Origin of the sequence: Micromonospora sp. DT43 (assembly GCF_049841645.1) — a bacterium.
Taxonomy (GTDB): Bacteria; Actinomycetota; Actinomycetes; order Mycobacteriales; family Micromonosporaceae; genus Micromonospora.
Window position 1 is genome coordinate 56,856 of the sequence record NZ_JBNCKR010000007.1, and the last position, 112,914, is coordinate 169,769.

Genomic DNA, 112,914 nt, shown 5'->3' on the forward strand with positions numbered 1-112,914 from the left:
GGACATGTTGATGGTCTGCCACCATCTCAACCCGTCCGTGCCGGAGGACCTGGCCTTCGCCGAGAGCCGGATCCGACCGTCCACCATGGCTGCCGAGGACCTGTTGCACGACCTCGGTGCGATCTCCATCATCGGCTCCGACGCGCAGGCGATGGGCCGTGTGGGCGAGGTGATCCTGCGGACCTGGCAGAGCGCCCACGTGATGAAGGAGCGGGTGGGCGCGCTGCCGGGCGACGGGGCCGCCGACAACCACCGGGCCCGGCGGTACGTCGCGAAGTACACGATCTGTGCGGCGATGGCCAACGGGCTGGAGCGGGAGATCGGCTCGGTCGAGCCCGGCAAGCTCGCCGACCTGGTGCTTTGGGATCCGGCGTTCTTCGGCGTACGACCACACCTCGTGCTCAAGGGCGGCATGATCGCGTACGCCCAGATGGGTGACGCCAACGCGTCGATCCCGACGCCGCAGCCGATGCTGCCACGGCCGATGTTCGGGGCGTACGGCGCCGCGGCGGCCGCCACCAGCCTGACGTTCGTGGCGCCGGCGGCCCTGGACGCCGGTCTGCGCCTGGACGTGCGGCGGCGGGTCGTGCCGGTCGCCGACGTACGGTCCCGGGGCAAGGCCGACCTGCCGGAGAACAACGCCATGCCGCACATCGAGGTGGACCCGGACACCTTCACCGTGCGGATCGACGGCCAGGTGGTGGAGCCGGACCCGGTGCCCCAGCTGCCGATGGCCCAGCGGTACTTCCTGTTCTGATGGCGACGTCGAGCCTGCTGCTGTTGCTGGCCGACGGTCGCTTCCCGGCCGGCGCGCACGCGCACTCCGGCGGCCTGGAGGCGGCCGTCGCCGCCGGCCGCGTCACCGACCTGGCCTCGTTGGAGTCGTTCCTGGTCGGTCGGCTGACCACCGCCGGGCTGGTCGGGGCGGCGTTCGCGGCGGCGGCACACCGGGTGGCGCTGCCGGTCGGCGGCGCCACCGCCGACCCAGCCCAGCCCACCGCGCGACCGCTTGGCCGGGGCCACCCCGCCGGGCGGGGCGTCACGCCGGCTGATCCCGCCGGGCGGCCGGGTGCGCCGGACACCTCCGGCGGCTCGTCGGGTACGCCGGACGGTTCCGGCGTGCGGTCGCGTGCGCTGGCACAGCTCGACGCGGAGCTGGACGCGCGGACGGCCGCTCCGGCGTTGCGGGCGGTGTCCCGCCGCCAGGGGCGGGCGCTGCTGCGCGCCGGACGGACCATCTGGCCGCAGGCGCCGTTCGGTGACCTGCCCGCCACACCCGGGGGAGCGCACCAACCGCTGGTGCTCGGGCTGCTCTGCGCCGCCGCCGGGTTGAGCCGCACCGAGACCGCCACGGTCGCCGCGTACGGGACGGTGACCGGTGCGGCCAGTGCCGGCGTACGTCTGCTCGGCCTCGACCCCTACCAGGTCCAGGCCCTGCTGGTCGGCCTCGCCGACCTGTGCGACGGCACCGCCGCCGAAGCGGCCCGTGCCGCCGACGATCCACCCGAGCGGCTGCCGGCCGCCGCCGCCCCGCTCGCCGACATCCATGCCGAAGCCCACGCCACCTGGGAGGTGCGTCTCTTTGCGTCCTGACACTGTTGAGCCGACCGCTGTACCCGCCGCTGTACCCGCTGGCGGGCCGATCCCGCCGCATGACGAGACCGTTCCGCACACCCATCCCGAACCGGGGGTGGACCCGCACCCGCCGCTGGCGCGGTCGGGTCGGGCGCTGCGGGTCGGCATCGGCGGACCGGTCGGATCCGGTAAGACCGCCCTGGTGGCAGCCCTCTGCCGGGCGTTCGCCGACGAGTTGCGGCTCGGCGTGGTGACCAACGACATCTACACGACCGAGGACGCCGACTTCCTCAAGCGGGCCGGCGTCCTGGACCCGAGCCGGATCCGCGCCGTGGAGACCGGCTGCTGCCCGCACACTGCCATCCGTGACGACATCGGCGCCAACCTCGATGCCGTGGACGAGCTGGCCGAGGCGCTCGGTCCGCTGGATCTGGTGCTGGTGGAGAGCGGCGGGGACAACCTGACCGCCACCTTCAGCCGGGGCCTTGTCGACCGGCAGATCTTCGTGGTCGACGTGGCCGGCGGGGACAAGGTGCCGCGCAAGGGCGGGCCCGGGGTGACGTCCGCGGACCTGCTCGTGATCAACAAGACCGATCTGGCGCCCATGGTGGGCGCCGACCTCGCGGTGATGGACCGGGACGCGCGGGCCCGCCGCGGCGACCTCCCGACCCTCTTCCTGTCGATCGTCGGCGACCCGACGGCGGGTCGGGTCGCCGAGTGGATCCGGCACGAGTTGGCCCTTCACGCGGCCCTGCACCCCGTCGCCGCACCGGCCGGCCCGGCCTGATGCGAGCGTTCGCCCGGCTGGTGGCCCGCGCCGACGGTCGGGGCGGCACGGTCCTGACCGAGGTGCACGGCGAGACGCCGCTGCTGCTTCGGCAGACGCCTGGCAACTGTGGCGTCGCGACAGTGCACGTCGTGGGCGGGGCCGCCGGCCCGCTCGCCGGCGACGACCTCCGCCTGGAGATCGACGTGGGACCGGGAGCGGCGGTACGGGTGCACAGCGTCGCCGCATCGGTGGCCCTGCCGGGCCGGCCCGGCGCGGTGTCGCGGATGGCGGTGCGGGCGGTGGTGCACGACGGCGCGGCACTGCACTGGCTGCCCGAGCAACTGGTCGCGGCGGCCGGCTGCGCCCACCTCGCCGAATCCCGCATCGAGCTGGCCGCCGGGGCGAGGCTGAGCTGGCGGGACGAATTGATCTGCGGCCGGTACGGCGAGGCGCCCGGCAGTGCCGTCGTGCACACCCAGGTCGACTACGACGGCAGACCGCTGCTGCGCCAATCGTTGGCAGTGGGACCGCAGGCACCCGGCTGGGCCGGCCCCGCCGTGCTCGGTGGGGCCCCGGCCACCGGCTCGTTGCTGGTGGTCGACCCGTCGGGCCCCGCTCCACCCGCGAGCGTCGAGGGCACCGTCGCCCGACTCCCGCTCGCCGGTGGCCCGGCGACCCTGTGGACCGCCACCGCCCCCGACGCGCACACCCTGCGCGCCCACCTCGCCGTGCGCGAGGGGTGATCGAGTCGACGGCCGATCCTTGAGTACTCCAACGTCACTTCGCCTGTCTGCACTGGTCTTGAGCTCCGGTCTGAACTGACTACGTTCGGTTACCGCAGGGCGGAGGCACATGCGCGGATCGCGGCAGAAGAGTGTGTCGACGGCTCCACTACTCTCGCGGCCGCTTGTGATCAGTGTGCAACGACGACGGTACGTACGACGCCATCAGCAGGTCTCGGATGCTCGGTCGAAACCTAACCAGATCACACCCGGTAGTACTGCACGACGCAGAACTCGTTGTCCTCCGGGTCGGTCATGACGAGGACTGCGCCCTCTTGGTAGTCATGCCGTTCACCTGTCCACCGCCCGCCCAACATCCCGATCCGATCGACCGCTTCGTCAACGTCGGTAACGGCGATGTCGAGGTGTAGTCGCGTCTTGCCGGCCTTGGGCTCCGGGACCGGCTGGAATGTCAGCACCGGGCCGCCCCCGGCGACAGTGACGCGCCGCCAGCCGGGAAGAGACTCCGTCACGCGTCCTCCAAGCACGACGGACCAGAAGTCAGCCAGTCGCTGCGGATCCCGGCAGTCGACCGTGACTCCGGCAAGTCGGCCCAGTGTCTCCACGACACCGACCATAGCGACGATGTGCAGCCCGCTCCCACGAGCGCGCTCATCTCGGCAGTTCAGGATGCCGGGCACCACGGGACGCCGAACACCGAGCTGACGGCTCGTCGTCTACCTGCGCGCACCGACGGCGGCGGCTGATCCAGCGGGTACCGATTGAGCCTGCCGTGTCCGCCGCAGAAGGGGTGGCCCGTCCGGGGCCGCCCCTTCTGCAGATGTGGAGACGCCGTCCCACCGAACCCGCCTGCGCAGCTGCGGCTGCAATGCGTGGCCAGGCACGCTCGACACTGAGGGCGCGCGGGCAGTCGATCGAGTACAGGGAGGTCTATGCTGGTCGGCCAGCATGCCACCATCCAGCCCGTCGGAGGCCCTGCGGATGACGGCAGCGCCAGCCCTTCAGCGGTCCACTTCCCGCTCGGCGTCGGGCCATGAACGCAGAATTTTCGACACGCCCCAACCTTTTCCCGCTACTGGTCGTCTTGGCTGGTAGGTCACCCCCAATGTTCAGTCGAGAAGAGGCGGACGTGGACGCTCGTGCTCCTGACTTCGACGCGTTTGTCCGGGCCAGGACGCCGGCGCTGCTCCGTTCGGCATATCTGCTCACCGGCGATCAGCACTTGGCCGAGGATCTCGTCCAGAGCGCGCTGGGGCTCACCCATCGTGCGTGGCGGAATCTGGACGCCACCGGTAACGCCGAGGCGTATACCCGCAAGACGATGTATCACCTCCAGGTGTCGCGCTGGCGGCGGCGCCGCATCGTCGAGTCGTTCACCGGTGACGTGCCAGACCAGCCTGCCGTCCAGACCGATCACGCCGAGCAGACGGTGCTGCGACTGTCGTTGCGCAGCGCTTTGTCCGGCCTTACCGCCAAGCAGCGCGCAGTCGTCGTCCTGAGGTTCTTCGACGACCTGACCGAGGCGCAGGCGGCGGAGACCCTGGGCGTCAGCGTCGGCACCATCAAGAGCCAGACCGCGAAGGCGCTCGAGCGGCTGCGCGTGCTCGCGCCGGAGCTCAGCAGCGTCAACGTGAGCGGAGATGCGCGATGACCGAGATCGACAACTTGCGCCGAGGCCTGAGCGAGATCGCCACCGAGGTCGATGCCGTCGACCTGCGCGAGCGGGCCCTGGCCACCTCCCACCGCATCCGGGTCCGCCGCACCGCCGTCACCGCGGTGGCCGGACTCGCGGTCGCCGCGGTGGCGCTGAGCACCGCCGTCGCCGTCCGGACCGACCGCCCGCCGACGCCGCCGGGGACCGGCCCCGCACCATCGCCGACCGTGCTGCCGACCGAGCAGCAACGCGGCGAGCCGGAACTGGGCCTGGGCCCCTTCAGGTCGGCCACCATCACGGTCCCCACCTGGGGCGCGGCCGCCGACGCCACCTGCACCAAGGGCCGGGTCTCTCTGAAGGATGGCCAGTACCTGCGCGATGCCGCGCACCGACCGGTGAACGTCTTGTCCTACGTCGCGGCTGACGTCGACCACGACGGTACCGAGGACTACGTCGCTCATTTGATGTGCGGTGAAGGACCCGAGGCGGGCGGCAGCCAGATCGTCGCGTTCCGCCGCAGCGGTCAGGAACTGGTGCCGATCGGCCGGATCGTCGGCACGCAGGACGGGCTCGCGATGATGGACTATCTCGAGGCTCGCGACGGCGGCCGGGTCGCGGTACTGGTCTCCAAGGAATACACCGACGGTGGGCAGAACACGGTGCCGAACCAATGGCGCACGTACGCCTGGCAAGACGGGCGGTTCCGGCAGGTGGACGGCCCGACCATGTTCCCGGCGCAGCCACCGGCCGCACTGCTGTCCGTCGCACCCTCCACCTTGTCGTTCCGACCGCAAGGCAACGGATTCACGGGCCGGCTGACAGTCACGGTACGCAATGACGGCGCCGTCGACGTCGCTCGGCTGGAGATCCTGCTCATCCTGCCGAACCAGGTCCGGCCGACGGGCGAGGACTGGAGTGGCTGCGCCGTCCGTCCAGGCTCCGATCAGACGGCGCTGGTTTGCACCGTCCCCGGACCGCAGGCGCAGTCGCGTACTTCGGTGCCGTTCACCTTCGTGGCCGCCAACAAGCCGGTGCTGCTCGACGATCCGGTTAACCTCGGCAACCACTACGTATCGGTCTCGCAAGCGCCGCCGTTCGACGGGCAGGTCACCATCAACGACCCGGAGGCCATCATCCCGATCACCGTGCCCTGAGCCGCAGACGAACCCCGACAGTCCCCGACCGGTGTCACCGACGACGGCGGTCGGGGACTGGCTCGTGGGGCGTCAATGGGTTTGCCTCTCCACATGCGTTCGGTATCGGCAGCGTCGTGCAGCCCCGGGGATCGTCATCGGCGCCACGGCCTCCCAAACTGGATCTTGCCAATCGCTCAGGACTTGGTCACTGATGTTCGCGCCGAACTGGCGAAGGATTTGTCGTGATCTGCTTCGCCAGGTCGAGCTGGCTGATCCCTCGGCGCCATCGCCACTGCCGCAGGAGCTCCCCGACCGTGTACACGATCGTGGGAGCCTGCCCCGTTCGCGCATCCCCGCACCTGACGGTCCTGCGGTTTCTTATCCTCGAGAGGATGTGCCAACCGGAGCGACTGCCGTTCGGATGACGGCTCACAGGAGGCCGTGATGAGTGGGAAAGATCGACCCGAGGGCATCAGTCCGACAGCAGTGGAGGGCGCGCCCGGGCTGTGGCGTGTCGATCTCCAGAGACACGATCTCAGCATCGAGGGCCGTGAGGTCATCCAGAGTCGGGTGGAGTTCACGCCGGATTCGCCGCCGTTCAAGCACTTCCACCCGGGCGAAGAGATCATCTGCGTGCTCCAGGGATCACTGGAATACACCCTCGAGGGTCAGCCGCCGGTGGTGTGCAACGCCGGCGATGCTCTGACCGTGCCGTACGGCGTCCACCACCAGGCCCGCAACGTCGGCACCGGCGTCGCCGTCGAACTGGCCACGTACGTCGTCGAGAAGGGTAAGCCGCTTCTCACCAAGGTGGAGTGACCGCCGGGATTGGGTCAGCGGCGCGGGCCGGCCGCGTCGGCGTGATCGCGAGGACGGGTCGGGTCGAGGCGGTCGATCAGGTCGTCGAGCTGGCCGATGAGGGCAGGGTCGGCCGGTACGCCCAGGTCGGCGAGGTCGGCCCGGACCCGCTCGTCGAGGCGGGCGTGTTCGCGGCGGCCCCGGGCGGTCAGGTAGGCGCGGATCCGTCGGCGGTCCAGGGGGTCGATCCGCCGGAAGACGAGGTTACGGTCGACGAGCTGGTCGACCAGCTTGGTGAGGGTGCCCGGCGGCAGCGACGCCTCGGCGGACACCTCGCTCATCGGGTGACCCTGACCGTCGGCGAGCAGGCAGAGCACCCGCCACGCCTCGGTGGTCAGCTCGTCGTCGGCCAGGACTGCGCCCAGCCGTCGGGAGAGCAGCCGTTCGGCGCGGGTGAGCGAGCGCAGCAGGTCGGCTGGCGCCCCGGGCACGTCTGACATGGATCTCCCTGGTCCGGTGGCTCTGCCATGCTACCGAGTCGTCCCGGTCCGTGGTGAGCTCTGGTCTTCCGACGTGGGCCGGGCAATCATGTGCTCATGTCCGCGCCGGCACCGCCGTGGCTCACCGTCGATCGGGCCGTGGTCAGCATCGCGCTGGTCTATCCGATGCGCGGGCCGGCGGGAATGTTCGGCCCGACCTGCGAACTCTGCGCCCAGCTCGCGGTCGAGGAGATCAACAGGTGTGGTGGGGTGCTGGGCCGCGAGGTGCGGCTGGTGCCTGTCGACGGCGGCGCCCCGCCGGCCGAGGTGGCCGCGGAGGTCGAGGCGCTGGTGTCGGTGGGTGCCGTGCAAGGCGTGACCGGATGGCACATCTCCTCGGTCCGGCAGGCGCTGGCACCCCGTGTCGCACACCGGGTGCCGTACGTCTACACCGCCCTGTACGAGGGCGGTGAGCGTACCGAGGGGGTGTTCCTGACCAGCGAGACGCCGGACGCCCAACTGTGGCCCGCGATGCGGCTGCTCGCCGGGGAGCAGGGCGTACGACGTTGGTTCGTGGTCGGCAACGACTACGTGTGGCCGCGGCGCACCGCGCGGGCCGCCCAGCGGTACGCGCTGCGCGGCGGTGGGCGGGTGGTGGGGCAGGCGTTCCTGCCGTTGGAGACGCACGACTTCGACGACGTGTTGCGCCACATCGAGCGCAGCGAGGCCGACGCGGTGGTGATGTTGCTCGTCGGTGCCGACGCGGTGCGGTTCAACCGAGCTTTCGCCCGCGCCGGGATGGATCAACGCTGCCTGCGGCTGAGCACCCTGATGGACGAGAACATGCTGCTGGCCAGTGGCGCCGGCGCGACGCGGCGGCTCTACAGCACGGCGGGGTTCTTCGCGGGTCTCGTGACACAGGAGAACCTCGACTTCCACGGTGAGTTCGCCCGCCGGTTCGGGGTGGACGCGCCGCCGTTGGGCAGCCTGGGGGAGTCCTGCTACGAGGGCGTGATGCTGCTCGCCGCCCTGATCGGGCAGGCCCGCACCCTCGACGTGCGGGCGATCGAGACGGCCGCCGACACGGTGGCGTACCACGGGCCGCGCGGTCGGCTGCGACTGCGGCGGCGGCACGTGCGCCAGCGGATCTACCTCGCCGAGGCCGACGGTCTCGACTTCACGGTGCTCGCCCAGCTCTGACCGCCGGTTCCCACGCTTGACAGCCCCACCCGGCTCGACCCTAAGATGCTTCCTGCGTGAAGGATCTGGCCGAGGGCCGGATGCCACGAATGTGTGTCCACCGTCGGCGGAATCTGTTCGCCGACCATTGTGGTGGCAATTTTATCGCAGGATTCTCCCTGGCCGGCACCGTCTTCGACTGACGGCGCCGGCCATTGTGGTGAGCGCCTGAACAGGGCCGTGGGAAACAGTCAATTAAGGACTGGGAAACACTCACGCAATCAAGTCGGTCGACGCTTTCCCTGCCCGTACCCGATGCGATGGCCACAGGCGGCGTCCACCCGTCGACCTCGGCATCGCCGACGCAGCTCCACCGGACCGCACCGACCGTCCATTCGCCACTTGAGTGCACCGCAGGGAGAATAGATGTCACTTCTTTGGAGCCGCCGCATCCTGGCGGGCGCCCTGACCCTCGTCGCCGCGGCCGCGTTGACCGCCTGCGGCAGCAAGACCTCCGACGAGGGCGGCGCGGCCGGCGTCACCGCCGACGTCTCCGGCGACACCGTCAAGGTGGGCCTGCTCAACTCGCTCTCCGGCACCATGGCGATCAGTGAGGTCACCGTCCGCGACTCCATCATGCTCGCCGTCGAGGAGATCAACGCGGCCGGCGGCGTGCTCGGCAAGAAGATCCAGCCGGTCGGCGAGGACGGCGCCTCCGACTGGCCGACCTTCGCGGAGAAGGCCGAGAAGCTCATCTCCGAGGATCGGGTGGCCGCCGTCTTCGGCTGCTGGACGTCGGCGAGCCGCAAGGCGGTCAAGCCGGTGTTCGAGAAGAACAAGGCGCTGCTGTTCTACCCCGTGCAGTACGAGGGCCTGGAACAGTCGCCCTACATCTTCTACACCGGGGCGACGACCAACCAGCAGATCGTTCCCGGCCTCGACTACCTCAAGGCGCAGGGGGCGAAGTCGGTCTATCTGGTCGGCAGTGACTACGTCTTTCCCCGCACCGCCAACAAAATCATCAAGGCGTACGCGGCCGCCAACGGGATGACGGTGCTCGGCGAGGACTACGCGCCGCTCGGGTCCACCGAATTCGGCACGATCGTCAACAAGGTCAAGTCCTCCGGGGCGGACGCCGTGTTCAACACCCTCAACGGCGACAGCAACGTGGCCTTCTTCAAGGAGTACAAGTCGGCAGGCCTGACCGCCGCGGCGATGCCTGTGGTGTCGGTGTCGATCGCCGAGGAGGAGGTCAAGGGCATCGGCACCCAGTACCTGGAGGGCCAGCTGACCGCCTGGAACTACTACCAGACCACGCCCGGCGCGGCGAACACGAAGTTCGTGGCCGCGTACAAGGCGAAGTTCGGAGCGGACAAGCCGACGAGCGACCCGATGGAGGCCGCCTACGTCAGCGTGTACCTGTGGAAGGCGATGGTCGAGAAGGCCGGCGCGTTCGACGTCGAGAAGGTCCGCACCGCCTCCGACGGGATCACCTTCGACGCGCCGGAGGGCCTCGTCACCGTCGACGGGAAGACCCAGCACATCGCCAAGACCGCTCGGGTCGGCAAGGTCGGCGCCGACGGTCTGATCACCGAGGTGTGGAACTCCGGCAAGCCTGTCGCTCCGGACCCGTACCTCAAGACCTACCCGTGGGCGAGCGGCCTGAGCTGACGACGCCGGCCCGGTCGGGCCGCGTTGCCGCGCGGCTCGCCCGGGCCACCCGACCAGCAGTACGGAGTACCCACCGTGACAGTCCTCTTCGGTCAACTCTTCACAGGCATCAGCATCGGCGCTGTGCTCCTGCTCATCGCGCTCGGGCTGGCGCTGACCTTCGGCCAGATGAACGTCATCAACATGGCGCACGGCGAGTTCATCATGGCCGGCGCGTACACCACGTACTTCCTGCAGCAGAGCATCACCGGCGCGGGCCTGTCACTCGTGGTCGCGCTGCCGGTGGCGTTCGTGGTCGCCGGCACGATGGGTGTGCTGCTGGAGGTCCTGCTGATCCGCCGGCTCTACGCCCGCCCGTTGGACACCCTGCTGGTCACCTGGGGTGTGTCGCTGATGCTGCAACAGCTCGCCCGCGACGTCTTCGGCAGCCCGAACGTGCAGACCCGCGCGCCGGAACTGCTCACCGGCAACGTCGCGTTGCCCGGCGGGCTGACCGTCGCCAACAACCGGCTGTTCATCCTGGCGCTGGCCCTGGCCGCCGTCGCGGCGCTCACCCTGGCGCTGCGGCTCACCCCGCTCGGTCGCCGGATCCGCGCGGTGGTGCAGAACCGCGACCTCGCCGCGGTGTCCGGCATTCCCACCGCCCGGGTCGACCGGACGACCTTCTTTCTCGGGTCCGGCCTGGCCGGGCTCGCCGGGGTGGCGCTGACCCTGCTCGGCCCGATCGGCCCGACCATGGGCACCAACCTGATCATCGACGCCTTCCTGGTGGTCGTGGTCGGCGGGATCGGCCAGCTCAAGGGCAGCGTGATCGTCGCCTTCGCCCTCGGCGTGCTCCAGGCCACCGGGGAGTACCTGACGACCCTCAGCATCGCCAAGGTGATCGTGTTCGTGGCGATCGTCGCGTTCCTCCAGTGGCGGCCACAGGGCCTGTTCACCCTGCGGACGAGGAGCCTCGCATGACCGCCGTGACGCCCGCGCCTCCGAGCACCGCCACCGCACCGGCTTCGGCCTCGGCCGGCGCCGCGCCCCCGAGCCGGTCCGGAGGCCGTTCGCGGCTGCGGACGCTGGCCGGCTTCGCGTTCGGCGCGGCGCTGCTGTTCGCCGTGGCGCCGCTGCTGCTGTCGGACTTCCGGCTGGCGCTGCTCGCCAAGTACCTCTGCGTCGCCATGGTCGCGGTAGGCATCGGGATCGCCTGGGGCCGGGGCGGCATGCTCACCCTCGGTCAGGGCGTCTTCTTCGGCCTGGGTGGCTACGCGATGGCCATGCACCTCAAACTCGCCGACGCGGGCCCCGGTGGGATGCCCGACTTCATGCAGCTGTACGGGCAGCTCGACGAGTTGCCGCTGTGGTGGCGGCCGTTCGCCAGCCCCTGGTTCGCGTTGCCCGCCACGGTGCTGCTGCCGATGGCTGTCGCCTTCGGGCTCGGTTCGCTCGTGTTCCGTCGCCGGGTCCGGGGCGCGTACTTCGCCATCCTCAGCCAGGCCCTCGCCGCCGCGATGGTGATCCTGCTGATCGGCCAGCAGGGCACCACTGGCGGCACCAACGGGCTCACCGACATCAAGGGCTTCTTCGGGTACGACCTGGACGACCCGGTCAACCAGCGGATGGTGTACTTCATCATCGCCGGCGTCCTGCTGGCGTTGCTCGCGCTTACCCGTCAGCTCATCCAGAGCCGCTACGGCGAGCTGCTGGTGGCGGTCCGCGACGGCGAGGAGCGGGTCCGCTTCCTCGGCTACGACCCGGCGTCGGTCAAGCTGGTGGCGTACGTGGTCGCAGCCGGCATGGCGGGGCTGGCCGGTGCGCTGTTCGTGCCGGCGGTGGGCATCATCTCGCCCGCGCTGATCGGGATCGTCCCGTCGATCGAGTTCGTCATCGGGGTCGCGGTGGGCGGCCGGGCCACGCTGCTGGGCCCGGTGCTCGGCGCGGTGGCGGTGGCCTGGGCGCGTACCGCCCTGTCGGAGCGTTTCCCGGGCACCTGGACGTACCTGCAGGGTCTGCTCTTCGTGGTCGTGGTGGCGTTCCTTCCCGGCGGCCTGGCGTCGCTGTGGGCGCTGGCCCGCCGTCGCGACGTCGGCGCGCAGCCGGCGCGGCGCGGCTGGTCACCGCTGGGTCGACGTCGCGCCGAGCGGACGGAGGCGGCATGAGCGGCGAGCGGTTGGACGGCCTGTCCGTCCGTGACGTGCGGGTCAGCTTCGACGGGTTCACCGCCGTCGATGGCGTCTCGCTGGAGGTGCCGGCCGGTGACATCCGGTTCCTGATCGGCCCGAACGGCGCCGGGAAGACCACACTCGTCGACGCGATCACCGGCCTGGTGCGGGCCACCGGCTCGGTCCGGTTCGGTGACCAGGAGCTGCTCGGTCGGCCGGTGCACCGGATCAGCCGGCTCGGCATCGGGCGGACCTTCCAGACGTCGACGATCTTCGAGGAGCTGTCGGTCGTGCAGAACCTCGACATCGCGGCCGGCGCCCGACGCAGCTGGGTGACCCTGGCCCGGCGTCGGCGCGGGATCCCCGACGAGGTGGCGGCCGCGTTGGAGACCATCGGTCTGACCGGGCGGGCCGACCAGCTCGCCGGGACGCTCGCGCACGGCCAGAAGCAGTGGCTGGAGATCGGCATGCTGCTGGTGCAGGACGCGCGGCTGCTGCTGCTCGACGAGCCGGTCGCCGGGATGAGCCACGAGGAGCGTGACGCGACCGGGGCGCTGCTGGAGACGGTGAGCCGGGACCGCACGGTCGTGGTGATCGAGCACGACATGGACTTCCTGCGTCGGTTCGCGCGCAGCGTCACGGTACTGCACGCGGGGAAGGTGCTCAGTGAGGGCACGGTGGCGCAGGTCCAGGCGGACCCGCGCGTGCAGGAGGTCTACCTTGGCCACCCGGTCGCCGCCGGGTCGGCCCCCAGCGGTCTGGAGGCATGATGCTGACCCTGCGCGGGGTGCACGCCGGATACGGGCGTTCAAGGGTGCTGCACGGGGTGGACCTCGCCGTCCCGCCCGACGGGGTGGCCGCGGTGCTCGGACACAACGGCGCCGGCAAGAGCACGCTGCTGCGGGTCGCGGCGGGCCTGCTGCGCCCCAGCGCCGGCACCGTCGAGCTGGACGGCGAGGACGTCACCCGTCTCGCGCCGCACGAGCGGGTCCAGCGCGGAATGGCGTACGTCCCGCAGGGCCAGCAGTGCTTCCCGCACCTGACCGCCGCGGAGAACCTGCGGCTGGTCGCCGACGGCCGGCGCGACGGCCCGGTGGCCACGGCGGAGGTGCTGGACCTGTTTCCGGCGCTGCGCCCACTGCTGCGCCGGCGGGCCGGGCTGCTCTCCGGCGGCCAGCGCCAGCAGTTGGCCATCGCCCGTGCGCTGATCACCCGGCCGCGGCTGCTGATGCTCGACGAGCCGACCGAGGGCATCCAGCCGTCGGTGGTCGCGGAGATCCAGGAGCGGATCGTCGAGCTGACCCGGCAGTCCGGGTTCAGTGTGCTGCTGGTCGAGCAGCACCTGGGTTTCGCGCTGCGGGTGGCGGACCGCTACCACGTGCTGGAGTCCGGTCGGGTCACCTCGGACGGCGACGGCGGTGTCACCGCGGAGCGGGACGTCCGGGCGGCCCTGGCGGTCTGACCGCGCCCGGCGGCGTCCTCCGGTTCGTAGAATCCGTTGCATGGCGCACATCGTCGAGTTGCTGGCCTCGCCCGTGCACCGGTTCCGGGGCCGGCCCTCCGACGGTCCGACGCCGGCCCCGCCCGGCGAGCTGGTCGACACCGTCCAGATCCGGGCCGGCCTCGGCATCGTCGGCGACCGCTACTTCGGCAAACCGGCGCACCGCGACGCCAGCGTGACCGTGATCGCCCAGGAGTCCCTGCCGGCCGGCATCGGCCTGGCGCAGGTCCGCCGCAACATCCTCACCACAGGCATCGCCGTGGACGAGCTGATCGGCAAGGTCCTGATCCTGGACTCCGGCGACGGCCCGGTCAGCCTGCGGGTCAACCGCGCGGCCCGGCCGTGCGCCTGGATGGACGTCACGGTGGGGCCGGGCGCCTGGAAGGCGCTGCGCACCACGGGCGGCATCCGCTGCACGCCCCTCGACGACGGCGTGCTGCGCATCGGCCCCATCGACGCCACCGTGAGCTGAGCGAAACGGATTCGACGACCCGCCCCGCACCAGGCATGGTGTGCACCGGACGTCGGCGGGTGCCGGCGCGGCGCTCGGGGGAGGCGGCGGTGCAACACGCGTTGACGGATCAGCAGGTCGACGACCGCACGATCCTGCAGGTCGTCGTCGGCTCCCGTGCGTTCGGCCTGTCCGATGCCTCGTCGGACACGGACCGACGCGGGGTGTACGCCCTGCCGGCCTCGGCGTTCTGGGGCCTGCGCAAGCCGGCGTGGCACCACGACGGCCCGCTGCCCGAACAGGTGCGCTGGGAGGTCGAGCGGGTCTGCGTGCTCGGGCTGGCGGCGAACCCCACCGTCCTGGAGGTGCTGCACTCTCCACTGGTCGAGACGTGCACCCCGCTGGGCGCGGAACTGCGGGCGCTCACGCCGGCGTTCCTGTCCCGGCGGGTGGCCGACACCTATCTGCGCTACGCCACCGCCCAGTTCGGGAAGGCCGAGCGCGGTATCGCCCGCTCCGGCGCCCCGATCTGGCGGCACGTGATGCACCTGATCCGGCTGCTGACCGCCGGCGGTCACCTCGTCCGTACCGGACGGTTGGTGCTCGACGTCGGCGTCGACCGGGACCGCCTGCTCGCGGTCAAGGCCGGCGCCGTGCCCTGGGACGACGTCGTCGCCTGGCGGAACCGGCTGGTCGACCGCATGACGGCGGACCTGCCCACCAGTCCGCTGCCCGACCGGCCCGACGAGGCGCGGGTCGAGCAGTGGCTGACCTCGGTTCGCGACCGTTCCCTGCGGTGGGCGGCATGACCGCCTGGGAGGACGCCGGCCTGCCGGCCGGCGTCGACCTGGCGGCCGTCGTGGCTGAGCAGCCGTACCCGCTGGTCTTCGCCACGGTCTCCGGTGCCCACCTGTACGGGTTCCCGTCCAAGGACTCCGACGTCGACCTGCGTGGCTCGCACCTGCTGCCGGTCGCGGAGCTGGTCGGGCTGGTCACGCCGGCGGAAACCCGCACGGTGATGGCCGACCGCGACGGGGTGGAGCTGGACCTGGTGACGCACGACCTGCGCAAGTTCGTCCGGCTGATGCTGCGCCGAAACGGCTACGTGCTCGAACAACTGCTGTCCCCACTCGTCGTGCACACCACGGCGACGCACGCGGCGTTGGTCGAGCTGGCGCCGCTGACGGTCACCCGGCACCACGCCCACCACTACCGTGGCTTCGCGGCGAGCCAGCGGCGGCTCTTCGATACCACCGGCGAGCTGAAGCCCCTGCTGTACACGTTCCGGTCGCTGCTCACCGGAGTCCACCTGCTGCGGACCGGCCGGATACAGGCGCACCTGCCGACCCTGCTCGACGTCGAGCAGGCACCGGCGTACGTGCCCGACCTGATCGCCGCGAAGCGGACCGCCGAGCACGGCGCACTGGACGGTCTCGTCCCCGGCGCGACCCTCGAGCGTGACCTGGCCGAGTTGGCGGCCCGGCTCGACCAGGCGCACCGGGACAGTCCGCTGCCGGACCAGCCGGCGGGTTCGGCCGAACTCCACGAGCTGGTGGTGGCGGCCCGGCTGAGGTGACGAGCGGGTCAGACCGGGCTGATGTGGGCGGCGAGGATCCGCCAGCCGTGCGGGTCGTCGTGGACCCAGGTCCGCGTGTAGCGCAGGCGGGCGGCGAACGGCTGACCGTTGAACACCCCGCCACCCGGCCCAGGAAGAACGTCACACCCGTCCGGCCGACGACGAGCAGGTCCAGTTCCTCCTCGACCAGCTCCTCGATGATCGAGGTGCGGTCCCGGTGCGCGGCCAGGTCCTCGGCCTTGCCGTGCTGGCGGCCGTCGGGGCCTATCGCGATGAGCTGGTCGACGAGCAACTGGTCGAGGGCCGCGACGTCACCGGCCCGCTGCGCCGCCTGCAGTGTGCGTTCGGCGTCGAGCAGCTCCGCCTCGCGTGCGCTGTCCGGCATGGCCGTCCTCCTGGTCTGCTGCGCCCGACGCCACCGTCCGGACTGACCGCATTGTGGCAGCCGGCGCCGCCTCGACGTGGGCGCATCGGCGCGGTGGCGCGTTCCGTGCACCCTGGCCGTGCGCGTGCTGCCCGGAGCCGCCCGACTCACAGGGCCAGTCGGATCCGGACCACCGTGCCCTCACCGGCGGCCAACACGGCCACCTCGTCACAGATCTGCTCGACGATGGCCAGCCCGCGGCCTCGTACCGCGTCGGCGGCCGGCATGCCCCGGCCGAACGCCCGCGTCGGCCCCTGGTCGACGACGTCGCAGAACAACTGGTCACCCTCGGCCCAGAGCCGGACTCGTCCACCCTCGGCGGTGTGCTGCAACGTGTTGGTGGCCAGCTCGCTGACCGCCAGCGCCAGCAGCTCCACCCGCTCGGCCGGCAGGCCCCGGGCGGTGGCGCCGGCGCAGACGAAAGCCCGCAGCTCCCGCAGGTCGGTCGCCACCTCGTACGCCATGGTGTCCGTCGGCGGGGCGGGCGCGAGCTGTTCGGCGACGGCGCGGGTCTCCCGCTGGTTGGTCGCCATCAGCCCGCCAGCCGCGGGTCGTCGGCGGGCGGGCGCAGCAGGTTGCCGATGCCTGTGATGTCCAGGACGGTCGCGACCGGGCCGGCGGCGTTCACCGCGTACAGGTGGCGGCCGTTCGCGCGGGCCTCCTGATGGGCGGTCACCAGGCCGTGCAGGCCGGTGGAGTCGAGGAAGCGCAACCCGCCGACGTCGACCACCACCACCGGCGCGGCGCGCACCGCCGCGGACAGTACGACCGTCAGCTCGGGCTGGGCCGCCAGGTCGCACTCACCAGTCAGCGTGACCACGATCCGCCCGGGTGTCGTGGACGTGCGGGCCTCGAAGTGCGCCATCGGACAGCAGCACCCTTCCTCGTAGCGTCAGCTGTTGTCGGCACATCATGTCATCCGTCGGTGGACCGGCCACGTCGTCCGTTCGGCGGTTGATCACGAAAGCCGTTCCGCCGGGCGGCCGAGGCCGGACGCGTGCGGTGCCGGCGGGCGCGACGGGTCAGGGCGTCGCGTCGAACGCGACGGATTCGCTCAGCTCACGCCACCGCGAATCGGACGCCGCGAGCCCCTCGGCGACCGTCGCGGCGGCCGCCACGGCGTCGGCGCCGAGGAGCAACCGTGCGGGCGGATCATCGACACCGGTGATCCGGATGATCGCCTGGGCGGCCCGGCCGGGATCGCCGGGTTGGTTCCCGCTGGTGCGCCGCATCCGCTCCACCACCGGCTCGATGACCGGCCGGTACGGTTCGCTGACCGGCAACATGCTCATCGAGGCGCCCGCCCAGTCGGTGCGCAGCGCGCCCGGCTCGACAGTCGTGATCCGGATTCCGAACGACGCGACCTCCGTGGCGAGCACCGCCGAGAAGCCGGCCACCGCCCACTTGGCGGACTGGTACGCGCCCAGCCCGGTGCTGGCGACCCGGTCGCCGACGCTGGAGATCTGCACGATGTGCCCACGCCCCTGCTCCCGCAGCACCGGCAGGGCGGCGCGGGTGAGGTTGACCACCCCGAAGAAGTTCGCCTCGATCTGCGCCCGGAAGGCGTCCTCGGACATGTCCTCGATCGCGGCCACGTCGGCGTACCCGGCGTTGTTGACCAGGACGTCCAGGCTTCCGAACGCGTCCACCGCGCCGCGTACGGCGCTCCGGGCGGCGGCGGGGTCGGTGACGTCGAGCGCGACCGCCCGGACCTGGTCGCCGTACCGGTCGGTGAGGTCGGCGAGCTGTGCCGGGTTGCGGGCGGTGGCGACGAGCCGGTCGCCGTCGGCCAGCACGGCCTCGGCGAGCGCCCGGCCGAGCCCTCGGGAGCAACCGGTGACGAGCCAGACTCGGGGCACGACTCTCCTCCTGACGGGCGGTCCGCGTAGTGGCTACGGGCGGATGTCCAGCGCGCCGATCAGGTCGTCGCGCAGGGTGAACCGGTGTCGCAGCTCGATCGGGCTACCCGCGAAGTCGCCCGACACCCGCGTGCGGACCAGGTACGAGTCGCCCGCCTGGGGCGTCACCCCCACCGGTTCGGCGGTGTACGAGGTGGCCTCCCTCGTCCGCTGCGCCCAGGAGCGGATCGAGGGCCTGCCGTCGTACAGCCGGTCCTCGTCGGCCACGCTCGCGGTGTCCGCGAAGCAGGCGACGAGGGCGTCGAGGTCACCGTCGGCGACGGCCCGGAAGTACCTGTCGATCACGTCGGGCAGGTCGACCGCCATCTGCTCCTCCTGCGGCACGGGCCGCCGTCGGGCGGCCGGCGTGTACCGGTCCGACCTCACCGTACGAGACGGGGTCGGCCGGACGCGGAGCAACCACGGAACCGACCTCGTCGCGCGGCGCCGATGGAGGGATCCGCCACCGGCGCCGCGCGACGCGGGTCAGGGCTTGCGGCCGACGGCGCAGTAGCCGTCCAGGGGCGCCGGCGTGCCGTCGTGCTCGGGCCGCCAGTGGGTGAACGGGACCAGGCCGGGTTCGACCAGCTCCAGGCCGTCGAAGAACCGGGCTATCCGCTGCGGACTGCGCAGGTGGTACGGCAGCGCGCCGCTCTCGTTGTACTGGCGGTGCGACTCGACGACGGCCTCGCTGGTGTCGGTGCCATCGGAGAGCGCCAGGTAGCTGCCCGACGGGACCGCGTCGAGAAGTGTGCGGATGATGGCGACCGCCTCGTCGTCGTCGCCGACGTGGCCCATCACCCCGAACAGCAGGACGGCGACGGGTTCGCTGAGGTCGAGGTGCTCGGTGGCCTGCTGGAGCACCGCCTCCGGCTCGCGCAGGTCGGCGTGGATGTAGCGGGTCAGCCCGTCCGGGCTGCCGACCAGCAGCGCCCGCGCGTGGGCCAGCACCATCGGGTCGTTGTCGACGTAGACGACCCGGCTTCGCGGATTGACCCGCTGGGCCACCTGGTGGGTGTTGTCGGCGGTGGGCAAACCGGTGCCCACGTCGAGGAACTGGCGGATCCCGGCCGGACCGGCGAGGAAGCGCACCGCGCGGGACAGGAACGCCCGTGACTCGCGGGCGGTCTCGATCATCGCGGGGAACAGCTCGCGTACCTGCTCGCCGGCCAGCCGGTCGATCTCGAAGTTGTCCTTGCCACCCAACCAGTAGTTCCAGATCCGGGCCGAGTGCGGCACGCTGGTGTCGATCTTGGGCTGGTCGGCGGCCGACAGGGGGGCGGTTTCCGCCATGGGGCGTCCTTCCGCTCGGGGGTGGGGAAGACACGAAGGACAACCATGCTCGCACAGCCCTTCGATGCGTGAAGCGGACACCCGTGCTCTGCCACGCGCCCCGGGTTTGTCGCCGGTGGGCCGGGGTAGCCACGCGTCTCGGCAACGGAAAGGGCGGGACCATGGCCGATCTCGGATTCGTCGACAAGGTCGCGGCACGGGCTGGCGTTTCACCGGCGCAGGCACGCCCGCTGACCGAGGCCGTGCTGCGGACGCTCACCGAACGTCTCAGCGGCGGCGAGGCCGGCGCGCTCGCCCCCCATCTGGCCGCCGAGCTGAGCCCGCTGCTGGTCAAGGCCGCCGAACCGCCGGAAGCCTTCGGGTACGACGAGTTCCTGCGCCGTGTGGCCGAGCGCGCCGGGACGGACCGACCCGGGGCCGAACGGGGCGTGCGGGCGGTTCTCCAGACCATGCACCGGGTGGTCGGTCACCGGGAGTTCACCGACGCCCTGGCCCAGCTGCCGGCGGACCTGCGCGCACTGGCCCAACCCCTGCCGCAGGGTCCCTGACCGAACGCCGCTGCACCCCGGCTCCGCTGCACCCCGGCGCCCGTCCACTCCGACTTCCGGACGTCTGGCATCGCTGGCCGTTCGGTCCCTGGCGTCCCGGTGCGTCGGCGTATCTACTGTGCGTGACTGATCGAACGCGCAGTGGTGGCGACCGGCCGCTCCCGCCCGCCGGAGCTCCGCCGCTCCGAGCCGAGGAGCGCCCCCTTGACGTCCCTGCTGTCCCCGCGCACCCTGCTGACCGCCGCGACGACCGCCCTCGTCGCGTCGACAGTCCTCACCCCGACCTCCGCCCTCGCGTCCCCGCCCTCCTACCGGGTCGTCGATCTCGGCACCCTGAGCGGCGGGGCCGGCGCCGCGACAGCGATGAACGACCGCGGCGACATCGTCGGGTGGAGCACCGTCGCCAGCGGCGCCCGGCACGCGGTGCGCTGGCGCAACGGTGTCCTCACCGACCTCGGCGTGCTGCCCGGCGACACCGACTCCGCCGCCGTGGACGTCAACGAGTTCGGGGACGTGGCGATCACCTCGTACGGGTCGGACTACCTGACCCGCGCGGTGCTCTGGCGCGACGGACGGCTCATCGACCTGGGCACCCTGGGCGGCGAGAACAGCGAGGCGATAGCCGTCAACGACAGGCGGCAGGTCCTCGGCACCAGTGATCCCGCCGATGACATGCGGCACCGCTTTCTCTGGCGCGACGGCGTCCTCACCGACCTGGGACAGGAGTACTTCTACGAGTTCACCGCCGACGTCAACAACCGCGGCGACGTGGTGGGCGGGTTCAACGTGCCACCGCGGGACTACCCCTGCACCTGCGTGGGCGGCCTGTTGCGCGACGGGGTGTTCACCCAGATCGGCGGCGCGGCCCTCGGAATCAACAACCGCGGCCAAGTGGTGGGCGAGGCCAACGGCCACGCGTTCCGGTGGCAGAACGGGAGGCTCACCGATCTGGGCACCCTCGGCGGCAGCCGGAGCTGGGCCACGGCGATCAACGACCGGGGCGTGGTGGTCGGCTTCAGCAGCGTTCCCAACGAGGAGCGGCACCCGTTCATGTGGCGTGACGGGGTGCTGACCGACCTCACCGGCCGGGGCGTACGGGTGGACGACTCGATCGAGGACATCAACAGCCAGGGTCGGCTGGTGGGCGGCCGGGAGGGGCGGCCACTCCTGTTCCGCTGACCGGCGCGGAGCGCGGTCCGACCGGCCGTCGGTCGGACCGCGCCCGCCGGGTGTCAGCCGGCGCTGACCACCCACTTCTGGTGCGCGCCACCTGTGTACGTGCCGATCTGGATCGGGGTGCCGTCGGCCGTGGCACCCCCGGCGGCCTGCAGCACCTTGCCCGACTGCGGGTTGCGGATCGACCCGTCGGACTGCGGCTGCCACACCTGCGAACCGGTGCCGTTACAGGTCCACAACTGCACCTTCGTGCCGTCGGCGGTGCCGGCGTTGTCCACGTCGAGGCACTTGCCCAGCGCCCGGTACGTGTCGCCGTTGCGGCTCCACGACTGCGCGCCGGTGCCGTTGCAGGTCCACAACTGCACCTTCGTGCCGTCGGCGGTGCCCGCGTTGTCCACGTCCAGGCACTTGCCGCCGACGCCCGTGATGCTGCCCGAACCGCCTGTGGCGCTGCCGTACACCTCCAACTCGTAGATGCGCGCCGCGGTGTCGGTGGTGCTTGTCGGCGCGGTGACGGCCAGGCGGACGTAGCGGGCGCCGGGCGCGCTGACGTCGTGGGTCGTGGTGCTCGCCGTGTTGCCTGTCACCGTGGCCCGGGTGGTCCAGTTCGTGCCGTCGGGGCTGGACGCGAGCGTGAAGTCCCGGGTGTTCCAGGCGGCGTTCTCACCACCGGCACCGGCGTGCTTCACCACCACGCGGTTCACCGCGTAGCTGCCCCCCAGGTCCACCTGGAGATACTTCGAGGTGCCCTTCGAGCACCACTTGTCGCCGTTGCCGCCTGTGACGCTGCCGTTGACTGCCTTGGCCGGCACCTCGGTCGTCGAGCAGGAGCTGTCCGCGGTGGCCGGCTTGTTGAGCGCCAGGTTGGTCCCGCCGGTGACACCCGGGATGGCGTTGAGCGTGTACCACGCCTCGGTGCTCCACAGCGACTGGCCGCTGGTAGAGGTGAACGGTTGCGGTGACCGCAGGTAGACCACCCGGCCGGCCTTACGGCCGTCGACGGCCAGGGTGACCTTCTTGCCGTCCGCCGAGAGGGTCGCCCCGCTGACGGTCAGCGTCTCCTCGTCGATCTTCGGGCCGCCGTAGTTGGACGTCGCCTCGTACCGCCACTGCTTGACCTTGTAGTGGGCGGCCAGGTTGGCGGCGGTCGCCGCCGAGACCGGCTGGGTGTACTCCACCTCGAAACCGGCGGTGGTGGCCCGCATGGCCAGCATCTCGAAGGTGCTGGCGCTGTTCGGGGTGAGCTTCTGCAACCCGTACGTCAGCTTGCCGCTCTGTCCCCAGTTGCCGCCCGCGCCGAGCCCGCCGACGTAGATCGCGCCGTCCGGGCCGAGGTTGACCTCGGAGACGCCCGCCTCCAGGCCCTGGGTGAGCCGGAACAGCGCGCCCTGGTACTCGCCGTTCACCTTCTCCACCGACGCGCGCTGGAGGCCGCCGTAGGTGACGTCGCCGATGACGAACTGGCCCGCGTACCGCCCGGTGGTGAGGTAGAGCGGCGTGCTGGGGGAGTTGGCGATCTCGTTCTGCGGCATCCAGAGCACCGGCGGGGTGACCGGGTTCGCGTCGAACGGGCCCGCCGGGGTCATGTAGTGGTTGAAGAAGCGGCCCTGCTTGATGTGCACCAGTTTCGACGACGGCAGCCAACCGCCCTGGTTGTCGGTGACGAAGATGCCGCCCTCCGGGCCCCAGCCGATGCCGTGCGGCGTGCGCAGACCGCCGGCGACGTAGCTGACCGCGCCGGTGTCCTTGTTGACCTTGATGGTGGTTCCCCGGTTGGCGGCGGGCTGCGGCACCGTGGTCGCCCCGCCGTAGTCGATCGACACCGACAGGTTCACGTAGAAGAAGCCGTCCTGGTAGAGCAGACCGAACGCGAACTCGTGGAACTTGCCCCCGTACGGCCAGGTGGCGACGGTGTCGAGGCGGTCGGCCACCTCGTCTGAGTTGGTGTCCACGAGCCGGGTCAGCCGCTGCTTCTCCGACACGTAGACCACGCCGTCGACGACCTTGAGCCCCATCGGCTCCTTGAGACCACCGGCGATCTTCTTGGTGGTCACCGATCCGGGGCCGGTCGCGCCGCCGGTGTTGCCCATGACGTACACCTCGCCGTCCTGGGACGCGCCGGACTGGTCGGTGCCGCCCCAGGTACTGATGACGAGCCGGCCGTCGGCCAACCAGTCCATCCCGGTGACCTTCGGCTGGAAGCCTGAGGGCCGCAGGTTCGTGAGCGTGTAGCCGGGGTGCACGCCGATGAGCGGCAGCCCGTCGCCGGGGGAGTCGGTGACGCCCTCGCACTCCTTGCGGCCCGGCGCGGTCACCCGCACCACCCCGGCGTCGGTGCTCAGCGCCGAGGTCGGCACGACCACGAAGGACGACGAGCCGGGCGTACGCCACTCCAGGGTGATCTGCTGGCCACCGGCGCGTTCGAAGTGGTCGATGCGCAGCGGGTGCAGCCCGGCGGCGAGGGTGACGGTGCCCTCCTTGGGCGGTGTGGCGCCGTGCAGGCCGTCGTGGTTGATGACGACTGTGTTGTCGATCGTCAGCTTGGACCCGTCGTCGCTGCTGAGCCGGAAGGTGTAGCTCCCGGCCTGGGTGATGGTGATGTTGCCGAGCACCTGCGAGACGAAGTTGTCCTCGAAGCCGAAGTCGGCCGCCGAGGTCCAGTTGATTGTGGACATCAGCTTGTCCACGTTCGGGGTCTGCGCGGGTTTGAGCGTGCAGATCTCGGAGAGCGGCACCTGGACGTCGTAGACGCGCAGCGTGACGCCCGGTTCCTGCTCGGGGGCGGCGTCGGCCGGGTCGGCCCAGAAGCCGACGGCGAGGACGAGCGCGAGCGCGCCCAGGACGGGACTGCGGAATCGGCGCAGCGGCGGTGTGCCCATCGTTCCTCCACAGAGGATAGGAGTGACCGACGGCCGGCGTGCAGCGATGGTGAGGTGGTGGCCGCCGGCCCGGTCCGTAACGTCCTCGACGCCGACGAGTGACGATCCGGAAACACCGGGTCGATGGGTCGAGACATTAAGGGGTTTCGATGGCGCTGTCCATGCCTTTGTATCGATGCATCAAAAGTTCCCGATGTCCGTGCGAAAGGTCGCGGCACTGATCCCTGGATGTCGGGAATGTGCGCGTGGCGGACGGCGGTTCAGGTGCCGGCCACGGGCGAGCGCGCCGGGCGCAACGACAGCCCTCGGGCGGTCGTTGGCGGACAAAAGGTGGCCCGCGTGCCGACTCGGGGGCGGCACGCCGATGAGACTCAGCGGCGTCCGCGCCGCGTCGGCCGACCGTTCGCCCCGGCGCGCGGACGAGAGGCCCCGCCGCGTGGACGCGGGGCGGCGCCGCGTGCAGGGGAGGCGCCGCGGGATGGGCGTGCTGCCGGTCGGCGGCGGGCCGCCACGACGACGATCGTGCCGACGACGAGCACGACGGCGGTGGGCACCAGCCAGGGCGGAAGTCCTCCGGCCGGTGGGGGCGCCGGTGGCGCGGCCGCGGGGGTGACGGCCGGGTCGAGTGTCGCCAACGGCACGGCCGACGCCGAGGGGGTGCCCTCGGCCTGGGCGAGCAGGGCCGGATCGGGGGCGTTCGTCGGCGCCGTCCAGCCGGCCGGGGCCGCCGTGCTCGGGCCCTGGTAGTCGAAGGTGACGGTGCCCCGCACCGCTTCGCCGTCCGAGGCGACAGTGAGGTAGGTGGCGGTGTAGCGGCCCTTCGCCGGCCAGTGCGCGACGGTGACCATGGCCGGGAAGCCTGTGTGGTAGAGCCGCGGCTCGAAGACGCCGTTGACCATGAAGTACTCCTGGACCGGCTTGTCCAGCCGCTTCGGCTCGCCGAACGACCAGCCGCTGTCGACCCGCGACCCGTTCGGGCCGGTGACAGTGAAGTGCGCGTTGCTGGCCGGCTTCTCGGTGAAGTACAGGCCGATCTGGGTCAGCGGCTTGCGGACCACGGTGCCGGTCAGCGGCGTGGAGGTCGCCAACTGTCCGTGCGCCGACGCCGGGGCGGCGGGCAGCGCCAGGGACACCACCAGCAGCGCCGCCAGCACGGCGACGGTACGGCACACAACGTGACAGACAGTGACCAGCCTCGATCGCATTCGTTCATCATGGTCATTTCCCCACCGCCTAACAAGACGTAGAGTTCACCCTCCGACGATCAGCTCGACACCCCGTCCCCCCGCGTCGTTCGGAGTCCGCCCGTGTACGTCCGCGCCCCCGGTGCCCGCCGCACCGCCATCCCCGCCACCCTCCTCGTCACCGGTCTGCTCGGCACCCTGCTCATCGCCGGCTGCGGGCACGACGACGACCCGTCCGTGGCCACCCCCTCGACACCGCCGACGTCGGCCGCCGCACCGACCTCCGCTGGTTCGCCGGCCTCGACGGACAGTCCCACTCCCTCCGCGACCGCCAGCACGCCCGCTGTCGACCGGGAGATCACCGTGACCATCGCCAAGAGACGGATCAGCCCGCCGACCGGCCGGGTGACAGTGGCCAAGGGCCAACTGGTCCGGATCACGGTCACCTCGGACGTCGCCGACGAACTGCACGTGCACGGCTACGACCTGGGCGCCCGACTGCCCGCCGCCAAACCCGCCTCGGTGGAGTTCCGGGCCGACAAGACCGGGCTGTTCGAGGTGGAGACGCACGAGACCGAGCTGGTGCTGTTCCAGCTCCTCGTCCGCTGAGCCCGATGACCGGCGGCCCCGCGCTGCTGGCGCACGGCGTCGGCGGCCGTCAGGACCTGCCGATCACGCTGCCCGAACTGGTCGTCGCCGCCGCCCTGACCCTTGTCGTCACGTTCGTCGCCCTGGGCCTGCTCTGGCGCGAGCCACGCCTCGACCGGGACGCCGCCGGTGGCCGGCCGGTGCCCGACCGGCTGGCCGGCCTCGTCGACGCCCCCGCGTTCCGGTGGACGCTGCGCGGACTGGGACTGCTCGCCACCGGCTGGTTCTGCGTGGGCCTGCTCGCCGGGCCGGACACCCCGGACAACCCGACGGCCGGCGCGCTCTACGTGCTCCTCTGGGTCGGGCTGGTCCCCGTCTCGCTGCTGTTCGGTCCGGTCTGGCGGGCGGTCAGCCCACTGCGTACGGTGCATCTGCTCGTCGCCCTGGCGGCGCGGCGCGATCCGACGCGCGGCGTCCGGGAGTTGCCCGCCGGCCTGGGGCTCTGGCCGGCCGCGCTCACCCTGTTCGGGTTCGTCTGGCTGGAGCTTGTCGCGCCGGAGCGTGCCACCCTGCCGGTCATCACCGCGTGGCTGGCCGGGTACGCCGTGGTCATGCTGGGTGGGGCCGCGCTGTTCGGCGCGGACTGGTTCGACAGGGCCGACCCGTTCGAGGTCTACAGCGCGCTCGTCGGCCGGCTCGCCCCGATCGGCAGAGCCGCCGACGGTGTGCTGGTGTGGCGCAACCCGCTCGACGGGATCGCCGGGCTGCGCCCCCGCCCCGGACTGGTCGCCGTGGTGATCGTGCTGCTCGGCTCGACCCTGTTCGACAGCCTCTCCAACGCGCCGGCGTGGCTGCGCTTCGCCCAGGAAAACGGCAGGCACCCGGCGGTCACCGGCAGCGCCGGACTGGTCGGGGTCATCGCTGTCGTCGCCGTGGCGTACCTCGTCGCCACCGGGGCGGCCGCCCGCGTCGGTCGCGCGGGATCGGCCGGTGCCGCGGACCCGGCGGTCAGCGTCGAGTCCCGGCGGGTGCCGGGCGAACTCGCGCACTCGATCGTGCCGATCGCCGTGGGTTACGTGGTGGCGCACTACTACTCGCTGCTGATCCTGGAGGGTCAGCGCACCGTCGCCCTGCTGTCCGACCCCCGCGACACCGGAGCGGACTGGTTCGGCACGGCGGGGTGGCAACCGCACACCGCGCTTGTCACCCCGTCCGGGGTGGCCAACCTGCAGATCACCGTCATCATCGTCGGGCACCTGCTCGGCACACTGCTCGCCCACGACCGCGCCCTGTACCTGTTCCCCCGGGCGCGGGCGGTGGCCGGTCAGCTTCCACTGCTCGCGCTGATGGTCGCGTACACCGTCGCCGGCCTGCTGCTGCTCTACGCCGGTTAGGCCCGGTGCCGACGCATCCGCGAACACGGGTGAGGATGGGGCGTGGACTCCGCTCTTCGGCGCTACCTCGACGACCTCGTGGACACCGCCCGGGACGTGCTCGGCGGCGATCTCGTCGGCGCGTACGCGGCCGGTTCGGTGGGTCTCGGCGCGTACCAGGCCGGCCGCAGCGACGTGGACGTGGCGCTGGTCTGCTCCGGACCGCTGACCGAGGCCGCCAAGGTGACGCTTGTGGCGCGGCTGCGGCACGAGGCGCTGCCCTGCCCGGCCCGCGGGCTGGAACTGGTCGTGTACCAGCGGGCGGTGGCCGCGGCCGGCAACCCCGAGCCCAGCTTCGAGGTCGAGCTGAACACCGGGAAGGGCATGCCGTTCCGCCGCACCCTCGACCCGGCGGACCGCCCGCCGAGCGACGGCCGGTTCTGGTACGGGCTGGACCGCAGCATCCTGCACCAGAGCGGGCTGGCGCTGGTCGGGCCGCCGGCCGCAGAGGTCTTCGCCGACCTCACCCCGGCCGACCTGCGCCGCCTGCTGATCGAGGCGCTGACCTGGTGGCTGGCCCTGCCGACGCCAGCGGGTGACCGGCCCGCGCCCGGCGCGGAGGACGCGGTGCTCGGCGCCTGCCGTTCCCTGGTGCGCCACCGCGACGGTGCGTGGCTGTCCAAGGTGGCCGCCGGCCGGCGACTCGTCGACACCGGCGACCCGGCCGAGGTGATCCGCCGGGCGATCGCCGCGCGGCACGACGGGCCACCGCCCACGGGCACCCAGGCGCGCGCCTTCCAGGAGCGGGTACGCGCCGAGATCGTCGGCTGACCGCACCCGGCGGGACGTGCTCGGCGTTGTCGGCCGGCTCAGCGCACCGGGCGGGGCTTCAGCGACGCGAAGAGCAGGTTGAGGCCCTCGGCCATCGTCGGATGCGTGATGACCGCGTCGCGCAGCGCGGTCCACGGCATCGAGGCGAGCATGGCCAACTGCACCGAGGTGATCACCTCGCCCGACTCCGGGCCGAGCAGCGCCGCGCCCAGGATCTGGTCGGTGCGGGCGTCGATCACCGCCTTCCACATCCCCTGCGTCTGGCGCAGGGTGCGGGCCCGGGGGATCGCGGCGACGGGAAGATGGGCCACCTGAACGTCGTACCCGGCGCGGTGCGCGTCGCTTTCGCTGAGACCGACCCGCGCCAGCTCCGGCGTGGTGAAGACGGTGTACGGGATGAGCCGGCCCGCCGTGCTGCGCTGCTCACCGGCCAGGTTCGCCCGGATGATCCGGTAGTCGTCGAGCGAGGCGTGGGTGAACTGCGGGCTGCCGGCGACGTCCCCGGCCGCCCACGTCCGCTCGGCACTGGTACGCAGGTACTCGTCGACCACCACGAAGCCCCGGTCGTTGAGGCGGACACCTGCCGCGTCCAGCCCCAGCCCGTCGGTGACCGGCGCCCGGCCGGCCGCCACGAGCACCTCGTCCCCGGTCACCACGCTGCCGTCGTCGAGGGTGATCCGGGCCGTACCGTCGGCGTCGCGGTCCACCCGCGCGACAGTCACCCCGACGCGTACGTCGATGCCGTCGTCGAGGAAGATCCGCATCACCGCGTCGCCGATGTCCGGGTCCTCACGGGTGAGCAGTTGGGGACCGCCCTCGATCACCGTCACCGCGCTGCCGAACGACGCGAACATCTGCGCGAACTCCACCCCGACGGTGCCGCCACCGAGCACCACCAGTCGCGCCGGCAGCCTGTCCAGGCGCAGCAGATCGTCGCTTGTCAGCACCCCGGCCTCGGCCATCCCCGGTACGGACGGCAGGTACGGGCGGGTGCCCGTGTTGATGATCACGTCGTCTCCGCGCAGCAGTCGCTCGCCGCCGTCGGCAAGTGACACCTGCACGGTCCGCGCGCCCACGAACCGGGCCTGACCGATCACCAGGTGCAGACCCGAGTCGAGGAACTGCTGCCGGTTGGCGGCGACCATCCCCTCGACGACGTCCTGCTTGTGCGCCCGCAGCAGGTCCACGTCGACCCGGCCACCCTCGACCACGAGGCCGAGCGCGGCGGCGTCGCGGAGCTGGCGAGCCGCCCGCGCGCTCGTCACCAGCGCCTTCGTGGGGATGCACGCGACGTTTATGCAGCTACCGCCGATCATTCCGCGTTCCACCATCGCCACCCGGCGACCGGACCGGGCGACGTCCATGCTGAGCGTCTTGCCGGCCTTGCCGCCACCCACGACGAGCAGGTCGAAGTCCTCCGGTTGGTCGGTCACGGGCGCTCCTCTCGGCCGCGCGGCGCTCCTGGGTCGCCGGTCCGGCCGGCGGCCGTCGGTGCCGGCCAACCCAGCCTGCCAGCTCCGATGGGACGTTAGGGAAGATTCCCGGCACAATCGCCTTGGGGTACGTCGGGACCGGCCCGTCGCGCGGCGTCAGGCTGCTTCGGCCGTGACCAGGTACAGGGTGAAGCCCGCCAGCAGGGGACCGTCCGTGAGACGCCGCAGCCACGGCTGAGCGTCCGCGTCGGTCAGCTCGCCGGCCGCCACGGCGCGGGCCGAGTTGCGCTCCAGCCCCAGGATCCGGTCCGCCGTGTCGAAGTCCCGGAAGACGACGGCGATCGCCTCGACCGACCGCACCCGCAGGCCCGCCCGCGCCGACAGCCGGATCAGCTCCCGCCCGATCGTCGGATTCCGTACCCGCCCTGCCACGAAGCGGGCGAAGCGGCGGCTCGTCGACACGTCCTCGTCCGCGACCGCCAGGGTGTCCCAGTCCGGCTCGGCCATCGCGACCACCCCACCCGGGCGCAGCACCCGACGAACCTCCGCCAGCACCGTCGCGGGATCCGCGACGTGCATGAGGACCCGATCGATCCTGGCCCGGTCCATGCTCGTGTCGTCCAGCGGAAGCGCGTGCGCATCGCCCGCACGCAGGTCGATCCTCGGCCGGTCGCTCAGCCGCCGGCCGGCCTCCGCCAGCATCCGCGCGTCACGGTCGACGCCTATCACCCGCCCGCCGGCCTGGACCGCGTCGGCCAGCCGTCCGAGATCGGTCCCGGGGCCACAGCCGATGTCCACCACCGCATGTCCCGGCCGCAGGTCGAGAACGTCGACGACATGCTTCTTGTAGTCGCGACCGACAGCGGTGGCCGCCGCCGTGTCCAGGTACGCGATCTGGTCGGCGGCCGTCGTGGTGGCGCTCGTGAGCTGACTCATCGGCCCATCCCAACACGGGATTGTGGGCGTACCGCGAAGATGGTGCGCAGATCCCGTGAAGGCGCCCCGGGCTCCCCGCCGTCACAGCCGGGCCGTGACCCGGGCCCACGCGCAGGCGCACGGACCCGGGTCGCGGCGAGGTCAGTGCCGGGCGGTGCCGTTGTCGCTGACCGGCTGCCCGAAGGCCAGGAACGGTACGGGCGTCGGAGGTTCGGGCCGCGTGAAGATCGGCTCAGGACGGTTGGCGGGGATCTCCGAGGTGGCCGTCCGATCCGTCGGCTCCAGCGGGTACCGCAGGGGCACACCACCCGAGCGCACACCGCCGGCCTGGTCACCACCGGTGTGCTCGGCGCCGGCGTCGGTGTGCGTGGCGTCCGCGTGCGTGGCGTCGGTATGCGTGGCCTCGGTGTGCTCGGTCTCGGCCCGGCTCTGGTCGGCCCGGGTGTCGTCGGCACCGTCCGGGTTGGCATCGGCCCGGTCGGCATCGGCCGGGTTGGCATAAGCGCGGTCGGCGTCGGCCCGGTCGGTGTCGGCGCGGTCGGTGTCGGCGCGGTCGCTCGCGGGCCGGTCGACGGGAAGCAGGTCGACACCGGTGCGGGCCGCGCTCGACCGGGAACCGACCATCGGGTACTCGGCGGTCTCCGTACCGCCGGCCGCGGCGGCCATCACGGCGGCGGCGGCCAGGTCGGCCACCCGCTTCGCCTCCCGCTGCACCCGGGCGCGGACGTCCTTGGCGTGCCGCTCGGCGGAATCGCCGGCCCGCCGGGCCTCGTCCAGCCGGGTCGCCTCGGCGGTCAGGTCCCGCCGCACCTCGGTCAACCGCTGCTGGACGCGGGACAGCTCGTTCTCCAGGGTCTCGCCCTCCCGGCGGACCTCGGCGAGCTGCTGCTGGGCGGTCTCCAACTCGGCGTGCAGTTCGGCCGACTCCTCCCGACGCTCAGCGATCTCCTGCTGGAGCGCGGCCAGCTGCTCCCGGTGGCTGGCCGCCTGCTCGTCGGCCCGGTTCCGCAGCTCGGTCACGTGCTGCTGCGCCTCGGCCAGCAGCGCGGCGATCTGCTGCTCGGTGGAGCTGCGCTGCTCGGCCAGCTCATCCTCCGCGGCCGCCTGCAACTCGGCGATCTCCTGCTCGGCGGCGCTACGCCGCTCGGCGACCTCGCGCTCCACACCGGCCTGCCACTGGGCCATCTCCTGCTGGTTCTTGGCCCGCGTCGCCTGGACCTCCTGCTGGATCTGGGTGCGGGCCGACTTCATCAGCGCGTCGGCGGCGACCCGGGTCTGGTTGAGCTGCTGCGCGCTCTGCTCGGTGATGCGCTTCGACTCGTGCTGGGCGCGCTCGTACGCGGCCTCGCCGTCGGCGCGCAACTGCTCGGCGCGCTCCCGGATCGCGGTCAGCTCCGCCTCGGCCACCGCGCGTCGCTCCTCGTACGCCTGCTCCTGCTCGGTGCGCCGCGCGGCCAGCTCCTCCGACAGGTCCTGGCGTGCCTGCGCGGCCCGCTCGCGGGTGTCGGCGAGGATCCGCTCCGCCTCGGTGCGCAGCTCGTTGGCCCGGTCGCTGGCCGACTCGGTGATGAGGGCGGCCTGCTTCTCGGCGAGGGTCAGGATCTCGCCGACCATCGGGCCCAGGTCCTGGAATGAGGCACGGTCCACCTGCACCGGCTGCTCGTGCAGCTCGGCCAGCTCGGCGCGCAGCCGCTGCACCTCGGCGGTCAGCTCACGGACCCGCACCGCCGAGCGCCCGTGCTCGCCGCTGAGCATCGCGATCTGGCCGTCGAGCTGCTCCAGGTGCCGATCCACCTGGCGTTTGTCGTAGCCGCGCAGGGCGAGCTCGAAGCTCGGCCGCGAGGCCGCGTCGTCGCGTGCTGCGAGCGGCTCAGCGCCGATGGACATGCACCATCCTCCGTACGATCGGGGGCGTCAGGGCCGGCGGTCGACCGCCCCTGCGGGCCGTGAGTGTGGCGCAACGCTACCGCCGAGCCCACCCCGGTGCGAGGCCCGCCCCGTCTCGATACCGCACGCTTGTCGATCGTGGAGTCGTGGCGCCCGGAAGGCCCCGATCCGCGGCTCTTGTCATCCAGCACGACTCCACGATCGACAGGTTCAGCGGCGGCGAGCCAGCAGGACCGCGTCGTGGTGGACGACGTCGTGCGGACCTGGGCGGGCGCGGGTGTCGGTGGTGAGCACGTCCCACCGGGCCGGGTCCAGCGAGGCCGCCACGTCCTCGGCGGTGTACATCATGTCCGGCATGTGCATCCGGTGCCCCGACGTCCACAGGTCCGACGGGTGGTGCCCGACGATCAGCAGCACGCCGCCCGGGGCCACCGCGTCGGCCAGCCTGGCGAACAGCTCCCGCCGTGGCGTCGGGGGCAGGTGCATGAACTGCGCCGACACCAGGTCGTACGCCTCCTCGGCGGGTGGCTTGTCGCGCAGGTCGACGTGGGTGAACTCGATCCGGTCCGCGACCCCGGCGGCCTCGGCGTGCTCGGCGGCCCGGGTCAGCGCGGTGGTCGAGATGTCCACAGCCGTCACCCGCCAGCCGCGCTCGGCTAGCCACACCGCGTCGGCGCCCTCACCGCTGCCCACGTCCAGGGCCCGGCCCGGGGCCAGGTCCGTGGCCTCGGCGACGAGCTGTGGGTTCGGGCGGCCACTCCACACCGCCGGCTTGGACTGGTACCGCTCCTCCCACGCCGGCTCCTCGAAGGTCGTGGCCACCAACTGCCGGTACGCGGTCACCGCGTCGCGGGTGTCCTCCGCGATGAGGTCGGCGTTGATCGCCGCCGCGGCGGTGAGGCCGGCGGCGGCGGAGGTGATGACCTGGCCCCGCAGGTCGGCCACGTTGCCGGCCACCCAGACGCCCGGCACGGTCGTCGCCCCTGTCGCGTCGGCCGGGATCTGGGTGCCGATCACGTGCCCACCCACCGTCACCTCCTCGGGGGCCAGGCCCAGCCCCACCAGCAGGTCGGCGCGGGGCGCGGTGCGGGTCCCGACCACCACCACGTCGAGGGCCACCACCCGGCCGTCGGCGAGCCGTACTCCCTTGAGCGCGTCCCCGTCCACCTCCAGCGCGGCGACCGGGCCGGGCACCACGGCGATGCCCCGGGCGGCGAGCCGCTCGGCCGTCTCCGCGTCCGGGGCCGGGGCGTCGTGCAGCAGGAGCAGCACGTCGGAGGTCCACTGCCGCCACATCTCGGCCTGGTGCACGGACATCGGCCCGGTCGCCAGCACGCCGACCCGCCGGTCGCGCGCCTCCCAGCCGTGGCAGTACGGGCAGTGCAGCACGTCACGGCCCCACCGCTGCGCCACACCGGGCACGTCGGGCAGCTCGTCGGTGAGCCCGGTGGCTACCAGCAGGCGGCGGGCCCGCACCGAACCCCCGTCGTCGAGGGTGAGGCGGAAACCGTCGCCGTCCCGGCTGGCGGCCCCCACCCGGCCGGCGCGGAACTGCCCGCCGTACCCGGTCACCTCGGCGCGTCCGGCCGCGAGCAGCTCACCCGGCGGCGTCCCCTCCCGGCCCAGGTAGTTGTGCACGTGGTCGGCCGGCGCGTTGCGCGGCTCGCCGGAGTCGATCACCAGCACCGACCGCCGGGCCCGGCTCAGCGCCAGGGCCCCGCTGAGCCCGGCCGCGCCGCCGCCCACCACCACCACGTCGTATGTCTCGTCCACCGGATCGTCCCCCTACTTGTCGGCTGAGCCCACCATCCGTCGCCGCCGCCCCGGTGGCAAGTATCGTTGCCGTTATGGCAAACGAGGACAGCGCCGCGCTGGCGGCCGTCGGCCCCCGACTGCGCGCCCTGCGCCACAAGCGCGGCACCACCCTGACCCAGCTCGCCGAGCTGACCGGCATCTCGGTGAGCACCCTGTCCCGGCTGGAGTCCGGCACCCGCCGGCCCACCCTGGAGCTGCTGCTCCCGCTCGCGCGGGCGTACCAGGTGGCGCTGGACGAGCTGGTGGACGCCCCGGCCACCGGCGACCCTCGCGTACGCCCCAAGCCGATCGTCATGCACGGCGTGACGTACCTGCCGCTGACCCGCCGACCGGGCGGACTCCAGGCGTTCAAGCAGATCTTCCCGCCGGACCCGACCGCCGGGGGGCGGACCCCACAAACCCATGAGGGGTACGAGTGGCTCTACGTGCTCTCGGGCCGGCTGCGCCTGCTGCTCGGGGACCGCGATCTCATCCTGACGGCCGGGGAGGTGGCCGAGTTCGACACCCGCGTCCCGCACCTCGTCCTGAATCCCGGCCCCGGCACCGCCGAGGCGCTCAGTCTCTTCGGGCCACAGGGGGAGCGGCTGCACGTCCGCGCCCGCCCCGCCGCTGCCACCCCGCAAAGTCGGCAGTGACCGCTGGACGGGAAACCGTCGGCCGGCAGGTGTGGCATGGTGCCCGGGTGTTCGACAGTCGTGCCGCCCTGGAAGCCGTGGTCCGGCGTGCCGTGGAGCTTGAGGACGACGACGACGAGACGGTCGCCGCCGGTCAGGAATGTCGGCCCAGCGTGTGATGCTGGGACCGTGGTATTCGTCTTCGAAGCCGAGGTGTGGAAGTGGGAGGCGCGGCGCGCCGGCAGTTGGGCCTTCGTCAGCCTGCCGGCCGACGCAACTCAGGAGATCCGTGAGTCGACCGACGGGTCGCGTCGGGGCTTCGGATCGCAGCGGGTGCGGGCCACGGTCGGCGGCAGCACGTGGGCGACATCGATCTTCCCGAGCAGCGGAGGTGGCCCCTACGTGCTGCCGATCAAGCGCGCCATCCGCGAGGCGGAACTGGTCGATGTGGGTGACGTCGAGACCGTGACCGTCGAACTCGTCGACTTCTGACCACCGGGGACACCGGCGAACCCGGCCGCCGTGCCAGGCGGCGCTCCCCACTACGGTCACCCGGTGACCGCATACGACGTCGCCGCCCGGCTTCCCGATATCGAACGGCTGAGGCAGCGCTGCAAGGCATTGGCCGTGTTGGAGCGCGTCATCGACGGCGGGGAAGCCTGCTACTCCTACACCTCGACCTGGGGCACGGACGAGGCGGCGCTGATGAGCAACGGTAGCGGCGACGAGTGGGCCGTCGTTTTCACCGCCGACGGTGCGTTCATTCGACTCTTCGACCACGAGTCGGCGATGTCGCCGTACGACGAGCCGGACCACGAGTTGTGGCCAGGGCTGCTTGACGGCCTCCCCGAGGTCCTGCGCCCGCAGGTGGCGGAGCCCGCCTTCTGCGACGAGACCGGGCGGTTCCTCGCGACAACGGTGTTGTGGCGGCTCGCGGGCGACGAGCGCTGGCACGCCGGTGACGGCATCGACTTCCCGCCACCGCTCGGGCCGTACGACGACACGGGGCCGGACGGGTCCGGCATGCTCGACATCCTGCTCGACGACATCGTCGACCGCTTCGTCGAGTTCGCCGCCGACTACTACGACATGGAGGTCGACCGGACGGCGGTCGAGCACATCGTCGCCCATCGACCGCTCACCGACACCGTGACGAGGGCGCTCAATCCGCACCGCACCGTCGCCGACGTGCGGACGGACATCGTCGCGATTGGCTACCCGATCGCCGGAGACGGCACGCGCCCCGGCGCCGCGAGGGTGCGGGTCGAACCTCATGGGGCGTTCTCCGTGAACAGCGTGGGAACGAGCGGAACACCCTTCCCGATGAGTTTCAGCGTTCGCGAGACGGACGGTTCGTGGATGGTCGGTGCGGCCGCGGCCAAGGCCGTGGAACTGGCCGACCTGCTCGTGCCTGCCGGCAACGACACGATCATGGTCGTTGGCCTGGAGACCAACAGCTTCCTGGACGAGAGTTACCAGCAGTGGCTGCCCTCGCGTATCGCCGCGGAGCAGGGCGTCAGCGTCGAAACACATGACGTTCGCGTGCTGGCGTCCGGCGTCGTCGGCCTCAGCCAGGAGGCCCTGCTGATTCACCGGGATCACCTGTCCCGGTTTCTGAAGGGTTGGTCACCCTACGAGCTGACACTGCTCGACGTCGCAGGTACGCCGACCGCCGAGCGCCTCGACGAGATGATCATCACGGTCGGAGGCGCCAGATTCGACGAGCCGGTCCTGCCTGCTCTCTCCGGCTCGCGCCTGTTGTTCTCCGGCCACGACGACTGCTATGTCTCCGTCGAGACGACGGACCGGACGGTACCCGCCGCGCTTCTGGGCCGTCTCCTGGCCCTGCTGGTTGGCTCGGCGCTGGTCGACATCTCCTGGGTGGAGGTGACGGCGCCGGAGATCGAGACCGTGGAGAGCCTGATCGAGGAGAGCAGGAACTGGGTCGGCGTAATCGCCACCACGAGGCGGGGCACGGTGACGATCGATCTGCACGCCACCTCCGAACCGTGGCGGCTTGGTCAACCGGTCCCGGCGCAGGCCGATCGCAGAGCGGTCTACGACGTGCCGGCCGGGTTGTGGCGGTGGCCCGGCGCGCTCACGTCGCGTTCCGCGGGGTGACGTCGGCAGTCACAGCCGCAAGGTGACGTGCCGCGAGGGCCGGACCGGTTCCCCTCCGGTCCGACCCTCACGATCGTTCCGCGCTAGGCGCGGAGTCTGCGCTGCCGGACGACAAGCAGCAACGCGGCACCGAGGAACACCGCCAGCACACCGGCCGCCATCCAGCCGCCGATCGGGAACGACGTGCCGGTCACCGGCAGCTTCCCCTTCACCGGGATGGTGATGGTGGACTCCGGCGCCACCGGCGCCGGGCCCTCCGGCGGGGTGCCGGTCGCCGTCGCGCTGTTGCGCAGCGAGCCGTGGTGGTAGTCGGCCTTGCTGACCGTGTACGTCGCCGCACAGGTCACGGCTGCACCGGCGGCCAGGGTGACCGCGCCGTTGGGTGTCCGGTCCGGGCCGCAGGTGATCGGGCCGAGGTTGGCAGGTACCGCCGGTGCCGTGAGGGTGTCGGTGACAGTCACGTCGGTAAGCGCCACGCGTCCGGTGTTGGTGACCACGAACTGGAACGGCACCTGCTGACCCAGGCGGGTGATCTTCTCGGTGCTGCTGGACTTCACCACCGTGATGGCGGCGCCACCCCGGGTGGCCGTGACCTCGGCGGTGGCCGGTCCGGAGCGTACCGGTGACGGTGGTTGTTGGCCGGGGATGGTCGGCGGTGTGCCGGCCGCCACGGCCGTGTTCGTGATCGTGCCGGCGTCGATGTCCGCCGCGGTGACGGCGTAGGTCGACGTGCAGGTGGTGCTCGCCCCGGCGGCCAGGGTGACGCTGCCGTTGGCGACCGGTGGGGTGCCGCAGGTGATCGCCCCGGGCGTGCCGGTGCCGGAGAACTGCGTCTCGTCGACAGTCACCGCGCTGAGCGCGGTGGTGCCGGTGTTGGTCACCACGAACCGGTACGTGACGACGTCGCCTGCCGTCGACACCACCGTGGGTGTGACCGACTTGGTGATGGCGATCGCCGGGTGCGGGATCGGGATGTCCAACGGGGACGGCGGGGAGACCGGCGGCGGCCCGAACGGTGGCGTGCCGGTGGCGGTGGCGACGTTGCGCAGCGACGAGCCGGCGAACTCCTCCGCCGTGACGATGTAGGTCGTCCGGCACTGGATGGAAGCACCCGGCGTCAGGGTCACCTCGCCGTTCGGGATGTTCTGCGGTCCGCAGGTGATCTCGCCGAGATCGTCCCGCTCGGACGGCGGCAACACGGTGTCGTTGACTGTCACTCCGGTCAGCGTGAGGCCGCCGGTGTTGACCACCAGGAAGGTGTACGGCACCTCCTGGCCCGCCGCGGTGATCGCCACAGTGGTCGACGACTTGATCACGTCGATGTCGGCCACGAGCCCCGCCTGGGGAATGGTCAACGTCGAGGGCGGCGAGTTCACAGGCGTACCCCCGGGCGGGGTGCCGTGTGCGGTGGCGGTGTCGGTGACGCCGTTGTTGTCGAGGTCGGCCTGGGTGACCGTGTAGGTGGCCGTGCAGGCGGTGGACTCACCCGGTGCGAGGGTCGTCGTCGCGCAGGTGATCGGGCCGAGGTTGGCGTTGGACGAGGGCGGCGCCTGGACGTCCGTGACGTTCACGCTGGTCAGGGTGAGCCCGCCGGTGTTGACGACGTGGAACCGGTAGGGCACCTGCTGCCCGACCGTGCCGATCGTGGTGACGTCGGAGACCTTGACCACCGAGATCGCGGCGACAAGCCCAGATTCGGGGATCGTCAGTGTGGACGGCGGCGAGTTCACCGGAGTCTCGGTGCCCGGCGGCGTGCCGTGCGCGGTGGCGGTGTCGGCGACCGCGTTGTTGTCGAGGTCCGCCTGGGTGACGGTGTACGTGGCCGTGCAGGCGGTCGCCGCACCCGGCGCGAGTGTGGTCTGCGGGCAGGTGATCGGCCCGAGGTTCGCGTTGGACGAGGGCGGGGTCTGCACGTCTGTGACGTTGACGTTGGTAAGCGTGACGCCACCGGTGTTGATCGCGAGGAACTGGTAGGGGACCTGCTGCCCGACAGTGGTGATCGTCGTCGTGGTGGACGACTTGACGACCGAGAGCGACGGCGTGACGTCGGCCGCCGGGATGGTCAGCACGACCTGGTCCGAGTCCACCGGCTCCTCGGTCCCCGTCGGGGTGCCGTGCGCGGTGGCGATGTCGGTCAGTTCGTCATGGTCCAGGTCGGCCTGGGTGACGGTGTAGGTGGCCGTGCACGCGGTGGTCTCGCCGGGCGCGAGCGTGGTCTGCGGGCAGGTGATCGGCCCGAGGTTCGCGTTCGAGGACGGCGGGTCCTGCACGTCTGTGATGTTGATGTTGTTCAGTGTCACGCCGCCGGTGTTGGCGACCAGGAACCGGTAGGGCACCTGCTGGCCCACCGAGCTGATGGTCGCGCTTGTGGACGACTTCACAAGTGAGATGGCCGGGGAGGGCGCGTCACCCGGGATCGTGAGCGTCGACGGATTCGACTGGACGGGCGTTCCCCCGCCGGGCGGGGTGCCGTGCGCGGTGGCGGTGTCGCGTACGGCGCCGAGGTCCAGGTCGGCCTGGGTGACCGTGTAGGTGGCGGTGCACGTGGTCTGCGCGCCGGGGGCGAGTGTGGTCTGCGGGCAGGTGATCGGGCCGAGGTTGTCGTTCGACGACGGCGGGGTCTGTACGTCGGTGACGCCGACGTTGGTCAGGGTGAGTCCGCCGGTGTTGACCACGTTGAACGTGTACGGCACCTGCTGCCCGGCGGTCGTGATCGTGACGGTGGTGGACGTCTTGAGCACCGCGATCGCGGCGACCAGGCCGGTCTCCGGCAGGGTCAGCGTGGACGGCGGTGAGTCCACAGGCGTACCCCCGGGTGGGGTGCCGTGTGCGGTGGCGGTGTTGGTGACCTGGTCGTTGTCGAGGTCGGCCTGCGTGACCGTGTAGGTGGCGGTGCACGCGGTCCGCGCGCCCGGCGCGAGGGTGGTGGCGGCGCAGGTGATCGGGCCGAGGTTGTCGTTGGACGAGGGCGGCGCCTGCACGTCTGTGACGTTGACGTTGGTCAGGGTGAGTCCGCCGGTGTTGACCACGTGGAACGAGTACGGCACCTGCTGCCCGACGGTCGTGATCGAGGCGGTGGTGGAGGTCTTCGTCACCGTGATCGACGGGATCAGCCCCGCTGCCGGGATGGTGAGCGTGGACGGTGGCGAGGTGACCGGGGGACCGGTGGGTGGCGTACCCCGGGCGGTGGCGGTGTCGGCGACCCGGTCGTTGTCGAGGTCGGCCTGGGTGACTGTGTAGGTGGCGGTGCAGGTGGTGGTCGCGCCCGGTGCGAGGGTGGTGGCGGCGCAGGTGATCGGGCCGAGGTTGTCGTTCGACGAGGGCGGGGTCTGCACGTCGGTGACGCCGACGTTGGTGAGGGTGAGGCCGCCGGTGTTGGCGACCAGGTACCGGTAGGGCACCTGCTGGCCCACCGAGGTGATGGAGGTGGTGGTCGACGACTTCACGACGGTGATGGCGGCGGTGAGCCCCTGTGCCGGAATGGTCAGGGTGTCTGGATCGGACACCACGGGCGGGCCGGTGGGTGGGGAGCCCTGAGCGGTGCCGACGTTTGTGACGCCGCCGTTGTCGAGGTCCGCCTGGGTGACCGTGTAGGTGGCGGTGCACGCCGTCCGGGTGCCGGGGGCGAGGGTGGTGGCCGCGCAGGTGATCGGGCCGAGGTTGGCGTTCGACGAGGGCGGGGTCTGCTGGTCGGTGACCGAGATGTTGGTCAGCGGGACGCCACCGGTGTTGACCACGTGGAACGAGTACGGCACCTGCTGGCCGACGGTCGTGATCACCGTGGTGGTCGACGCCTTGATCAGGTCGATGCCGGCCGGGCTCGCGCCCGCACAGGACAGCGTGGTGCTGAACGGGAAGTAGTGGATCTCGCCGCCGCGGTGGTCAAGCGTACGGGTGATCACGCTGCCCTCGGTGTTCGTGGCCGAGAGGTCGGTGAGGCTGGCGTTGGGGGCGTAGATGGTGCCCTCGACCGTGGCGGCGCCCTGCGTGAGGGTGAGCGCGGTGGCGGTCGGGAAGTTGAACAGGATGTAGCGCGCCTGTGGGCCGCCGATGCCGGAGAAGTTCGGGGCGGTCCAGGCGAACGTGTTGCCGACGCCCGTGGTGTCCACGTTGACCAGCAGCGGGGTGCTGGCGGTCGGCTGGCTGGCGAAGGTGAGCGTCTGGATGTTGGCCAGGTCGGCGGCGGTCAGGTTCAGCACGTTCGTCACGCCCGGGGTGAGGGTGACCACTGCGTTGCTGCCCGCGGGGATCGGTCGGGGGAGCACGTCGCCGTTCGGAGTCCGGAGGACCACCGTGTTGTCGCAGGTGGCCAGGCCGGCGGTCGTGTCGCGGAAGGCGGCGAAGGCGCCGGCGAAGTTGATCGGCGAGGTGGGCCCGACGCTGGGGACGGGCTGGCGGGTGACCAACTCCACCCGGGGTGCGGCGTCGTAGTTGTCCGACGGCAGGATCCGCGTGTTGACCTGGGCGCCGTTGTTGTCGGTGTCGCGCACGAAGGTGCCGGTCAGGTTGCCGACCTTGGCGTATCCGCTGGAGAGCACCTGCAGACGGGTGCCGCCGACGCTGCCGGCGAAGTTCACGCGCCCGCCGACGACGAGGGCGCTCGGCCGGGCGTCGCCCGGTACGACGAACGACCCGGCGGTCGCCCCGGCGAGTTGGTAGTTGCCGAAGGTGAGGTCTCCGCCGACGGCGAGGGTGCCCTCGTTCTCGTCGCTGACGACGTTGGCGTCGCCCTCGGTCATGACCCCGAAGCTCAGCGCCTCGGCGACCGGGTCCACCGGCCCGACGTCCTCGGCCGCGGTCAGTACCCGATTCGGCAGGGTCTCGGCCGGCGTCGGTGCCAGCAGAGCGTTTACCGCCAGGATGGCGCCGACGGCGGTAAGCGCCGCCGCGCGGGTCCTGCGGCTACCCCACGAAGAAATCCTCATCACGCCCCCGTTGTGTCCGATGTGCCAGGGGAGCGTAGCGAGGCAAATGTCGAGCTATGAGCTATTTGTCCGAAATGGCTAACGTGGGACGGTCAGCGCGGCGCGGCCAGCGGCGGCGCCGACGGCCCGAACGTGGTCAGGAACCGGTCCCGGAAGGTGTCCATCGGCCACACCGGCGCCTGCGGGCCGGGCCGCAGGCCGTCCTGCCAGCCCCATCCCGCGACCCGGTTCAGGACGACCGGGTCCCGGGCGACGATGGTGATCGGCACGTCCCGGCTCGCGCCCTCGCCGGTCACCACCGGGGCCGGCTGGTGATCGCCGAGGAAGACCAGCACCAGATCGTCGTCGCCGTAGGTCTGCACGTAGGAGATCAGCGTCTCCAGCGAGTAGGCCACGGCCTGCCGGTAGCCGGCCCGGATCCGGCCGGTGTCCCTGTCGTCGGAAGCGCCATCGTTCCTCGCGCCGGCGTCACCGTGGTAGACCGCCCCGTCGCCCACCTCGTCCCACCCGATCATGTCGGGCACCGCCGTCCACGGGGAGTGGCTGGAGATCAGCGGGATCTCCGCCATGATCGGACGGTCCGCGCCAGCGCGGACCTGCCGCTGGAAGAACGACAGCGTGTACTGGTCGGGCATCGGGGCGTAGCTGAACTTCGGGCCCCGATAACCGAGCGCCGCGGCGTCGTAGTAGCGGTCGTAGGAGAAGAAACCCTGCTCCGGCCAGGGCTGGGTTGCCGCCGGCAGCACCCCCACGGTCTGCCAGCCGGCCCGGCGGAACGCCCCGTTGAGGGTGAGCCGGTCGCTGGCCAGCAGGGCGCGGTGGCGCTGCTCGTTGTTCGTCCACAGACCCGACAGCAGCGTGTCGTGGGCCAACCAACTGCCGCCGCCGAACGTCGGGGAGGTGAGGAACCCGCTGCGCGCGCCGTACCCCGCCGCGCGCAGCCGCTCCGTCCCGGTGTCCAACACCGCGTTCACCTGCGGCGCCAACTCCGGATCCTCGACGGCGTCGCGCCCGTAGCTCTCCACGAAGGCGAGGACGACGTCCTTGCCCCGCAACCCGGTCAGCAGTTGGTCACCCGGGACGTCCTGGAACGGATCGGCGTCGATCTGGGCGGTGAACCGGCCACGGTCGGCCAGTCGCGCGTCCACCTGCTCGGCGTGCGCGCCGACAAGCGCGGTGGTCCCGGCGTCGGCCACCGGCACGCCCGGGACGATCCGCACCCCGACGACGGCGCAGACCACCCAGGCGACAGTCAGCGCGGCCACCGCCCGCGTCGCCACCCGCTCGTGGCCGACCAGCAGCGACGCCAGCCGCTGTACCGCCACTGTCGCCACCACCAGCAGCGCGCCGACCAGCAGCACGACGCCCACCACCGCGCCGACCGCGCCGGCCCGCCCGGCGGAGTCCCGCACGAACCCGTACGCGTCGTCGAGCAGCAGCCAGTCCAGCACCAGGTCGAACGGCCGGTCGAGGGCCGTGCGGAAACCCAGGTCGGCGAGCTTCACGATGGCCAGCAGCCCGAGCAGCGGCCCCACCACCGCCACCACCACCCGCCGGGATCGTGGCGGCAACGCCAGCAGCAGCGCCGCGACCAGCAGACCCTCCAGCGGGATGCGCAGGAACGCGCCGGGTGTCAGCTCGCCGAGCCGGTCCGGGCCGACCAGGACGGCGTACACAAGCACCACCGCGAGCACCGCGCCGGCGGCCGACCACGTCCGCCGGGCACTGCCGCGCCGCACGGGCGACACCACGGGAGTACGCGCCGAAGCGTCACCACTCGACCCGGAGCGCGGGCGTTGGCGGGCGGTCAGCCGGCGCAGCCGGGCGGGAAGGCTCATCACGACCTCCAGTCGGAGTGGACCGTACCGCCCGAGCGGGCCGCCAGCGCGGGCACCGGGCCGGGAACCGGCAGCAGCGGCGGCACGACGAGCGGCGCGTGTCGACCCAGCGGGAGCAGGGGCAGCGCCACAGGTGCGGCGGGCGCGGGCGTGGCGACCAGCAGCGCGACCGCGATCGGCGCGGTGACGCCTGGCGCGGTGACAGTCGGTGCGGCGACCGGCGGCGCGACCGGGCGACGGTGCCACAGCCAGGCCACGTCGCGGCCGAACGACTCGACAAGCAGCGCCAGCGCCGCCACCAGGACCACAGTGGTCCACGGCTCCGGCAGCACCCGTGCGGCGGCGACCGCCAACACCACCCCCTGCGCGGCGGCCACCACCTTGCGCCAGAAGCGTGGCGGCAGCGCCGCGTCCAGCCACGGCAGCACGGTCATCGCCGCGACGAACGCGTACCGCATCAGGCCGACGGCCAGCACCCAGCTCCCGGCCGCCGGGGCGACGTACACGCTGAGCACCAGGATGAGGAACGCGTCGACCTCCATGTCGAAGCGGGCCCCGAGCGCGCTGACCGTGCCGGTGCGCCGGGCGACCTGACCGTCCACCGCGTCCAGCAGCAGGGCCACCGCGCTCAGCGCGACCAACAGCCCCACCGGCGTCGGACGGCCGAACGAGTCCACCACAAGCGCGGTCACCGCGCCGACCAGGACGGCCCGGGCCAGCGTCACCCGGTCCGCGGGACCGAGACGGGACGCGCCGGCCAGGTGCAGGCCCCGGCTCAACGCGAGGCAGGTGAGCGCCGCGTAGCCGGCCCCCGCCAGCCAACCCGCCGGGCTCAGACCCACGGTGGCGGCCAGCGCCGCCAGCACGACCAACTGCGCGCTCAGCCCGATCACCGGACCGCTTCGAACTGTGGGCACCGTACCTCCGTGTTTATGATCGACGACCCCGACAGGGAACACGGAAATCAGGGCCGTTCGGTTCGACCGGGACAAAAGGTGAGGTGTGCGAGGGTGATCCGCGAGGCGTACGCCTGCTGGGTGCGCGAGCCCGGCGCGGCGGAGATCCGGCCGGTGTCGCTGCCCGTTCCGGGGCCCGACGAGGTGCTGGTGCGAGCCCGCTACTCCGGGGTCAGCCGGGGCACCGAGACACTTGTGTTCGCCGGCCGGGTGCCCGCCGACCAGTACGCGGCGATGCGCGCCCCGTTCCAGGAGGGTGACTTCCCGGGCCCGGTGAAGTACGGCTACCTCAGCGTCGGCGTGGTCGAGCAGGGCCCGCCGGAGCTGCTCGGGCGTACGGTGTTCTGCCTGCACCCGCACCAGAGCGCGTACGTCGTGCCGGCGACCGCAGTGGTGCCGGTGCCGGACGACGTGCCGCCCGCCCGCGCCGTACTCGCCGGCACTGTGGAGACCGCCGTGAACGCCCTGTGGGACGCCGCGCCCCTGGTCGGCGACCGGGTCAGCGTCGTCGGCGCGGGCATGGTGGGCTGCTGTGTCGCCGCGCTGCTCGCCCGGTTCCCCGGCGTGCAGGTCGAGCTTGTCGACACCGACGCCCGTCGGGCCGGGATCGCCGGCGCCCTCGGTGTCGGGTTCGCCCAGCCGGACGACGCGACAGGTGACCGCGACCTGGTGGTGCACGCCAGCGCCACCTCCGCCGGGCTGCAACACGCGCTGGACCTGCTCGCGCCCGAGGGCACCGTGATCGAGCTGAGCTGGTACGGCGACCGGCCGGTGCAGGTGTCGCTGGGCGGCGCCTTCCACTCCGGACGGCTGACCGTGCGCAGCAGCCAGGTCGGCATGGTCGCGCCCGCGCGGCGGGGCCGCCGCAGCTACACCGATCGGCTGGCACTGGCCCTGGACCTGCTCGACGACCCGGCCTTCGACGCGCTGATCACCGGCGCGTCCCGGTTCGCGGAGCTACCCGACGTACTCGCCCGACTGAGCACGGGTGACCTGCCCGCGCTCTGCCACCTCATCACCTACGACGACGGGGAGTGACAGTGTTCAGCGTGACCGTTCGGGATCACATGATGATCGCCCACAGTTTCCGGGGCGAGGTGTTCGGTCCGGCCCAGCGCCTGCACGGGGCGACGTTCGTGGTGGACGCGACGTTCCGCCGCCCCGATCTGGACGCCGACGGCATCGTCGTGGACATCGGCCTGGCCACCGAGCAGCTGCGGGCCGTGGTCGGCGAGCTGTCCTACCGCAACCTCGACGACGAGCCCGCGTTCGCCGGAATGAACACCACCACCGAGGTGCTGGCCCGTACCGTCGCCGACCGCCTCGCCGAGCGCGTGCACGCCGGTGAGCTGGGCGCCGGGGCGCGTGAGCTGGCCGGCATCACCGTCACCCTGCACGAGTCACACGTCGCCTGGGCCAGCTACGAGCGGTCGCTGTGACCGACGCGGGCCGGCCCACGCCGGCCCACCGGCCGGCGGCCGCCGTCGCGGTCGCCGGTCCACACCGCCGTACGGTGCACGTCGTCCTGCCCGGCGACATCGACGACCCGGCCACGCCCAGCGGCGGCAACACCTACGACCGGCGGGTCTGCGCCGGTCTCGGCGAGAGCGGCTGGATGGTGCGGGAGCACCCGACGCCCGGAGCGTGGCCGCACCCCGACCCGGCCGCCCGGGCGGCGCTGGCCCGGCTGCTCGCCGCCCTGCCGGACGACGCCGTCGTGCTCGTCGACGGCCTGATCGCCTCGACCGTGCCGGACCTGCTCGCTCCGCACGCCCGGCGGCTGCGCCTCGTCGTGCTTGTGCACATGCCCCTGGACGACGAGGCCGAGGGCCGGGCGCTGGCCACCGCGCGGGCCGTCGTCACCACAAGCGAGTGGACCCGCCGTCGCCTGCTGGCCCGCCACCGGTTGTCCGCCGACCGCGTCCGCGTCGCACCGCCGGGAGTGACGCCCGCACCACCGACGCCCCCCGGCTCGGCGGCCGGCCACCGGCTGCTCTGCGTCGCCGCTGTCACCCGGCACAAGGGCCACGACGTGCTCGTCGACGCCCTGTGCGTGCTGGCCGAGACGCCCTGGACGCTCGTCTGCGCCGGCACGCTGACCCGGGAACCCGAGCTGGTACGCCGGCTGCGCGACAGGCTCGCCGGCGCCGGGCTGGCGGAGCGGGTCCGGCTGGCCGGCCCGCTGACCCCTGCGGCGCTCGATGCCGCGTACGCCGCCGCCGATCTGCTCGTGCTGCCGTCGCGCGGCGAGACGTACGGGATGGTCGTCACCGAGGCGCTGGCCCGGGGCGTGCCGGTGCTGGGCACCCAGGTGGGCGGCCTGCCGGAGGCGCTCGGTCGTGCCCCCGACGGTGACCTGCCCGGGCTGCTGGTCCCGCCGGACGACCCGGCCGCCCTGGCCGGCGCCCTGAGCTGGTGGTGGGGTGACGAGGAGTTGCGGGCCCGGCTCCGGCGTGCCGCGCTCGCCCGCCGCGACACCCTGACCGACTGGCCGGCGACGACCGCACGCCTGGCCGCAGTGCTGGAGGAGGTGGCGGAGTGACCGCCGAGGAGACCCTGCCGTTCGCCGACTGGCTGCGTCTGCGCGAGCCGGCCGACGCGGCGGCCCGCGCCGAGGACCTGGTGGACGCCGTCCGGCCCCGGCTGACCGGCGACGCCCCGATCCTGATCCACGACCTGGGCAGCGGCACCGGCTCGATGAGCCGCTGGCTGGCGGCGCGGCTGAGCGGGCCGCAGCACTGGGTGCTGCACGACCGCGACGCCGATCTGCTGGCCCGCGCGGCCGACGGCATGGCCGGGATGACCGCCGCCGACGGAGCGCCGGTCACTGTCGACACCCGTTGCGGCGACCTGACCCGGCTGAGCGCAGCCGACCTGTCCGACGGCGCGCTTGTCACCGCGTCCGCGCTGCTGGACATGTTGACAGCCGAGGAGGTCGATCGGGTGGTGGCCGCCTGCGTCGACGCCGACCGTCCCGCCCTGTTCGCGGTCTCGGTGACCGGACGGGTCCGGCTCACCCCTGCCGACCCGCTCGACGCCGAGGTCCAGGATGCGTTCAACGCGCACCAGCGGCGTACCGTCGACGGCCGCCGGCTGCTCGGCCCGGACGCCGCCGCCGCCACCGCCGCCGCGTTCGCCAGGCGGGGCGTGCCGGTGCGGGAGCGGCCCAGTCCGTGGCGGCTCGGCCCGGAGCAGGCCGACCTGGCCGCCGAGTGGTTCCGCGGTTGGCTGGGCGCCGCCTGCGAGCAACGCCCCGACCTGGTCGGCCCGGCCCGGGCGTACGCCAAGCGCCGGCTGGCCGACGCGGCCGCCGGCCGGCTCGGCGTGCTTGTCGAACACCAAGACCTGCTGGCCGGCGGATGAACCGTCGCCGCCCTGGGTACGTGCTCTAGGGAGAGTGGACGATCTTCGGGGAGGACCGGCGTCGATGCTGTGGGCCTGGGCACGAGTGGTCGGCGGGGTGGGCCTGCTCGCCGTCCTGCTGTGGCAGGTGGGTGGCGGCCCGTTCCTCGCCGGCGTACGGCTGATCAACGCGCCGTCCCTGGCCGCCGCCCTGCTCATCGGCGTGCTCACCACTGTCTGCGCGGCGTGGCGGTGGAGCCTCGTCGCCGGTGGCCTCGGCGTACGACTGCCGTTGCCGACCGCCGTGGCGCACTGCTACCGGGCGGTGTTCCTCAACGCCACGTTGCCCGGCGGGGTGCTCGGGGACGTGCACCGGGCGGTTCGCCACGGCCGCGACGCCGGCGATGTCAGCCGGGGCATCCGCGCGGTGATCTGGGAACGTACCGCAGGCCAGGTGGTCCTGGTGGGTGTCGCGCTTGTGGTGCTCGCGGCGTTCCCGTCCCCGGTGCGGCCGTACCTGCCGGCCGCCGCCGCCCTGCTGCTCACGGGTGGGCTGGCAGTCGTGTTGCTGGCGCGGCTCCTGCCCGGCACCGGCCGCTCCCGGTGGGCCCGCGGCGTACGGACCGCCGTGGCGGACATCCGGGCCGGGCTGCTGGCCCGGCGGACCTGGCTCGGCGTCCTTGTCGCCTCCGCCGTGATGGTCGCCGGTCACCTGGCCACCTTCCTGGTGGCGGCGCGGACCGCCGGCTCCGACGCCCCGCTCACCCGGCTGCTGCCCCTGACACTGCTCGCCCTGCTCGCCATGGGCCTGCCCCTGAACGTCGCCGGCTTCGGCCCCCGCGAGGGGGTGGCTGCCTGGGTGTTCGGCGCGGCCGGGCTCAGCGCGGCCGAAGGTGTCGCCACCGCCACCGTCTACGGCGCACTCGTCCTGGTGGCCAGCCTGCCCGGAGCGGCGGTCCTGCTCGCCCGGCGGGCCCGCAATCCCACCACCGCTCGGGAAGCTGCCTCCGGCGGCGGCTGTTGAGTCAGTGGTGAGACGGTACGCGCCGTCGCCTCCCGGCGGCGCCGGACAAAGGAGTCCCATGCTCGAAGCACTGCCGGTCGCGACGGTCCGTACGCAGGTCACGGTGCCGCTGGCGTTTCCCGACGGCTACACCACCACCGTCCGGGTGTTCACGTTCAAGGGCCTGGTGGACGGCCGGGAACACCTCGCTCTCGGCCTGGGTGACTGGGCCGGCGCGCTGGACCGGCTCGCCGCCGGTGGAGACCCGCCGCTGGTCCGCCCGCACAGCGAGTGCCTCACCGGCGACGTGTTCGGCAGCCAGCGCTGCGACTGCGGGCCGCAGCTGCGCGAGGCGGTGCAGCGGATCACCGAGACCGGCGGGTTCCTGCTCTACCTGCGCCAGGAGGGCCGGGGCATCGGCCTGTACGCCAAGCTCGACGCGTACGCCCTGCAGGACGCCGGGCTGGACACCTACCAGGCCAATGTGGCGCTGGGCCGGGGCGAGGACGAACGCGACTACAGCGCCGCCGCGCAGATGCTGGCCACCCTCGGCGTGCCCCGCGTCCGGCTGCTCAGCAGCAACCCGGACAAGGCAGAGCAGCTCACCCGCCTGGGCGTGGACGTCGTCGAGCGCGTGCCGACAAGCATCTTCCTCTCCCCGGCCAACGCCGAGTACCTCGCGGCGAAGGCCGCCAAGGCGGCACAGACCGAGGCGGCGGAGGCGGAGTCCGGTCGTACCCCTGACCGGCCCGTCTCCCGGTGAGCTGCCGGCCGGCGCCGACGCGGCCCTACGTGCTGCTGAGCTGCGCCACAAGTATCGACGGGTACATCGACGACGCTTCCGAGCGGCGGCTGTTGCTGTCCAACTCCGACGACCTCGACCGCGTCGACGCGGTCCGGGCCACCTGCGACGCGATCCTGGTCGGCGCCGCCACGGTCCGCCGCGACGACCCCCGCCTGCTGGTACGGTCCGCGGCGCGCCGGGCCGAGCGGATGGCGGGCGGCCGGCCCGCGTCGCCGACCAAGGTGACACTGACGGCCCGGGGGGACCTCGACCCGACCGCCCGGTTCTTCACCGCGGGCGATTCCGCCCGGCTGGTCTACTGCGCCAGCGGGGCGCTGGACAAGGCTCGGGAGCGGGTCGCTCGGCTGGCCACCGTGGTGGACGGGGGCGAGCCGGTCGACCTCGGGTGGGTCCTCGCCGACCTGTCGGCGCGGGGTGTGCGCCGGCTGATGGTGGAGGGTGGCGGGACGGTGCACGCCCAGTTCCTCACCGCCGGCCTCGCCGACGAGCTGCACCTGGTGGTCGCGCCGTTCTTCGTCGGCGACCGCCGGGCGCCGCGCTTCGTCGGCGAGGGGAGCTTCCCCTGGCATTCGGGTCGCCGCGCCCGGCTGGCCGAGACCCGCCAGATCGGCGACGTGGTCCTGCTCCGCTACGCGCTCTCCGACCGCTGCCGCGACGCCTGACGACGACGCAGCAGGTACGCGAGTCCGCTGAGCAGGAACAGCGCCGCGCTGAGCAGGAGCCAGCGCACCAGGTACGGCCGCTGGGTCAGGCCGGTGGCCGCCTCGTGGGTCGTCTCGCCCCAACGCAGGATGCCGGGGGAGTAGACGACGAACAGCAGCGCCGTGCCGAGCGCCGGCACGCGCAGGTGGTTGAGCAGCGTGACACGATCGCGGACCACGGCGCGCAGCGCCCGGTCGACGCTCGCGTACACCGGGAACAGCACCAGGTCGTGGGCGATGACCGCGCCGACGAACCAGAGCAGCATCCGGCCGAACGTCGCCTCCTGCGCCAGCCGCAGCGCCACCCAGCCGGCGAGCACGATCACCGCGGTCACCAGGAGCAGATGCCACGGCGCCGCGCCGTAGCCGGCCCGCAGCCGCCCGGCCGGCCCCGCCGTCGGCCCGGCCCGTCCCGCCGTCGGCTCGTCGCGCTCAGCCATCGGTCCGGACCCGGAAGTCGATCTCGGCGACCCACTTCGTGCAGTGCACCCCGGGCAGGGCCGGCACGATGACCCGAGCCGGGTAGCCGTGGTCCGGGGCGAGGTCGACGCCGTTGACCCGCAGGGCGAGCAGCGAATCCGGATCGAGGACCTGGTTGGCGGCGAGTACCGCCGTACGGAACAGCCCGCCCTGCTCCAGCGACGACACCCGCGCCGAGGCCGGGTCCGCGACTCCGGCGAGCGCGGCCAGGTCACGAAGACGGACGCCGGTCCACGTCTGCCGGGTCGACCAACCCTCCACGCAGGAGATGGGCAGCGCGGCGGTGTGCTGCGCCATGGCCAGCAGGCCGGGCCGGTCCAGGGTCACGGTCCGGCCGCCGCCGCGCAGGGTCAGCCGCCAGCTCGCGTCGGTCTGTTCGGGGCGGATGCCGGCGGCGGCGACGGTGCGGTTGACCGGGAAGCCGTTCGGCCCGGTGCCGGGCTGTCGTCCTCGGGGCAGCAGCAGCGCGGTGCGCCGCAGCGGACCGTCCAGGCTCTGCCCGATGGTGAGGACTGCCAGCAGCAGCGCCCCGCCGCCGACCAGGCCGACCGCGCCGCGTCGGCTGACCGTGGCGGGCCCGGGTTCGGCGGCGACCAGGCCGTCCGGGTCGGGCGGCTCGGGCCGCGTCGCGGCGCGCGGGGTCCGCAGCTCCGCGCCCGGCGGACGGGACCGCAGCGCGGTCACCAGGCGGGGGAACTTGATGAGCACGTGCGCCACGAAGGCAGCCGTGAAGATCCAGGCCCCGAAGTAGTGGGCGGTGTAGAAGTCGAAGCCGAACACGTACGCGTACTGGATGTTGAGCAGGCCGGTGGCGATCTGGAACAGGATCCCGCCGACCAGCAGCAGCAGGGTGAGCCGTTCCAGCACCTGGGCGAGGGAGCGTGCCGGCGGCCAGTCGAACAGCTTCGGCAGCACCGACCACAGCTTGCCCAGCACCACCGGGACGAGCACGATGCCGAGCGTCACGTGCAGTCCCTGGGTCACCCGGAACAGCCACGACGGCCGCGTCGGCCAGTCGAAGGCGGGCAGCCGCAGCCAGCCCACGTGCGACGGGAACGCCTGGTCGAACTGCGGGCCGTAGGCGACGTAGTCGAGCAGCCCGGTGATGATCACCAGGGGCAGGGCCACCAGCAGCACCGACCCGTAGACGGCGGTGAGCCAGGGGCCGCGCAACGGGCTGCGCCAGCTCCGTTCGGCGGCGTCCACGCCCGGCGGGCGGTGCTGGGCCAGCCCTCGCCAGAACCGGCGCGGCGCGCCGTAGCCGCCCGCGTCCGCCGCCCTGGTCCCGCTGCCGCCCGGACCGGGTCTGCTTGCCGGCACCCGCTGCTCCTTCCTCGCCGTTCTCGCGCCGTACGTCGTCCACGCTCCTCGGCCCGGCCGGGCGCGTGGGCCGGCGGCGGGCACTGCCGGCAGGTTAGACCGCGGGGGTACGGCGGGGCCGGGTTTACCGCATTACCGAACGCTTACCGGGCCGCAGGCGCCTGCCGAGCTGTTGCGAAGTCCTTACGGGTCCGCCGAACCGGCCCGTCAGGTGCCCGTTCCGCCCTACCGTGACCGGCATGCGCGTACTGGTCACCGGCGCGGCCGGGTTCATCGGGTCGCAGGTCGTCGATCTGCTCGTCGAGCAGGGTCACGAGGTGGTGGCGCTGGACGCGCTGCTGCCCCAGGCGCACGGCGGTGAGCTGCCGGAGTGGTCCCGCCGACACGACGTGGTCCGCGGCGACGTCCGTGACGGCCCCCTGCTGGACCGGCTGCTGACGGGCGTGGACGCGGTCTGTCACCAGGCGGCGATGGTCGGCCACGGCCTCGACCCGTCGGACGCCCCCGACTACGTCACGCACAACGACTACGGCACGGCGGTGCTCCTGGCGGCCCTGCATCGGGCGGGGATCGGCCGGCTGGTGCTGGCCAGCTCCATGGTGGTGTACGGCGAGGGACGCTACGCCTGCGCCGAGCATGCCACGGTGCGCCCCGCGCCCCGCCGGCCCGAGGACGTGATGGCCGGCCGGTACGACCCGACCTGCCCACACTGCGGCCACGGACTCGATCCGGTGCTCGTGCCGGAGGACGCGCCACTGGAACCCCGCAGCACGTACGCCGCCAGCAAGCTCGCCCAGGAACACCTGGCCGCCGCATGGGCTCGGCAGACCGGCGGCGCGGTGTGGGCGCTGCGGTACCACAACGTCTACGGCCCCCGGATGCCCCGCGACACCCCGTACGCCGGGGTGGCATCGATCTTCCGGTCCGCGCTGGCGGCCGGCGTGGCGCCCCGCGTGTTGGAGGACGGCCGGCAACGGCGCGACTTCGTGCACGTCACCGACGTGGCGCGGGCCAACCTGCTGGCCCTCACCAGCAGCGCGCCGCCGGCCACGCTGGTGCCGGTGAACGTCTGCTCGGGCGAGCCACACACCGTCGGGGAACTGGCGGTCACCCTGGCCGAGGCGATGGGCGGGCCGGCCCCGCAGGTGGTGGGTGGGGCCCGCGCCGCCGACGTGCGGCACGTGGTCGCCGACCCGCGCCGGGCCGTGGAACTGCTCGGCTACACGGCCCGGGTCGGCTTCGCCGAGGGCGTGGCAGGCTTCGCCACCGACCCGCTACGCGAACCAGCTGCCGTAGCGGGCTGACCCGGTGGTCAGGAGACCGTCCAGACCAGGTGGTTGACGGCCAGCGCGGTGAGCGCCTGCGCGGCCAGCCACCAGCGCCGCGACCCCGCCGGCAGGTGAGCGGTGGCCACCAGCAGCCAGACGATGAACGGCAACCAGATCCGCTCCACCTCCGCCTTGCTCAGCCCGGACAGGTCCGCGCCGAGGACAGCAACGAGGGCGGCAAGCGGTAGCAGCACGGTGGGGCCCGCTGCGCGTACCGCTGCTGCCGCAGGCGTGGCCAGCCGGCCGACGGCCTGCCACCCGCTCGCGGCCGCGCCCGGCCCGAAGCGCGGCCCGCCCGGCGCCGGTCCGCCGGCAGCGGTCGGGGCGTGGGCCGGCAGCACCTGGCGCAGCCCTGGCCACGACGATCGCGCGGCCGCCAGCACGCGGCGCAGCGTCGGCCCGAGCACGGGCCCGGCGCTGAGCAGCAGCGCGGCCAGGTTGGCCCACACCCAGTAGGCGTACGGGCGGTCGGCGGCCCAGCCCTGGTAGTACCGCTCCACGACCAGGTGGTAGCCGACCCACCAGTGGAAGCCTGTCGCGCTGAAGGCCGCCACCACGGCCGCGACCCCGACGACGGCGGCGAGCAGCGCCCCCCGACGGTGCGTACGGCGCAGCGCCACCACGACCAGCGCGAGGACACCGACCAGGAGGAACCCGTACGACAGGTACAGCGCGAACCCGAGCACGGCCCCTCCGGCCAGCGCGGCGACGCGGCCGCGGATCGCCAGCAGCGCCAGGCCGGCCGCGACCACGGCGGCGAAGATGCCGTCGGCCGAGGCGCCCACCCAGACCGCCCCCGGCAGCAGCACCAGGAACGGGAGCGCCGCACGCGCCGCGTCGGGCGCGCCGAGAGCCCGCAGGGTCACCGGCACCGACACCGCGACAGTGGCGCCGACCAGCACACAGGCCAACGCGGCGGCTGCGCCTCCACCGAGGCCGATGCGGTCCAGCCAGACGAAGATGAGCAGCGCGCCCGGAGGGTGACCGGCGGTGTGGGTGGCCCACGAGCCGGGCTGGAAGTCGACGATCCGGCCGGCGAAACCGGCAAGCATCGCCGGGATGTCGGTGACCCCGGGTACCTCGTGCAGATACTCGGCCTGCGGGGTGAGCTTCCGGGTCAGCCCCGCCGTCCAGCCGTCCACCAGGGCCAGCGACAACGTCCAGGCCACCGCCGTCAGCCACGCGGCGGTCAGCAGGACACCCCACCGGGCGGTACGGGCCCACCGCGCTCCCCAGCACACCACCGCGACCGCGATCGCCAGCGCGGCCGGGCTGCCCCAGCCGACGTGCGGTCGCCACGTCGCGTACAGCGGCGCCGCGTCGGCGTGCATCCCGGTGCCGCTCGCGTTGAGCACCGCCCCCACCAGCACGGCGATGGCGAGCAGCGCAGCCTCCACGCCCACCACCAGGAGATCCCGGGGGTGGCGGCGCGGCGGGGTCCGCTCGGGGGCGGCGGCGAGAGCGGTGGTCGAGGCCATGACCACCGGACGGTACGGCGACAGCCCGACCCTGCGGACCGGAATCGGCCTCCCGTCACCGGACGGTAAGAAATGCCCAGGTGGTAAGGGTTCGGTAAGCACATTTCGGCCTCCGTCGCCGGGGTGTCGCCCTAGCGTCGGCGGTATGCCGACTGAGATCGACGTGGTGCTGCCCTGCCTGGACGAGGCCGCCGCCCTGCCAGGCGTGCTCACCGCGCTGCCGCCCGGATACCGGGCCATCGTGGTGGACAACGGCTCCCGGGACGGCTCGCCCGAGGTGGCCGCCCGGTACGGCGCCCGAGTGGTGCACGAGCCCCGGCGCGGCTACGGCGCGGCAGTGCACGCCGGTCTGGAGGCCGCCGACGCCGAGGTGGTGTGCGTCCTGGACGCTGACGGGTCGTTCGACCCCACCGAGTTGCCGGCCCTGGTCGCGCCGGTGGTCGCGGGCACCGCCGACCTCAGCGTGGGCCGGCGACGGCCGGTCGGGGCCGGGGTGTGGCCGTGGCACGCCCGCGCCGGTACGGCGCTGGTCGCCGCGCTGCTGCGCCGTCGGGGCGTAGCACTGCGGGACCTCAGCCCGATCCGGGTGGCCCGCCGCGAGGCGCTGCTCGGTCTGGGTGTCACCGACCGGGCCTTCGGCTACCCCCTCGAACTGCTGATCCGGGCCGCCGCCGCCGGCTGGCGGATCCACGAGATGGACGTCACCTACGCGCCGCGGGCCGCCGGCACCCGGTCCAAGGTCTCCGGCTCGGTGCGGGGCACCCTGCGGGCCACCCGTGACTTCGCCGGTGTGCTGCGTACCGTGGAAGGCCCCCGGTGACAGTTCTGCTGGTGGTCGCCAAGGCGCCGGTCGCCGGGGCGGTGAAGACGCGTCTCTGCCCACCCGCCACGCCGGAGCAGGCGGTGCGGATCGCCGCCGCCGCGCTGCGTGACACTCTCGACGCCGTCCGCGCCACCCCCGGTGTCACCCCGGTGCTGGCCTGGTCGGGTCGGCTGGCCGAGGCGGAGGACGCGGCCGCGTTGACCGCCGCGCTGGCCGGCTGGCCGGTGCTCGACCAGCGCGGCGCCGGGCTGGGCGAGCGGCTCGCCAACGCGTACGCCGAGGTCGCGGCCGCCTACCCGGGACGGCCGGTGTTGCAGATCGGCATGGACACGCCGCAGGTGACGCCGGCCGGGCTGGCCGCGGCTGTGGTGCGGCTGCGCGCCGCCGACGCGGTACTCGGCCGGGCGCGCGACGGCGGGTGGTGGTCCCTCGGGCTACGCGATCCCCGGCACGCCGAGGTGCTGCGCGACGTGCCGATGTCGACGCCCGACACCGGTCGCGGCACGTGGGCGGCCCTTACCGGGCGCGGTCTGCGTACCGCGCCGCTGCCGGTCCTGCGCGACGTCGACGAGTGGTCCGACGCCCTCGCGGTGGCCGTCGAGGCGCCCGGGGGTCGCTTCGCCCGACAGGTCGCGGCGGTCCGCCTCGCCCTGCTGCCGGGAGGCCGGCGGTGAACCCCGTCGACACCGCCCCGGTCGACGTCGCACCGGCGGGGCCGTCGCCCACGCTCCCGGCGACGACGGCCCGGGGGTACGACGAATCGGACCCGTTCGCCGCCGCGCTCGCAGACCTTGTGGCCCGTGGCCGGTGGCTTGTGCACGGCGACGGTGTCCGCAGCCGGCTGCCGGTGGACCGCTGGCACGGACCGGCCGAGCCGGCGGTCGCCGGGCTTGTCGAGCGGTGTGCCGGGCCGACACTCGACCTCGGTTGCGGGCCGGGGCGGCTTACCGTGGCGCTGACCCGGGCCGGCCGGACGGCGGTAGGCGTGGACGTCTCCGCGACGGCGGTGCGGCTGACGCGGGCCCGGGGCGCGGTGGCCGTGCACGGTGACCTGTTCGAACCGCTGCCCGGCGAGGGCCGGTGGGCGCACGCCGTGCTGATCGACGGGAACATCGGCATCGGCGGTGAGCCGGTCGCGCTGCTGCGCCGCTGCCGGGACCTGCTCGTACCCGACGGCACGGTCCTGGTCGAGCTGGAGCCGCCCGGCGCGGGCCTGTGGCAGGGCCAGGCCCGGGTGGCCGCCGAGCAGCGGGCCGGCCGCCTCCTGTTCGGCCCGGCGTTCCGCTGGGCCCGGTTGGACGCGCGCGCCGTGCACCCGGTCGCGGACGCCGCCGGGCTCGCGGTGCGGGATGTGTTCCGGCGGGGGCGACGCTGGTTCGGCGAGCTGACGGCGAGCCGCTGACGCCGCAGGTGTCAGGCGGTCGGGAGCGGGAGGCGGACCACGAAACGGCAGCCGCCGACGACGTTCTGCACGTCCACCCGGCCGCCGTGCGCCTCGACGAGCCCGCGCACGATCGCCAGCCCCAGCCCTCCGGAGCCCTCCCCGCCGGGCCGGGGCGTCCGGGCCGGCTCACCCCGGAACGCCACGTCGAACAGCCGGGGCAGGTCGTGTTCCGGAATGCCGCCGCAGGTGTCGGCGATCGCCAGCCAGGCGGCGTCGCTCTCCCGCCCGGCGTCCACCCGCACCGTGCCGTCGCTCGGCGTGTAGTGCACCGCGTTGAGCAGCAGATTGCCCACCACCCGGGCCAGCTCCGGCTCGCTGGCCAGCACCGTGGGCCAGCCCGACTCGGCGGCCACGAGGCGGATGCGACGGGCCTTGGCCAGCTGCGCGGTGCCGGCCAGCGCGTCGGAGACCACCTCGCCCAGCGGCACCGCCGACAGTGTCAGGCGCAGCGCCCCGGCGTTGATCCGGGACAGCTCGAACAGGTCGTCGACGAGTCGGGTCATCCGGTCGGTCTGTAGGCGGATCCGCCTGTGGTACTCGGCGACCGTCGCGGGGTCGTCGACCACCCGGTCCTCCAGCGCCTCGGCCATCGCCCGCAGGCCCGCGAGGGGCGTCCGCAGGTCGTGCGACACCCAGGCCACCAGGTCCCGGCGGCCCTTCTCGACCCGCCGTTCCCGCTCCCGGGCCTGGGCCGCCCAGACCGCGGCCACGGCCAGTCGACGCCCGAAGTACCAGCCGACGCCGAGGCTCACGACCGCCGCCGCGGCGACCGTCAGCAGGACGACCTGGAGGTCGTGCGGGGACAGGAACATCGCCTGGGCGACGACCACCACCCCGGCCACCACGGCGGCCACGGTGACGGTGAGCAGGACGCACACGTGCACGGTGATCGATCGGTTCCGCAGCAGCCGCAGGGTGAGCGCGCCCAGCAGGCCCACGCCGAGCGCGGCCGCGAGCGCCGCCGCGAAGATCAGCGCCAGGTCACGCATCGGCCGGCTCGTACCGGTAGCCGACGCCCCAGACCGTGACGATGCGTCGCGGTTCGGCCGGGTCGTCCTCGATCTTCTCCCGCAGTCGCCGCACGTGCACGGTCACCGTGGACTGGTCGCCGAAGTTCCACCCCCACACCCGCTCCAACAGTTCGGCGCGCCGGAACGCCCGCGTCGGGTGCCGCATCAGGTGCGCCAGCAGGTCGAACTCGCGAAGCGTCAGGGCCAGATCGCGGCCGTGCAGCCGGGCTGTCCGTGGCCCGGTGGCCACCTCCAGCCCCGCGTCGGCCAGCAGCTCGGCCGCCGGCGCGGCCGGTTCACCCGCCCGGCGCAGAACCGAACCGACCCGCAGCACCAGCTCACGCGGCGAGAACGGCTTGCCCAGGTAGTCGTCGGCGCCCAGTTGCAGGCCGAGCACCCGATCCGCCTCGTCGCCGCGCGCGGTCAGCATGATGATGGGTACGCCGTCCGGCTGCTCCCGCAGTCGCCGGCACACCTGCAACCCGTCCAGCCCGGGGAGCATCAGGTCCAGCACGACCAGGTGCGGCGGCCGGTCCTGCACGGCCTCCAGAGCGGCCAGGCCGTCGCCGACGTGGCTCACCTCGTACCCGGCGTGCTCCAGGTAGCGGCAGACCACGTCGCTGACGGTCCTGTCGTCGTCGACCACGAGCACCCGCTGCGCCACTGGCCACCTCCCCGGGGCCAGCGTAGCCAGCACGGATGCGGTCGACGATTGCGCAGACCTTGCGGTTTGCTTACCGCCGGGCCCCTGGTCGTCGACCCGACGGCTGATCCGGCGGAGGTCGCCCGGCGCAGGCTGACCGAGTGATCAGCCCGGCGGCGGGGGCTGCGTACGATGCGGGGCTGGGTTTCCCTCGTCGCGGCGGAGGTATCGGGCAGATGGCAGGCCAGCACGAGGGTTTCGCCCTCGGTGTCGACCTCGGCACGTCCAACACGGTCGCCGTGCTGCGCTGGCCGGACGGGCGGACCCGTCCGTTGCTGCTGGACGGTCAGCCGGTCAGCCCGTCGGCCGTGTACGCCGACCCGGACGGCACCCTGCACGTCGGCACGGACGCCCGACGGCTGGCGCAGGCCGACCCGGCCCGGTTCGAGCCGAACCCGAAGCGTCGGGTGGACGAGCCGACCGTGGTGCTCGGTGAGCGCTCGTACCTCCCGGCGGAGCTGCTCGCCGCGGTGCTGGCCGCGGTCGGGCGGGCCGCGGTGGACGCCGTCGGGTTCCTACCTCCGGCCGTGCTCACCTGCCCGGCGGCGTGGGACGAGTCGCGCCGGCAGGTGCTCGCCGACGCGCTGCTGCGCGCCGGGTGGCCGCAGGCGGCCGAGCACACCCTCGCCGGGCCGACGCCGCCGGGCACCCGGTTGTTGCGCGAGCCGGTGGCCGCCGCCCGCTACTACACGCAGGTGCTGCACCGGCCGGTGCCGGTCGGCGGCGCGATCGCGGTGTTCGACTTCGGCGGCGGAACGCTCGACGTGGCGGTGCTGCGCAACGAGGGCGCCGACCCGTGGGGCGACTCGGGCTTCCGGGTGGTCGCCGAAGGCGGCCTGCCCGACCTGGGCGGCCTCGACCTGGACGCGGCGCTGGTGCAGCGGGTCGGCGAACTGCTCGGCGAGCGGCACGCCCGGCGATGGGCGCGGCTGGTCCGGCCCTCGGATGCGGCACAGCGCCGCGACCAGGTCCGACTCTGGGACGAGGTACGCGGCGCGAAGGAGATGCTGTCCCGCTCCGCCGTGGCGCCGGTCGCGGTGCCCGGGGTCGCCGAGGCGGTGCGGCTGACGCGCGACGACGTCGAGCGGGTGGCCGCGCCGCTGCTGCGTCGGGCGGTGCAGCGGGCCCGGGAGGTGATCGCCTCGGCCGGTCTGCGCCCCGACCAGCTCGCCGGGTTGTTCCTGGTGGGCGGTTCGTCGCGGATTCCGCTTGTGGCGCGGATGCTGCACGCCGAGCTGGGAGTGGCGCCGACGGTGCTGGACCAGCCGGAGCTGCCGGTGGCCGAGGGCGCACTGACGGACCTTCCGCTGCGCCGAGCGCTGCCGGCGTACGCGGGACCGCAGGCTGCCCCTCCGGCCTCGCCCGCGCCGGCCGTCCCGGCTCCGGCGGGCGCGGGCGCCCCAGCGCCAGCGGGCCCGGCTGTCCCGGCGGGCCCGGCTGCGGCGGAGACCGTGCCGGCTGCGGCGGGCCCAGCCCTGCCGGGTTCGGCGCAGACCGTGCCGGCTGCGGTGTCGACCGCGCCGACCGTGCCGTCGCAACCCGGGCCGGCGTCGACCCGGCCGGACTGGCCGCCGTCGCCCCCGATGCCGACCGTGCCGGGGCCGCCGGGCGTCGCGGGCACCCTGGCCGACGGGGTGGATGCCGCCGGAACACCCACCCCGACCGGCGGTACGACCTGGCGGCGGGCCCGCTGGGTGGTGCTCGGCGCGGTGCTCGCCCTGGCCGGGATGGCCACCGCGGCGACCCTCTACCTGCTGCGGGACCGCTATCCGGACCTGGAGTTCGCGTCGCTTCGCGAGTTGTCGCGGCCGCCGGCAGGCGCCGAGCGGCCCAGCGACATGTGGACGGCGGTGCTCGACGATCGGGCCTACCTCGGGTACCCGCTGCCGGACGATCGGCTGGAGGTGGTCGCCGTCGACACCACCACCGGCGAGGAACTGTGGCGCCGGCAGACCGACGTCACCGCCGACGACTGGTCGAGACTTGTCGCCGTGCCGGGAGCGGTAGCGGTTGTCGCCGACTCCCCGGTCGACAGCACGCCGCGCGAACTGGCAGTGCTGGACGGCCGCTCCGGTGCCCAGCGCTGGCACCGGGCGATCCGTGGCGACGACGACGTCTACTTCTCCGACGACACGGCGGTACTGGTGGATCGGTCCGGTGGCCGGCTGCTCGGCCTGAAGCTGGGCGACGGCACCGACAAGTGGAGCAGGCCGAGCCCGCGCGACCAGTACGGCGGTGTCCGTACCGTCGTCCGGCCGGTGGGCACCGACGAGGCGGCGGGTGGGCCGGCGTTCCTCGACGGCGCCGCGCGCGACCCGTGGACGGGCAAGGGACGGCGACTCGTCCAGCTCGGCCCGGACCGGTCGCTGCGGCTGCTCGACATGTCCTCGGGCTCGGTGCTGCGGGAGTGGGGCAACGTCGCCGACCTCGACGATCTGCTGGTGGCGCACGAGGACCGGCTCTACGTGGCCTCCACCGACGGCGGGTACCAGGTGCTGGCGTACGACCTGGGTTCCGACGCGGCCCCGGTGGTCCTCTACCGGGCCGAGGACGCGGAGTACCGGCCGAAGACGCTTGTGGCCTGCGGTGAGCGGCGGGCCTGCCTGGTGCAGGTGCGCAACAGCGACGCCGAGCGCACCGAGGTGGTCGCGGCGACCGAGGGCAAGGCGGCGGTCACCTGGTCGGCGCCGGGCGCGACACGCCTGGTCCCGGTCGGTGAACAGTTGCTCGCCGAGCGGGAGTACCCGAAGGCGACTGTCACTCTCTTCGACGCCGCCGGCAAGGCGGTGCTGGCCGACCGCCCCGGCGTGGCGGCCCGGCTGGACGCCGGCAACCTGCTCGTCTTCGCCGAGGCGACAAGTGTGGTGGCGGACGACCGCAGCGTGGCCGGCGTGTGGGCCGAGTCGGGCACGATCGACGAGCTGGGTCAACTCGTCGACGTCCGCAGCGCGTCCTGCTCGTGGAACACGCGGGTGATCGCCTGCGGCGCGGACCGGGACTTCGTGCTGTACCGGTTCACCGACGACGGCGCTTAGGATGCTCCGGTGATTCTTCGGGGTACGGTCCGCGCCGATCGTCCGCTGGTGGTGCTCGCCGTCGGCGAGGAGGCCCGCTATCTACCCGCTGAGCTGCCGGTGCTGCTCACCGGCATGGGCAAGGTGAACGCCGCCAGCGCGGTCGCCGCCGTCTTGGCCGCCGGGCCACGTCCCAGCCTGCTGCTCAACCTGGGGACGGCCGGCGCGCTGCGCCCCGGCTGGACGGGCATCCACGAGGTCGCCACGGTGCTCCAGCACGATCTGGACACCGTCCTGCTGCGGACGCTCACCGGCCAGACCTACGGCGCGCCGCTGGCTCTGGCCGCCGAGGGCGCGGTGCTGGCCACCGGCGACACGTTCGTGGCCGACGACGACGCCCGGGAGCGCCTGGCGCAGCGCGCCGACCTGGTCGACATGGAGGGGTACGCGGTGGCGTGGGCCGCCGCGCAGGCCGGTGTGCCGTGCCGGCTGGTCAAGCAGGTAAGCGACGAGGCGGGGGAGGGCGCGGCCCGCACCTGGCGGGAGTCGGTGGACGCCTGCGCCCGCGACCTCGCGGACTGGGCCGTTCGACACCTCGCCTGAACGGGCCGGTCAGTCGTCGAGCCGCCGGGCGTGCAGCCCCGGCTCGGTCGCCCGGTAGTGGGCGTGGGAGGGGATCAGCGCGTGGCCGGCCAGTCCGAGGGCCGCGATCGCGGTGACCAGCACCGGTGGCCAGTCGCCGGCCCACGGCAGGGTCAGCAGGGGCACCAGCTGCCACGCCACGCGCCGCCACGGCACGCGGGCGGACAGCAGCACGGTGAACAGGGCCCTGCCGGCCACGAACAGCGCCGGCCCGCCGATGATCAGCATCAACCACCGCACCGGCGTCGCTCCGGTCGGCCGGTCGACCACCAGGTCGAAGGAGGCCGCCGTGACGGCCACCCCGGCCAGCATCACCAGATGGGTGTACGGAGCCACGCGGGCCGGGCGGTCCCCCCTCGCCCCCAGCAGCTCGCCGGCCCGGAAGACGTAGATCTGCCAGAGCAGCAGCATGATGGCGAACGCGCAGAGCAGGGCGGCGAGCCGAAGCCGGTCGAATTCGCTGCGGCTGACCTCCAGGGTGGGCACCAGGATGATGTCGCCGAGGGCCAGGATGACGAACTGCTGGTACCGCTCGCCGAGGTGCTCGGTGGTCCGCGCGTACTGGTTGAGGGGCACCCGACCGAGCCAGGGGGTGGGGTAGCGGGCCGCCGCGGAGGCCAGGTCGATCGCGATCGCGAGGGTCCAGAGCCCCCATCGTGCCGAGTCGGCCAGCGCGCCGGTGATCCAGAGGACGCCGGACACCAGGAACCAGAACAGGAACCGGCTGGCTCGTGCCAGGGCCAGGCGGTGCTGCTGCCGAAACAGCGCGGCGAGCAGGACGATGCCGCGTATCACGTGCGTGCCGACGTAGGCGAGCGCGAAGGCGGTGGCCTGCCCGCCGGTGACCATCGGCAGCGCGGCCGCCATCCCGACCGACCCGACCATGGCGACCATGAGGATGGCCTGGATCGGGCGCTGCTGCGGGTCGTAGAACTCGGTGGTGGTCGAGGTGACCGACCACGTCCACCAGATCGCCGTCAGCATCAGGAGCACCTTGGCGCTGTCGGCCCAGGACTCCTGGTCGGCGAGCAGCTTCGAGGTCTGCGCGAGCGCGGCCACGAAGACCACGTCGTAGAGCAGCTCCAGCAGCGTGGCCCGAGTCGACCCGTCCGGCCGGCGTAGGAGTGCCGCGGTGCCTCCGGTGGTCATGCCCGGCCTCCCGCCGTGTCTCCCGAGGATTATCGGCGGCGTCGGCGCGGGCCGTCCCCGGATCGGCGATTCCCGCCCGTCGGGGAAGAGGGCTACCGGAGGTTGCCAGGATGTTCCAACCCGGGCGACGCTTGTCGACATCCATCGATCTCGATCTCCATCGGAGGTTCGGATGCGCCGCTCCCCACTCGTCGCCCTCGTCCTGACCGCCCTGCTGCTCGTCGCGCCGGGCGCGGCGCAGGCCGCCGTCCCCGACCGGGCCGCCGCCGACCCGGCGGCCGTGTTGTCCGGGGTACGCACACCCGGCACGGCCTTGGGCCTCGACCCGGCCACCGGCCGGACGACAGTCACCGTCGACGACACCGTGGCCGCCACCGACCTGGCGAGGCTGCGGGCGGTTACCGACCGGGCCGGCGCGCTGCTGCGCCGCGAGCCCGGCACGCTGCGTCCCCTGATCGCCGCCGGGCAGGGCATCTACGGCGGCGGTAGCCGCTGCTCGCTGGGCGCGAACGTGCGCAGCGGAAGCACCTACTACGTGGTCACCGCCGGCCACTGCACCGCCGCCGTCAGCGCCTGGTACGCCGACAGCGCGCAGACCACGGTCCTCGGCACCCGTGCCGCCACCAGCTATCCCGGCAACGACTACGGGCTGATCCGCTACACCGGCCGGATCGCCCATCCGAGCGCCGTCTACACCTACCCCGGGTTGCTCACCATCCACGGCCCCGGCACCGCGTACGTCGGTCAGGCGGTGTGCCGCAGCGGTACCACCACAGGGGTGCGCTGCGGCACGGTCACCGGGCTCAACCAGACCGTCAACTACTCCACGGGCGTGATCTACGGCCTGATCCGCACGAACATCTGCGCCGAGGCGGGGGACAGTGGCGGACCGCTGTACGTGGCGTCCACCGGCACGATCCTCGGCATCCTCTCCGGGGGCACCGGGAACTGCACCGCCGGCGGCACTACCTACTACCAGCCGATCGGGGAGGTGCTTGCCGCGTACGGACTGACGGTGCCCTGACACCTGTTGCGCTCAGCGCAACGGGTTGCTCGTCTGGCACAACGCGCCTAGGCTCGGCGGCACTCCGGACCCCCTCCCCGAGGACGTGTGCCGCCATGTCGAGCAAGCCCCGACCCGACCGCGCTGCCGCCCCGGCCGGCTCCCCGCCGGTCGAGGTGGTCACGGTGGGGGAGACCATGGTCGTGCTGTGCCCACCGCCGGGCGAGCCGCTGGAGCACGCCGAGCGGGTCACTGTCTCGGTCGGCGGCGCGGAGTCCAACGTGGCCGGTTACCTGGCCCGACTCGGCCACCCGACGACCTGGGTGAGCCGGGTCGGTGACGACCCCTTCGGCCGGGCCGTCGTCCGGCACGTGACCGACGCCGGCGTCCACGTCGACCTGGTGGGCGTGGACCCTGCCGCCCCCACCGGCCTCTATGTCAAGGATCCGGGCCCGACGGCCACCACCGTGCACTACTACCGGGCGGGCTCGGCCGCGTCCCGGATGGACCCCGGCGCGCTGGCCGACCCACGGCTTGCCGGCGCGCGGGTGCTGCACCTGTCCGGGATCACCCCGGCGCTCTCCGCCTCCTGCCGAGCGCTTGTCGAGCACGCGGTGACCGACCGGCCGCTGCCGGGCGCGCTCGTCAGCTTCGACGTCAACCACCGGGCCCGCCTCTGGCCCGCCGAGCGGGCCGCGCCGGTGCTGCGTGACCTCGCCGACCGCTGCGACCTGGTCTTCGTCGGCCAGGACGAGGCGTACGCCCTCTGGGGCACCGCCGACGCCACTGCGGTCCGTCGGCTGCTGCCCGGCCCGCAGACGGTTGTCGTCAAGGACGGCGCCGTGTGCGCCACCGTCCTGGGCCGCGACGCCGCGCCTGTCATCGTCCCGGCGCCCCGCGTGTCGGTGGTGGAGCCGGTCGGGGCCGGCGACGCGTTCGCCGCCGGCTACCTCGCCGGGCTGCTGCGCGACCTCGACCCGACGCGGCGGCTGCGCCTCGGTCACCTCGTCGCCGCGCAGGCGCTGGGCAGCGCCGGCGACAACGCGCCGCTGCCGGCGTGGTCCTGGTTTCAGCGGCTGCTCGACGGACCCTGGTCACCACCCGACCTGACCACCGCATCGGCGGAGGGCTGAGGGGTGTCCGAGGGCGTCGACCGGGCGATGCGCGTGCTCGAACTGCTGGCGCGCGAGCCCGCGCAGCTCGGTGGCGTGGCCGCCGACCTGGGCGTGCACAAGTCCACCGCGCTGCGGCTGTTGCAGACCCTCGAGTCGGGTGGCTTCGCCCGCCGCACCGACGGCGGCTGGACGGTGGGCCTGCGGCTGATCGACCTCGCGCAGCAGGCACTGGACTCGCTGGACGTGCGCGCGGTGGCCCGCCCCCACCTGGCGGCGCTCGGCCGCGACTGCGGGCACACCATCCACCTGGCACAGCTGGTCGACGACGACCTCGTCTACGTGGACAAGATCGAGGCCCGTGGCCAGGTGCGGATGTACTCCCGGATCGGCCGCACCGCCCCGCTGCACGCCAGCGGGGTCGGCAAGGCGGTCCTCGCGTACCGCCCGCAGTTGACCCGGCTGGTCGAGGGCGGCGCGCTGCCGGCGTACACCCCGGCCACCATCTGTGACCCGGCCGCGCTGCGCGCGGAGCTGGCTGCCGTCGCCGAGCGGGGCTGGGCCGCCGACGACGGCGAGTTCGAACCGCTGATCACCTGTGTGGCCGCGCCGGTGCGCCACGCCGACGGGTCGGTGACCGCGGCGGTGTCGGTGACCGCTCCGACGGTGGTGGCCACCCTCGCCGACCTGCGCCACGTGCTACCCCGACTGCTGGCCACCACCCAGCAGATCTCCCGTGACCTCGGATGGAGTGGACCATGACCACAGCTGACTTCGACCACATCTTCGGTGGCGCCCGGGTGATGGCGATCCTGCGCGGCCTGCCTGTCGCCGAGACCGTCCGGCTCGCCGAGCGCGCCTGGGACCTGGGCATCGACGTGGTGGAGGTGCCGGTGGCCACCCCCGACGCGGTGCCGGCCCTGCGCGCCGCCGTCGAGGCGGGGGCCGCGCGGGACCGGATCGTCGGCGCCGGCACCGTCCTCGACGTCGAGCAGGTCGCGGCGGCGGCCGACGCGGGTGCCGCGTTCACCGTCGCGCCCGGTCTGGACCTCGCGGTCGCCGACGCCGCAGCCGCGCGTGGCCTGCCGCACCTGCCCGGCGTGGCCACCCCGACCGAGGCGCAGCAGGCGCTGCGGCACGGCCTGACCTGGCTCAAGGCGTTCCCCGCGATCTCCCTCGGACCGGCGTGGTTCAAGGCCATGGCCGGCCCCCTGCCGCAGCTGCGCTTCGTCGCCACCGGCGGCCTGGACGCGGGCAACGCCGCCGCGTTCCTCGACGCGGGCGTCCGGGTGGCAGCCGTCGGCTCGGCCCTCTCCGACCCCAACCAGTTGGACCAGCTGGCCAAGCTGACAAACCACAAACGCTGACCACGGGGTGGCGCGATTGCGCCATGGCGTCAATGCGCCGGGGGACAGCGGGGTACGAGGAACAGGCGTTGCCGTGATGCTGTGCTGCGTACCGCTCCTCGACACAAAGAGGTCATCGTGGCTCTGTCTTCCAGGCGCCGCCGATCCGGGCTGATCGCCCTCGGCACCGCCCTCACTCTGGCCGCCGGGTTCACCCCACCCGGCACGGGGGCGTCCGCCGCCCCGCCGGGAAACCCGGATCGCCCCACCGGCCAGCCGCCGGCGGCCCCGGGCCGCGCGTCGACCGTCACCCTCATCACCGGGGACACGGTCACCGTCACCACCGCGGCCGACGGCAGCACCGTCTCGACCGTCCGCCGGCCGGACGGCAGCACGCCGACGTTCCACCGTACGGTGCTCGACGGCGACACCTACGTCTACCCGGACGCGGCGCTGCCGTACGTCACCGGGGGCCTGCTGGACCGGCAGCTGTTCAACGTCACCGACCTCATCGCCGACGGGTACGACGACGCGCACACCGACGCGCTCCCGCTGATCGTCACGCTCACCGACGCCGCGGCCCGCTCCCGCACCCGGCCCACCGTGGACGGTGCCGAGCTGGTCCGACCGCTGGACAGCGTGCGGGGCGCGGCGCTGACCCGCCCGCGCGGCACCGCCGACCGGTTCTGGGGCGCGCTCACCGCAGGTACGGCCCGCCGCACCGGAGACGCGCCGACGCTGGCGAACGGCATCGCCAAGGTCTGGTTGGACGGCCGGGTGCACGCCGACCTCGCCGAGTCCACCGCTCAGATCGGCGCCCCGGCCGTCTGGGCCGAGGGCAACACCGCCACCGGTGTCGACGTCGCGGTGCTCGACTCCGGCGCGGACGCCGAGCACCCGGACCTCGCCGGGCAGATCGCCGAGTCGAGCAGCTTCGTGCCCGAGGAGCCCGACATCCTCGACTACAAGGGACACGGCACACACGTCGCCTCGACCATCGCCGGGACCGGCGCCGCGTCCGGTGGTGTCGAGCGCGGCGTCGCTCCGGGCGCCCGGCTGCACGTCGGCAAGGTGCTCAACAGCGAGGGCAGCGGGCAGGACTCGTGGATCATCGCCGGGATGGAGTGGGCCGCCCGCGAGCAGAAGGCCCGGGTCGTCAGCATGAGCCTGGGCGGTGAGGCCACCGACGGCAGCGACCCGATGAGCCAGGCCGTCGACCGGCTCAGCGCCGAGACCGGCGCGCTCTTCGTGATCGCGGCCGGGAACAGCGGCCCGGCGAGCATCGGCAGCCCGGGCGCGGCGAACTCCGCGCTCACCGTGGGCGCCGTCGACTCCACCGATCACCTCGCCGACTTCTCCAGCCAGGGTCCGCGTGCCGGTGACGGTGGGCTCAAGCCCGAGATCACCGCGCCCGGCGTGGACATCCTGGCCGCCCGCTCCCACCAGGTACGCGGCAGCGGGGACTACACGCTGATGAGCGGCACGTCGATGGCGACGCCGCACGTGGCGGGCACGGCCGCGCTGGTCGCCGCCGCGCACCCCGACTGGACCGGTCAGCGCATCAAGGAGGCGCTGGTCAGCACCGTCAAGGCCACCCCGGGCTACACCCCGTACCAGGCCGGCGCCGGCCGGGTGGACGCGGTCGCCGCCGTGCACGCCACGGTCTTCGCCACCCCGAGCGCCTACTCCGGCTTCCAGGCGTGGCCGCAGCAGCCGAGCGCGACAGTCGACCGGACCGTCACCTACACAAACGTCGGCAGCGCGCCTGTCACCCTGCGGTTGGCCCTCGACGCGCCGACCGCGCCGGCCGGCCTCTTCGCCCTGTCCGCCGGCACGGTCACCGTGCCCGCCGCCGGCACCGCGACGGTGACGCTCACCGCCGCGTACGACAAGCTGCCGGTCGAGAAGCAGGTCAGTGGCGCGATCATCGCCACCGACGACGCCGGTACGGTTCGTGGTCGCACCCTGATCGGGGCGGCCAAGGAGGGCCAGCGGCAGAACCTGACGTTTGTCGCCAGGGACCGGGACGGCAAGCCGCTCGCCGGCAAGGTCATCCTCACCACCGACGGCCTGTTCACCGCTGTGGACCTGCCCGAGAGCGGCACCGCCACGCTGCGGCTGCCGGTGGCGAGCTGGAGCGGCTGGCTCACCGCCGACGTGCGCGGCGCGCACGGGCCCCACTCCAAGGGCATGGCGATGCTCAGCTTCGCCGACGTCAACCTGACCGCCGACCGCACCGTCACCCTGGACGCGCGGGCCGCCCGGCAGGTACGCGCCGAGGTGCCGCAGGAGGCCACCGCCAGCGCCCTGCGGATGGACATCCACCGGTCCACGAAGAACGGTCTCACCGAGAGTCAGGTGCTGCCCGACGACTCGTACGACAGCATGTGGGCGTTGCCGACGAGCCGCCCGGTGACCGACGGCGAGTTCGAGTTCGGCGCCCGGTGGCGGCTGGAGCAGCCGGCCCTGACCTTCTCGGCGGGTGGCCGCTCGTACGACGATCTGCTGGTGAAGCGGGCGACCCCGGCGCTGCCGGCGGGTCGTCGCCAGCTGGACGCGGTCTACGTCGCCGACGCGTCGGCGACGGGACTCGCCAAGCGTCCGGTCCGCGACCGGGCCGTGGTGGTGCGCCGCAGCGACAGTGTGGACATCGCCACCCAGGCGCAGGCCGCCGCGGCGGCCGGCGCGACGCTGCTGCTCGTGGTCAACGACGGCGTCGGTCGCCTCCAGCCGTGGGACGAGGCGCCGTGGAGCCCGGAGAGCCCGGCCCCGGTGACCGTGGCGACGCTCGGCGCCGACGAGGGCGACCAGCTCATCGCGGCACTGGGGCGCGGCCCGCTACGGCTCACGGTCGACTCGCACCCGGAGACCACCTACCTGTACGACGTGGCGCACCACTGGACCGGCACGGTGCCGGCCGACCCGACCTACCGGCCCACGAGGCGGCAGTTGGCGCGGGTCGACGTGGAGTTCCGCAACTACCGGCAGGGCAAGGCGTTGGAGTTCCGCACCGACGTCTGGCGCGGCTGGGCGTCGAGCAACCAGGAGCCCGCACCGGCGCAGGGCCGGCGGACCGACTGGGTGAGCGCCGACCAGCGGTGGATCGACGACGCGTTCATCGCCGGCGAGACGGGCCAGCACCTGATGGAGGTGGCCACCTACCGGGCCGACCGGCCGAGCAGCGTGCAGTGGTTCGGGCCGATCCAGCGACCCCGGATGGGCGGCGGCTACGTGCCGGTGCGCTACCTGGACACCGTCTACCTGCCCGCGCCGGGCTGGGGTGACGGCGGTGGCCACATCGGCGAGGCGTACGCGAACTACGACATGGTCAACCGGACCACCCTGTACCAGGGCGACACGGAGCTGGACTGGGGTAACGCCGAGTATCTCCAGGTTTCCGGGCTGGCCGCGCAGCGCCTGCCGTACCGGTTGGTGGTGGAGAACGACAGGGCCGCCTGGACCAACCCGTACTCCCGGCAGACCCGCACCGAGTGGGGCTTCAGCTCGGCGGCCACCGGCGCGGAGTCGTCGGCGGTGCTACCGATGATCCAGCTGGACTACCAGGTGGCCATCGACCCCGCCGGCCGGGCGTCGCGGCGGGCGCCGCTGACAGTGGTGGCCTCCCACCTGCCCGGTGTCACGGGCACGATCGGCGGGGTCACCGTCGAGGTGTCCTACGACGACGGGAAGACCTGGCAGAAGCAGCGGCTGACCCGACACGGCGACGGCTGGCGTACCACGTTGGCCGCGCCGGCTAAGGCCGGCTTCGTGAGCCTGCGCACCACCGCGCGCGACGCGGCAGGCAACACCGTGAGCCAGAGCATCACCAGGGCGTTCGGCCTGCGCTGACGTTCCGACGGCCGGCCGCCGGTCGGGTGCCCCACGCACCCCGGCCGGCGGCCGGTGCCCTCGTGGCGTCAGCCGGCGACCGCCTGCCGGTCGAGGAAGTGCAGGAGAGCGCGCTTCTCCGGCAGGTCGATCACCGGGCCGGTCCGGAAGCCGCTGCGCCGCAGCCGCCGGAGCATCCGCTCGTTGCGGACGTCCGGCTCCATCACGACCCGCAGCCGGCCCGGGTCGGCGAAGACGAACTCCAGGATCGCGCCGAACAGCGCGCCTGTGAAACCCCGCTCGGCGGTCACCGGCGGCCCGACGAGCAGGTGGACGCCGACGTCGCCGGGGAGCACCTCGTAGCACCCGCCGACCGGATCGGCCCCCGGCTCGTACGTCTGCACAAGCGCCACCGGTACGCCGTCGCGATGTGCCAGGTACGCGTGGTGGGTGCTCAGCGAGTCCAGGTACGCGTAGATCTCGCGCACCCGCTCGCGGCTGGCCTCGCGCATCCCCCAGAACCGGGCGCGTTCGGCAGTGACCCAGCCGTGCAGCAGGTAGGCGTCCTCGTCCGGACGCACCGGGCGGACGGTGACCACCCCGAAACCGGTGACGTCGCGCCGGTAGTGCGGTTCGTCAGTGCTCATCCGACTCCTCGGTGAGGCGCTCCCAGTCGGTGGTCACCGGCAGCAGCTCGCCGGCCAGCCACGCGGCCTGCTGGTCGTCGTGGTGCGGGTCGCCGGGCACCCCGCAGGCACCCAGCGGGACCACCCAGCGGCTGTCCTGGCGTCGGGCCAGGTCCCAGACGAACCGCGCGGCCGGCCCCCGGAAGCAGCCGTGGGTGACGCCTGGCACGCTGGACGTGGCCAGCACGCAGTCGTGGTCGCCGTCGAGGCGGGGACCGGGAGTGGCGTCCGGGTCGGGCAGCGCCCGCCACGGCGTCAGCCGGTGCAGGTCACCCCAGCTCACCGGGCCGTCCGCCGCGTCCGCGACCTCCTCGGCCGCCGCGCGTACCGCCGCCGCCGCGTCGAGGCCGGGCAGCGACGTGCCGCCGAGCAGGTGCTCCAGCGCGTAGCCGACCCGCGGCGTCAGCGCCAACCAGGGCGCGAACACCTGGGGGTACGCCGGCGGCTCGGCAAGCGTGGCGAGGGCGGGATCGGCGGCGATCCGGCGGACGACTGCGGCCCGCAGGAGGGCGAAGTCCGCCGCGTCGGTGCTGTCGGCGGTCATTCGCCGGTCCCAGCGCAGCAGCCGGTCGCGTAGCGCGGCGGCGGCCGGGCCGAGCCCGGTCAGCCCGCCCAGCACCGCCAGCAGCGGCCCGGCCGAGCCGAGGTACGTGTCGGTGTGCACGACGGCCATCTCCTCGGCCGTCCAGTCCCGGCCGGCATCGAGCAGCTCGGTGATCCGACGTGCCCGGTGCGGAGGGGCGAACTCGACGCCGAGCGACGCCGCCAGCCCTCGCTCGTTTGCCATCACCGCCCGGCCGGTCACCTCCGCGCGAGGCAGCGGCGCGTGCCAACCCCGCCAGGCGTACGCGGTCTCCCAGGCGGGGACCACCCGCCGGCCGTTGTCGGGATGCCGCTGCGGCACCGCCCCGGCGACCCGGTGCAGCAGCCCGCCGGCGGTGTCCGCCGCCTGCACGACGTTCACCGGCTCCACCCAGTGCCGCAACGCGGAGTCCACATCGGACACCCTACGGGCGCGCAGCAGTTCCGGTAACGCCGCGAAGCCCACCTCGCCGCGGACCCGGGGCGGGTAGCGCAGGCTCACCGCCGTCTCGTCGTCCGGCCCACCGGCGATCACCGGCCCCCGGTCGGTCTCCACCACCTCCACACGCACCGGGTCCGCGTCGGCCACCTCGATCGTCTCGACGTGGACGTGCGCCTCCCGCCAGCCGTCCGGGCCGAGCGCCTGCACCCGCGTACCCCGCCGGCGTAACCGCTCGGCGTAGACATCCTGGTAGTCGGCCATCGCGTTGGTGATCGCCCACGCCACCGCGCCGGTGTGGCCGAAGTGCGCGATGCCCGGCACTCCGGGCACGGCCAGCCCGACCACGTCGTACTCCGGGCAGGCCAGCCGGATCTGCTGGTAGACGCCCGGATCCTCGAGGAACCGGTGCGGATCACCGGCGAGCAGCGCGCCGCCCGTGCCGGTGCGTTCGGCCGCCAGCAGCCACCCGTTGCTGCCGGCGACTGCCGGCCCGTCGGTGGCGAACGCCTCGACCGCCGCCGGGCCGAGGCGCTGCGCGACGTGCTCGCGCCACAGCTTGCCGGGAAATCCCGCGAACAGGATGTGGTGGCCCAGCCACACGGCGAGGGGCGTCCACGGCTCCCACCGGCCCGGGACGAGCCCGGTGGCGGCGAACTCCGGTGACCGGGCCGCCCCGGCGGCGAGGCCGTCGTTCACCCCGTCGACGTACGCGCCCACCCACTCGGCCGTCGCCTCGTCAAGGTTGGCGTGGCAACGGCGGGCGGTGTCGTCGAGCCGGACCTGGCGTACGAAGCGGTCCCAGCCGAGCGCGTCGACGCCGAGGAATGCCGCAGTGGTGCCCTGTGACCGGTGCCGTTCCACCTCGATCTGCCACGCCCGGTCGTACGCGGTCACCCGACCCTGGGCCGCTGCGAGGGCGAGCGGGTCGGCGGCGCGTACGTGCGGGACGCCCCACCTGTCGCGGAAGAGCCCCGGCCTCATGCCGGCTCGGGCGCGCGACGGCGGGCGGCCGGGACGACGAGCGGGGTGCCGGTCTCCGGGTCGTCGATCACCCGGCAGGGCAGCCCGAACACCTCGGCGACCAGGTCGGCGGTGACCACCTCGCGGGGGTCGCCGGCGGCCACCACCTGCCCGTCGCGCATCGCGATGAGGTGGGTGGCGTACCGGGCGGCGTGGTTGAGGTCGTGCAGCACCGCGACGAGCGTACGGCCCTGCTCCTCGTGCAGCCGCGCGCACAGGTCGAGGATCTCGATCTGGTGGGCGATGTCGAGGTACGTCGTCGGCTCGTCGAGCAGCAGCAGCGGGGTCTGCTGGGCCAACGCCATGGCGATCCAGACGCGCTGCCGCTGGCCGCCGGACAGCTCGTCCACCGGCCGGTCGGCGAGGTCGGCGACCCCGGTGGCGGCCATCGACTCGTCGACGATCCGCTCGTCCTCGCGTGACCACTGCCGCAGCAGACCCTGGTGGGGGTAGCGGCCCCGGGCGACCAGCTCGGCGACGCCGATCCCGTCCGGGGCGATCGACGACTGCGGCAGCAGGCCGAGGGTACGGGCCACCGTGCGGGCGGGCTGGTCGTGGATGTTCCGACCGTCGAGCAGCACCGCGCCGGCGCTCGGGCGCAGCATCCGCGACAGCGCGCGCAGCAGCGTCGACTTGCCGCACGCGTTCGGCCCGATGATCACCGTGAACGACCGGTCGGGCACCGCCACCGTCAGGTCCTCGGAGATGGTGCGCCGATCGTAGGCGAGGGTCAGCGCGGTGCCGCCGAGGCGGGACGTCATGGATGCTCCTTGAATCGCGTCAGGGGTGTTCACAGCCGGCCCGCCCGGCGTTCGACGGCCAGTAGCCAGACCAGGTAGCCGCCGCCGAGCACTCCGGTCACCACGCCGACCGGAAGCTGGTGCCCGGGAAACGCGCGCTGGGCCACCAGGTCGGCGCCGACGAGCAGTGCCGCGCCGAGGGTCATCGACGGCAGCAGGTTCGGGCCGGGTGCCCGGGTCAGCCGTTTGGCCACGTGCGGCGCGACGAGCGCCACGAACGACACCGGGCCGGCGGCCGCCGCCGCGAACGAGACCAGCAGCACCGCCGAGGCGAGCAGCACCAGGCGCAGCCGGCGTAGCGGCACGCCGAGGGCGCTTGCGGTGTCGTCGCCCAGTTCCATCATCCGCAACGCTGGGCCGCAGCCGACGAGCACCAGCGGCGCGAGCACCACCGTGACGGCGAGCAGCGGCCCGGCGTTGGGCCAGCCCCGCCCGTCCAGGCTGCCGGTCAGCCAGAGCACCGCGCGGGCGGCGTCCATCAGCGGGGCCCGGGTCAGCAGGTAGCCGTTGACGCCGGTGAGGATCGCGGCGACGCCGATGCCGACCAGGACGAGTCGGTAGCCGTGCACGCCCCGCCGCCAGGCCAGCGCGTAGATCAGCAGGCCGGTGGCGAGCCCGCCGACGACCGCGGCGCCGGCCAGGGCCAGGCTGCCGCCCCCCAGGACGACCACCACGAGCGCGCCTGTCGATGCGCCCTGGGTGAAGCCCAGCATGTCCGGGCTGCCCAGCGGGTTGCGGACCAGGGACTGGAACACCGCGCCGCCCAGCGCCAGCGCCGCGCCGACCAGCAGGGCGGTGACCAGCCGGGGCAGTCGCAACTCGGTCACGATGAACTGCTCGGCCACGCTGCCGCCGCCGGTCAGGGCGCGCAGCACGTCGGTCGGGCCCATCGGGTAGTCGCCGCTGCCCAACGCGACCAGGCCGAGCCCGGCGGCGAGCACCGCCGCGCCGAGGCCCACGGCCAGGGCGCGGGGGCGGAACCGCACCGACAACCCCCCGGGGGTACGCAGAACCGTCATCGTGCTGAACCCGTTGGTGCGCGCGTTCACGGGTGTGCCACCCGTCCCCGGGTGACCAGCCACAGGAACAGCGGGCCGCCCAGCACTGCGGTGACCATGCCGACCTGGAGTTCACCGGGCCGGCCGAGCACCCGGCCCAGCACGTCGGCGCCGAGCAGCAGCACCGGCGCGAGCACCGCGCAGTACGGCAGCAACCAGCGCAGGTCGGGCCCGGTGAGTACGCGTACCAGGTGCGGCACCAGCAGGCCGACGAAGACGATCGGGCCGCAGGCGGCGGTCGCCGCGCCGCAGAGCAGGGTGACCGCGACGATCACGGCGGCCCGGATCACTGCCGGTCGGGCGCCGAGGGCGCGGGCCGCGTCGTCGCCGAGCGCAAGGGCGTTCAGCGGACGGGCGGCGCCGAGGGCGACCAGCAGGCCGACCAGGATGAACGGCGCCACCCGGGTCACGGTCGTGGAGTCCGCGCTGGCCAGCGAGCCGACAGTCCAGAACCGCAGCCGGTCCAGCGAGGCGGTGTCCAGCAGCATGACCGCGCTCACGAACGAGTACAGGGTGGCGTTGAGCGCTGCCCCGGCCAGCGCGAGGCGGGCCGGGGTCGCGCCGCGCCCGCCGCCGACGGCGTACACAAGCGCGGTGACGAGCGCGGCGCCGAGCAGCGCGAACCAGACGTACCCGCCGATGGCGGTGACGCCCACGAAGGTGGCGGCGACGGCCACGGCGGCGGACGCGCCGGCGTTGATGCCGAGCAGCCCGGGGTCGGCGAGGGGGTTGCGGGTGAGGGCCTGCATCACGGCGCCGGCCACTCCGAGCGCCGTGCCGGCGAGCAGCCCGAGCAGGGTGCGGGGGAGGCGCATCCGGTGCACCACCGCGTACTCGGCCGCGTCGTGGTGCAGCAACCCGGACCAGACGTCGGCGAGCGGCAACGACTTCGCGCCGACCGCGATGCTGAGCACCAGGATCACGCCGAGCAGCGCCACGGCGCCGAGCAGGCCGACGGCGCGGGCCGCCCGGCGTCGCTTCGGGGGAGGGGCCGTCGACAGGTCCGACACGGAACGTGCCGGCGTGATGACGGTGGGTGTGGCGTCCAGTGTGGGCTCCGGGAGTGTGGCGACACGGCGAACCGCTGTTGACAACAACCGAGGTTAGGCTAACCTAACCCCGCTGTCCCGGTCGACCCCGACCTTCCCTTGATCGAAAGACGACACCATGCCCGATGCACTGTCCGCCCGTCGCCTCTCTCGTCGTGGCCTGCTGGCCGCCGGCGGCGCCGCCACGCTGGCCGCGCTCCTCGCCGGCTGCGGCAAGGACGATGCGGCCAAGCCCGCTGGCAGCGGCAATGCCGGTGGCCCGTGGTCGTTCACCGACGACCGCAACAAGAAGATCGAGACGGCGACCCGTCCGGCGCGCGTGGTGGCCTTCACCGGAGTGGCGGCAGCACTGGTCGATTTCGGTCTCGACAAGCAGCTCGTCGGCGTGTTCGGCGAGACCAAGCGCGCCGACGGCACGGCCGACCCGCAGGCCGGCGACCTCAACGTCGAGGCCGTCGAGGTCCTCGGCAACGTGTGGGGCGAGTTCAGCCTGGAGAAGTACGCGGCTCTGCGCCCCGAGCTGCTGGTCACCCACATGTACGACCCGGACGCTCTCTGGTACGTGCCGGACGAGAGCAAGGACAAGATCCTTCCGCTCGCGCCCAGCGTGGCGATCACCACGGCCCGCGTACCGATGACCAAGCCCATCGAGCGGTACGCCGCGCTGGCCGAGTCGCTCGGCGCCGACCTCTCCGCGAAGAAGGTCACCGACGCGAAGGCCCGCTTCGACGCCGCAGCCGACGCCGTCCGGCAGGCCGTCAAGGCCAACCCCGGCATCAAGGTGATGGCCTGCTCCGGCAGCCCCGACCTGTTCTACGTGTCCAACCCGAAGGTCAGCACCGACCTCATGTACTTCGCCGAGTTGGGCGTCGACATCGTGGTGCCCACCAAGCTCGAAGCCGGCGACTACTTCGAGGCGCTCAGCTGGGAGAACGCCGGCAAGTTCCCCGCCGACCTGATCCTGCTGGACAACCGCAGCACCGCGTTGCAGCCCAAGGACCTCGCCGCCAAGCCGACCTGGCAGCAACTGCCGGCGGTCAAGGCCAACCAGGTGACCCCGTGGGACGCGGTGCCCCGCTTCTCGTACGCAGGCTCCGCGCCGCTGCTGGAGAACCTCGCGACCGCCATCCGGAACGCGAAGAAGGTCAGCTGACGCCATGAGCACGAGCACCGTCGAACCCGTCGCCCTGCAGTACCGCTTCTTCGCCGCGCACGTCGTTCGGGCCCGCCAGGTCGGCGCCTCGCTGATCCGGGTCACCCTCGGTGGCGCGGAGCTCGTCGACTTCGCCGGCGGCGGCCGGGACCAGAGCGTCTCGCTGTTCCTGCCGCACCCCGGACAGGACACCCCTGTCGTCCCGGTCGAGCGGGGCGAGGACTGGTTCGCCGCCTGGCGGGCGCTCCCGTCGGATGTCCGCGCGGTCATGCGCTCGTACACCATCCGGGAGCACCGTCCGGAGGCCGGCGAGGTGGACATCGACTTCGTCGGTCACGGCGGCACCGGTCCCGCCTCGCGCTGGGCCAGCCTGGCGGGGTTCGGCGACCGGGTGCTGCTCCTCGGCCCGGCGGTGCACGACAACCGCAGCGTCTGCTTCCGCCCGCCGGACGACACCGACCTCGTGGTGCTTGTCGCCGACGAGACCGCGCTGCCGGCCACCGCAGGCATCCTGGCCTGGTTGCCCGCCGGCACCCGCGTCCGCGCCTGGATCGAGGTCCCCGACGCCGGGGACATCACCGAGCTGCCCACCGAGGCCGACGCCGAGATCCGGTGGATCGTGCGCGGCAGCACCCCGCCCGGAAGCGACCTGCTGGTCAGCGCGCTGCGTGCCGCCCGCCTGCCCGCCAGCAAGCCGTACGCCTGGATCGCCGGCGAGTCCGGCGCGGTGCGGGCGCTGCGCCGGCACCTGGTCGGCGAGCGCGGCATCGACCGCCGCCGGGTGACCTTCGCCGGCTACTGGCGGCGCGGGCTCTCCGAGGAGGACGTGCGCGCCGAGGCACTTGCCGCCGCCACCGCCTGATCAACGACCCACCGCCAAACGCAGCACGGCCCCCGGCGCTCGAACGCGCCGGGGGAGGGTTCCGGCTGCCCATCGTCGAGAACGTGGAGGACATCCCGTGACCGTGCCGACGTACCCCGTTGAGCCCGACCCGCCCGCGCCGGCCGTCCCCGCACCGCCGTCGACAGGCATCCTGCCGCCGGCGTCGGCCGCCGCGGTGCTGCCGTCGACGGCCGCCGAGAAGTCCGCCGCGCGGGCGCAGCTGCTGCACGACGGCTCGGTCGAGCAGTACCGGCGGACGATCGCCGCAGGCGTCGACCGGGTCGCCCGCCGGGTCGCCGCGGTGGACCGGCCCGGCACCGGCGTCACACCTGCCGAGTTGGCCCCCCTGGTGGACCGGGTCGACCTGGACCGGCCCTTGGGTGACGCCGGCGCGGCCCTGGACGAGCTGGAGGACGTCTACCTGCGCGACGCCGTCTGGTTCCACCACCCCCGCTACCTGGCCCACCTCAACTGCCCGGTGGTCATCCCGGCGCTGCTCGGCGAGGCCGTCCTCAGCGCGGTCAACTCCTCCCTGGACACCTGGGACCAGAGCGCCGGGGCGACACTCATCGAGCGGCGGCTGATCGACTGGACCGCCGAGCGGATCGGCCTGGGCCCGGAGGCGGACGGCGTGTTCACCAGCGGGGGCAGCCAGTCCAACCTCCAGGCGTTGCTGCTGGCCCGGGAGGAGGCGTGCGCCGACGCGACCACCCCGGCGGCACGCGCCGAGCTGCTGCCCCGGCTGCGGGTGCTCACGTCCGCCGCCGGGCACTTCAGCGTGCAGAAGTCCGCCAAGCTGCTCGGGCTCGCCCCGGACGCGGTGATCGCGGTGTCCACCGACGCGCAGCGGCGGATCCGGCCCGCCGCCGTCCGCGACGAGATCACCCGGTGCCGGCAGGCCGGGCAGGTCGTGATGGCTGTCGTCGGCACCGCCGGCACCACCGACTTCGGCTCCATCGACCCGCTCATCGACCTGGCCGGGATCTGCGCGGCGGCAGGCGTCTGGCTGCACGTGGACGCCGCGTACGGCTGCGGCCTGCTCGTCTCGCCGACGCGCCGGCGCCTGCTCGACGGCATCGAACGGGCCGACTCGGTGACAGTCGACTACCACAAGTCGTTCTTTCAGCCGGTCAGCTCCAGCGCGCTGCTGGTTCGCGACCGGCAGGTCCTGCGGCACGCCACGTACCACGCCGACTACCTCAACCCGGCCCGGATGGTGGAGCAGCAGATCCCCAACCAGGTCGACAAGAGCCTCCAGACCACCCGCCGGTTCGACGCGCTGAAGCTCTGGCTGACCCTGCGGGTGATGGGCCCGGACGCGCTCGGCGCGCTCTTCGACGAGGTGGTCGACCGGGCCGCCGACGCCTGGCAACTCGTCAGCGAGGACCCCCGCTTCGAGGTGGTGACCCGCTCGCAGTTGAGCACAGTGGTCTTCCGTTACCTGCCCACCGGCGCGGGCCGGGAGTTCACCGACGCGGCCAACCTGCACGCCCGGGAGGCGCTGGCCGCCTCCGGCCTCGCCGTGGTCGCCGGCACCCGGGTGGACGGTCGACACTTCCTCAAGTTCACTCTGCTCAACCCGGCCACCACAGTCGACGACGTCGGCCACGTGCTCGAACTCATCGCCGGTCACGCCGGCCGGTACGTGCGCGAGCGCGCCGCCGCCGACCTGACCTGCCCCGTCGGCTGACCCGAACTCGCGCCTGGAGAAGAAGATGTCCACCCACGACTTCATCGCCATCGGGCTCGGCCCGTACAACCTGGGCCTGGCCTGCCTCACCGCGCCGATCGACGAGCTGGACGGGGTGTTCCTGGAAGCCCGCCCGAGCCTCGCCTGGCATCCCGGCATGCTGCTGGAGTCGGCCCGCCTGCAGACCCCGTTCATCGCCGACCTGGTCAGCCTCGCCGACCCGACGTCGCCGTACTCCTTCCTCAACTACCTCAAGGAGATCGGCCGGCTCTACCCCTTCTACATCCGGGAGAGCTTCTACCCCCTGCGCGGCGAGTACGACGCGTACTGCCGGTGGGCGGCGGCGAAGCTGCCGAACCTGCGCTTCGGCCAGACGGTGACCACAGTCGAGTACGACAGCGCCGACGAGCGGTACGTGGTGCGGGCCACCACGAGCGGGTCCGAGAGCGTCGAGTACCGCGCCCGGCACCTGGTGCTCGGCACCGGCACCCCGCCGCACCTGCCCGCCGCCGTGGCCGGGCTGCCCGGCGACGCCGTGCACAACTCGCGGTACCTGGAGCACCGCGACGCGCTGCGGGCCAAGCGCAGCATCACAGTGGTGGGCAGCGGGCAGAGCGCCGCCGAGATCTACCACGACCTGCTCGGCGACCTCGACCGGTACGGCTACCAGCTCACCTGGGTCACCCGCTCGCCCCGGTTCTTCCCCCTCGAATACACCAAGCTGACGCTGGAGATGACCTCACCGGACTACGTGGACTACTTCCACGCGCTGCCCGAGGCGACCCGCTACCGGCTGGAGGCCGAGCAGAAGGGCCTGTTCAAGGGGATCAACGCCGACCTGATCAACGACATCTTCGACATGCTCTACGCGCACAGCGTCGCCGGGCCGGTACGCACCCGGCTGCTGACCAACACCGAGCTTGTCGACGCCGCACACCACGACGGGGAGTACCGGCTCGGGTTGCGGCACGTGGAGCAGGAGCGGGACTTCTCCCTGCGTACCGAGGGGTTGGTGCTGGCCACCGGCTACCACTACCGGGTGCCGGAGTTCCTCACCCCGGTCCGCGAGCGGATCCGCTGGGACGCGCACGGCCGGTTCGACGTGGCCCGCAACTACAGCATCGACCACAGTGGGCGCGGCATCTTCCTGCAGAACGCGGGCACCCACACGCACAGCATCACCTCACCCGACCTGGGCATGGGCGCGTACCGCAACTCCTGGATCATCCGGGAGCTGCTCGGCCGGGAGCACTACCCGATCGAGAAGAGCATCACCTTCCAGGAGTTCGGCGCCCCGGCCGGGGTGACGTCGTGAGCGTCGTCTTCACCCGCGTCGACGACCGGCTCGGCGCGTTCGCCCTGCGTACCCTCGAACCGGAGGCCGACGCCCCGCTGCTGCACGGCTGGGTGACCCACCCGAAGGCGGCGTTCTGGCTGATGCAGGACGCCGACGAGGCCCAGGTGATCGAGGAGTACCGACGTATCGCCGCGCACCCGCACCACGACGCGTACCTCGGGCTGTGGCGGGGGGAGCCCGCCTTCCTGGCCGAGCGCTACGACCCGGCCCGTGTCGAGCTGGTCGGCCTGTACGACGCCCAGCCCGGCGACGTGGGCATGCACTTCCTGTGCGCGCCCGCCGGCGACCCCGTGCACGGCTTCACCCGGGCGGTGATCACCACCGTCATGGCCTGGCTCTTCGCCGACCCGGCGACCGAGCGGGTGGTGGTCGAACCGGACGTGCGCAACACCGCCGTGCACGCGCTGAACGCCGCCGTCGGCTTCGCTGTCGTCGGCCCGATCGCCAAGCCGGAGAAGGACGCGCTGCTCAGCGTCTGCACCCGAGCCCAGTTCCAGGCCGCCGCCAGGCCCGCCGCCGATCCTGCCAGTGCCACCCGAACCGAAGGAGCCCCGGCGTGACCTCCACCGCCGTCCCCGCCCAGACGACCGTCGCGCCCTCCACCCCTACCACCGCGGCCGCGCCCGGCGACCCGGTCGCGCATCTCACCCCGCAGCGCTGGGCGCGGGCCAACCGGATGCTGGTCTGCAAGGCGCTCGCCGAGTTCACCCACGAACGGCTGCTCACCCCGCAGCCCGTGCCGGGCCCCGACGACAGGCAGTGGTACGAGGTCCGCAGCGACGACGGCAGCGTCACCTACCGCTTCGCGGCCCGGGTGCTCGCGCTGGAGCACTGGCAGATCGACGCCGCCAGCATCACCCGGCACCGCGACGGCGTCGCGGTGCCGCCCGACGCCGTGGACCTGATCGTCGAGCTGCGCGACGCCCTCGGGCTGTCCGCGCGGGTGCTCCCGGTCTACCTGGAGGAGATCACCTCCACCCTCGCGGGTACCGCCTACAAGCTGGCCCAGTCCCTGCCGAGCGCCGCCGAACTGGCCGGGGCGGACTTCCAGACCATCGAGACGTCGATGACCGAGGGCCACCCCTGCTTCGTGGCCAACAACGGCCGGCTCGGCTTCGGCGTCGACGAGTACCACCGCTACGCCCCGGAGGCCGCCACGCCCGTACGCCTGGAGTGGCTGGCCGCGCACCGGGACCACTCGACGTTCAGCAGCGCCGGCGACCTGGACTACGACGCCCTGATCGCCGGCGAGCTGGACGCGGAGACCCGGGCCCGGTTCGCCGCCACGATGGCCGAGCTCGGGCTGGACCTCGCCGACTACCACCTCATCCCGGCGCACCCGTGGCAGTGGTGGAACAAGCTTGCCGTCACCTTCGCGGGGGAGTTGGCCGAGCGTCGGCTGGTGCACCTCGGCCCCGGTCCGGACTCGTACCTCGCGCAGCAGTCGATCCGGACGTTCTTCAACGTCACCGAGCCGCGCCGGCACTACGTCAAGACCGCGCTGTCGGTGCTGAACATGGGCTTCATGCGCGGGCTGTCGGCCGCGTACATGGCCGCCACCCCCGCCATCAACGACTGGCTGGCCGACCTGATCGCCGGCGACGAGGTGCTCGCCGGCACCGGGCTGACGATCATCCGGGAGCGGGCCGCGGTCGGCTACCGGCACCGGCAGTACGAGGCGGCCACCGAGCGCACCTCCCCGTACCGCAAGATGTTCGCCGCGCTGTGGCGGGAGAGCCCGGTGCCCGGCCTGGCCCCGGGGCGGCGGCTGTCCACCATGGCCGCGCTGCTGCACACCGACGACGACGGCGGCTCGCTGGCGGCGGCCCTGATCGACAGGTCCGGCCTGGCGCCCGAGGTGTGGCTGCGCCGCTACCTGGATGCCTACCTGACCCCGCTGCTGCACAGCTTCTACGCCCACGACCTGGCCTTCATGCCGCACGGCGAGAACGTCATCCTGGTCCTCGACGAGCACGACACCGTCGAGCGGGTGATCTTCAAGGACATCGCCGAGGAGATCGCGGTGCTGAACACCGACGTCGAGCTGCCGGCGGAGGTGCGGCGGATCCAGGTCGAAGTGCCCGACGACACCAAGCTGCTGAGCATCTTCACCGACGTGGTGGACTGCTTCCTGCGCCACCTCGGCGCGGTGCTGGTCGAGGCCGGGGTGCTCACCGAGGACGCCTTCTGGGGCACGGTCGCGGCCTGCGCCGCCGACTACTTCGATCGGGTGCCGCACCTGGCCGAGCGGGTACGCCACTACGACCTGTTCGCCGCCGAGTTCGCGCTGTCCTGCCTCAACCGGCTCCAGTTGCGCGACAACCAGCAGATGGTCGACCTGGCCGACCCGTCGGCCGCCCTGCAGTTCGTCGGCACCCTCGCCAACCCCCTCGCGGCCCACGCCCCGGCCCGCTGAAACGGCCCGGCGGGCACCGCTTGTCGCGTCCCGGCCGGTCGGCCGACGCCGGCCGGGACGCGACGCGCGGGTCGCGGCGGGGGTGAGACGCACGCGTATGCGCCGGACGTTGTCGCGCATGGCCGGGGCGTCCGGCTGCCGGTGCAATGGACGCATGGGTTTCCTGCGCAGCGCGAGCCTGCTCGCCGCCACCGTGACCACCGGTCTGACCGCCGGCCTGTTCGCCGCGTTCGCCTACGCGGTGATGCCGGGACTGGGCCGGACCGACGACCGGACGCTCGTGCTGGCCATGCAACGGATCAACGAGTCCATTCTCAACGGATGGTTCGCCGTCTGCTTCGGTGGCGCGCTGGTGTTCACGCTGCTGGCGGCGGCGCTGCACCTGGGCGCGGGGGACCGCAGGGCGCTGCCCTGGATCGTCGCCGCGCTGCTGCTCTACCTGGTGGTGCTCGGTGTCACCGCGGTCGTCAACGTCCCCCTCAACACCGTGCTGGCCCAGGCCGGCGACGTCGACCGGGTCGCCGACCTCGCCGCCCTGCGTGAGCGCTTCGAGGTGGCCTGGGTGCGCGGCAACGTGGTGCGGGCCGTCGCCTCCACCGGCGCGTTCGGGCTGCTCGCATGGGCTCTGGCCACCGCCGGTGGGCCGCTCGGTTGAACCCGCTCGTGTTATCGATAACACGAGAGGGCACGCGTTACCCCAGACGCTTACCCGTGGGGCGGCGCACCGATCGTCCACAGGCGCGGGACCGGTGTCGACAGTTACCATCTTGAATTGATGGGGCCCGGGGCCGTAACATGCCGGACACGGATGTGAACGCTAACGTTCGGACCCCTGCATCCCCGCCGAGCCCGTCCCGCCCGGTTGTCGTCCCGTCGCCGGTAGCGCTCACCTGGAGGTCCCATGTCGTCCCTGCCCCTCAGCCGACGCCGCGTGCTGCAAGCCGCCGGCGCCACCGCCGTGATCTCCGCGACCGGAGCCACGACGCTCGGCGCGGGCCCCGCCGCCGCTGCCGTGGTCCCGCCGGCGCGGCCGGACATCGGCGTCGGCGCCTACGCCTTCGACCTCGGCCAGGTGCGACTGACCGCCGGCCGCTGGTTCGACAACCAGAACCGCACCCTGAACTACCTGCGCATGGTCGACGTCGACCGCATGCTCTACAACTTCCGCGCCAACCACCGGCTGTCCACCAACGGCGCCGCCACAAACGGCGGCTGGGACGCGCCGAACTTCCCGTTCCGGACCCACATGCAGGGGCACTTCCTGACCGCGTGGGCCCAGGCCTACGCGGTGCTGGGCGACACCACCTGCCGGGACAAGGCCAACTACATGGTCGCCGAGTTGGCCAAGTGCCAGGCCAACAACGGCGCGGCCGGCTTCGGGTCGGGATATCTCTCCGGTTTCCCGGAGTCCGACTTCTCCGCCCTCGAGGCGCGCACGCTGTCCAACGGCAACGTGCCCTACTACTGCATCCACAAGACGCTCGCCGGGCTGCTCGACGTCTGGCGCTACACCGGCAACACGCAGGCCCGCACGGTGTTGCTGGCCCTCGCCGGCTGGGTCGACAACCGCACGTCCCGCCTGAGCAGCAGCCAGATGCAGTCGATGCTCGGCACCGAGTTCGGCGGCATGAACGATGTGCTGACCGAGATCTACCAGATGACCGGCGACTCCCGGTGGCTCACCACCGCCCAACGGTTCGACCACGCCTCCGTGTTCAACCCGCTGGCCAACAACCAGGATCAGCTCAACGGCCTGCACGCCAACACGCAGGTGCCCAAGTGGGTCGGCGCCGCCCGCGAGTTCAAGGCCACCGGGACGACCCGCTACCGGGACATCGCCAGCAACGCGTGGAACATCACCGTGCGCGCGCACACCTATGTCATCGGTGGCAACAGCCAGGCCGAGCACTTCCGGTCGCCCAACGCGATCGCCGGATACCTCAGCAACGACACCTGCGAGCAGTGCAACACCTACAACATGCTCAAGCTGACGCGGGAGCTCTGGCTGCTCGACCCGAGCCGGACCGACTACTTCGACTACTACGAGCGCGCCACGATCAACCACCTGATCGGCGCGCAGAACCCGGCCGACAGCAAGGGTCACATCACCTACTTCACCCCGCTCAAGCCGGGTGGCCGGCGAGGCGTGGGCCCGGCGTGGGGCGGCGGCACCTGGAGCACCGACTACAACTCGTTCTGGTGCTGCCAGGGCACCGGCGTGGAGATCAACACGAAGTTGATGGACTCCATCTACTTCTACAGCGGCACCACGCTTACCGTGAACCTGTTCGTGCCCTCGGAGCTCAACTGGTCGCAGCGGGGCATCACTGTCACCCAGAGCACCACGTACCCGGTGAGCGACACCACCACGCTCACCCTCGGCGGCACGATGAGCGGGTCGTGGAGCGTCCGCGTCCGCATTCCGGCGTGGACCAACGGCGCGACGGTAAGCGTCAACGGTGTGGAGCAGTCCGTCGCCACGACGCCCGGCAGCTACGCCACCGTCACGCGTACCTGGGCCGCCGGGGACACCATCACCGTGCGGCTGCCGATGCGTGTCGTCGTGCAGCCCACAAACGACAACTCCAGCATCGCCGCCGTCACCTACGGCCCGAGCGTGCTCTGCGGCAACTACGGCAACAGCACGCTGAGCGCGCCGCCGGCGCTCAACGTCTCGTCCATCGCACGGACCAGCACCAGCGCGCTGGCGTTCACCGCCACCGCGAACGGGTCCACGGTCAACATCGGGCCGTTCCAGGACGCCCACGGCTTCAACTACACCGTCTACTGGAACACCAGCGGCAGCAGCGGTGGTGGCAGCAGCCACCGGCTGGTAAACGTGGGCACGGGCCTGGTGCTCGGCATCCAGAACATGTCCACCGCCGACGGCGGGCTCGCCGTGCAGTGGGGTGACACCGGCACCGCCGACCACAACTGGGTCGTGGTGACCGACGGCAACGCGGTCCGGTTCCGCAACGTCAACAGCGGCAAGGTCCTCGGCGTGGAGAACATGTCCACCGCCGACAACGCCCGCGTGCTGCAGTGGTCCGACAACGGCACTGCCGATCACCGGTGGACCCTGGTGAACAACGGCGACGGCACCTACAAGATCCGCAACGTCAACAGCGGCAAGCTGCTCGGCATCCTCAACGGGAACACCGCGTACGGCGCGCAGGCCGTGCAGGACCCGGACAACGGCAGCGCCGACAACCGCTGGCGGCTCGTGGCGAACGCCTAGGGCTCACGCCACCACGTCGAGGGGCTCGGCCTCGCTCAGTCGGCCGTTCCCGCGCGCCCGAACGCGCGGGCCAGCTGGGCCAGGTCGAGCCCCTCGAAGTGGCGGAGGAACCGCCGACGTACGGCCGCGAGATGGCTGGGCCAGGACTCCTCCAGCCGGGCGAAGCCCGCGTCGGTGAGCACGGCGTTCCACCCGCGGGCGTCCTCCTCGCACCGTTCCCGTTTGACCAGGCCCTGCGTCTCCAGCCGAATGATCGTCCGGGTCATGCCGCTCAGCGAGAGATAGCAGGCCGCCGCGAGCTCGTGCATGCGCATCCGCCGGTCCGGCGCCTCGGAGAGATTCATCAGGGCGGTGTACTCGGTGAGCGGGACCTGCCGGTCGCTGACCATGTCGGCGTCGATCGTGCGCGGCACCACGTACATCACCCGGCCCAGGGCGCGGATCAGCGCCTCCTCGTCGGAATCGAGGGGTCGCAGCGGCTCGGAGCTGGGGTCGGGCATGCTCTCAGCATAGTTGCTTGATTGAGCAATTGCTCACGCAGCCTGTGATGACGACCATAGGCCCGTCATTTGCTTGACGAAGCAACAAGTGGCTAGCGTTCCGGCGTCAGGTTCGGACTATCGAAAGGCGCAGCCATGACCAGGATCGGGATCATCCTCGGAAGCACCCGCCCGGGGCGCAACGGCGAAGCCGTCGCCCGTTGGGTCCACGAGATCGCCCAGCAGCGCTCCGACGCGCAGTTCGAGCTGATCGACCTGCTCGACTACAAGCTGCCGCACCTCGACGAGGCGTACCCGCCCTCGATGGGCCAGTACAGCCAGCCGCACACGGTGCGCTGGGCCGAGACCATCGCGTCGTTTGACGGGTTCGTGATGGTAACGCCGGAATACAACCACTCGACGTCGGGCGCCCTGAAGAACGCCATCGACTTCCTCTACGGCGAGTGGAACAACAAGGCCGTCGGCTTCGTCAGCTACGGCTCGGTCGGCGGCACCCGGGCCGTCGAGCACCTGCGCCTCATCGCCGGTGAGCTGCAGATGGCCGACGTGCGCGCGCAGGTCGCGCTCTCGCTCTTCACCGACTTCGAGAACTTCAGCGTCTTCAAGCCCAACGACCACCAGCGGGACGCGGTCAACGCGACCCTCGACCAGGTCGTGGCCTGGAGCGCCGCGCTCGCGCCGCTGCGCCGGGGCTGACCCTCCTCGCGTACGCCCTGAGACGGCCCCGGGACCTCCTCCCGGGGCCGTCTCAGCTCGACCGGACGTCGTGGGCGGTGCCGGTGGCGACGGCGTGCAGCTTGTCGGGATTGGCGACGTTGTGGATGGCGGTGATGCGGCCGTCGGCGTCGATGTCGAAGGTGACGGTGGCGATCACCCGGCCCGCGCCGCCGAACACCACGCCTGGGCCGCCGTTGATCTCGGCTTGGGCAACTGTCATGTCGGCGGGCGGGACACCCTGGTAGGTGACGGTGCCGATGGCGGCGAACCAGGCGGCCACCGTCCGGGCGCCCACGATCGGCCGCAGCGCCTGGCGGACCTTGCCTCCACCGTCGGTCCACAGCGTGACGTCGGGGGACAGCAACTCCAGGAGGGTGTTGAGATCCCCACCGGTCGCGGCCGCGACGAACCGTTCGGTGACCCCGCGCTGCCGCGCGCGGTCCGCCGGGAAGCGTGGACGCCGGGCGCGCACGTGCTCGCGGGCACGGTGCGCGGCCTGGCGCACCGCGGACTCGGAGCGTTCCACCGCCTCCGCGATCTCGGCGTGACTGAAGTCGAAGACCTCCCGCAGGACGAACACCGCTCGCTCCAGCGGGCTGAGCGTCTCCAGCACGACAAGCATCGCCATCGACACCGACTCGGCGTCGGTGACGGCGTCGGCCGTGTCGCCGACGGTGAGGATGGGCTCCGGCAGCCACGGTCCCACATAGGTCTCGCGTTGACGCTGGGCGGAGCGCAGACGCTGCAACGCGAGGTTCGACGCGATCCGCGCCAGATACGCCCTGGGGTCGGCGACCTGGGAACGGTCGGCCGCCGACCAGGCGATCCAGGCGTCCTGCACCGCGTCCTCCGCGTCGGCCGCACTGCCGAGGATGCGGTACGCCACGGCGAACAGCAGGTTGCGGTGGCTGTGGAACACCTGCTGGTCGACGCTCTCGGTAGGCGCGGTCACCGGGCGTCCCGCAGCCGGGTGAAGCGGCCGCCACGCGGCCAGTACGCGCCGGAGGCCGGCATTCTCGACATGCGGCGGTACGTCGGCCAGGGGGAGGCGCTCACCGTCTCCTTGTACCAGACGGCGGCGCGGCCGGTCAGACACACCCGGCGCGGGCTGTCGTCGGGGTGGGTGAACTGCACCACCGCGTCACGCCGCCCCAGGCTCACCGGGGTGTGGTAGTACCCGAACCGGAACGGCCGGGGCTGCCGGCCCCGCAGGGTCCGGGCGATCGACACCCCGACGTGCACCCCTGTCGGCATGCCGCTCTGGCAGGTGCCGTGCAAGACGCCGTAGCCCTGCGGGACCGCCGCGGCGTCTCCGATCGCGTACACGTCCGGGTGGGAGACCGAGCGCAGCGTCGCGTCGGTGACGACGCGACCGCGGTCGTCCACGGTCAACCCCGCCGCGGCCGCCAGTGGGGACACCCGCGTGCCGCCGGTCCAGAGGACGACGTCGGCGGCGACCGTCCGTCCGTCGGCCAGCTCGACCCCGCCCGGCAGCACCCTCGTCACCGCCGACCCGCCGCGCACCTGGACGCCCAGGCGCGTGAGGGCGTTGCGCAGGTACGTCCGTGCCGCCGCGTTCATGCCCGCCCCGGGTTCCCGCTGGCCGACGAGCACGACTGTCAGCGCCGGATGCCGCTCGGCGATCTCGGCCGCCGCCTCGACGCCGGTCAGTCCGCTGCCGGCGACGACGACGGTGCCACCGCCGAGCCGCGCCAGCCGGTCGGCCAGCGCCGCCGCGTCCCCCGGGGTGTCCAGGGTGTACGCGTGCTCCTGCGCGCCCGGCACCGCTGCCGTGTCGGCGACGCTGCCCAGCCCGTAGACGAGCGTGTCGTAGCGCAGTTCCCGACTGTCGTCGACCCGGACGGTTCTCGTGTGCGCGTCCACAGCGGTCACCCATCCGCGGACGAACCGCGCGTCCGTGCCCGCCAGCAGGGTGGGGATGGTCAGCTCGGCGAGGTCCTGCCCGGTCGCCGCCATGTGCAGCCGCAACCGCTCGGTGAACCGCTCCTGCGCGTTCACCACTGTCACCTGCACGTCGGAGCGCCGCCGGGTGCGCGCCGCGAGTTGGATCGCCGTGGCCATGCCCGCGTAGCCCGCGCCCAGGATCAGGACTCGGTGCGTGCTCTGTGCTGTGCTCATCGTGGTGCCTCTCCGCTCGCCGTTCCTCGCCGATCGAGGTGACGACCAGGAGATGCGGTACGCCCTCCGGTTCGTGACATCGGCCCGGTGTGACGGTCGGCACGGCGGCACGACGGCCGCTACCCTCGGCGGGATGAGCCGAGCTGCCAGCCCTCATCGGCCGCCGCTGTGGCGGGACCGCGCCTTCGGCACGTACTGGATCGCACAGTCGCTCTCCGCGGCCGGCGACGCGTTCGCCTACCTGGCGGTGCCGCTGCTGGTGTTGCAGGCGACCGGGTCGGTGGCGCAGATGGGCCTGCTCACCGCCGTCGCGGGCGCGGCGTCCGTGGTCGCCGGGGTCTTCGGCGGGGTGCTTGTCGACAGGTACGACCGCCGCACGCTGATGATCGTCGCGGACCTGGCCCGTCTGGTCCTGTACGCCCTGGTGCCGCTGGTCTGGTTCGCCGGCCCGCAGGTCTGGCTGCTCTTCGTGGTGCTGCCGATCTGCGAGGCGGCCGGCATGCTGTTCCAGGTCGCGGCGGTGACCGCGGTGCGTAACCTCGTCGACTCCGACCGGCTCACCGAGGCCAACGGCCGGCTCCAGGCGACGTTCGCGGCGACAGCCGTCCTCGGGCCGCTGCTCGCCGGCGTGGTGTCGGCCAACTTCGGTCCGGCGGTCGCCATCGCCGTCAACGCGGCGAGCTTCGCGCTCTCGGCGGCTGGTCTGTCGCTGATCCGGCTGCGCCCCGTCCAGGCAGCCGGCGCCGCACCGGTGACCCGGCAGCGTCCGGTGGCCGAGTTCCTGGCCGGGGCGCGGTTCCTGTGGCGACAGCCCGTGCTCCGCGCGCTGACCGTCCTGCTGTCGGTGTTCATCTTCCTGACCTACGGCTTCACCGACGTCCTGATCTACCGCGTCACGCACGACCTGGGCGGCACCGAGGGCACGGTCGGTACGGTGCTCGGCCTGGCGGCACTGGGTACGGTCGCCGGGGCGCTGCTGGTGGCGCCGCTGCGTCGTCGGCGGGGCTTCGGCGCCACCTGGATCGGCGCGCACGCGGTTTGTGGGTTCGCGCTGGCGGGCGCCGGCATGGTGACGACCCTGCCGGCGGTCACCGCGCTGACCGCCGTCTACCTGTGCTGTCTCAGCATCGGCGGGATCTGCTCGATGTCGCTGCGCCAGGAGATCACCCCCGACCATCTGCTCGGTCGGGTCACCTCGGCGTTCTGGAGCACGCACTACGCCCTCGGGCCGGCCGGCGCCGCCATCCTGACCTGGACCGCCGGCCGGTACGGCGTGCCGGCGGTCGCGCTCGTGGCCGGAGCGGGGTGCCTGCTGGTGGCGGTCGGCGGGCTGTTCACCCCGATTCGCCGCGCCGGCGCGAAGCCCGCTCTCCGCCCGCCGGGACTTCAACCGGCCCCGGCCGGGGGCACCATCAGTGGCTGAGACGCTATGGAGTTGATGTCGTCAACGAATCAGGCAGGCTCGCTGATCGCCAGCCGGCGCTGATCGCCAGCCGGCGCTGATCGACGGCCATGGTGATCGCTGGCGTCGTACATGGCCGATTCGTTCTCGACATCAGCTCCAAAGGCGCCGAGTCACACCACGGCATCCCCGGCGGGTCGGCCCCGCGAGCTCGTCCGACGGCGGCGCGAGCGGGTCAGAACTCCTGGTACATGACGTGCAGGCCGACCCGGCCGAGAGCGGGGTGGCGGAACGCGCCCGGCACGGTGCCGACCACCTCGAAGCCCTCCCGCCGGTACAGCTCGACCGCCGACCGGTTGCTCTCCGCCACGGCGTTGAACTGCATGCCGGCGTACCCCCGCAGGCGTGCCCAGGTCAGGGCGTCGCGGCACAGCGCGGTGCCCACGCCCCGGCCCCGCGCGTCGGCGGCGACCATGAAACTGGCGGTGGACACGTGCGCGCCCGGCCCGGGCCGGTTGGCACCCATCTTCGCGCTGCCGAGGACCCGGTCGCCGTCGACCGCGACGACGGTCCGCCCGGGTGGGGCCTCCACCCAGATGGCGTACGCCTCGTCCGCGGTCATCTCTGGGTCGTAGGTGAACGTCTCGGCGGCCCGAACCACGTCCTCGATGATCGGCCATACCTGCGACCAGTCCTGGTCGTCGAACTCACGGATCAGCACCGGCGCAGGCTACATAGGGCGCCCGGGAGGGGGACAGCGGATTTCGGCTGTCGATCGGGGCCCGCCCGCGGTCACGAGGCGGCGTCGGCTCGCCGGGCACGGGGCGCGGGGGCTGCCGTCTCGCGCCGATGCGCCGGTGCCGGCCCGGCCGTGTCCCGGCGGATCAGCTCGGCGGGGAGCACCTCGACCCGGGGCACCGACGTCCCGGTGCCCAGCACCAGAGACATCGCCCGGACTCCCATGTCGACAAGCGGCAGCCGTACGGTGGTCAGCGCGGGTGTCACGTCCCGGGCGATCGGCATGTCGTCGAAGCCGACCACGGAGACCTGCCGCGGCACGGCCAGCGAGCGGGCCCGCAGGGTGGCGAGGGCGCCGATGGCCATCGAGTCGTTGAGGGCCACGATCGCGGTCAGCCCGGGGTCGGCGTCGAGCAGTCGGGCGGTGGCCTCGGCGCCGCCGTCGCGGTCGAACTCGGCGTACCGGATGCGCCGTTCGGGCAGCTCGCGGCCCTGCTCGGCGAGGGCCTGCCGCAGCCCGGCCAGCCGATCGGTGGTGGTGGTGAGGATGCGCGGGCCGGCGACCACGCCGATGGCCCGATGCCCCAGCTCGCACAGTTCGCGACCGGCGAGGTGCCCGCCGGCCCGGTTGTCAGGCATGACGGCGTCACCGGAGTGCTCGTGGCGGCCGATGACCGCGACCCGCCCGCCGGTCGCCTCGTACGCGGCGAGCTTCTCGTTGAGCTGCCGCGTGAACGCGTCGTCGTGGTAGCCGGAACCGGCCAGGATCAGCGCCGCCACCTGGTGGCCGCGCAGCAGCTCCACGTACTCCAGCTCGCGGTCCGGGTCGCGGTAGCTGTTGCAGATCATCAGCAGCCGGCCCCTGTCGGTGGCGACGCGTTGCAGCCCGCGGGTGATCTCGGCGAAGTACGGGTCGGAGACGTCGTGCACGATCACACCGACCGCGCTGCGATGCGAGCGGGCCAGCAGTTGGGCGTGCGCGTTCGGCACGTACTGCAATTCGGCGACGGCGGCGAGCACCCGCTCGCGCAGCTCGTCGGTGACCGGCTTGCTGCTGCTGTTGATGACGCGGGAGGCGGTGGCGGGTGAGACGCCCGCCCGACGGGCCACATCGGACAGGGTCGCCATGGCCCGCCCTTTCGATCTGTTGACGGCGTTTCGCCGTGCCGGCTAGCGTCACCGTACCGCAGAGAAAGCCCTTTCCCGCAGGGAGGCCCCGTGCCGTCGACGGAAGGAAGACCATGACCCGCAGGTCCATCGGCATCATCGTCAACGGCGTGACCGGACGGATGGGCTACCGTCAGCACCTCGTCCGGTCCCTGCTGGCCATTCGCGAGTCCGGCGGTCTGACGGTGGCCGACGGCACGACCATCTGGCCGGAACCCGTCCTGGTCGGCCGCAACGAGACGAAGCTCCGCGAGATCGCCGCTCGGCACGGCCTCACCGACTGGATCACCGACCTGGCCTCGGCGCTGGCCCGCGACGACATCGAGATCTACTTCGACGCCCAGGTCACCCAGCAGCGGGAGAAGGCGATCCGGCAGGCCATCGAGGCCGGCAAGCACATCTACACCGAGAAGCCCCTCGCCGAGGACACCGCAGGCGCGCTCGACCTGGCGCGGGCGGCCGACGCCGCCGGTGTCCGCACCGGTGTCGTACAGGACAAGCTGTTCCTGCCCGGCCTGCGCAAGCTCAAGCGTCTGATCGACGGCGGATTCTTCGGTCGGATCCTCTCGGTGCGCGGCGAGTTCGGCTACTGGGTCTTCGAGGGTGACTGGCAGCCGGCCCAGCGCCCGTCGTGGAACTACCGCGCCGAGGACGGCGGCGGCATCACCTCCGACATGTTCCCGCACTGGCACTACGTGCTGGAGGAGCTGTTCGGCCGGGTCAACGCGGTCTCCTGCGTGACAGCCACCCATCTACCCGAGCGTGTCGACGAGGACGGCCGTGCGTACGCGGCGACGGCCGACGACGCCGCGTACGCCATCTTCGAACTCGACGGCGGGGTCATCGCGCAGATCAACTCGTCCTGGGGTGTGCGGGTGTACCGCGACGAACTGGTGGAGTTCCAGGTCGACGGCACCGAGGGCAGCGCCGTCGCCGGGTTGCGCACCTGCCGGGTGCAGCACCGGGCGGTCACCCCGAAACCGGTGTGGAATCCGGACCTGCCGGCGACCGAGGACTTCCGCGCCCAGTGGACCGAGGTGCCCGACAACGAGGAGTTCGACAACGGCTTCAAGGTGCAGTGGGAGGCGTTCCTGCGGCACGTCGTGGCCGGCGAGCCGTTCCGGTGGGACTTCCTGGCCGGCGCGCGCGGCGTGCAGCTCGCCGAGCTGGGCTTGCGCGCGGCCCGCGAGGGCGTCCGGGTCCAGGTCCCGGAGATGCGGGCATGAGCGTCGCCGAGGTGCTGCTGCCGGGCGGGCGGCGACACCGGTTGGCCGGGGGGAGCGGGTTCGCCCGACCGGCAGCCCCGGCGACGGGTCGGATCGCGTACGCCGCCGCGCACGTGGTCGCCGACCCGGGCGCGGAGAACGTGCCGGGTGCCCCGGCGGCGGTGGACTGGGACACCACTCTGGCGTTTCGGCGACACCTGTGGTCGTACGGGCTGGGGGTCGCCGAGGCGATGGACACCGCCCAGCGAGGGATGGGGCTGGACTATCCGGCGACCCGGGAGCTGATCCGGCGCAGTGCCGCCGAGGCCCGCGCGGTGGGCGGCCGGATCGTCGCCGGTGTCGGCACCGACCAGCTGCCGGCCGGCCCGGCCACCCTGGCGGCGGTCACCGCCGCGTACCGCGAGCAGCTCGACGACGTCCGCGCGGCCGGCGCCCGGCCGGTGCTGATGTGCAGCCGGCACCTGGCCGTCGCCGCCCGCGGCCCCGAGGACTACCTCCGGGTGTACGACGAGCTGCTGACCACCGCCGGGGAACCGGTGGTGCTGCACTGGCTCGGCCCGATGTTCGACCCGGCGCTTACCGGTTACTGGGGCTCGCCGGACCTGGATCTGGCCGCCGACACGGTCGTCGAGCTGATCAAGGCACACCAGTCCACTGTGGATGGCGTCAAGGTGTCGTTGCTCGACGCCGGCCGGGAGGTGGCGCTGCGCCGTCGACTACCGGCGGGGGTACGCCTCTACACCGGCGACGACTTCCACTACCCGGAGCTGATCCGGGGTGACGAGGTGGGCCACTCCGACGCGTTGCTCGGGGTGTTCGCGGCCATCGCGCCGGCCGCCGCCGCCGCGCTGGCTGCCCTCGACCGCGGTGACCTGGCGGCGTACGACGAGATCTTCGCTCCGACCGTGCCGCTGGCCCGGCACCTGTTCGCGGCGCCGACCTGGCACTACAAGACGGGGATCGTGTTCCTGGCCTGGCTGGCCGGTCACCAGGACCACTTCACCATGGTCGGCGGCTCGCAGTCCGGGCGGTCTCCCGCGCACCTGGCGACCCTGCTCACCCTGGCCGACGCGGCCGGTCTGCTGCCCGACGCCGACCTGGCCGCAGCCCGCGCCCGGGCGTTCTTCACCGTCGCGGGCGTGGCGCAGTGAGCGTCGAAGGCACGGACGCGACACCAGTGGGCGGCAGCGCGGATGAGCTCGCGCGCTTCTCGTTCAACCAGGCCACCGCGCAGCACTGGGCGCTGCCCGACGTGGTCGCCGGCTGTGTGGCGGCAGGTGTGCCGGGCATCGGGCTGTGGCGGGAGCCGGTCGCCGGGTACGGGCTGGCCCGCTCGGCGAAACTGGTCCGCGACGCGGGCCTCGCCGTCACGTCCCTGTGCCGGGGCGGCTTCTTCTCCGCCGACGACTGGCGGGCGGAGAACCTGCGGGCCATCGAGGAGGCCGCCGCGCTTGGCGCGCCCGAGCTGGTGCTGGTCTCCGGCGGTCTGCCGCCCGGCAGCCGGGACGTCGACGGCGCCCGCGCCCGTGTCGCCGACGCGATAGGCGAGCTGGCCCCGCACGCGGCGGCGGCCGGTGTCCGGCTGGCCATCGAGCCGCTGCACCCGATGTTCGCCGCCGACCGGTGCGTGATCGCGTCTCTCGGCCAGGCGCTGGACATCGCCGAGCGGTTCGACCCGGCGGTGGTCGGCGTGGTCGTCGACGCGTACCACGTGTGGTGGGACGACACGGTGTACGCGCAGATCGCGCGGGCCGGCGCGCGGATCGCCGCGTTCCAGGTCTGCGACTGGGTGACCCCGCTGCCGCAGGGGGTGCTGCTCGGTCGGGCGTTGCCCGGTGAGGGGTGCATCGAGCTGCGCCGGCTGCGCGAGGCTGTCGACGCCGCCGGTTACGGCGGCCCGATCGAGGTGGAGGTCTTCTCCGCCGAGGTGTGGGCGCGTCCCGGCGCGCAGGTGCTGGACGCGGCGATCGCCGGCTACCTGCGCCACGTTGTCTGAGTGGTCCCTCTCGTGAGGGACGCGGTTCGTCTCCCGCGGGGAGGTCACCGGGCTCGACGGCGCGGATGGTGGGTGCCATGAGCCGGTGACGGTCGAGCTCGACGGGGAGAACCGATGACGAAGCATGCCATCCGGGCGGCACGGATGTTCGACGGCGAGCCACCCTGCACCGGGCTGGGGTCCGCCTGGTCGCGGGCTTCGGGAAGGCGCCGGCCGGCGGTAGGTTCGTCCGTGTGGATCCGCACGACATCGCCGCCCGGCTCGGGGTGCCCGTCGAGGACGTCGAGCGTGTGCAACGGCTCGCGGGTGACCTGCCGTCGGTGCCGCTGCCCGCCAGGGCCGATGCCCCCGCGCTCCTCGACCGGCTCGCGGTCCGCCCGGACGACGCCGCCGAGATCATGGCCGGCTGGCCCGATGCAGATTCACCACTGTGGACGCCCGAGCTGCGGTGGCTCCTCGACCGCTCCATCGCCCTGGTCCGCGCCGATCTCGGCGGGTACGTCTGGCTGCCGCCCGGCCCGGAGCTGCCGCGCGATCGGGGGCTCGCCTGGCGGCACCTCTACGTGTACGCGTACCTCGCCCTGGTAGACGTCGTCCGTGGGTACCACCGCGACCACGGCGTTTCCGATGTGGTGTCCTGGCTGACCCTCGCGGACCTGGGTCGCAATCTCGCCATCGACAGGCGGATGCGCCGCGAGGGGTGGCCCGTCATGCAGAGCTGGTTGACCCTGCACGTGCGGGGTGCCGTCTACGAGCTGGGCCGGTTGCAGCACCACCGGGGCGACGGCGTCATCGGCCTGCACGTCCCCGACTCGGGGCCGCTGACCCCGGAGGCCATTTCGGCGTCGCTGGACGAGGCGCGGGCCTTCTTCCCGCGCCACTTTCCCGACGAGCCCTACTCGGCGTTCTCCTGCGGGTCGTGGTTGCTCGACCCGCAGCTGCGGGAGTACCTGCCGGAGGATTCCAACATCATCCGCTTCCAGCGACGGTTCGAGCTGGAGCCCTACGAGGAGGCGGACGGGCCGGACGCCGACGTCGAGGTGCGGCGGTTCGTGTTCCGCACCCTGAGCACTCCGCTCGACCAGCTGCCACGCGACACCGTCCTGCAACGGGCAATCGTCGACCACCTGGCTGCCGGCCGGCACTGGCAGTGGCGTCAGGGCCGCTTCCCGATCTGAGCGGCCATCGGCGGGCGGCCCGTCACCGGGAAAACATGATCTAGGCACGGCCGACCCATCGTGATCTTATGTGCACCAGCGATCCGTAACACCGCGCAAACCCTCGATTAACCGTCGCGGGCTTAGGTGGGGGAGCGCTCCCATGAGCGGATCGCGAACGATGAGGCAGCTCCACACAGGAGCGATGGAGAGGAGTCTCGTGTCTTCACGCACGAGCGGGAACAGGCTGCGAAGACTGGCGCTACCGACGCTGGTCCTTGCGATGATCACCGGCACAACCGGTGCTGCGGGATCGGCGTCGGCGGCACCGGGGGACCGGCCCGCTACCAGCGGTCCGGGTTATTTCTCCACCGGGTCCGACCGGCGCACCACCCTTACCGACGGGGCCGATCGTCGCCCCGACGACAGTGCGGCCAGCCCGAAGGCTGCCGTCGACGTGACCGGCTCGGGCGTCTACATCGTCGAGCTGGCCGAGGCCCCGCTGACCACGTACGTCGGCGGGACGTCGGGGCTGGCGCGGACCCGTCCGGCGTCCGGCGCCCGGCTGGACGCGACGTCGGCACCGGCGCAGGCGTACCGCCGGCACCTCGACACGCAGCGGGCCGCCGTCGCCTCCGCCGCCGGTGTCCAGGTCAAGGCGGCCTACACCGCCGCCTTCAACGGCTTCTCGGCGAAGCTGACCGCCCAGCAGGCGACCGCGTTGCGGGCTGACAAGCGCGTTCGCGCCGTCACCGCCGCACGGGCGCTCGGCAGCCGGTCGGCGTCGCCGCTCGCGACCACCACGACGGCCGCCACCGCCCCGACCGCCACCACCTCGGGTGCCGCGGTCGCGTCCGCGGCCGAGCGGACCGCCAAGCCGGTCAAGCCTGGTCCCGCAACCGGCAAGGGCACGGTGATCGGGGTCCTGGACACCGGCATCTGGCCGGAGAGCGCGTCGTTCGCCAAGAAGATGCCCGCCCCGGCGAACTGGCACGGCACCTGCCAGACCGGTGTGGCCTTCGTGGCCGAGCACTGCAACGGCAAGATCGTCGGTGCCCGCTACTTCGCCGACACCTGGCTCGCCGACGGCGGCTCGGTGCCCGAGGGTGAGTTCCTGTCCCCCCGCGACGCGAACGGGCACGGCACGCACACCGCCTCCACGGCGGCCGGTCTGCCGGTCTCGGACGTCACGATCGACGGTCGGCGCTTCGACCCGATCTCCGGCGTGGCGCCGGACGCCCAGATCGCCGTCTACAAGGTGCTCTGGGCCGGCATGGGCTACGACGCCGACATCATCGCCGGCATCGACGCGGCCGTCGCCGACGGCGTGCAGGTCCTGAACTTCTCGATCGGCTCGGACCTCGGCGACTGGGAGGCCAACACCCCCATCGGCATCGCGTTCCTCAACGCCACCCTGTCCGGGGTCTTCGTGGCGGCGTCGGCGGGGAACACGGGCATCGTGAGCGGTGCCATCAGCAACGCGGCGCCCTGGGTGACCACCGTCGGTGCGGCGGTGACGAACCTCGACGAGGCGACGCTCAAGCTGGGCGACGGCACGAAGCTGGTCGGCGGCTCGCTGGACGTGCTGCCCGGCGGCAGTTCGCGGGCGATGGTCTTCGGTGACCAGGCCGGCTCGCTGGAGCTGGGCTCGGCGTACTGCGAGCCGGGCAGCCTGGACGCGGCCAAGATCAAGGGCAAGGTGGTCGCCTGCGCCCTGTCCAACACGTTCAGCTCCGCGGCTGAGGTCAAGGACAAGGGCGGGGCGGCGATGGTGCTGTTCGACCCGGTAGGCAACTACCGGGTCAACTCGATCTACAACTTCCCGGTGGTCTACCTGCCGACGGAGAAGCAGGCCGGCGCTCTGTTCAACTACCTCATGCGCCACCCCACCGACGCGAAGGTGTCCCTGCGCTCCGGCGGTGACGGCTCCAGCGTTCCGGGCGTCCCCAGCGTCGCGGACTTCTCCTCCACCGGCCCGGACAAGGTGACCTACGGCGTCTTCAAGCCGGACCTGGTCGCCCCGGGGTCGGACATCATCGCCGCGGTGTCACCGGCGGGCAACTTCGGGCGGCAGTACGACGCGTACTCGGGCACCTCGATGGCGTCGCCGTACGTGGCCGGCGCGGCGGCGGTCCTGCGTGCCACGCACCCGGACTGGACGCCGGGCACTGTCGCCTCGGCGCTGCGGACCACCGCCACCGACACCGTCGGCACCACCAACCCCCTGGACCAGGGCAGCGGCTTCATCAACCTGGCCCGGGCCACCGACCCGGGACTGGTCATCGAACCGACGGCGGCGGAACTTGTCGCCTTCAGCGAGACGGCCCAGCCCGACGGCAAGGAACTCAACCTGCCGGCCGTCTCGCTGCGCGAGTACGACGGCACCCGCCCGGTGACAGTCACCCGCACGCTCACCAACGTGGGCAAGGCGCGGGAGACCTACCGGTCGGCGGTGTCCGGCCTGCCCGGCATGAAGGTCACCGTCACGCCGGCGTCCGTGACGCTGGCGCCGGGGAAGTCCGCGACGGTCACCATCACGCTGCGCCGGGGCAACGCCCCCTGGGACCGGTACGTGACCGGTTCGATCACCTGGAAGGCCAAGGCGCACAGCGTCCGGATCCCGGTCGCCGCCCGCCCGTGGGGGATCAGCCCCCGGCCGTACGGTGACGACGGCGAGGAGTTCGGCCGGATGACCAGCGGCTCCTTCGGCATGATCCAGCCGGGCTTCACCGGGCCGCTCTCGGGTCGCAGCACCGGTTACACGCCGGTGCAGCGAAAGACGTACTCGATGCCGGCCGGCGTCTACGGCGGCGTGTTCGACCCCAGCGCCTCCGGCGTGAAAAAGGTCGACTTCACCGTGCCGGCGAACACCGCGGGCATCGTCGTCGAGGCCAACACCGAGGACCCGAACACCAACCTCGACCTCTACCTGTACAAGGGCGACAAGCTGGTCTACAGCAGTGACAGGTACTGGACCAGCGCGGAGCAGGTGTACAAGTTCCTGCCCGAGCCGGGGCGCTACACCGCGTACGTGTTCGCGCAGGTGCCCGGTGGCCCGGTCGTCGACTTCGAACTGCGGCACGCCATCATCGCTCGCAACGGCAGGTATTCGCCCGCCACGCTGACGCTACCGAAGACGACGGAGCGCGGTGCGAGCGTGAACTTCACGTTGAAGCCGAACGGGTCGCTGGCCGAGGGCGACTTCTGGGCGTACACCGAGTGGAGCACCAACGGCACGGTCATTCCCGGCAACCTCGTCTCCACCCAGCAGAGCGCCTGGGAGTAGCCCCACCGCAACCGGGGGCGGTGCCGCTGGGCACCGCCCCCGGTTGCGTCTCACTGCTGCCAGGCGTCGATGGTCTTCACTCCGTCGCGTACCGTCCGGTCGAGGATCTCGGGGTTGCCGCTGCTGCCCTCCCACCCCTGATCGTTGAACACGGTCACCGCACCGTCGACACGTGCCACGGCGATCTGGGTGGACGTGGTGCCGCCGGTGCGCTCGCCGTTCAGGCTCGTCGCCGCCCCGGTGAGCGATACCAGCACCGCCTCGTCCCCGACGCCGGACAACGGCTTGCTCGCGACCTTGACCGGGTTGCCGCCCTGGTCGTACGACGGGCAGGCCTCGACGGCACTGCGCAGACGCCGCATGTAGGCGGTAGCACCGTCACCCTCGAAGGTGAAGATCGTCTGATGGATCATGCCCTGCGGCGTGTAGTCGTCCGGTTCACCGGGCTTCTTGTAGGTGACGGTCATCGCCGCGCTCGCGGTGACCTGCCGGCCTCCGGTGCCGAACTCGTTGCCGCACAGCTTCGGCAGGGCCTCCTCGACGGGCGTCGTCCGTCGGGGCAACTTCCGCAGCTCGGCCGGCAACTCGACGAAGGCCGACGTCGGGATGGTCGTCGGGGTGCTGGCGCTCGCGGACGGCTGGTCGGTCGGGCTCGCGCCGGCCGACGCGGTCGTCGGTGACGCGGCCGACGAAACCGGATCGACCTTGTCCCCGCCCGTCGTGCAGGCCGTGCTCAACGCGATGGTGCCGAGCAGCGGCAGGATCAGCGCGAGCGTCCGTGGTGCTCGGGCGGTCGCTGGCAGTGCGTATCGGCTCATGTTTGTCCCCCTCACCCCTTTCCCGAGCAGTTCCCCGCGACGCGCCAGCGGAAACGATCAATACTGCCGGGCGGACCGACGCCTACGCGGCGGCCGGGATGGCGGCGTCGATGAGGTGTGGGCCGGGCTGCGCCAGCGCCCGGGAGAGTTGTTCCGCGAGCTGCTCGGCGGTGGTGGCGCGGCTGGCCGGCATGCCGAACGCGTCGTGCCGGGGAGCGCCGACGGTCACCTCACCGCCAGCGGACCGTCCTCGGTGCTGCGATACTGAACTCGCATAAAAGACAAATGCTGCTAGCTTGCAGGAAATAGCCCGGTAGGTGGGGGAAGCCCGATGGAACGCGGATGGGCCGAACGTGGCTACCACGCGCGCTGCCTGGACATCAGCATCGATCGCTCCTTCGAGGATTTCCGGCGGCAGTACGAGCAGGCCGTTCCGCCCTACGACGCCGAGGCGTTCAACGCGCTTGTCGCCCGCAACGCGCCCTGGGACGACGTGCTCGCCCTCATGCGTGAGCGAGCACCGCACGACTTCCTCATCTACTGGAGCAGCGGCGACCTGCGCCCGATGATGAACCTCGCGGGCGACCCCAGGCACTGCGTCGAATACCTGATGGGCAACCACACCACGGCCGAGCGGATGTTCCGCCACGACCCGGCGGCCATGCTGTACGCGCCGTTGCGGACGATGATCAGCGACGGACCCGACGGTGGAGCGCGTTTCATCATCGAGCAGCCCAGTCGCGCGTTCAGCTCCCTGGGAGTGGACGCGATCCACGAGGTGGGCGTGGACCTCGACCGTGAGGTCGCCGCCGCCCTCCTGGCGCACCTCCAGGTGCCCGTGCCGGCGGGCCTGTCCGACTAGGGCAAGTCTCCTCAGCGGTGAACATTTCCGGACGACGCCCTAGCATCGATCATCGGAGACACGACGTTTCGCGGAGGGGGTCCGATGCGGCAGGCGCAGCGGCTGAAGAGCGTCCGGTACGACATCCGCGGCCCGGTGTTGCGCCGGGCACAGGAGCTGGAGGCTGCCGGGCACCGGATCCTCAAGCTGAACCTGGGCAACCCGGCGCCGTGGGGGCTGGCCACGCCGGAGCCGATCGTCGCCGACGTCGTGCAGAACATCGTGGCCGCTCAGGGGTACAGCGACGCGCGAGGCATCTACTCCGCCCGCGTCGCGGTGGCCCAGCACTACCAGACCCTTGGCGTACCCGGCGTGCAGCCGGACGACGTGCTGCTCGGTAACGGGGTCTCCGAACTGATCGTGATGGTGCTCCAGGCGCTGCTCGACACGGGTGACGAGGTGCTGGTGCCGAGCCCGGACTACCCGCTCTGGACCGGCGCGGTGAACCTGTGCAGCGGTCGCGCGGTGCACTACCGCTGCGACGAGAGCGCGGGCTGGGCACCGGACCTGGAGCACATGGCGTCCCGGATCACTGACCGCACCCGCGCGCTCGTGGTGATCAACCCGAACAACCCGACCGGCGCGGTCTACTCCCGGGAGGTGCTGCTCGGCATGATCGAGCTTGCCCGCAAGCACGACCTGCTGATCTTCGCCGACGAGATCTACGACAAGATTGTGTACGACGGAGCGACGCACCACACCCTCGCCGCCCTCGCGCCGGACGTGCCGGTGGTCAGCATGGGCGGCCTGTCCAAGACGTACCGGGCCGCGGGCTTCCGCTCCGGCTGGCTCGCCACCAGCGGTTTCAGCGGCAGCGACTCGGACTACCTGGATGGGCTGCAGCTGCTCGCCAACATGCGCGTCTGCCCGAACGTGCCGGCCCAGCACGCCATCCAGACCGCGCTCGGCGGCTATCAGAGCATCGAGGAGCTGACCCGCCCCGGAGGCCGCCTGCTGGAGCAGCGCGACCACGCCTGGCAGTCCCTCGTCGACATCCCCGGCGTCGACTGCGTCAAGCCGGCCGGCGCCCTCTATCTCTTCGCCCGTCTCGACCCCAAGGTTCACAAGATCCACGACGACGAGCGCCTGGTGATCGACCTCTTGGAGCAGCAGCACCTGCTGATTTCCCACGGCACCGGCTTCAACCTCGACACACCAGACCACCTCCGCCTGGTCTTCCTGGCCTCCACGGACGTCCTCGACGACGCCGTCTCCCGGCTCCGCACCTTCCTCTCCGCCTACCGTCAGTAGCGCGGCGGCGCGGCGCCCGACATCACTCGGCTTCGACCTCGGTGCGATAGACGGTCAAGCCGCGTCGCTGATAGTTGCGTAAGGCATTCGGATGGTCGAACGAGCAGGTGTGCAGCCACACCCTGCGGACAGCCGGGGAATCCACGGCCGCACTGTCCCAGGCTTGCCGGATGGTCAGCGTCAGCGCATGGCCACCGAGACCCCTCCCGACATGTTCCGGTAGCAGCCCAAAGGCGGTGATCTCCACATCTCCGCCAGGCTGAGGCTCCACATTGGCGATGCCCACGGTCTCGTCCCTCAGAGTGATGAACCAGTACTGGCGCAGCGGACGACACCGCACCAGCTCCTGCCACTCGTCGTTCGTGCGGGACGCACTGCGCCACCCGTAGGGGGATCCGACCTGAACATTGGTGGCGCGCACAAGCGGCTGGCCACCGTCGACGCGCCGCAGGAGGAGTTCCGGCACGACCTTCCCAGGCCGCAGGTCCTTGGCGTCGTTCATCTCCAGGTAGGTGACAACCTTTACCATCCCGGCAGGCTACCCATCGTTTCGGACAGACCCAACACAAGCAATTCCGAGGTACGGCCGCCTACTGGGCTCGCCGGCCCGGAGCGCGCGAGCCGTATGCCGGGCCGAACACCACCAGCAGCGCCAGGTCCTCGGTCACGTCGACGAACCGGTGCTCCTCCCCGGCCGGCACGAAGATCACCGAACCCGGCCCCACCTCGGCCGTGCCGTCCGGGGTCACGATCCGGGCCCGCCCCGCGGTGACCACGTAGATCTCGTCCTCGGTGTGCGGGCTCTGGTCGTCGAGACCGCCGGCCGGGATGCAGTACGTACCCACCGACAGGTCCGGCGTTCTCAGCTGCTCGACCCAGTCGTTGGCGGCGCCGGCGGGTGCGGTCCACCGCCCCGCGCCCTCGATGATCAGCATGGCGGAAGCATCCCCTTCATGGTGCGGGCCACCGTCGACGACACTGCGGCCAGGTCGGGCTGCGCGGGCAGAAACACGGTGGGGAACCCCAACGTCTGGTTCATCGCGGCGAGCTCATACTCGGCCCGCAGGTCGGTCGTGTTCCGTACGCCGCGGACGATTACTCCGATGTCGTGGCGACGGCAGTAGCTGGAGGTCAGCCCGCTCCAGGCCGCAACGGTGACCGAGGTCCAGTCGGCCGGCAGAATTGCCCGGACCGCGGCCGCTCGTTCCTCTTCGCCGAGTCCCGGATGCTTGGAGCTGTTGACGGCGACGAGCACGACCACCTCGTCGAAGATCTTGCGTGCTCGGTTCACCACGTTCGCATGACCAGGAGTGAAGGGGTCGAAGCTGCCGGGGTAGACGGCTCGAATGCGTGCGCGACCGTCAGTCACTGCGCAATACCCGCTGCGCATCGAGGATGACCTGCTCGCGGGCCAGTGTGGCCCAGGAGGCGAACAGTTCCCGGAAGTAGGCGCCGTGCCGGGCAGCCACGGCCGGATCCTGCTCGATGACGTCCAGTTCGTTGACGATGCTCAGGTCCACGAGAGACCGAAGTTGAGCCGCATCCGGCGTGTGTACCTGACCTGTGAAGCGGTCGAACACCTGGCCGGTCCTGGCCAGCCCCCGCCAGCTACGCCCACGGTCGCAGGCACCGTAGAGATAGACAAGCTGCTCAGCGTCCGCGCCGACGAGATCCCGCAACACCGCGCGGTCGGCCGGATCAAGCAGGGCGCGATCGAAGCCGTCGGTGCCGTAGGCGGCGTGGGTGAGGCCCGCCGCCTGCACGTCACTGCCGCAGCCGAGCAGGGTCAGGCGTTCGTTGACCCGACACAGGTGGGCGTACAGGTTGCCGCCGGGATGCGCGATCTGCTCGGCTCCCTGCCGGCGGAGCCAGACCCGTACGCCGTCGTCGGTGCTCATGGCCCGACTGTAGGGATTGGCGGTCGGATTCGTTGGCCCTGGGTGTGGGCGCTATGTCACAGCACTTGGCTTCGTCCGGCGGTTCGCTCAGGTACCTGTTTCCGACACGAAGATTCCCCTACCAGCCCTGCCGATCAGCTCACCACTCTCGATCATGGTGTCGACGGCACGTCTGACGGTCATGTGCGAGGTGTCGTACTCGTCGGCCAGTAGGCGGACCGAAGGCAGCTTGGACCCAGCAGGATAAATCCCCGCCTTGATCTTGGCTCTCAGATCATCTCTGATCTGTCGCCACAACGGCTGCTCGTACGGCACCGGGTCAGCAAAACACCGGGATCGCACGAGGTGTACGGCTACCCCTTCTTGTCTTTACAGGCTTTATAAGAGTGGTAGGTTGGCTTGTGAAGCCGTGGTCGATGCCAGGAGGAACGCATGCTCAGTTCAGCAGAATGGATCGGGAGGATCGCCGAGGTCGAGAGAGTGGTCGCCGGTCGTCGGAGTCGCCTCAGCCGCGAGTCCGTTTCGGGCCGAGGGGGCTGTGGTCGATGACCGATCCGTCGATGTCCGAGATCCCGACGGTTGTCGTGGCGGAAGTGCCGCAGGTCTTCGTTCTTATCAGGGACGAGGAGGTTGTCGGATACCTGTTCGACCTTCCTTCGGGCGCGATGGCCGTCCTGGACGGTACGGGGGAGATCTTCCGATCGGACACCCTGGAGGACTTCACCAGGTTCTTCGGCCCCTTACTGGATCTGGACATCGCGAAGGTCCGGCAAGATCTCTGACCTGCACCGCACCGTCGACGACACGTCGGTGGTGGGTGGCGTCCGCCGCAGCTACCGGTCGTACCTGCCACCGTCCATCCGGAGGGTGGCGCCGGTCAGGTAGCCGGAGATTGGGCTGGCGAGGTAGGCGACGAGGTCGGCGTACTCGCGGGGCTCTCCGATGCGGCCGACGTCGGTGCCGGCGCGAATCGGCGTGGCGTTGCGCTCCACCTCCTCCCACGTCTCACCCCATCCGTTCTCGCGGCCGAGTTCCAGGAGGTAGTCGCGGGTGGTGGGAACCAGGATGGCGCCGGCCGCGATGGCGTTGGAGGTCACTCCCGTGTGCTTGAGGTCGCGGGACAGCGACCGGGCGAGGTTGAGCCGGGCGGCATTGCTGGCCGCGTAGTGCGGCTGACCCGCCGACGGCGTCTCACCGGTCACGCTGCCGATCTGGATGACACGCCCCCACCCCTTGGCCCGCATCGCGGGGACCAGGTGTCGGATCAGGCGGACCGAGCTGAGCACGTTGAGGTTGTACATGTCGGCCCACGCGTCCGTGTCCAGGTCGGACCACCCTGCTTCGGGGTCGTAGCTGCCGGCGTTGTTGACCAGAATGTCCACCTCGCCGGCCTGGGTAGCCACGGCCTCGGCGCCCACATCGGTCCTGAGGTCTCCGATCACGGCCTGCCCGCCTACCTTCCGGGCGGTCTGCTCCGTACGCGCCTGGTCCCGGCCGTGAACGACCACGGCGACGCCCTCGCCGGCCAGGACCGTCGCGATCTCGGCGCCGAGACCGCTGCTCGCGCCGGTAACCAGAGCGCGCTTGCCGGCAAGCTGCAAATCCATGGTCTTCCCCCGTCGTTCTGGAAACAGCCGGGCCAGTGCTCGGCACTGCAGCAGACTGTGACTCGTAGATAATGGACCGGCAAGTCCAGAAAGCTGCCGATTCGGTCGGGGGTTTCCTGGGGCTGTGACGGGACGCCGCAGCCGCGTGACGGCGCTTACGATGGCCCATGGACACCGCTCCGTGACCTCACGGATGCGGCGCTGGGTCGCCTCGTCGACCGTCCGTTCGGAAGGTGAGCCGATGACAGCCACGTCACGCGACGTCGTCGAGCGGGTGTTGCGGGCGGGCCGCGACCTGGATGTCGAGAGCTTCGTGGGGCTGATGGCCCCCGACGCGTACATCGAGTGGCCCTACCGGCCGCCCGGCGTGCCGGCCCGGGTGCGGGGCCGCGCGGAGATCCGGCGGCATCTGACCGCGACGGCCGAGGGATTCATCAGGATCACCGACCATCGCAACGTGGTCGTGCACGAGACGGTCGATCCGGAGACGATCATCGTGGAGTACGAGGCGCACGGCACCGTTGTCGCGACAGGCGCGGCGTTCGAGCAGATGGTCATCGCCGTGTTCCGGGTCCGGGGCGGTCAGATCCTGTCGTACCGCGACTACATCAACCCGCTGCCGCTGCTCGACGCGTTGGCCGGCACCGACGGCCAGGTCGCCCGTCGACCTGGGTAGGACACCGTCTTCTGCGCACAAGCTCGGAACCTGAATCTCGGTCCTGGATTCCTAGGTGCGAGACGGGCTGGTGGATGTCATTGCGTCCCATGCGGCCATTGCGCAGGTGATGACCCGTTCCAACTCGGCGCGTGTGGCCCCGTCGCGCGCCTGCACGGACAGGCCCTGCACCACCGTGGCGTAGTAGCGGGCGAGGGCGTCGAGCTCGATGGACGACGTGGTGAATTCACCGTCGGCAACACCGCGCGCAAGCCGGTCCTTGATGGCACTGTGCTGGCCGCGCCGTCCGTCGGCAAGGAACTCCCGGACCGCATGGTTCTCCGCCGCTCCGGTGGGCGCAGCCAGGACGAGCATGCAGTAGTGGGGCTTCGCCGAGCGGGTGATCTCATCAGCGGTGGCGCGCAGCATGGCGTGGATCGCGGCCCGGGCAGTCGGCTGCTCCTGCAGCGCGCGTCGGGGCGGCTCGCCTGAGGTCGTGCCGTAGAGCGCCATGACCTTGCGAAACAGATCTTCCTTGCTGCCGAAGCAGGCGTAGATGCTGCCCGAGGCGATTCCCATGGCCTGCGCCAGGTCGCTCAGTGAGGTTCCCTCGTAGCCCCGCTCCCAGAACACCTCCAGCGCCCGGCGCAGCGCCGTGTCCGGGTCGAAGGTGCGCGGCCTGCCGCGTGCTGCCATCAGACGGTTCTCCGAATTTTTTGGTCGACCGACCAAGATTACCTTGACCGTCACGGCGGTGCCATGCAGGATTTGTTGGCCGATCGACCAATAAGGAGACCGTTGCCATGAGTACTGCCCCGACCATGCGCGCCCTTCAGCAGAGGTCTCTGACTGGCCCTGAAGATCTGCGCCTGATCAGTGACGCGCCCGTACCGAAGCCAGGCCCGGGCGAGGTCTTGGTCCGGGTCGTCGCCGCCGGCGTCAACTTCGTCGACATCTCGCAGGCTCACGGCAGGTTCGCGGGCGGCCCGCAGCCGCCATATCTAGCCGGTATCGAAGGCGCCGGTGAAGTCACCGCCGTCGGCGAAGGAGTGACCGGTCTGGAAATCGGCACCCACGTCGTCGGCGTCTCGATCGGCGGTGGCGCATTTGCCGAGTACATGGTGCTGCCTGCGGCCGCAGCGGTCCCCGTCCCGCCGGGTTGGACCGACGAGCAGGCACTGGGCCTGCTGGTGAACTGGCCGACCGCACTCGCTGCGCTCAAGCCCCTGGGTGGCCTCGTTGCGGGACAGACCGTGCTGATCCACGCTGCTGCCGGCGGAACCGGTCAAGCTGCGGTGACGATTGCCAAGCACTACGGCGCGGCAGTGATTGCCACTGCCTCACGGGCCAAGCACGAGACGGTACGAGCCCTGGGCGCCGACCACGTCGTCGACTCCCGTAGCACCGACCTGGCCACCGACGTCCTGCGACTGACCGGAGGCGCGGGCGTCGATCTGGTGCTGGAGTCGGTCGGTGGAGCAACCCTTGACGCCAGTTTGGCCGCGGCCAAGCGGGTCACCGGTCGGGTCGTCGTCTATGGCCTGGCCGGCGGAGAGGCCGCGATCACCAACTGGGACCTGGTCTACAGGCACCAGCTCCACGTCATCGGCCTCAATATCGGCATTCTCATCCAGGCCGCACCGCACATCTTCGGTGAGCTCATGGGTGAGCTGTTCGGACTCATCGCCGCCGGGGTGCTCGGGCCCGGGCAGCCCACCACCTACCAGCTCGCCGAGGGGCCGAAGGCACTCGCGGAACTGGAAGCACGGGCTACGGTGGGCAAGCTCGCGCTACGACTCTGAGCGAGGAGCCGACGAGTGCACGTCAGCCTGGCGACGAGCGCCGGTGGGGCCGGCCGGCCGAACGAGGACTTCGTCGGTGCTGTCCCGGGTGCCGTCGTGCTGCTGGACGGCGCCGGCATTCCGGGAGCCGAGAGGCTCTGCGCGCACGGAGTCGCCTGGTACACCCACCGCCTCGGCGGCGTACTGCTCGGCGGCCTGTCGCGGAACGACGGACGCGACCTCGCGGGCATCCTCGCCGCCGCCATCGGCGAGATCGCCGCCGCGCACAGCGCCACCTGCGACATCGCTGACCCCAGCAGCCCGCAGGCCACCGTCCTGATGGTCCGCGCCCACCGGGGACGCCTGGACCATCTCCTGCTCGCGGACTCGTTCCTGGTCCTCGACCAGGTCGGCGGTGGCCCGCAGGTGGTCACCGACGAGCGCGAGGTGATCGCCAGGCGGGAGTGCTCATCGCCGCTGAGTGGCGTCACACCCGGAACTGTGGAGTACGACCGCATCCGCGCCTCCTGCGCCACCGCGCTACGCGCTCGCCGCAACCGGCCGGGCGGCTACTGGATCGCCAAGGACGACCCGCGTGCGGCACGGGAGGCGGTGACCGGCAGCCATTCACTTGACGACCTGAACGGCGTCGCGTTGCTCAGCAACGGCGCCAGCCGGATCGTCAGCCCGTACGGCCTGACCGACTGGCCCGGCGTACTGGAGCTGCTCACCGCCCACGGACCGTCCGCCGTCATCGACCGCGTCCGGCAGGCCGAAGCCCAGATGGGCGGTGGCCCCGACACTCGCGTTCCCGACGATGCCTCGGTGGCCCACTGCACGGATCTGGCACGCCACCGAGGGTGAACCAGCTCAGAGCGCCGAGGGGGGGGCAGCGGGCGCCCGCCGGTCGATGACAGGATCGGCCGATGCGCGTTCTCTTCGACGGCACGGCTCCGGTGGCCTACGGGCAGATCTACGTGACAAGTCGTGAACTGCCGAACATGGAGATGGCGTTCGCCGGGCAGGTGAACGGCCTCTGCGGAGCCGGCTACCCCGGCGCGCTGTTCCTGATGACGGGCACGCACACCGGGCAGATCCACCTCCGGATCGAGGTGCACGACGGGGAGCCGTCGGCCGCGACGGGAGAGTGGGAGGAGGTGGTGGAGGCGTCGTTTCGGCCGAGGGACGCGGCTGTTGACCTGGTTCCCTGGGGCGAAGGTTCGCTCGCCCTGTTGCCGCTGATCCCCGAAGATCAGGACGCCGGTCGGCTGCCGGCCTACCGCGTGCGGTACTGCGCCACGGGCATGGATGCGGGGAGCGACCCGTTCGGCGGGCACGACCCCGATGAGCTGGACGACGGCGACTACACCTACATGGATCAGCGGCCGGACCGCTACCTGCTGTGCTTCTGGCCGGAGGACTCGACGTTCGACGACCCGAGCGACGCCGTGACGCGTACCGACGCGATCCTGCGCCAGACCAGCAGGGCCGCCGCCTACTGGCACGGCTGGGCAGCCGGGTTGCCGCCCGCGCCGACCCTGTGGGAGCAGGTCGAAGCCGAGCAGCTCAGGCGGTTGGAGCGGGAGCGTCGCGACGAGGAGTACCGCAGGCGCGACGAGCTGCGGCGCTGGGGCGGCCGTCTGCCGAGTGAGCGGCTCCGACAGGTGCGCGGCAATATTCACGGCCTCGTCCTGCTGGACCGGGACCTGGTCGACGGGGTGGCCAGGGCCGACGCCGCCACGCAGCGGCAGATCGCGATCTGGGCGGCACGGCAGGCGTTCACCGTCGCCGGCGTCGCGGACCTCGACTGGATGGCACCGGCGTGGGCGGCCCTGGATCGGGGCACGCCGCTGCCCGAGGAGTTCGCCGACGCCAGAGCGCTGTGGACACGGATCCTGGGCGAGCCACCCGTCACGTACGCCGTCGTCTCGGTGCGCCCGGCCGGGTTCGGCCCGGCTGATCCGCTCGGCGCGGTGCTCGACGCCCCGGTGAACCCGGTCGCGATGGCGCTGCCGGCACTCGTGGCCGCCGGCGAGTCGGACCCGCTGCAGGCCGCGTTGGAGGCGCTCTGGGCGGCGGTCAGCACCTACGCCGCGCGGCGCGACGAGTTCCTGACGGAAGTGCGCCGTGCCTTTCCTGTCACCGACATCGACCGAGCAGAGGAAAGCCTGACATGAGCAGCCCACGCGAAACCTTCCTCCGACTGGTGAACGGCGTCTGCGACGGCCCGTACGAGGACCTGGCCGACCTGTACGCCGAACACACCCATGTCACGCACCCGTTGCACCCGCTCAACCCGCCGCCGTTGCGTAGCCGCAGCGAACTGCACGCGCACTTCACCGCGTCGCCTCCGGTCGACCGGACGCTGA

106 protein-coding genes and 2 pseudogenes (2 of these 108 running past the window's edge) are annotated in these 112,914 nt (G+C 72.4%); 65 read left to right on the top strand and 43 right to left on the bottom strand.

What is annotated here, in order from left to right:
* The 4 genes from ACLQ26_RS18365 to ACLQ26_RS18380 form a co-directional block, all read left to right on the top strand.
* Positions 1–757: the final stretch of an urease subunit alpha gene (locus tag ACLQ26_RS18365; protein WP_425745562.1), read on the top strand. The gene continues 947 nt to the left of window position 1, outside the view; the window shows 757 of its 1,704 coding nt (coding positions 948–1,704); the start codon falls outside the window, past its left edge; it ends in the stop codon at positions 755–757.
* A complete protein-coding gene (locus ACLQ26_RS18370; protein ID WP_425745563.1) occupies positions 757–1,593 on the top strand; it encodes an urease accessory protein UreF in 837 nt (278 codons plus the stop codon). Before ACLQ26_RS18365 ends, ACLQ26_RS18370 begins: the two co-directional genes overlap by 1 nt.
* Before the next feature lie 97 nt (positions 1,594–1,690).
* Positions 1,691–2,362, top strand: coding sequence for an urease accessory protein UreG (gene ureG, locus ACLQ26_RS18375; RefSeq protein ID WP_425745564.1), 672 nt, complete (start codon positions 1,691–1,693; stop codon positions 2,360–2,362).
* A complete protein-coding gene (locus tag ACLQ26_RS18380) occupies positions 2,362–3,087 on the top strand; it encodes an urease accessory protein UreD (RefSeq protein ID WP_425745565.1) in 726 nt (241 codons plus the stop codon). Before ureG ends, ACLQ26_RS18380 begins: the two co-directional genes overlap by 1 nt.
* Positions 3,088–3,329: 242 nt before the next feature.
* On the opposite strand, the gene ACLQ26_RS18385 is transcribed toward ACLQ26_RS18380, so the two are convergent.
* Positions 3,330–3,692 carry a VOC family protein gene (locus ACLQ26_RS18385; RefSeq protein ID WP_244200459.1) on the bottom strand — a complete coding sequence of 121 codons (363 nt, stop codon included), beginning with the start codon at positions 3,690–3,692 and terminating at the stop codon, positions 3,330–3,332.
* A gap of 500 nt (positions 3,693–4,192) precedes the next feature.
* On the opposite strand from ACLQ26_RS18385, the gene ACLQ26_RS18390 reads away from it, so the two are divergent.
* The 3 genes from ACLQ26_RS18390 (at position 4,193) to ACLQ26_RS18400 (ending at position 6,696) form a co-directional block, all read left to right on the top strand.
* The gene (locus tag ACLQ26_RS18390; RefSeq protein WP_425745566.1) at positions 4,193–4,738 is read left to right on the top strand and encodes a SigE family RNA polymerase sigma factor; all 546 of its coding nucleotides are present in this window, start codon (positions 4,193–4,195) and stop codon (positions 4,736–4,738) included.
* A complete protein-coding gene (locus ACLQ26_RS18395) occupies positions 4,735–5,895 on the top strand; it encodes a hypothetical protein (RefSeq protein ID WP_425745567.1) in 1,161 nt (386 codons plus the stop codon). Before ACLQ26_RS18390 ends, ACLQ26_RS18395 begins: the two co-directional genes overlap by 4 nt.
* 426 nt (positions 5,896–6,321) lie before the next feature.
* On the top strand, positions 6,322–6,696 hold the full coding sequence (locus tag ACLQ26_RS18400) for a cupin domain-containing protein (RefSeq protein WP_358156591.1): 375 nt from the start codon (positions 6,322–6,324) through the stop codon (positions 6,694–6,696).
* A gap of 14 nt (positions 6,697–6,710) precedes the next feature.
* Here the strand turns inward: ACLQ26_RS18400 and ACLQ26_RS18405 are convergent, their stop codons facing one another.
* A complete protein-coding gene (locus ACLQ26_RS18405) occupies positions 6,711–7,175 on the bottom strand; it encodes a MarR family winged helix-turn-helix transcriptional regulator (RefSeq protein ID WP_425745568.1) in 465 nt (154 codons plus the stop codon).
* 96 nt (positions 7,176–7,271) lie between these two features.
* Between ACLQ26_RS18405 and ACLQ26_RS18410 the strand changes: the two genes are divergently transcribed.
* The 9 genes from ACLQ26_RS18410 to ACLQ26_RS18450 all read left to right on the top strand — a co-directional run bounded on the left by ACLQ26_RS18410 (position 7,272) and on the right by ACLQ26_RS18450 (position 15,682).
* Complete coding sequence (locus tag ACLQ26_RS18410) at positions 7,272–8,354, top strand: substrate-binding domain-containing protein (RefSeq protein ID WP_425745569.1); 1,083 nt, start codon at positions 7,272–7,274, stop codon at positions 8,352–8,354.
* 405 nt (positions 8,355–8,759) lie between these two features.
* Positions 8,760–10,004 (top strand): urea ABC transporter substrate-binding protein, encoded by a 1,245-nt coding sequence (gene urtA / locus ACLQ26_RS18415; RefSeq protein WP_425745570.1) that lies wholly within the window; start codon positions 8,760–8,762, stop codon positions 10,002–10,004.
* A 75-nt stretch (positions 10,005–10,079) separates the two neighbouring features.
* Entirely contained in the window at positions 10,080–10,967 is an 888-nt protein-coding gene (gene urtB, locus ACLQ26_RS18420; protein ID WP_425745571.1) for an urea ABC transporter permease subunit UrtB, read from the top strand.
* The gene (gene urtC / locus ACLQ26_RS18425) at positions 10,964–12,151 is read left to right on the top strand and encodes an urea ABC transporter permease subunit UrtC (protein WP_425745572.1); all 1,188 of its coding nucleotides are present in this window, start codon (positions 10,964–10,966) and stop codon (positions 12,149–12,151) included. The genes urtB and urtC overlap by 4 nt, the downstream gene beginning before the upstream one ends.
* Positions 12,148–12,924 (top strand): urea ABC transporter ATP-binding protein UrtD, encoded by a 777-nt coding sequence (gene urtD / locus ACLQ26_RS18430; RefSeq protein WP_393291625.1) that lies wholly within the window; start codon positions 12,148–12,150, stop codon positions 12,922–12,924. Before urtC ends, urtD begins: the two co-directional genes overlap by 4 nt.
* Positions 12,924–13,616, top strand: coding sequence for an urea ABC transporter ATP-binding subunit UrtE (gene urtE / locus ACLQ26_RS18435; protein ID WP_358099788.1), 693 nt, complete (start codon positions 12,924–12,926; stop codon positions 13,614–13,616). The genes urtD and urtE overlap by 1 nt, the downstream gene beginning before the upstream one ends.
* A gap of 40 nt (positions 13,617–13,656) precedes the next feature.
* On the top strand, positions 13,657–14,127 hold the full coding sequence (locus ACLQ26_RS18440; RefSeq protein ID WP_425745573.1) for a molybdenum cofactor biosysynthesis protein: 471 nt from the start codon (positions 13,657–13,659) through the stop codon (positions 14,125–14,127).
* 89 nt (positions 14,128–14,216) lie between these two features.
* Positions 14,217–14,915: a nucleotidyltransferase domain-containing protein gene (locus ACLQ26_RS18445; RefSeq protein ID WP_425745574.1), complete on the top strand. Its 699-nt coding sequence runs from the start codon at positions 14,217–14,219 to the stop codon at positions 14,913–14,915.
* Positions 14,912–15,682 carry a nucleotidyltransferase domain-containing protein gene (locus ACLQ26_RS18450; protein ID WP_425745575.1) on the top strand — a complete coding sequence of 257 codons (771 nt, stop codon included), beginning with the start codon at positions 14,912–14,914 and terminating at the stop codon, positions 15,680–15,682. The genes ACLQ26_RS18445 and ACLQ26_RS18450 overlap by 4 nt, the downstream gene beginning before the upstream one ends.
* Before the next feature lie 178 nt (positions 15,683–15,860).
* On the opposite strand, the pseudogene ACLQ26_RS18455 reads toward ACLQ26_RS18450, so the two are convergent.
* The 6 genes and pseudogenes from ACLQ26_RS18455 to ACLQ26_RS18480 all read right to left on the bottom strand — a co-directional run.
* Positions 15,861–16,067, bottom strand: a pseudogene (locus tag ACLQ26_RS18455) (nuclear transport factor 2 family protein); the annotation flags it as partial.
* Positions 16,068–16,213: 146 nt separating this feature from the next.
* Entirely contained in the window at positions 16,214–16,639 is a 426-nt protein-coding gene (locus tag ACLQ26_RS18460; protein ID WP_425745576.1) for an ATP-binding protein, read from the bottom strand.
* The gene (locus ACLQ26_RS18465; protein ID WP_363681911.1) at positions 16,639–16,971 is read right to left on the bottom strand and encodes an STAS domain-containing protein; all 333 of its coding nucleotides are present in this window, start codon (positions 16,969–16,971) and stop codon (positions 16,639–16,641) included. Before ACLQ26_RS18465 ends, ACLQ26_RS18460 begins: the two co-directional genes overlap by 1 nt.
* A gap of 157 nt (positions 16,972–17,128) precedes the next feature.
* Complete coding sequence (locus ACLQ26_RS18470) at positions 17,129–17,965, bottom strand: SDR family NAD(P)-dependent oxidoreductase (RefSeq protein WP_425745577.1); 837 nt, start codon at positions 17,963–17,965, stop codon at positions 17,129–17,131.
* 33 nt (positions 17,966–17,998) lie between these two features.
* Positions 17,999–18,391: a nuclear transport factor 2 family protein gene (locus ACLQ26_RS18475; RefSeq protein WP_425745578.1), complete on the bottom strand. Its 393-nt coding sequence runs from the start codon at positions 18,389–18,391 to the stop codon at positions 17,999–18,001.
* Between the two features lie 99 nt (positions 18,392–18,490).
* Entirely contained in the window at positions 18,491–19,297 is an 807-nt protein-coding gene (locus tag ACLQ26_RS18480) for an SAM-dependent methyltransferase (RefSeq protein WP_425745579.1), read from the bottom strand.
* A gap of 161 nt (positions 19,298–19,458) precedes the next feature.
* Here ACLQ26_RS18480 and ACLQ26_RS18485 point away from each other — a divergent pair, with 161 nt between their 5' ends.
* Both ACLQ26_RS18485 and ACLQ26_RS18490 read left to right on the top strand, forming a co-directional pair.
* Positions 19,459–19,845 carry a DUF2267 domain-containing protein gene (locus tag ACLQ26_RS18485; RefSeq protein WP_425745580.1) on the top strand — a complete coding sequence of 129 codons (387 nt, stop codon included), beginning with the start codon at positions 19,459–19,461 and terminating at the stop codon, positions 19,843–19,845.
* 204 nt (positions 19,846–20,049) lie between these two features.
* Complete coding sequence (locus ACLQ26_RS18490; RefSeq protein WP_425745581.1) at positions 20,050–21,024, top strand: hypothetical protein; 975 nt, start codon at positions 20,050–20,052, stop codon at positions 21,022–21,024.
* 53 nt (positions 21,025–21,077) lie between these two features.
* On the opposite strand, the gene ACLQ26_RS18495 is transcribed toward ACLQ26_RS18490, so the two are convergent.
* Both ACLQ26_RS18495 and ACLQ26_RS18500 read right to left on the bottom strand, forming a co-directional pair.
* The gene (locus tag ACLQ26_RS18495) at positions 21,078–23,900 is read right to left on the bottom strand and encodes a ricin-type beta-trefoil lectin domain protein (RefSeq protein WP_425745582.1); all 2,823 of its coding nucleotides are present in this window, start codon (positions 23,898–23,900) and stop codon (positions 21,078–21,080) included.
* Between the two features lie 371 nt (positions 23,901–24,271).
* Positions 24,272–25,105 carry a copper resistance protein CopC gene (locus tag ACLQ26_RS18500; RefSeq protein ID WP_425745583.1) on the bottom strand — a complete coding sequence of 278 codons (834 nt, stop codon included), beginning with the start codon at positions 25,103–25,105 and terminating at the stop codon, positions 24,272–24,274.
* Between the two features lie 102 nt (positions 25,106–25,207).
* Between ACLQ26_RS18500 and ACLQ26_RS18505 the strand changes: the two genes are divergently transcribed.
* The 3 genes from ACLQ26_RS18505 to ACLQ26_RS18515 are packed head-to-tail and all read left to right on the top strand — an operon-like array spanning position 25,208 to position 27,876.
* Positions 25,208–25,693, top strand: coding sequence for a hypothetical protein (locus ACLQ26_RS18505; RefSeq protein ID WP_425745584.1), 486 nt, complete (start codon positions 25,208–25,210; stop codon positions 25,691–25,693).
* A gap of 5 nt (positions 25,694–25,698) precedes the next feature.
* Positions 25,699–27,066, top strand: coding sequence for a hypothetical protein (locus ACLQ26_RS18510; RefSeq protein ID WP_425745585.1), 1,368 nt, complete (start codon positions 25,699–25,701; stop codon positions 27,064–27,066).
* Positions 27,067–27,108: 42 nt separating this feature from the next.
* Positions 27,109–27,876 (top strand): nucleotidyltransferase domain-containing protein, encoded by a 768-nt coding sequence (locus ACLQ26_RS18515; protein WP_425745586.1) that lies wholly within the window; start codon positions 27,109–27,111, stop codon positions 27,874–27,876.
* Between the two features lie 38 nt (positions 27,877–27,914).
* Here ACLQ26_RS18515 and ACLQ26_RS18520 read toward each other — a convergent pair whose 3' ends face one another.
* The 4 genes from ACLQ26_RS18520 to ACLQ26_RS18535 all read right to left on the bottom strand — a co-directional run bounded on the left by ACLQ26_RS18520 (position 27,915) and on the right by ACLQ26_RS18535 (position 33,905).
* The gene (locus ACLQ26_RS18520) at positions 27,915–29,309 is read right to left on the bottom strand and encodes a dihydrolipoyl dehydrogenase family protein (protein WP_425745587.1); all 1,395 of its coding nucleotides are present in this window, start codon (positions 29,307–29,309) and stop codon (positions 27,915–27,917) included.
* 156 nt (positions 29,310–29,465) lie between these two features.
* Positions 29,466–30,245, bottom strand: a complete 780-nt coding sequence (locus ACLQ26_RS18525) for a methyltransferase domain-containing protein (RefSeq protein WP_425745588.1) — start codon at positions 30,243–30,245, stop codon at positions 29,466–29,468.
* 141 nt (positions 30,246–30,386) lie between these two features.
* The gene (locus tag ACLQ26_RS18530; protein ID WP_425745589.1) at positions 30,387–32,132 is read right to left on the bottom strand and encodes a hypothetical protein; all 1,746 of its coding nucleotides are present in this window, start codon (positions 32,130–32,132) and stop codon (positions 30,387–30,389) included.
* A gap of 210 nt (positions 32,133–32,342) precedes the next feature.
* Positions 32,343–33,905: an FAD-dependent oxidoreductase gene (locus tag ACLQ26_RS18535; RefSeq protein ID WP_425745590.1), complete on the bottom strand. Its 1,563-nt coding sequence runs from the start codon at positions 33,903–33,905 to the stop codon at positions 32,343–32,345.
* A 74-nt stretch (positions 33,906–33,979) separates the two neighbouring features.
* On the opposite strand from ACLQ26_RS18535, the gene ACLQ26_RS18540 reads away from it, so the two are divergent.
* The 3 genes from ACLQ26_RS18540 (at position 33,980) to ACLQ26_RS18550 (ending at position 36,682) form a co-directional block, all read left to right on the top strand.
* Positions 33,980–34,582 carry a helix-turn-helix domain-containing protein gene (locus ACLQ26_RS18540; protein ID WP_425745591.1) on the top strand — a complete coding sequence of 201 codons (603 nt, stop codon included), beginning with the start codon at positions 33,980–33,982 and terminating at the stop codon, positions 34,580–34,582.
* 168 nt (positions 34,583–34,750) lie between these two features.
* Positions 34,751–35,053: a DUF1905 domain-containing protein gene (locus ACLQ26_RS18545; protein WP_425745592.1), complete on the top strand. Its 303-nt coding sequence runs from the start codon at positions 34,751–34,753 to the stop codon at positions 35,051–35,053.
* A gap of 63 nt (positions 35,054–35,116) precedes the next feature.
* Entirely contained in the window at positions 35,117–36,682 is a 1,566-nt protein-coding gene (locus ACLQ26_RS18550) for a hypothetical protein (RefSeq protein ID WP_425745593.1), read from the top strand.
* An 83-nt stretch (positions 36,683–36,765) separates the two neighbouring features.
* Here ACLQ26_RS18550 and ACLQ26_RS18555 read toward each other — a convergent pair whose 3' ends face one another.
* The 4 genes and pseudogenes from ACLQ26_RS18555 to ACLQ26_RS18570 form a co-directional block, all read right to left on the bottom strand.
* A complete protein-coding gene (locus tag ACLQ26_RS18555; RefSeq protein WP_425745821.1) occupies positions 36,766–40,191 on the bottom strand; it encodes a DUF7507 domain-containing protein in 3,426 nt (1,141 codons plus the stop codon).
* A gap of 48 nt (positions 40,192–40,239) precedes the next feature.
* A pseudogene (locus ACLQ26_RS18560) lies at positions 40,240–41,607 on the bottom strand (choice-of-anchor A family protein); the annotation flags it as partial.
* Between the two features lie 92 nt (positions 41,608–41,699).
* A complete protein-coding gene (locus ACLQ26_RS18565; RefSeq protein WP_425745594.1) occupies positions 41,700–43,445 on the bottom strand; it encodes a sulfatase-like hydrolase/transferase in 1,746 nt (581 codons plus the stop codon).
* A complete protein-coding gene (locus ACLQ26_RS18570) occupies positions 43,445–44,362 on the bottom strand; it encodes a CDP-alcohol phosphatidyltransferase family protein (RefSeq protein ID WP_425745595.1) in 918 nt (305 codons plus the stop codon). Before ACLQ26_RS18570 ends, ACLQ26_RS18565 begins: the two co-directional genes overlap by 1 nt.
* Before the next feature lie 93 nt (positions 44,363–44,455).
* On the opposite strand from ACLQ26_RS18570, the gene ACLQ26_RS18575 reads away from it, so the two are divergent.
* From ACLQ26_RS18575 to ACLQ26_RS18605, 7 genes are all read left to right on the top strand, one after another.
* The gene (locus ACLQ26_RS18575; protein WP_425745596.1) at positions 44,456–45,439 is read left to right on the top strand and encodes a dehydrogenase; all 984 of its coding nucleotides are present in this window, start codon (positions 44,456–44,458) and stop codon (positions 45,437–45,439) included.
* Between the two features lie 2 nt (positions 45,440–45,441).
* On the top strand, positions 45,442–45,840 hold the full coding sequence (locus tag ACLQ26_RS18580; protein WP_354860845.1) for a 6-pyruvoyl trahydropterin synthase family protein: 399 nt from the start codon (positions 45,442–45,444) through the stop codon (positions 45,838–45,840).
* A 74-nt stretch (positions 45,841–45,914) separates the two neighbouring features.
* Positions 45,915–46,943 (top strand): glycosyltransferase family 4 protein, encoded by a 1,029-nt coding sequence (locus ACLQ26_RS18585; RefSeq protein ID WP_425745822.1) that lies wholly within the window; start codon positions 45,915–45,917, stop codon positions 46,941–46,943.
* Complete coding sequence (locus ACLQ26_RS18590) at positions 46,940–47,764, top strand: class I SAM-dependent methyltransferase (protein WP_425745597.1); 825 nt, start codon at positions 46,940–46,942, stop codon at positions 47,762–47,764. The genes ACLQ26_RS18585 and ACLQ26_RS18590 overlap by 4 nt, the downstream gene beginning before the upstream one ends.
* A gap of 64 nt (positions 47,765–47,828) precedes the next feature.
* Positions 47,829–48,767, top strand: coding sequence for a lysylphosphatidylglycerol synthase transmembrane domain-containing protein (locus ACLQ26_RS18595; RefSeq protein ID WP_425745598.1), 939 nt, complete (start codon positions 47,829–47,831; stop codon positions 48,765–48,767).
* 58 nt (positions 48,768–48,825) lie between these two features.
* A complete protein-coding gene (locus ACLQ26_RS18600; protein WP_425745599.1) occupies positions 48,826–49,509 on the top strand; it encodes a GTP cyclohydrolase II in 684 nt (227 codons plus the stop codon).
* The gene (locus ACLQ26_RS18605; protein WP_425745600.1) at positions 49,506–50,213 is read left to right on the top strand and encodes a RibD family protein; all 708 of its coding nucleotides are present in this window, start codon (positions 49,506–49,508) and stop codon (positions 50,211–50,213) included. The genes ACLQ26_RS18600 and ACLQ26_RS18605 overlap by 4 nt, the downstream gene beginning before the upstream one ends.
* Here the strand turns inward: ACLQ26_RS18605 and ACLQ26_RS18610 are convergent.
* Positions 50,180–50,692, bottom strand: a complete 513-nt coding sequence (locus tag ACLQ26_RS18610) for a hypothetical protein (protein WP_425745601.1) — start codon at positions 50,690–50,692, stop codon at positions 50,180–50,182. The genes ACLQ26_RS18605 and ACLQ26_RS18610 overlap by 34 nt on opposite strands.
* On the bottom strand, positions 50,685–52,052 hold the full coding sequence (locus ACLQ26_RS18615; RefSeq protein ID WP_425745602.1) for a molybdopterin-dependent oxidoreductase: 1,368 nt from the start codon (positions 52,050–52,052) through the stop codon (positions 50,685–50,687). Before ACLQ26_RS18615 ends, ACLQ26_RS18610 begins: the two co-directional genes overlap by 8 nt.
* Positions 52,053–52,291: 239 nt before the next feature.
* Here ACLQ26_RS18615 and ACLQ26_RS18620 point away from each other — a divergent pair, with 239 nt between their 5' ends.
* Entirely contained in the window at positions 52,292–53,356 is a 1,065-nt protein-coding gene (locus ACLQ26_RS18620) for an NAD-dependent epimerase/dehydratase family protein (RefSeq protein WP_425745603.1), read from the top strand.
* A gap of 8 nt (positions 53,357–53,364) precedes the next feature.
* Here ACLQ26_RS18620 and ACLQ26_RS18625 read toward each other — a convergent pair whose 3' ends face one another.
* Positions 53,365–54,858 carry a hypothetical protein gene (locus ACLQ26_RS18625; RefSeq protein WP_425745604.1) on the bottom strand — a complete coding sequence of 498 codons (1,494 nt, stop codon included), beginning with the start codon at positions 54,856–54,858 and terminating at the stop codon, positions 53,365–53,367.
* A 145-nt stretch (positions 54,859–55,003) separates the two neighbouring features.
* Between ACLQ26_RS18625 and ACLQ26_RS18630 the strand changes: the two genes are divergently transcribed.
* Genes ACLQ26_RS18630 through ACLQ26_RS18640 form a run of 3 tightly spaced genes read left to right on the top strand, consistent with a single transcriptional unit; the run spans position 55,004 to position 57,083 of the window.
* Positions 55,004–55,678 carry a glycosyltransferase family 2 protein gene (locus ACLQ26_RS18630; RefSeq protein ID WP_425745605.1) on the top strand — a complete coding sequence of 225 codons (675 nt, stop codon included), beginning with the start codon at positions 55,004–55,006 and terminating at the stop codon, positions 55,676–55,678.
* The gene (locus ACLQ26_RS18635; protein ID WP_425745606.1) at positions 55,675–56,355 is read left to right on the top strand and encodes a TIGR04282 family arsenosugar biosynthesis glycosyltransferase; all 681 of its coding nucleotides are present in this window, start codon (positions 55,675–55,677) and stop codon (positions 56,353–56,355) included. The genes ACLQ26_RS18630 and ACLQ26_RS18635 overlap by 4 nt, the downstream gene beginning before the upstream one ends.
* Positions 56,352–57,083, top strand: coding sequence for a class I SAM-dependent methyltransferase (locus ACLQ26_RS18640; RefSeq protein WP_425745607.1), 732 nt, complete (start codon positions 56,352–56,354; stop codon positions 57,081–57,083). The genes ACLQ26_RS18635 and ACLQ26_RS18640 overlap by 4 nt, the downstream gene beginning before the upstream one ends.
* Positions 57,084–57,094: 11 nt before the next feature.
* Here the strand turns inward: ACLQ26_RS18640 and ACLQ26_RS18645 are convergent, their stop codons facing one another.
* Complete coding sequence (locus ACLQ26_RS18645) at positions 57,095–58,114, bottom strand: sensor histidine kinase (protein WP_425745608.1); 1,020 nt, start codon at positions 58,112–58,114, stop codon at positions 57,095–57,097.
* On the bottom strand, positions 58,107–58,799 hold the full coding sequence (locus ACLQ26_RS18650; protein ID WP_363681854.1) for a response regulator transcription factor: 693 nt from the start codon (positions 58,797–58,799) through the stop codon (positions 58,107–58,109). The genes ACLQ26_RS18645 and ACLQ26_RS18650 overlap by 8 nt, the downstream gene beginning before the upstream one ends.
* Before the next feature lie 215 nt (positions 58,800–59,014).
* Here ACLQ26_RS18650 and ACLQ26_RS18655 point away from each other — a divergent pair, with 215 nt between their 5' ends.
* Positions 59,015–61,873, top strand: coding sequence for an Hsp70 family protein (locus tag ACLQ26_RS18655; protein ID WP_425745609.1), 2,859 nt, complete (start codon positions 59,015–59,017; stop codon positions 61,871–61,873).
* Between the two features lie 9 nt (positions 61,874–61,882).
* Complete coding sequence (locus ACLQ26_RS18660) at positions 61,883–62,455, top strand: nucleosidase (protein WP_425745610.1); 573 nt, start codon at positions 61,883–61,885, stop codon at positions 62,453–62,455.
* Between the two features lie 9 nt (positions 62,456–62,464).
* Here ACLQ26_RS18660 and ACLQ26_RS18665 read toward each other — a convergent pair whose 3' ends face one another.
* Positions 62,465–63,643 (bottom strand): low temperature requirement protein A, encoded by a 1,179-nt coding sequence (locus ACLQ26_RS18665; protein WP_425745611.1) that lies wholly within the window; start codon positions 63,641–63,643, stop codon positions 62,465–62,467.
* A 172-nt stretch (positions 63,644–63,815) separates the two neighbouring features.
* Here ACLQ26_RS18665 and ACLQ26_RS18670 point away from each other — a divergent pair, with 172 nt between their 5' ends.
* The 5 genes from ACLQ26_RS18670 (at position 63,816) to ACLQ26_RS18690 (ending at position 70,953) form a co-directional block, all read left to right on the top strand.
* Positions 63,816–64,667, top strand: coding sequence for a S1 family peptidase (locus ACLQ26_RS18670; RefSeq protein ID WP_425745612.1), 852 nt, complete (start codon positions 63,816–63,818; stop codon positions 64,665–64,667).
* A gap of 95 nt (positions 64,668–64,762) precedes the next feature.
* Positions 64,763–65,779 carry a sugar kinase gene (locus tag ACLQ26_RS18675; protein WP_425745613.1) on the top strand — a complete coding sequence of 339 codons (1,017 nt, stop codon included), beginning with the start codon at positions 64,763–64,765 and terminating at the stop codon, positions 65,777–65,779.
* A gap of 3 nt (positions 65,780–65,782) precedes the next feature.
* The gene (locus ACLQ26_RS18680) at positions 65,783–66,520 is read left to right on the top strand and encodes an IclR family transcriptional regulator (protein ID WP_425745614.1); all 738 of its coding nucleotides are present in this window, start codon (positions 65,783–65,785) and stop codon (positions 66,518–66,520) included.
* The gene (locus tag ACLQ26_RS18685) at positions 66,517–67,125 is read left to right on the top strand and encodes a bifunctional 4-hydroxy-2-oxoglutarate aldolase/2-dehydro-3-deoxy-phosphogluconate aldolase (RefSeq protein ID WP_425745615.1); all 609 of its coding nucleotides are present in this window, start codon (positions 66,517–66,519) and stop codon (positions 67,123–67,125) included. Before ACLQ26_RS18680 ends, ACLQ26_RS18685 begins: the two co-directional genes overlap by 4 nt.
* A gap of 117 nt (positions 67,126–67,242) precedes the next feature.
* Entirely contained in the window at positions 67,243–70,953 is a 3,711-nt protein-coding gene (locus ACLQ26_RS18690) for a S8 family serine peptidase (protein WP_425745616.1), read from the top strand.
* Positions 70,954–71,021: 68 nt separating this feature from the next.
* On the opposite strand, the gene ACLQ26_RS18695 is transcribed toward ACLQ26_RS18690, so the two are convergent.
* Genes ACLQ26_RS18695 through ACLQ26_RS18715 form a run of 5 tightly spaced genes read right to left on the bottom strand, consistent with a single transcriptional unit; the run spans position 71,022 to position 76,530 of the window.
* Entirely contained in the window at positions 71,022–71,579 is a 558-nt protein-coding gene (locus tag ACLQ26_RS18695; protein ID WP_425745617.1) for a GNAT family N-acetyltransferase, read from the bottom strand.
* Positions 71,569–73,623, bottom strand: coding sequence for a penicillin acylase family protein (locus tag ACLQ26_RS18700; protein ID WP_425745618.1), 2,055 nt, complete (start codon positions 73,621–73,623; stop codon positions 71,569–71,571). The genes ACLQ26_RS18695 and ACLQ26_RS18700 overlap by 11 nt, the downstream gene beginning before the upstream one ends.
* Positions 73,620–74,423 (bottom strand): ABC transporter ATP-binding protein, encoded by an 804-nt coding sequence (locus ACLQ26_RS18705; protein WP_425745619.1) that lies wholly within the window; start codon positions 74,421–74,423, stop codon positions 73,620–73,622. The genes ACLQ26_RS18700 and ACLQ26_RS18705 overlap by 4 nt, the downstream gene beginning before the upstream one ends.
* 29 nt (positions 74,424–74,452) lie before the next feature.
* Positions 74,453–75,481: a FecCD family ABC transporter permease gene (locus ACLQ26_RS18710; RefSeq protein ID WP_425745823.1), complete on the bottom strand. Its 1,029-nt coding sequence runs from the start codon at positions 75,479–75,481 to the stop codon at positions 74,453–74,455.
* A 26-nt stretch (positions 75,482–75,507) separates the two neighbouring features.
* Positions 75,508–76,530, bottom strand: a complete 1,023-nt coding sequence (locus ACLQ26_RS18715; protein WP_425745620.1) for a FecCD family ABC transporter permease — start codon at positions 76,528–76,530, stop codon at positions 75,508–75,510.
* Positions 76,531–76,687: 157 nt separating this feature from the next.
* On the opposite strand from ACLQ26_RS18715, the gene ACLQ26_RS18720 reads away from it, so the two are divergent.
* From ACLQ26_RS18720 to ACLQ26_RS18755, 8 genes are all read left to right on the top strand, one after another.
* Positions 76,688–77,722, top strand: coding sequence for an ABC transporter substrate-binding protein (locus tag ACLQ26_RS18720; protein WP_425745621.1), 1,035 nt, complete (start codon positions 76,688–76,690; stop codon positions 77,720–77,722).
* A 4-nt stretch (positions 77,723–77,726) separates the two neighbouring features.
* The gene (locus ACLQ26_RS18725) at positions 77,727–78,584 is read left to right on the top strand and encodes a siderophore-interacting protein (RefSeq protein ID WP_425745622.1); all 858 of its coding nucleotides are present in this window, start codon (positions 77,727–77,729) and stop codon (positions 78,582–78,584) included.
* Positions 78,585–78,681: 97 nt separating this feature from the next.
* Positions 78,682–80,295, top strand: a complete 1,614-nt coding sequence (locus ACLQ26_RS18730; protein ID WP_425745623.1) for a pyridoxal phosphate-dependent decarboxylase family protein — start codon at positions 78,682–78,684, stop codon at positions 80,293–80,295.
* A 25-nt stretch (positions 80,296–80,320) separates the two neighbouring features.
* Positions 80,321–81,610, top strand: coding sequence for a lysine N(6)-hydroxylase/L-ornithine N(5)-oxygenase family protein (locus tag ACLQ26_RS18735; protein WP_425745624.1), 1,290 nt, complete (start codon positions 80,321–80,323; stop codon positions 81,608–81,610).
* A complete protein-coding gene (locus ACLQ26_RS18740) occupies positions 81,607–82,212 on the top strand; it encodes a GNAT family N-acetyltransferase (protein WP_425745625.1) in 606 nt (201 codons plus the stop codon). The genes ACLQ26_RS18735 and ACLQ26_RS18740 overlap by 4 nt, the downstream gene beginning before the upstream one ends.
* A 116-nt stretch (positions 82,213–82,328) precedes the next feature.
* On the top strand, positions 82,329–84,068 hold the full coding sequence (locus tag ACLQ26_RS18745) for an IucA/IucC family protein (RefSeq protein WP_425745824.1): 1,740 nt from the start codon (positions 82,329–82,331) through the stop codon (positions 84,066–84,068).
* A gap of 154 nt (positions 84,069–84,222) precedes the next feature.
* Positions 84,223–84,723: a DUF1772 domain-containing protein gene (locus ACLQ26_RS18750; RefSeq protein WP_425745626.1), complete on the top strand. Its 501-nt coding sequence runs from the start codon at positions 84,223–84,225 to the stop codon at positions 84,721–84,723.
* Between the two features lie 246 nt (positions 84,724–84,969).
* Positions 84,970–87,306: a beta-L-arabinofuranosidase domain-containing protein gene (locus ACLQ26_RS18755; protein WP_425745627.1), complete on the top strand. Its 2,337-nt coding sequence runs from the start codon at positions 84,970–84,972 to the stop codon at positions 87,304–87,306.
* A gap of 35 nt (positions 87,307–87,341) precedes the next feature.
* Here the strand turns inward: ACLQ26_RS18755 and ACLQ26_RS18760 are convergent, their stop codons facing one another.
* Positions 87,342–87,806 carry a MarR family winged helix-turn-helix transcriptional regulator gene (locus ACLQ26_RS18760; protein WP_363681826.1) on the bottom strand — a complete coding sequence of 155 codons (465 nt, stop codon included), beginning with the start codon at positions 87,804–87,806 and terminating at the stop codon, positions 87,342–87,344.
* Positions 87,807–87,941: 135 nt separating this feature from the next.
* On the opposite strand from ACLQ26_RS18760, the gene ACLQ26_RS18765 reads away from it, so the two are divergent.
* On the top strand, positions 87,942–88,502 hold the full coding sequence (locus ACLQ26_RS18765; RefSeq protein ID WP_425745628.1) for an NADPH-dependent FMN reductase: 561 nt from the start codon (positions 87,942–87,944) through the stop codon (positions 88,500–88,502).
* Positions 88,503–88,554: 52 nt separating this feature from the next.
* Here the strand turns inward: ACLQ26_RS18765 and ACLQ26_RS18770 are convergent, their stop codons facing one another.
* Together ACLQ26_RS18770 and ACLQ26_RS18775 are read right to left on the bottom strand one after the other, a co-directional pair.
* Positions 88,555–89,475, bottom strand: coding sequence for an RNA polymerase sigma-70 factor (locus ACLQ26_RS18770; protein WP_425745629.1), 921 nt, complete (start codon positions 89,473–89,475; stop codon positions 88,555–88,557).
* Positions 89,472–90,662 carry an NAD(P)/FAD-dependent oxidoreductase gene (locus tag ACLQ26_RS18775; RefSeq protein ID WP_425745630.1) on the bottom strand — a complete coding sequence of 397 codons (1,191 nt, stop codon included), beginning with the start codon at positions 90,660–90,662 and terminating at the stop codon, positions 89,472–89,474. Before ACLQ26_RS18775 ends, ACLQ26_RS18770 begins: the two co-directional genes overlap by 4 nt.
* Before the next feature lie 133 nt (positions 90,663–90,795).
* Between ACLQ26_RS18775 and ACLQ26_RS18780 the strand changes: the two genes are divergently transcribed.
* The gene (locus ACLQ26_RS18780; RefSeq protein ID WP_425745631.1) at positions 90,796–92,085 is read left to right on the top strand and encodes an MFS transporter; all 1,290 of its coding nucleotides are present in this window, start codon (positions 90,796–90,798) and stop codon (positions 92,083–92,085) included.
* A 214-nt stretch (positions 92,086–92,299) separates the two neighbouring features.
* On the opposite strand, the gene ACLQ26_RS18785 is transcribed toward ACLQ26_RS18780, so the two are convergent.
* Complete coding sequence (locus ACLQ26_RS18785; protein WP_425745632.1) at positions 92,300–92,785, bottom strand: GNAT family N-acetyltransferase; 486 nt, start codon at positions 92,783–92,785, stop codon at positions 92,300–92,302.
* Between the two features lie 71 nt (positions 92,786–92,856).
* Complete coding sequence (locus tag ACLQ26_RS18790; protein WP_425745633.1) at positions 92,857–93,930, bottom strand: LacI family DNA-binding transcriptional regulator; 1,074 nt, start codon at positions 93,928–93,930, stop codon at positions 92,857–92,859.
* A gap of 113 nt (positions 93,931–94,043) precedes the next feature.
* On the opposite strand from ACLQ26_RS18790, the gene ACLQ26_RS18795 reads away from it, so the two are divergent.
* From ACLQ26_RS18795 to ACLQ26_RS18815, 5 genes are all read left to right on the top strand, one after another.
* Positions 94,044–95,195, top strand: a complete 1,152-nt coding sequence (locus ACLQ26_RS18795) for a Gfo/Idh/MocA family protein (RefSeq protein ID WP_425745634.1) — start codon at positions 94,044–94,046, stop codon at positions 95,193–95,195.
* Positions 95,192–96,346: a dihydrodipicolinate synthase family protein gene (locus tag ACLQ26_RS18800; RefSeq protein ID WP_425745635.1), complete on the top strand. Its 1,155-nt coding sequence runs from the start codon at positions 95,192–95,194 to the stop codon at positions 96,344–96,346. Before ACLQ26_RS18795 ends, ACLQ26_RS18800 begins: the two co-directional genes overlap by 4 nt.
* A complete protein-coding gene (locus ACLQ26_RS18805; protein WP_425745636.1) occupies positions 96,343–97,191 on the top strand; it encodes a sugar phosphate isomerase/epimerase family protein in 849 nt (282 codons plus the stop codon). The genes ACLQ26_RS18800 and ACLQ26_RS18805 overlap by 4 nt, the downstream gene beginning before the upstream one ends.
* Before the next feature lie 233 nt (positions 97,192–97,424).
* The gene (locus ACLQ26_RS18810; protein ID WP_425745637.1) at positions 97,425–98,369 is read left to right on the top strand and encodes an acyltransferase domain-containing protein; all 945 of its coding nucleotides are present in this window, start codon (positions 97,425–97,427) and stop codon (positions 98,367–98,369) included.
* Positions 98,370–98,631: 262 nt separating this feature from the next.
* Positions 98,632–101,634: a S8 family serine peptidase gene (locus tag ACLQ26_RS18815; RefSeq protein ID WP_425745638.1), complete on the top strand. Its 3,003-nt coding sequence runs from the start codon at positions 98,632–98,634 to the stop codon at positions 101,632–101,634.
* A gap of 50 nt (positions 101,635–101,684) precedes the next feature.
* Here ACLQ26_RS18815 and ACLQ26_RS18820 read toward each other — a convergent pair whose 3' ends face one another.
* Entirely contained in the window at positions 101,685–102,452 is a 768-nt protein-coding gene (locus tag ACLQ26_RS18820; RefSeq protein ID WP_425745639.1) for a hypothetical protein, read from the bottom strand.
* 82 nt (positions 102,453–102,534) lie between these two features.
* Positions 102,535–102,681 carry a hypothetical protein gene (locus ACLQ26_RS18825; protein WP_425745640.1) on the bottom strand — a complete coding sequence of 49 codons (147 nt, stop codon included), beginning with the start codon at positions 102,679–102,681 and terminating at the stop codon, positions 102,535–102,537.
* Positions 102,682–102,783: 102 nt separating this feature from the next.
* Between ACLQ26_RS18825 and ACLQ26_RS18830 the strand changes: the two genes are divergently transcribed.
* Both ACLQ26_RS18830 and ACLQ26_RS18835 read left to right on the top strand, forming a co-directional pair.
* On the top strand, positions 102,784–103,314 hold the full coding sequence (locus ACLQ26_RS18830) for a hypothetical protein (protein ID WP_425745641.1): 531 nt from the start codon (positions 102,784–102,786) through the stop codon (positions 103,312–103,314).
* An 84-nt stretch (positions 103,315–103,398) separates the two neighbouring features.
* Positions 103,399–104,604: a pyridoxal phosphate-dependent aminotransferase gene (locus tag ACLQ26_RS18835; protein WP_425745642.1), complete on the top strand. Its 1,206-nt coding sequence runs from the start codon at positions 103,399–103,401 to the stop codon at positions 104,602–104,604.
* A 22-nt stretch (positions 104,605–104,626) separates the two neighbouring features.
* Here ACLQ26_RS18835 and ACLQ26_RS18840 read toward each other — a convergent pair whose 3' ends face one another.
* The 5 genes from ACLQ26_RS18840 to ACLQ26_RS18860 all read right to left on the bottom strand — a co-directional run bounded on the left by ACLQ26_RS18840 (position 104,627) and on the right by ACLQ26_RS18860 (position 106,817).
* Entirely contained in the window at positions 104,627–105,133 is a 507-nt protein-coding gene (locus tag ACLQ26_RS18840; protein ID WP_425745643.1) for a GNAT family N-acetyltransferase, read from the bottom strand.
* 61 nt (positions 105,134–105,194) lie between these two features.
* Positions 105,195–105,539 (bottom strand): cupin domain-containing protein, encoded by a 345-nt coding sequence (locus ACLQ26_RS18845; RefSeq protein WP_425745644.1) that lies wholly within the window; start codon positions 105,537–105,539, stop codon positions 105,195–105,197.
* Positions 105,533–105,994 carry a pantetheine-phosphate adenylyltransferase gene (gene coaD, locus ACLQ26_RS18850; protein WP_425745645.1) on the bottom strand — a complete coding sequence of 154 codons (462 nt, stop codon included), beginning with the start codon at positions 105,992–105,994 and terminating at the stop codon, positions 105,533–105,535. The genes ACLQ26_RS18845 and coaD overlap by 7 nt, the downstream gene beginning before the upstream one ends.
* Positions 105,966–106,502, bottom strand: a complete 537-nt coding sequence (locus ACLQ26_RS18855; RefSeq protein WP_425745646.1) for a DUF6817 domain-containing protein — start codon at positions 106,500–106,502, stop codon at positions 105,966–105,968. The genes coaD and ACLQ26_RS18855 overlap by 29 nt, the downstream gene beginning before the upstream one ends.
* Positions 106,503–106,589: 87 nt before the next feature.
* The gene (locus ACLQ26_RS18860; protein ID WP_425745647.1) at positions 106,590–106,817 is read right to left on the bottom strand and encodes a GntR family transcriptional regulator; all 228 of its coding nucleotides are present in this window, start codon (positions 106,815–106,817) and stop codon (positions 106,590–106,592) included.
* A 230-nt stretch (positions 106,818–107,047) separates the two neighbouring features.
* On the opposite strand from ACLQ26_RS18860, the gene ACLQ26_RS18865 reads away from it, so the two are divergent.
* Positions 107,048–107,284, top strand: coding sequence for a hypothetical protein (locus ACLQ26_RS18865; RefSeq protein WP_425745648.1), 237 nt, complete (start codon positions 107,048–107,050; stop codon positions 107,282–107,284).
* 51 nt (positions 107,285–107,335) lie between these two features.
* On the opposite strand, the gene ACLQ26_RS18870 is transcribed toward ACLQ26_RS18865, so the two are convergent.
* Positions 107,336–108,109 carry an SDR family NAD(P)-dependent oxidoreductase gene (locus tag ACLQ26_RS18870; protein WP_425745649.1) on the bottom strand — a complete coding sequence of 258 codons (774 nt, stop codon included), beginning with the start codon at positions 108,107–108,109 and terminating at the stop codon, positions 107,336–107,338.
* 241 nt (positions 108,110–108,350) lie between these two features.
* Between ACLQ26_RS18870 and ACLQ26_RS18875 the strand changes: the two genes are divergently transcribed.
* The gene (locus ACLQ26_RS18875) at positions 108,351–108,785 is read left to right on the top strand and encodes a nuclear transport factor 2 family protein (protein ID WP_425745650.1); all 435 of its coding nucleotides are present in this window, start codon (positions 108,351–108,353) and stop codon (positions 108,783–108,785) included.
* A 51-nt stretch (positions 108,786–108,836) separates the two neighbouring features.
* Here the strand turns inward: ACLQ26_RS18875 and ACLQ26_RS18880 are convergent, their stop codons facing one another.
* Positions 108,837–109,460, bottom strand: coding sequence for a TetR/AcrR family transcriptional regulator (locus tag ACLQ26_RS18880; protein WP_425745651.1), 624 nt, complete (start codon positions 109,458–109,460; stop codon positions 108,837–108,839).
* A gap of 107 nt (positions 109,461–109,567) precedes the next feature.
* Between ACLQ26_RS18880 and ACLQ26_RS18885 the strand changes: the two genes are divergently transcribed.
* The 4 genes from ACLQ26_RS18885 to ACLQ26_RS18900 all read left to right on the top strand — a co-directional run.
* A complete protein-coding gene (locus tag ACLQ26_RS18885) occupies positions 109,568–110,566 on the top strand; it encodes an NADPH:quinone oxidoreductase family protein (RefSeq protein ID WP_425745652.1) in 999 nt (332 codons plus the stop codon).
* 15 nt (positions 110,567–110,581) lie between these two features.
* Positions 110,582–111,409, top strand: coding sequence for a hypothetical protein (locus tag ACLQ26_RS18890; protein ID WP_425745653.1), 828 nt, complete (start codon positions 110,582–110,584; stop codon positions 111,407–111,409).
* Between the two features lie 62 nt (positions 111,410–111,471).
* Positions 111,472–112,722, top strand: a complete 1,251-nt coding sequence (locus tag ACLQ26_RS18895; RefSeq protein WP_425745654.1) for a hypothetical protein — start codon at positions 111,472–111,474, stop codon at positions 112,720–112,722.
* On the top strand, positions 112,719–112,914 hold the beginning of the coding sequence (locus ACLQ26_RS18900) for a nuclear transport factor 2 family protein (RefSeq protein ID WP_425745655.1). Its footprint extends 272 nt past the window's final position; the window shows 196 of its 468 coding nt (coding positions 1–196); the start codon lies at positions 112,719–112,721; the stop codon falls past the right edge of the window. Before ACLQ26_RS18895 ends, ACLQ26_RS18900 begins: the two co-directional genes overlap by 4 nt.

Bases quoted from the DNA above. Each gene is read 5' to 3' on its own strand.
- ACLQ26_RS18895 (WP_425745654.1), top strand. From the start codon at position 111,472: ATGCGCGTTCTCTTCGACGGCACGGCTCCGGTGGCCTACGGGCAGATC.
- ACLQ26_RS18565 (WP_425745594.1), bottom strand. From the start codon at position 43,445: ATGAGCCTTCCCGCCCGGCTGCGCCGGCTGACCGCCCGCCAACGCCCG.
- ACLQ26_RS18875 (WP_425745650.1), top strand. From the start codon at position 108,351: ATGACAGCCACGTCACGCGACGTCGTCGAGCGGGTGTTGCGGGCGGGC.
- ACLQ26_RS18410 (WP_425745569.1), top strand. From the start codon at position 7,272: ATGTCCGCGCCGGCACCGCCGTGGCTCACCGTCGATCGGGCCGTGGTC.
- ACLQ26_RS18525 (WP_425745588.1), bottom strand. From the start codon at position 30,245: ATGAGTCAGCTCACGAGCGCCACCACGACGGCCGCCGACCAGATCGCG.
- ACLQ26_RS18675 (WP_425745613.1), top strand. From the start codon at position 64,763: ATGTCGAGCAAGCCCCGACCCGACCGCGCTGCCGCCCCGGCCGGCTCC.
- ACLQ26_RS18755 (WP_425745627.1), top strand. From the start codon at position 84,970: ATGTCGTCCCTGCCCCTCAGCCGACGCCGCGTGCTGCAAGCCGCCGGC.
- ACLQ26_RS18630 (WP_425745605.1), top strand. From the start codon at position 55,004: ATGCCGACTGAGATCGACGTGGTGCTGCCCTGCCTGGACGAGGCCGCC.
- ACLQ26_RS18460 (WP_425745576.1), bottom strand. From the start codon at position 16,639: ATGGCGACCAACCAGCGGGAGACCCGCGCCGTCGCCGAACAGCTCGCG.
- ACLQ26_RS18725 (WP_425745622.1), top strand. From the start codon at position 77,727: ATGAGCACGAGCACCGTCGAACCCGTCGCCCTGCAGTACCGCTTCTTC.
- ACLQ26_RS18670 (WP_425745612.1), top strand. From the start codon at position 63,816: ATGCGCCGCTCCCCACTCGTCGCCCTCGTCCTGACCGCCCTGCTGCTC.
- ACLQ26_RS18710 (WP_425745823.1), bottom strand. From the start codon at position 75,481: ATGACGGTTCTGCGTACCCCCGGGGGGTTGTCGGTGCGGTTCCGCCCC.
- ACLQ26_RS18760 (WP_363681826.1), bottom strand. From the start codon at position 87,806: ATGCCCGACCCCAGCTCCGAGCCGCTGCGACCCCTCGATTCCGACGAG.
- ACLQ26_RS18480 (WP_425745579.1), bottom strand. From the start codon at position 19,297: ATGGCGGAAACCGCCCCCCTGTCGGCCGCCGACCAGCCCAAGATCGAC.
- ACLQ26_RS18865 (WP_425745648.1), top strand. From the start codon at position 107,048: ATGACCGATCCGTCGATGTCCGAGATCCCGACGGTTGTCGTGGCGGAA.
- ACLQ26_RS18440 (WP_425745573.1), top strand. From the start codon at position 13,657: ATGGCGCACATCGTCGAGTTGCTGGCCTCGCCCGTGCACCGGTTCCGG.
- ACLQ26_RS18495 (WP_425745582.1), bottom strand. From the start codon at position 23,900: ATGGGCACACCGCCGCTGCGCCGATTCCGCAGTCCCGTCCTGGGCGCG.
- ACLQ26_RS18625 (WP_425745604.1), bottom strand. From the start codon at position 54,858: ATGGCCTCGACCACCGCTCTCGCCGCCGCCCCCGAGCGGACCCCGCCG.
- ACLQ26_RS18600 (WP_425745599.1), top strand. From the start codon at position 48,826: ATGCTCGAAGCACTGCCGGTCGCGACGGTCCGTACGCAGGTCACGGTG.
- ACLQ26_RS18465 (WP_363681911.1), bottom strand. From the start codon at position 16,971: ATGGCGCACTTCGAGGCCCGCACGTCCACGACACCCGGGCGGATCGTG.
- ACLQ26_RS18705 (WP_425745619.1), bottom strand. From the start codon at position 74,423: ATGACGTCCCGCCTCGGCGGCACCGCGCTGACCCTCGCCTACGATCGG.
- ACLQ26_RS18485 (WP_425745580.1), top strand. From the start codon at position 19,459: ATGGCCGATCTCGGATTCGTCGACAAGGTCGCGGCACGGGCTGGCGTT.
- ACLQ26_RS18750 (WP_425745626.1), top strand. From the start codon at position 84,223: ATGGGTTTCCTGCGCAGCGCGAGCCTGCTCGCCGCCACCGTGACCACC.
- ACLQ26_RS18655 (WP_425745609.1), top strand. From the start codon at position 59,015: ATGGCAGGCCAGCACGAGGGTTTCGCCCTCGGTGTCGACCTCGGCACG.
- ACLQ26_RS18620 (WP_425745603.1), top strand. From the start codon at position 52,292: ATGCGCGTACTGGTCACCGGCGCGGCCGGGTTCATCGGGTCGCAGGTC.
- ACLQ26_RS18390 (WP_425745566.1), top strand. From the start codon at position 4,193: ATGTTCAGTCGAGAAGAGGCGGACGTGGACGCTCGTGCTCCTGACTTC.
- ACLQ26_RS18855 (WP_425745646.1), bottom strand. From the start codon at position 106,502: ATGAGCACCGACGACGGCGTACGGGTCTGGCTCCGCCGGCAGGGAGCC.
- ACLQ26_RS18780 (WP_425745631.1), top strand. From the start codon at position 90,796: ATGAGCCGAGCTGCCAGCCCTCATCGGCCGCCGCTGTGGCGGGACCGC.
- ACLQ26_RS18665 (WP_425745611.1), bottom strand. From the start codon at position 63,643: ATGACCACCGGAGGCACCGCGGCACTCCTACGCCGGCCGGACGGGTCG.
- ACLQ26_RS18800 (WP_425745635.1), top strand. From the start codon at position 95,192: ATGAGCGTCGCCGAGGTGCTGCTGCCGGGCGGGCGGCGACACCGGTTG.
- ACLQ26_RS18840 (WP_425745643.1), bottom strand. From the start codon at position 105,133: ATGGTAAAGGTTGTCACCTACCTGGAGATGAACGACGCCAAGGACCTG.
- urtA (WP_425745570.1), top strand. From the start codon at position 8,760: ATGTCACTTCTTTGGAGCCGCCGCATCCTGGCGGGCGCCCTGACCCTC.
- ACLQ26_RS18765 (WP_425745628.1), top strand. From the start codon at position 87,942: ATGACCAGGATCGGGATCATCCTCGGAAGCACCCGCCCGGGGCGCAAC.
- urtE (WP_358099788.1), top strand. From the start codon at position 12,924: ATGCTGACCCTGCGCGGGGTGCACGCCGGATACGGGCGTTCAAGGGTG.
- ACLQ26_RS18645 (WP_425745608.1), bottom strand. From the start codon at position 58,114: ATGCGTGACCTGGCGCTGATCTTCGCGGCGGCGCTCGCGGCCGCGCTC.
- ACLQ26_RS18500 (WP_425745583.1), bottom strand. From the start codon at position 25,105: ATGCGATCGAGGCTGGTCACTGTCTGTCACGTTGTGTGCCGTACCGTC.
- ACLQ26_RS18775 (WP_425745630.1), bottom strand. From the start codon at position 90,662: ATGAGCACAGCACAGAGCACGCACCGAGTCCTGATCCTGGGCGCGGGC.
- ACLQ26_RS18835 (WP_425745642.1), top strand. From the start codon at position 103,399: ATGCGGCAGGCGCAGCGGCTGAAGAGCGTCCGGTACGACATCCGCGGC.
- ACLQ26_RS18870 (WP_425745649.1), bottom strand. From the start codon at position 108,109: ATGGATTTGCAGCTTGCCGGCAAGCGCGCTCTGGTTACCGGCGCGAGC.
- ACLQ26_RS18370 (WP_425745563.1), top strand. From the start codon at position 757: ATGGCGACGTCGAGCCTGCTGCTGTTGCTGGCCGACGGTCGCTTCCCG.
- ACLQ26_RS18845 (WP_425745644.1), bottom strand. From the start codon at position 105,539: ATGCTGATCATCGAGGGCGCGGGGCGGTGGACCGCACCCGCCGGCGCC.
- ACLQ26_RS18380 (WP_425745565.1), top strand. From the start codon at position 2,362: ATGCGAGCGTTCGCCCGGCTGGTGGCCCGCGCCGACGGTCGGGGCGGC.
- ACLQ26_RS18735 (WP_425745624.1), top strand. From the start codon at position 80,321: ATGTCCACCCACGACTTCATCGCCATCGGGCTCGGCCCGTACAACCTG.
- urtC (WP_425745572.1), top strand. From the start codon at position 10,964: ATGACCGCCGTGACGCCCGCGCCTCCGAGCACCGCCACCGCACCGGCT.
- ACLQ26_RS18815 (WP_425745638.1), top strand. From the start codon at position 98,632: ATGATCACCGGCACAACCGGTGCTGCGGGATCGGCGTCGGCGGCACCG.
- ACLQ26_RS18820 (WP_425745639.1), bottom strand. From the start codon at position 102,452: ATGAGCCGATACGCACTGCCAGCGACCGCCCGAGCACCACGGACGCTC.
- coaD (WP_425745645.1), bottom strand. From the start codon at position 105,994: ATGCGCAGCGGGTATTGCGCAGTGACTGACGGTCGCGCACGCATTCGA.
- ACLQ26_RS18795 (WP_425745634.1), top strand. From the start codon at position 94,044: ATGACCCGCAGGTCCATCGGCATCATCGTCAACGGCGTGACCGGACGG.
- urtD (WP_393291625.1), top strand. From the start codon at position 12,148: ATGAGCGGCGAGCGGTTGGACGGCCTGTCCGTCCGTGACGTGCGGGTC.
- ACLQ26_RS18610 (WP_425745601.1), bottom strand. From the start codon at position 50,692: ATGGCTGAGCGCGACGAGCCGACGGCGGGACGGGCCGGGCCGACGGCG.
- ACLQ26_RS18540 (WP_425745591.1), top strand. From the start codon at position 33,980: ATGGCAAACGAGGACAGCGCCGCGCTGGCGGCCGTCGGCCCCCGACTG.
- ACLQ26_RS18450 (WP_425745575.1), top strand. From the start codon at position 14,912: ATGACCGCCTGGGAGGACGCCGGCCTGCCGGCCGGCGTCGACCTGGCG.
- ACLQ26_RS18745 (WP_425745824.1), top strand. From the start codon at position 82,329: ATGCTGGTCTGCAAGGCGCTCGCCGAGTTCACCCACGAACGGCTGCTC.
- ACLQ26_RS18405 (WP_425745568.1), bottom strand. From the start codon at position 7,175: ATGTCAGACGTGCCCGGGGCGCCAGCCGACCTGCTGCGCTCGCTCACC.
- ACLQ26_RS18685 (WP_425745615.1), top strand. From the start codon at position 66,517: ATGACCACAGCTGACTTCGACCACATCTTCGGTGGCGCCCGGGTGATG.
- ACLQ26_RS18700 (WP_425745618.1), bottom strand. From the start codon at position 73,623: ATGAGGCCGGGGCTCTTCCGCGACAGGTGGGGCGTCCCGCACGTACGC.
- ACLQ26_RS18510 (WP_425745585.1), top strand. From the start codon at position 25,699: ATGACCGGCGGCCCCGCGCTGCTGGCGCACGGCGTCGGCGGCCGTCAG.
- ACLQ26_RS18880 (WP_425745651.1), bottom strand. From the start codon at position 109,460: ATGGCAGCACGCGGCAGGCCGCGCACCTTCGACCCGGACACGGCGCTG.
- ACLQ26_RS18790 (WP_425745633.1), bottom strand. From the start codon at position 93,930: ATGGCGACCCTGTCCGATGTGGCCCGTCGGGCGGGCGTCTCACCCGCC.
- ACLQ26_RS18830 (WP_425745641.1), top strand. From the start codon at position 102,784: ATGGAACGCGGATGGGCCGAACGTGGCTACCACGCGCGCTGCCTGGAC.
- ACLQ26_RS18695 (WP_425745617.1), bottom strand. From the start codon at position 71,579: ATGAGCACTGACGAACCGCACTACCGGCGCGACGTCACCGGTTTCGGG.
- ACLQ26_RS18400 (WP_358156591.1), top strand. From the start codon at position 6,322: ATGAGTGGGAAAGATCGACCCGAGGGCATCAGTCCGACAGCAGTGGAG.
- ACLQ26_RS18530 (WP_425745589.1), bottom strand. From the start codon at position 32,132: ATGTCCATCGGCGCTGAGCCGCTCGCAGCACGCGACGACGCGGCCTCG.
- ACLQ26_RS18395 (WP_425745567.1), top strand. From the start codon at position 4,735: ATGACCGAGATCGACAACTTGCGCCGAGGCCTGAGCGAGATCGCCACC.
- ACLQ26_RS18885 (WP_425745652.1), top strand. From the start codon at position 109,568: ATGAGTACTGCCCCGACCATGCGCGCCCTTCAGCAGAGGTCTCTGACT.
- ACLQ26_RS18595 (WP_425745598.1), top strand. From the start codon at position 47,829: ATGCTGTGGGCCTGGGCACGAGTGGTCGGCGGGGTGGGCCTGCTCGCC.
- ACLQ26_RS18720 (WP_425745621.1), top strand. From the start codon at position 76,688: ATGCCCGATGCACTGTCCGCCCGTCGCCTCTCTCGTCGTGGCCTGCTG.